Consider the following 81176-nt stretch of genomic DNA (forward strand, 5'->3'; position numbering starts at 1 on the left):
CGGCAGCCCCGTCTGGGGCGCGGGGAACTGCGCGGCCCGCCCCCACTCGGCCGCAGGCGGAAGCCGGACGGGACCTGCCACGGCGCGCCGCATACGGTCTGCGGGTGCGTGGGGGCTGGCCGCGCCGTTCCCCGCGCCCCTTGGCCGGCCTTGCTGCTCACGGGGATGCGGTCAGGGCGGCGCGGGCTCGGGTTACCAGGCCGTCCGCTCCGCAGGATTCGGCCAGGGTCAGGGCTTTCGTGATCTCTGTGCGGGAGCGGGACGCGATGCCGTATTCGACGCGGGCCGCGGCGTGCTCGTACGCGCAGGGCGACGCTTCGAGGTACGTGACCGCCTGGGCGTACAGCGCGACCGACCGCTGCCCGGTCTCCAGCGCGGCGGCGCAGCGCAGGGCCTCGCCGATGGCCGTGTCGGTGCCGAAGCGCTCGGCCTGGACGCGGGCGTCCGCGGCCACCTCCGCCGCGCGGCGCGGGTCCTCGACGGCGAGGGTCCGGGCGAGGTCGCCCGCCCAGGGAGCCATCACCGTGTTGTGACCGCCGCGGGCCTCGGACATCTTCTCCGCGGTCTCCAGCTCGTTCACGCCCTCCTCGACACGACCGGTGGCGATGAGCAGCCGGCCCCGTATCGAGTGGGTGTCCGGCAGGACGATGGTGGACGGGTGCGGTGGCTCGAAGGAGTACCGTTCGGCGATCTCCTCGGCCTCGCCGACATGCCCGCGGGCGAGCAGCGTGTCGATGAGCATGCAGGCCGCGGACCAGTGCATGGGCAGCCCGCGGCCCACCCGGTCGGCGAGCCGCAGCGCCTCGCGCAGTGACTCGTCCGCCTCCTTGAGGCGTCCCCGCCGGCGGAGCACGTATCCGCCGAAGGCGTGGGAGAGGGCCAGGTGGCCACCGCTCCAGCCGGCGGACTCGTACGACCGCCGGGCCTCCGTGAAGAGGCTCTCGGCACGGTCGAGCCGGTCCGCGTACGTGTAGGAGATGCCCAGCATCATGAGGAGCTCGAAGCTCCACTCGGTGTCGGTCCAGCCGAGGCCGGGCGCGAGGCGGCCGTTGACGAGCGAGCGGTCGCAGAGTTCGGCGACCTCTTCCGCGTTCTCTCCGCGGGTCATGGCGTCGAAGGCCCGCAGGATGAGTACGGCGCGCTCGGAGTTGTCGCGGCCGGTGAGCGGTTTGGCGAGCTGGGCCAGCCGGCGGGAGCGGCCGGGCGCGTCCTCCTCGCCGGCGTGGATGCCTTCCCACATGTAGTGCACGCCCTGCAGCCGCATCCGCGCGGGACCTGGTTCGAGCCGTTCGGCCTCCGCGTCGACGACCGCGACGGCCTCCTCCAGCTGGTCGTTGTGGACGAGCGCCGAGGACAGCCGGCAGACCGCGTCGACCCGCACTTCCGCCTCCAGGCCGTGCACCGTGAGTGCCTGGCGCAGATGGCCGATGGTGGTGGCGGGCGAGGTCAGGAGTGTGGCGCAGCCCAGTTCGTAGAGCACGCGGGCGTGGACCTCCGGGAGGGGCGGTTCCAGGAGTGCGCGCTCCAGGCACCGGCGGGCCGCGTCCGGGGCACCGACGGCGAGGTGTTCACTGGCGGCCTCCCGCATCTGCTCGACGAGTTCGGGGTCGTCGTCCGGGTGGACCTCCAGGAGGTGGCGGGAGGCCGCGGCGGCGCCGAGGCCCGACGCGGTGACGACCGCGGCGGCCACACCGTGCATCGCGGTGCGCAGCGCGTCCGGGATCGAGCGGTAGACGGCGGTGGCGATGAGCGGATGGACGAACTCCAGCTCTCCGTCGTCCAGTTGGCCGGGGCTCCGGTCGGCTTCGGTGAGGATGCGGGCCACGCTCAGGCGTACGGCGCAGCGCTCGGCGTCCTCCCGTTGCATTCCGGCCAGTTCGGCCGCGAGGTCCACGGAGATCTGTGTGCCGAGGATGGCGGCCGCCCAGGCGAACTTCGTGGCGTCGACGCCGAGCCCCTCCAGGCGGTCGACGAGTCCGCGACCGCGGGCCGCGCGGTTCAGCGCGCGCAGTTCGGCGGCCGAGTCCTCGACGGGTTCCAGTTCGCTGTCCTGGACCTTGGCGAGCAGTTCCACGCTTTCGTAGGGGTTCCCGGCGGTGACCGCCCAGACCTCGCGGCAGAACGCGGCGTCGGCGTGCGCGCCGAGCGTGGCGCGGGTGAGTCCGGCCGTGGCCTCCGGGGTGAGTGCGCGCAGACTGGGCATGGGGCGGGACAGCGCGCCGAGGGTGTCGAGGTGGCGGGCGCTCTCGCCGGTGGCGTCGCCGGGGCGGCGGGCCACCACGACGAGGACGGGCAGATCGTCGAGGCGCTCGGCGAAGGCCGCCAGCCAGTGCAGGCTCTCCTGGTCGGCCCAGTGGGCGTCGTCGACGATCAGCACCAGGGGCCATTCGCGCCGGGCGAGCCTGCGCACGGCGGCGACCAGTCCGTCGCACACACCCTGCGGGTCCGCCTGGCGTGCGCCGGGTTCGGCTATGCCCAGTGCGGGTCCGGCGATGTCGTACCAGTCGCCGAAGTACTCGCGCGCCTCGTCCGGCATCAGTGCGACGAGCGCGGGCTGGAGCAACTGCCGGACGACGTTGAAGGGAACGGACGTGATGGTCTCGCCGCCGCGGGCCGACCACACCGTGCAGCGGCTCTCCGCGAGGGTGCGGACCTGGTTGAGCAGTGCTGTCTTGCCGATGCCCGCCTCGCCCGTGAACACCAGGAGGCTGCCGGCGGCGGATCCGGCGCACAGGGCGTCGACGGCCTCCGTGACCGCGGCGATTTCCGCGTCGCGCTCCCAGAGCGGTGCCGAGGCGGCCGCACCCGGCCGTACCTCCGTCATCCCGCTACCTCCCCAGGTCGGCCCAACGACGTACAGACTTCGAGCCTAGTCCTCCGGAAGGCACGATGGAGTCCGCTCGGAACACCTGTTGCCGTCATGGGTGACGTCCGAGGACAGGAGTCGACGAACCTGTCCGCGGACCGGCGCGGGGGAAGGTCATTGACTGTCAGCGACCGCAAACTGAAGCTGACTTTCAGGATCGTCGGCACGCCCCAGTGCGGGAGGAACGGTATGGATGCCCCGGCGCACGGCTCCGGCCCGCGGACCGGCCGGCCGGAGCGTTCCCGAAGAGCGCTGGTCGCAGGGTCGGTCGGCAACTTCATCGAGTGGTACGAGTTCGGTGTCTACGGCTACTTCGCGACGGTCGTCGCGGCCCGGTTCTTCACCCCGGAGGGCGGTTCGGAGGCCGAGGCCCTGGTCAGGACGTACGCGTCGTTCGCGCTCGCATTCTTCTTCCGGCCCGTCGGAGCGGCGCTCTTCGGCCGCCTCGGCGACCGCGTCGGCCGCCGGCCCGTGCTGATCCTGGTCATCGTTCTCATGACGGCCGCCACGACCCTGATCGGCGTGCTGCCCACGTACGCCACGGTGGGCGCCCTCGCCCCCTGGCTGCTCACCCTCCTCCGGGTGGTCCAAGGGCTGTCCGCGGGTGGGGAGTTCGGCGGGGCCGTGTCGGTGATGACGGAGTTCGCACCGCCGGGCAGACGGGGGCTGTACGGGGCGTGGCAGTCGTTCACGGTGGCGCTGGGACTGCTGGGCGGGGCGGGGGCCGCGGCGCTCCTCGCGACCCTGCTCACCGGGGCACAGCTGAACTCCTGGGGCTGGCGGCTGCCGTTCCTGCTGACACTGCCGATGGGGCTGGGGGCGCTGTGGCTGCGCCTGCGCCTCGACGAGACACCGTCCTTTCGGGCCGTCCAGGCACACCAAGCCCTGATGGCACCCCCGGCGCGTGAGGTGGCGAGGGCGATCGTGCTGGGCGCCGGGCGTGTCATGGGCTGGGCCGCCGCCGGTTACACCTTCCTGGTCGTGCTCCCCTCCTATCTGCAGAGCTCACTGAACGCCACCTTCCAGCAGGCGCTGGTGGCCACGGTCCTGGCCAACCTCGGCTTCGCGGCGACGATCCTTCCGGCGGGGCTGCTGAGCGACCGGATCGGCCGGCGGCCGGTGATGCTCACGGGCGCGCTGCTGGTCACCGTGCTGGCGGTCCCGCTGCTCAACCTCCTTCAGGACGGCGGCACTTCGAGCGCGCTCAAGGGCGCCGCCGTGTTCGTCGCGGGGGCGATCGTGGGTCTGATGGCGGGCCCCGGCCCGGCGATGCTCTCGGAGATGTTCCCGACGAGCGTGCGGTACACGGGCCTGGGACTCGCCTACGCCCTGTCCAATGCCGTCTTCTCCGGGTGTGCGGGGCTCATCATCACGGAGACGATCGAGTGGACGGGCAGCGTGGACATCCCGGCGTACTACGCGGCGGCCACCTGTGCGGTGAGCGCACTGGCTCTCCTGACACTCCGTGAGACGCGGGCAGGTGCCGGGGCCGAGCGCGTACGGGAACAGACGAAGCGGGCGGAGAAGGGGAGTTGAGCAGGTGCGGGTGATCGGTCTGATGTCCGGCACGTCGTACGACGCCATCGACGCGGCGGCGGCCGACCTGCGCCTCGACGGGCCGGACCTGGTGCTGACGCCGCTGGGGACGGTGACCGGGGCGTACGAGCCCGGTCTGCGCGAGGCCCTCGCGGCGGCCCTGCCTCCGGCGGCCACCTCCCTCGCCGAGGTGTGCCGGCTGGACACCCTCATCGGGCAGGCCTTCGCCGCCGCCGCGGTCCGCGCCCAGCAGGAACTGTGCGAAGGGCGGGCCGAGTTGATCGCCTCGCACGGCCAGACCGTCTTCCACTGGACCGACGGGGGGCAGGTGCGGGGCACCCTTCAGATCGGGCAGCCCGCCTGGATCGCGGAGGCGACCGGGCTGCCCGTGGTGGCGGATTTCCGGCCGCGCGACATCGCCGCGGGCGGTCAGGGCGCGCCCCTGGTGAGCCTGGTCGACCTCATGTGGCTGCGCGGCAGGCCGGGTACGCCGGTCGCGCTGAACCTCGGCGGCATCGCCAACCTCACCGCGCCCGACGGCACCGCGTTCGACACGGGCCCCGCGGGCGCGCTGATCGACGCGGCGGTACGCCGTTCCACCGGCCGCGCCTTCGACGCCGACGGGGCGCTGGCGGCCCGCGGCACCGTGCACGAGCCGCTGCTGCGGCGTCTGCTCGACGAGCCGTACTACGCGCGGCCCGCGCCGAAGACGACCGGCAAGGAGCTGTTCCACGAGGGCTATCTGCTCGCGGCGCTCGCGGACCTCGCCTCGGCCGAGGAGGGCGTGGGACCGACCGACGAGGACGTGATCGCGACCCTCACCCGGCTCACCGCCCGGACGGTGGCGGACGCCGTCCACGGCCTGGACACCAACGGGTCCGCCCACTCCCCCGGGTCGCCGCGCGCCGGGTCACCCCACGCCACCGAGGTGATCGTGTCGGGTGGCGGGACCCGCAATCCCGTCCTCATGGCGATGCTGGGCGAGGAACTGGCGGGAGTGCCGCTCCGCCTCTCCGACGGTCTCGGTCTGCCCGCGGCGGCCAAGGAGGCGTACGCCTTCGCCGTGCTGGGGTTCCTGACGGCGCACGGGCTGCCGGGCACCGATCCGCGGAGCACCGGCGCCCGGCACGCCGGCGTACTCGGCTCGCTCACCCCCGGGCGGAACGGCTTTCCGCGGCTCCGCGGGGACGCGGAACAGCCGGTGCGCCTGGTGCTGGAGTGACCTGAAACGGGGTCCTCTCATACGGCTTTCACCCGCACCTCATACGGTGGGGCCATGACGCAGGCGACTCCCCCCGGCTGGTATCCCGACCCCGGGCAGACAAGTGACGGTCCCGCCACCCAACGCTGGTGGGACGGCAGTACATGGACGGACCAGACCCGCCCCGCGGAGTCGGCCGCCGCATGGGGTCCTCCGGCGTACCCGCCGGGCGCCCCGTACGGGGGCGCGAAGCCGGGCGGGCCCCGGCGCGGAGTGCGTACGGCGATAGCCGTGGCCGCCGCCATAGCGGTGCTCGCGGGCATCGGCGGCGGTGTGTACGCACTCACCGCGGACGACGGTACGGACAACCCCGAGCAGAGCAGCGCCCGGCCCACGCCGACGCTGCCGGGCGGGCCGCAGGGCCAGGACGGCGGCGAGAGCGGGGTCCCGCAGCCGCAGCAGTCCGAGGACGGCTTCGCCGCCGACCCGGTCAACGGCATCAGCCTCCCCGTGCCCGACGACTGGAGCGGTTCGACCATCCAGGTGGGCGCCCAGGTGACGTCCAAGGACTCCTACAAGTGCCCGGGCGACACCTCGGCCACCTGCACGCGCGGCGGCGCCTACTCCGCCCCCGCGCTCGCCCTGGAGCTCAAGGCCACCACCGTGGAGGCCGCGGCCAAGGAGGACATCTCCAAGAACGCCGAGGAGTCCTACGGCGGCAAGAGCTACGGCAGGATCACCTCGCACGAGGAGCTCTCCTCGAAGGCCGTCACCGTGGCGGGGCAGAAGGGCTACGCGGTCCGCTGGAAGGTCGTCACCAGCAAGGGCGCCGACGGCTACGTCGAGTCGCTGGTCTTCCCGGCGCCCGCCAACGCCAAGCAGCTCGTCGTCGTGCGCTTCGGCATCGACGTCGGCTCCGACGCGCCCAAGCAGTCCGTGATCGACGACATCACCAAGGGCATCAAGGAGTCCGCGGGCGGCGGCAACGGCCAGGACGTCTAGGACGCGACCCCGGTCACGCCTGCCGGCACACCAGTCGGCCGGGTGGAGCGCCTCTCCGCTCAAGAGGAACCCCACCCGGCCGGGGGGTGCGCGCCGCCCCCGTCCCCACGGTGCGGCGCGATCAGGTCACCGTCCAGTCATCCCTTGGACGGCGGCCTGAGTTCTAAGGGGGGTCGGCGAGCCCCAGCGCGGGCAGCAGGGCCACCTCCACATAGCGCAGCAGATACTCCGCGTCCGCGGGCCGTCCTTCGAGGATGGGCCTGACCCGGAGCACACCGAGCAGTTGCGCGGGCACGAACTCCAGCACCGGATGGTCGGCGGTGACCTCTCCCCGCTCGACCGCGCGCCCGATCATGGCGCGCAGCGCGTCCAGTTCGGGTTCGACGAGGGCGTCGCGCAGCGCGCGCTTCAGTTCCTGGTCCTGCATCACGGACTGGCCGAGGGCCTGCATGAGCCGGGTGTCCTCGTCGGACCGCTCGCCCGCCGTACGGGCGACGGCGCGCAGGTCACCGGCGAGCGAGCCGGTGTCGATCCCGATGAACTTGGGGCAGTGGTTGGCGCGCAGCGCGGCGGCCACGAACTGCGGCTTGGTCTTCCACTGGCGGTAGAGCGTGGACTTGCTGCACCGGGTGCTGGCGGCCACGCCTTCCATGGTCAGCGCGTCGTAGCCGCACTCGCGGACCTGGTCGAGCACGGCGTCGAAGAACTCCTGCTCACGCTCCGGCGTGATCTTGGAGCGGCGCGAGGCGGCGACCGTCTCCGGTCCCTCCGCTGCCTGCGACGTCATGGCTCTTCTCCTCACTCGTCCCCGGGCCCGTCCCGGCAGCCTATCGATACGCCAGTGTACCGGAACGACTTCGTATCGGTACACTGGCGTATCGATGAGCCTTGGACAGGACCCACCCCTGTGTCGAGTGGATCCCCTCCTGGGCTCACCACGCATCAGCATCGTTGAGACCGTCAAGCAAAGGGGCCGGGGGATGGAACTCCCAACCGAGCCTGCACAGAAGGGATCCGCCGCGATATCGCGGCCACCCCTTGTCCGTGAGGTCCTGCTCGTCGCGGGGCTCTTCCTCGTCTACAAACTCGGCCGTCAGCTGGCCACCGGCCACACCGCCGAGGCCTTCGGCAACGCCCACCGCGTGTGGGACCTCGAACGGTTCCTCCACCTGCCCGGTGAGGGCTCCGTGCAGTCCGCCGTGCTGCACGGCGACACCCTCGTCCACCTCGTCAACACCTATTACGCGACAGTGCACTTCCCCGCCACGGCGGCCTTCCTGGTGTGGCTGTATCTGCGCCGTCCGGGGCACTACACGTGGGCCCGCCGGGTGCTCGCCGCGGTCACCGCCGCAGCGCTGGTGGTGCATCTCACATTCCCGCTCGCACCGCCGCGGATGCTCGCCGCGACGGGCCTCGTGGACACCGGCCAGGTGTACGGGCCCACGGTGTACGGCGCCTCCCCCGAGACCGACTCCCTCTCGAACCAGTTCGCGGCGATGCCGTCGCTGCACTTCGGCTGGGCCCTGATGGTCGCGATCGGCCTGATCGCCGCGACCCGCTCCCGGTGGCGGTGGCTGTGGCTGCTGCACCCGCTGCTGACCCTGCTGGTGATCGTCGGGACGGCGAACCACTACTGGCTGGACGCGATCGTGGCCGCCGCCCTCCTCGGGATCGTCCTCGCCGTCGTGCGCCCGCCCCGCAGGGCACCGGCCGCCGCCGGGTCCGGCCCGGCGGCCGAGGGCGCCGAGGACACAGGGGACGCCGGCAGGCCCGTACCGCATGCGGCCGGTGGGCGGGACGCCCCCGGCGGCGTACCGGAAGAGCCCGCGCTCGTGGGGGCGCGGCGATGAGCGCGACCCTTCTCGCCGTCGTCCTGTCGCTGTTCTCCGCCGTCGCCTACGCGGGCGCCGCGGTGGCACAGGAGAGGCTGGCCGCCCGGAGCACGGACTCCGGCGTACTGCGTCTGCTGGGCCGCGGTGCCTGGTGGTGGTCGGTCGGTCTCAACGCCGGGGCCGCGCTGCTGCACGTGGCCGCCCTGAAGTACGGGACGCTCACCCTCGTCCAGCCGCTCGGCGCGCTCACGCTCGTCGCCGCGGTGCCGCTGGGCGCACGGCTGGCGGGCCGGCGGGTCACCCCGGTCGAGTGGCGCGGTACGGCGCTGACGCTGATCGGGCTCTCCGCGGTGCTCGTGACGGCGTCCGGGCCCGCGCCCGACGACGTGCTGAGCCTCCCGCAGGCGCTGGCCGTGACAGGTGCCACCGCTACCGTCATCGGTGTCCTGGCCCGGCCGGGCGCCCGCCCCGGGCTCCGGCACGCGTCGGCGTCCGGCTTCGCCTCGGGCGTCGCCTCGGCGCTCACCCAGACCGTCACGGTCGCCGCGACGGACCGCACGGGTCCGCTGTTCAGCGGGCAGGTGATCGTGGTGGCCCTGCTGGTCGCGGCCTTCGCCGCGGGCGGCCTGCTGCTGTCGCAGACCGCCTACAAGGGCGGGCTCGGCGCGCCGCTGGCCGTGGTGACGCTGGCCAATCCGATCGCCGCCGTGGTCATCGGCCTGACGCTGCTCGGCGAGCAGTTGCAGGGCGGGGTGGCGGGGCTGCTCCTCGCGGGGGCCGGTGCCGCGGTCGCGGCCTGGGGTGTGGTGACGCTGTCGCGTTCCACGCGGGACCCGGTGCCGCTGGCGGTGTCAGTGCCTCCGACGGTGGCCTTGGAGGCACAGGAAGAGGAACAGCATCCGGTGGCGGCGGTGCTCGCGCTGGAGCCCGACTCGGCCGCGTACGAACCGTCGATGCTGCCGCGGCAGCCGAAGCCGGGGCATCTCACCTCGCTGTGACGCCCCGCGCGCGGGCGGCGGACACAGGAAGGGCGACCGCGGATGTCCGTGGTCGCCCTTCGTCCGTTAACCGGTCCTGACCGGCGGTCACCCGAACCCGCGCGAGTCCTGCTTGAGCGCCGTGTCGACGGTCAGCGCCGTCGCGATCACGAGGCTCAGCAGCGGCTCGGGCAGCTGGAAGTGGATCTGCAGGACGTAGTTGTCCGCAGTGGTGAACATCGTCTTCGCGAGGCCTTCCCAGGTCTTGGTGATCCGGGCGACCTCGGTGTCGGAGTGGTCGACGATCGCGAAGTTCCACGCACGCCAGTTCTCGGCCTTGATCGCGCCGATCTGCTGTCCGTCGACCTTGATCGCGAAGTTGATCTTCCCGAACATGTTCTGCTGGGCGATCTCGCCGACCGGCGTACCGTCCGCACGCGCCACGAGCACCCGGGACTTCAGGAACTTGCGCGGCCGGGTCAGCAGCAACTGCGGCTGACCGTACGCGTCACGGATCTCCAGCTTGTGCGTCATGAACTGGTCGAGGCTGGAGACGAAGCGCAGCACCTTCTTCAGCGCGCTCTGGCCGACCTGTACGACCGAGCCGAGCTGGTTGCCCTGCTGGTCCATGACCTTGTACTCGTTGGTCAGCTCGATCAGCTTGGCCTTCTGGTTCACCACCAGGACCGGCTCGGTGAACAGGGTGCCGGCGCCGGCCGCGTTCGGCGCGACACCGGCCTGCTGATGCACCTGCTTCTGGACGCGCGGGTCGGCGCCCGCCGGCGGCTGCTGCGCCTGCCCCTGGTTCTGGTTGGTGTGCTCGGTCCACTGGGTTCCGTCCCAGTACCGCAGGGTCTGGGGCGCACCCTGCGGATCCGGATACCAGCCTGCAACTGTGTTCGAATGCGTGGTCACCGGGGCACACTATCCCGACCCCGCAGGTACATGACCAGTCCGGTCCCGCGTGACCAATACGGCCCTGCGGGACCAGACGGGACCAGAACGGCCGATGTGCCCTCTAGGCCGACGCGATCGCCGGGTCGCTGACGCCCACCCGGCCGTTCTCGACGTGCCCGGCGAACCGGCGCAGGAACGAGGCGTCCGCGTCGGAGACGACGGTGAGGTCGTACCAGCGCCTGCTCTCCCGCAGGTCCACCGTGTGCTGCACGGTGGCGCCGGGCCGTACCTTGAACGACCTGGGCCTGCCGCCGTAGCCGTCGGTGAGCTTCAGGGTCACCGTGCGGGCGCCCTTGTTGGTGAGGGTCAGCTCGATGTCGTCGCCGTCGTGGCGGGCGGTGACCTCGGGTCCGGCGGTCGCGCCGGGCCCCTTGAAGACGCGTACGAAGCCGTTGGGCCCGTGCACGGTCAGGTCGTACGAACCGTTCGAGTACGCGGAGTTCCAGGTGTCCGAGACGCTCTTGCCCGCCTCGGTGGTGTACGTCCAGGGGCCGTCGGTGCGGTTCCCGGAGGTCACGTGGAAGGAGGCGCCGGCCTTCTTGCCCGAGGCGAAGGCCAGCGTGAACTTCCCGGCCTTCGCGTCCGCCGAGCCGTCGATCCAGGGCGCGTACCGCAGGGGGCGGGCGAGCCGCAGACCGCGCTCCTGCCGGGGCAGCTTCGGGTCGGCGGGCGGGGTGGGCCTGTAGTCCGGGTGCCGGTCCTTGTCCTGCGGCTCGTACGCGTCGGTGTCCGGGAGGCGGGCCGGCTTGCTGTCCTTGCGGGAGAAGTCGAACGCGGCGGTCAGGTCGCCGCAGACGGCCCGGCGCCAGGGCGAGATGTTGGGCTCCTCGACCCCGAAGCGGCGCTCCAGGAAGCGGACGATCGAGGTGTGGTCGAGGGTCTCGGAGCAGACGTAACCGCCCTTGCTCCAGGGCGAGACGACGAGCATGGGCACGCGCGGGCCGAGGCCGTAGGGTCCCGCGACGTACTTCGAGCTGCCCGCGAAGAGGTCCGGGCCGACGTCGACGGTGGACTTGCCCTGGTCGGCGGAGCGCGGCGGCAGCGGCGGCACAAGGTGGTCGAAGAAGCCGTCGTTCTCGTCGTACGTGATGAACAGGGCCGTCTTCGCCCAGACCTTCGGGTCGGCGGTGAGTGCCTCCAGGACCTGGGAGATGTACCAGGCGCCGTAGTTGGAGGGCCAGTTGGAGTGCTCGGAGAACGCCTCGGGGGCGGCGATCCAGGAGACCTGCGGCAGCGTGCCGCCCACGACGTCGGCGCGCAGCCGGTCGAAGTAGCCCTCGCCCTTGCGGGCGTCGGTGCCGGTGCGGGCCTTGTCGTAGAGCGGGTCGCCGGCCTTGGCGTTGCGGTACTTGTTGAAGTAGAGGAGCGAGTTGTCGCCGTAGTTGCCGCGGTAGGCGTCCGAGATCCAGCCCCAGGAGCCGGCCGCGTCGAGGCCGTTGCCGATGTCCTGGTAGACCTTCCAGGAGATCCCGGCCTCCTCCAGGCGCTCGGGGTAGGTCGTCCAGTCGTAGCCCAGCTCGTCGTTGCCGAGGACCGGGCCGCCGCCCTTGCCGTCGTTGCCGGTGAAGCCCGTCCACATGTAGTAGCGGTTCGGGTCGGTGGAGCCGATGAACGAGCAGTGGTACGCGTCGCAGACCGTGAAGGTGTCGGCGAGCGCGTAGTGGAACGGGATGTCCTCGCGGGTCAGGTACGCCATGGTCGTGGCGCCCTTCGCGGGGACCCACTTGTCGTACTTGCCCCCGTTGTAGGCGGCGTGCCCGTCGGGCCAGCTGTGCGGCAGGCCCTCAAGGAACTGCATACCGAGGTCGTCGGCCTCCGGGTGGAAGGGCAGGAGGTCCTTCGTGCCGTCGGACTGGTGCCAGACGGACTTGCCGTTGTCGAGGGCGACCGGGTGCGGGTCGCCGAAACCGCGGACACCCCTGAGCGCACCGAAGTAGTGATCGAAGGAACGGTTCTCCTGCATGAGGACGACCACGTGCTCGACATCCTCGATGGTGCCGCGGTGGTAGCCCGCGGGGATCGAGGCGGCCTTGGCGATGCTCTCCGACAGCGCGGTGAACGCCGCGGTACCGCCCGCGAGCTGCAGGAAACGGCGCCGATTCACTTCGGTCATGACTGGGTGACCTCTCGTCCTGACGTGTACGGGGGCGACTGACGGACGGACCTGCGCATGCCGGAACCTGCGCTATCGGAGTGTTCCAAGAGCAACAAACGTCAGGGAAGGGGCGCGTGGCGTCTGTGTGAAAGACGGCGGTACGTGAGGTGCCGGCCGAAGCGCGCGGGCTTCGGCCGGCACCGGCGGTACGGGACCGTCAGCTCACGGTGATGCGGTCGATGTCGGGTGCCCAGCCCGAACCGTTGGCGATGGTGATGCGGTTGCCCGTCCCGGCGTTCAGGTCCAGGGTCACCGTGGTCGTCCCGGTGGTGGCCCAGTCCGCCGTGGGCGGGAAGGAGACGGTCTTCGGCGTACCCCCGCCGGCCTGCACGGTGGCCGAGCGGGACTCCGCGCTCGCGTAGTGGACGGTGACCGTCCTGGTGCCGCCGCTGCCTCCGTCGACGTCGTTGAAGGTGAGGGCGGCGCCGTTGCCGACGTACCCGACCTTCGAGCCGCCGGAGCAGCCGGTGCAGTCGGCCGTCCGGGCCGTGCCCGTGAGGGTGTTTCCGGATGCCTCCGCCTCGTAGCCGCGCGGGGTGCCGCTTGCGGAGCCCACCGTCATGGCGCCCAGGCCGAGCCAGCCGTCGGCGTTCTGGCCGGTGTTGGCGAAGCGCAGCTTCTTGGCGCTCGCGCTCACGTCCTCCAGGGGGTTCCTGGCCTTCATCACCAGCTGGTAGGAGCCGGCCGTGACACCGGAGAGGTCGACGGACGTGTCGAAGTACCGGGGGTGGCCGTAGTCGAGGTGGGTGGGGTCGGCGCCCACACCCCAGTCGGGGAAGGCGCGGATCTTCATGGGCATGACCTTGCGCAGGTCCCAGGGTGTGGCCCAGTTCCTCACGACGTTGCCGGACGCGTCCTTGAGGCCGAGGCTGACCGTCCAGGGGTAGTAGAACGGCGCCACCCCGTTGTTGGTGAGCCGCACACCCACCTTGGTGGTGCCCTGCGCGGTGTCCTGGAAGTAGGCGTGGTCGGCGGTGAGGTCGTAGCCCATCTGCCGGACGGCGGCACCCACCTTGGCGTTGCCGGGGTCGTAGCCGGCGCTTCCCTCGTTGATCTTCCAGGTGGTGTGGTCCAGCTCCAGGCACGCCTTCATGTCGTCGACGGCGCCGGAACCGCCGGGCCAGTCGTCGAAGGCGGTGGACTGGATCTCGGGGCGTACCTCGCCGCCCATGGAGGCCGTGGTCCACCGGTTCTCCACGCCCTGGTCGAGGGCCTTCTGCAGCTGGGAGTAGGACGCGCCGCCCATCGAGACGGGCAGGGTGACTCCGGCCGGCGGCGAGCCCTCGCGGAAGCAGAAGGAGTCGTCGTGATAGCCCACGGTGGGCAGGCTGTTGGCCGCGGCGCCCCCGGACTCCGGGTACCGGACCTCCAGTTTGGTGCGGGTGAAGGCGGCGGCGTACGCGCGGATGAGCTCGGCGCCGTGCGCGTCCGTGGGCATGAGGTTCGGGTACGAGTCGCCCGAGGTGTCGGTGTCGTACGGCCAGGTGTGCCACTCGCCCCAGAGGCCGACGAGACCCAGGTGGATGAACCCGATCCGCGGGTCGTTGTCGTAGCGGGCGCCGAACGCGGCGATGAAGTCCTTGAGCGCGTCCAGCAGATAGGCGCTGTCGTAGTCGGGGCTGGTGGTGTTCCAGTACGCGTTGACACGGTTGGCGACGTGCCCGGCGAAGCACGGCGGGACGGCGTTCGCGGGATGGGTGCCCGAACCGCCCGGGTACTCGATGTAGAAGCGGACGGCGGCCTGGTTGCCGTAGGAGGCGGTTTCGCCGAGCGCGTCGTCCAGGACGTCCCAGTCGTAGTGCCCGCAGTCCGAGGAGTCGTTCATGACCTCGGAGAGTCCGAAGTAGCTCCAGGTCAGTGAGTGCGGATAGCCGGTGTTCTGGTTGCCGCCCGGCTGGTAGAAGCGGGCGAAGCCCTTGAGCGGGTTGTCCAGCGGCGCGTCGGCGCGGGTGAGGGCGTGGGCCGTGAGCGAGGGGTCGGGCGCCGGGCCCGGGGACGGGCGGACCGGGGCCCCTTGCGCGGAGGCCGCGGTGGCCGTCGAGGGGGTCGCGGGGACAGTCGCCGACGGGTCGTCGGGCGCCGCGTAGGAGCCGCTCGGGAGGGCCGCCAGGGCGAGGGCCAGAGCGGTGGAACAGAGCGCGGCCACGACATTTCTGCCGCGTCGCTGCGCGAAGGTGCGCACGGGATCGACCTCCGGTATCGGGTGGTGACCGGGTGGGGACATGCCGCCGGATTCTTTATGAGTCAGCATTGACAAACTTTCGCTGTTGCTCATCAATATGTGACCACGGTGCCGAACTGACAAGAGGTGCGGCGCAGATCTCTTCGAAGGGGAACCATGGGCGCCGACACCGCAGTTGCGCCGCCGCAGAAGAGCGCCGGTGCCGATCCGGACGGTTCGGGCACGGCCCGTACGAAGGGCGGAGCACGCAAAAAGCGCGACGACCGCAAGGCCGCCTGGCTGTTCCTGGCGCCCGCACTGACCGGGTTCGCGCTGTTCTACGCGTATCCGACCCTGCGCGGCATCTACTACTCGCTCACCGACTACAACCTGCTCACCGATCCGGCCTTCGCCGGAGTGGACAACTACCGCCAACTCATCGGCGACGAGCAGTTCTTCAACGCCCTCAAGGTCACCGGCTACTACGTCGTCCTCAACATCGGCGCCCAGACCGTGCTGGGGCTGCTCCTCGCGACACTCATGCACCGGCTGACCCGGTCGGTGGCCCTGCGGGCGATCCTGCTGGTGCCCTGGCTGGTGCCCAACGTCACCGTCGGCCTGCTGTGGATGTGGATGCTCGACGCCAACCTCGGCTTCGTCAACCACATCCTCGAAGCCCTCGGCGTCGGCGCCACCGGCTTCTTCACCTCGCCCACCTGGGCGATGCCGACCGTGGCCGGGGTCAACACCTGGGCGTACAGCGGGTACACGGCCCTGCTGCTCTACGCGGGGATGCTCCAGGTCCCCCATCACCTGTACGAGAGCGCCTCGTTGGACGGCGCCGGCGAGTGGCGCATGTTCACCAGGATCACGCTGCCGCTGCTGCGGCCCGTCCTCGCCCTCGTGCTGGTGGTGTCGCTGATCGGCTCGTTCCAGATCTTCGACACGGTCGCGGTCACCACCAAGGGCGGCCCGGTCAGCGCGACCCGGGTCATCTACTTCTACATCTACGAGCAGGCGTTCACGAACTTCCGGATGGGTTACGCCTCCGCCGTGGCCGTGGTGCTCGCGGTGATCCTCGGCGTGCTGACCGCGGTGCAGATGCGGCTGCTGCGTGCCTCCCGCTCCGACCTGGCCTGAGGAGGCACACCATGACCCCGACCCTGATTCCGGCCCCGGGCAAGGCTGCGGGCACGGCTCCGCGCAAGGGCGCGCGGCGCAGGATCTCGCCCGGCCGGATCGCCGCCTGGACACTGCTCTGCGTCGCGCTGTTCGTGACCGTCTTCCCGTTCTACTGGATGATCCGCACCGCCCTGACCCCGGCGGCCGACATCTACTCCGACTCCACCGGTCTCGTCCCCGACCACCCCACGATGATCAATTTCCTGCGGGTGCTCGGGCTGACCAGCCAGGCCGAGGCGCAGGCGGCGGGCGGCTCGGGCGCCCACCTGGACTTCCTGCGCTATCTGCTCAACTCCGTCGTCTACAGCGGGCTGATCGCCGTACTGCAGACGCTGTTCTGCGCGATGGCCGGCTATGCCTTCGCCCGGCTGCGCTTCCCCGGCCGGGACGCGGTCTTCGGGGTGCTGATCGCCGCGCTGATGGTGCCGCCGATCTTCACCGTGCTGCCCAACTTCGTCCTGGTGAAAAACCTCGGCTGGCTGAACACCTTCGCCGGGATGGTCGCCCCGAGCGTGCTCATGACGCCGTTCGCGGTGTTCTTCCTGCGGCAGTTCTTCCTGTCCATCCCCCGCGACGTGGAGGAGGCGGCCACCTTGGACGGCGTCGGCTCCTGGGGGGGTCTTCTGGCGGATCGTGATGCCGATGAGCCGCGGCCCCCTCATCACCATCGGGCTCACCACCACGGTCTGGTCCTGGAAGGACTACCTGTGGCCGCTGCTGACGGGCCGCGAGGAGGAGACCCGCGTCCTGACCGTGGCGCTCGGCATCTTCCAGCAGCAGTCGCCCAACGCCCAGCCCGACTGGACCGGTCTGATGGCCGGCTCGGCGCTCTCCGTCCTGCCCGTCCTCGTACTGCTGATCGTCCTCGGCCGGCGCCTGGTGGAGTCGCTCAACTTCACCGGCATCAAGTGACGCCCACGCACCGGTCGCACATGACACCCACTCGCCCCGTCCCCGTCCCGTCGACGTCCCTTCCCGTACCCGTCAAAGAGGTCCCGCGATGAGTTCCAAGCACCTGCGCCTCGGCGCCGCCCTGCTCTGCCTGTGCGCCACCACCACCCTCGTCTCCTGCGGCGGTTCCGGCGACGACGCCGCCGGAGGAAGGACGACCCTCGACTACTGGCTGTGGGACGACAAGCAGCTGCCCGCCTACCAGGAGTGCGCGACCGCCTTCGAGAAGGCCAACCCCGACATCACCGTCAAGATCACGCAGACCGCGTGGGCCCAGTACTGGCAGAACCTCACCACCCAGCTCACCTCCGGCGGAGCCCCGGACGTGTGGACGGACCAGGCGTCCTACTATCCGCAGTTCGCCACCAGCAACCAGCTCCTGGACCTGCAACCGCTGGTGGACCGCGACAAGGTGGACCTGTCCGCGTACCAGTCGGGGCTCGCCGACACCTGGGTCAAGGACGGCAAGCGCTACGGACTGCCCAAGGACTGGGACACCATGGCGCTCGCCTACAACACCGGTCAGCTCAAGAAGCAGGGCGTGGACGCCGCCGAACTGGGCGAGCTGACCTGGAACCCCACCGACGGCGGCACGTTCGAGGAGACCATCGCCAAGGCCACCGTCGACACCGAGGGGCGCGACGGACTGGACCCCGGCTTCGACAAGAACCATGTGAAGACCTACGGGTTCCTGCCCGAGTGGGCCGACGGCTCCCAGGGCCAGAACGGCTGGGGAGACCTGGCCGTGTCCAACGGCTTCACCTATCTCGACAAGAACCCGTGGGGCACCCACTACAACTACGACGACCCCGAGCTGGCCGAGACCATCGCCTGGTTCAAGCACCTCATCGACAAGGGGTACTCGCCCCGCTTCGACAAGCAGTCGTCCGTCGCCAACTCCGAACTGCTCATCGCGGGCAAGGGCGCCATCATGGTCTCCGGCTCCTGGACCATCTCCACCTTCACCGACCCCAAGGCCGGGCAGAAGTTCGCCTTCGCACCACTGCCGACGGGACCGGAAGGCCGCAAGAGCGCCATCAACGGGCTCTCCGACGCCATCTACGCCGGTACCGAGCACCCGGACGAGGCGTGGAAGTGGGTCAAGTTCCTCGCCTCGCCCGACTGCCAGAACCTCGTCGCCGAGAAGGCCGTCGTCTTCCCGGCACTCAAGTCCGCCACCGCGAAGGCCCTCGCCGCGCACCGGGCCAAGGGCCACGACGTCAGCGCCTTCACCGATGTGGCGGCCACCGAGGACGGCACCTTCCAGCTGCCGGTCACCGAGCACGGCACCGAGATCAACCCCCTGGTCCAGGACGCCGTCCAGTCGGCGATCCTCGGCAGGGAGAAGCCCGCCGCCGCGCTGAAGTCGGTCAACGACAAGGTCAACGACCTTTTCAAGTAGCCGCCCCGCAGGCTGCTCACCCCTCGCTCACCCCTCGCTCATCCCCCGCTCACCCCTCTCCCCCTCGCCCGCCCCTCCGCAATCCGGACGCAAGGAGATCCATGGCCCAGCTCGCAGACCTCGGCGGACGTACCCTCGCCCTCGAACTCGAAGGCGACACCCCGCCCCAGGTCGTCGACGGCGGACTGCTGCTCCCCCCTGGCCGTGTGGCCGTCCTGCACGGCCTCGGCGACGCGCTGTTCTACCGCCACGGGCACAACTCCTGGAGCCCCTGCGGCTGGCGTCGCCTCTCCGGCGCCCCGCTGCGCATCGAGAGCGCCGAACGCCGGCTCACCGCCGACGACACCGTGTGGGACGACCCCGCCCGTCACCACTCCTCCGCCGTCGCCGCCCTCCAGGGAGCCGACGGACAGGTGCTGCTGCTGGGCGCGCTCGGCGGGGACGTCCCGCGTCTGTCGGCGGACCGGGACACGCTCGCCGGCTGGTCCGAGCGCGACGGAGCACCGTGGTTCCTCGCCCACGGCGGCGAGGAGGAGGTCTTCGCCGCCTACACCCGCCACCTCGCCGCCCGCCTCGGCCACAGCGACAAGCGGGCGGGCAATGTGTGGTGCAGCTGGTACGCGTACTACGAGAACATCACCGAACAGCAGCTCACCAAGGACATCACCGCCCTGCGCGGGCTGCCCTTCGACGTCGTCCAGGTCGACGACGGCTGGGAACAGATCGTCGGCGACTGGGAGCCGAACGCGAAGTTCCCCTCCGGGATGAAGGCACTGGCCGACCGCATCACGGACGCCGGACTGCGCCCGGGACTGTGGATCGCCCCGTTCATCGTCCACCCTGAGTCCCGTACCGCCCGGGATCGCCCCGAACTGCTGCTGCGCGGCGAGCGGGGCGAGCCCGTGGTGGCCGGACACAACTGGGGCACCGGCTACTTCACCCTCGACCTGACCCGGCCCGCGGCGCAGGACCATGTGCGCGAGACGATCCACCGGGTGAGCCGGGAGTGGGGCTTCACCTATCTCAAGCTCGACTTCATCGGGGCCGCCACCGTCCCCGGCGTACGGGCCGGGGATCCGGGGCGCGAGGAGGCGTACCGGCTCGGGCTGCGCGTCGTCCGGGAGGCGGCGGGCGAGGACGCGTACCTGCTCGGCAGTGGCGCGCCGCTGCTGCCCTCCCTCGGGCTGATCGACGGTATCCGCAGCGGGCCGGACGTCGCCCCGCTGTGGGAGCACTACGCCACCCAGGACCCGTCCGACGCGCTGGCCCGCAACGCGGTCGTCAACACCCTGCACCGGCTGTGGCAGTCACCGCTGCTGGAGGTCGACCCGGATGTCGTCTACTTCCGCAGCCGCCTCAACCTGCTCACCGACGAACAGCAGCGGTGGCTGCGCGACCTCGCCGACATCTGCGGCTTCCGGGCCGTCTCCGACCCGCCCGGCTGGCTGCACCCCGACGAACTGGAGGACATGAGCGCCTACTTGGCCGCACGCCCGCAGGTGCGGCGGCTGGACCGGTACCGCTTCACGCTCGACGGCCGCGAGGTCGACTTCGCACCTGCCGTCGATCCCGGGACGGAGCAGCGCTATCCCATCGCCTGACGCCCGAAGGGGGAGGCCGGCGGTTCTCCACGGCCTCGGCCCGCATTAGTAAACTGCTCAGCATTATCCAGCGGCGGGGACCCGCCCCCTTCAGGGAGCACCACATGGCGACGACCGGAACAGACCTGTCCCGGATGCGCGAGATGAACATGCTGTCCATCGTGTGGGCGCTGCGCGGCAGTCCTCCCTCGACGGTCACCGAACTCGCGGGCCGGGCCGGGCTGTCCCGGCCCGCCGTCGACGTCCTGGTGCAGTCCCTGGTCGGCGACGGCTGGGCGGAGGTCGAGGAACCGGGCGCCAGCAGTGTCGTCGGGCGCCCGGCCCGCCGCTTCCGCTTCCGCGCCGACGCCGGTCATGTGCTCGGCATCGACATCGGGGTCCACAAGATCCTCGTCATGCTGAGCGACCTGGAGGGCAACCTCGTCCACACCCTGCGCCGCCCGGTCGACCCCGAGGCGGCACCCGGGGCACGGCTCGCGGCCGTGGACCGCACGATCGACAAGGTGCTGCGGAGCGCCGGCATGGCACCGGCCGACATCTGGGCGGTCACCGTCGGGGTGACCGGTCCGGTCGACGCCAGCGGGCGCACCACACTGTCCACCCCGCTGCCCGGCTGGCTCACCGCCGACCCGGTCGCGCACCTCGCCGCCCGGTTCGCCTGCCCGATCCAGGTGGAGAACGACTGCAAGCTCGCCGCCGTCGCCGAGCGCTGGAAAGGGGTCGCCTCGGACGCCGACGACATCGTGTTCCTCCTCGCGGGGCTGCGCACCGGCGCGGGGCTGATCCTGGACGGGGCCCTGCGCCGCGGTCACGGCGGCGCCGCAGGGGAGATCGGCGCCCTCAAGGCCGTACGGTGGCTCAGCGCGCCCGCCCACCTCGAAACCTGCCCCGGTGTCCCGGCCACGGCGGCGCCGGGCGAGGCCGCGGCCTGGGTGTTCCAGGCGGCCCGGGAGGGCGACCGGCAGGCCAGGACCGCCGTCCGCCGCTACACCCGCGACCTCGCCGTCGGTGTCGCCGCCCTCGTCCTCGCCCTGGACCCCCAGGTCGTCGTGTACGGCGGTGGTTTCTCGCGGTCCGCCGATGTCGTCCTGGAGCCGCTGCGCCAGGAACTCACCAAACACTGCCTGCGCCTGCCGGAGTTGCGTGCCTCGACGCTCGGCGACGAGAGCGTGGCCCTGGGTGCCGTACGCCTGGCTCTCGACGAGGTCGACAGCCGACTGCTCAGCGACGGCCTGGCGGCCCCGACCGCCCCACGGCGCGACACGTCCCGTAACGACGAATCGAACTGAACCGAACCGACTCGACCTGAACTGACTCGACTTGACCTGACCTGATCTGAAGCACCGAACCGAAGGGACGGGTACATGGACGACCATGCCCAGCCGGCGGACACCGAGCCACCGCACGCCGAACTGCGCGTCGGAGTGGTGGGAGTCGGCCAGCGCGCCCCCCTGGCCACCCTGGCGAACCGGCCCGGCGTCGCGCGGGTGGTGTCCTGCGCCGACCCCGACTCCCGTGGCCGCAAGGACGCGAGGCGGCTGTTCGGGCCGGACGTCACGGTGCACGAGCGGTACGAGGACATGCTCGACGACGGCCTGGACGCGGTGTTCGTCCTCACCCCCGACCATCTGCACACCGGGCCCGCGCTGTTCTTCCTCGACGCCGGGACCGCCGTGTTCGTGGAGAAACCCCTCGCGATCACCGTCGAGGACTGCGACTCCCTGCTCGCCGCCGCCTTCCGCTCCCGCACCCGGCTGTACGTCGGCCACAACCTGCGCCATCTGCCGATGCTGCGCCGGATGCGGGAGCTGATCGACAAGGGGGAGATCGGCACCGTGCGTTCCATCTGGTGCCGCCACTTCGTCGGTCACGGCGGGGACTTCTACTTCAAGGACTGGCACGCCGAACGGGCCCACACCAACGGGCTGTTGCTGCAGAAGGGCGCCCACGACCTCGATGTGATCCACTGGCTGGCCGGCGGCTACACACGGGACGTCGTCGCCCACGGCACCCTCGCCGTCTACGGTGACAATCCGCGCCGCGCCGCGCAGACTCCCGTACCCGGCGGTGAGCGGATGCCCGACTGGTACGACCCCGACGTCTGGCCGCCGTCGGCCCTGCGCGATCTCAACCCGGTCATCGACATCGAAGACCTCAGCATGATGCTCGGCCGTCTGGACAACGGCGTGCTCACCAGCTACCAGCAGTGCCACTTCACCCCCGACTACTGGCGCAACTACACCGTCATCGGCGACGAGGGCCGCCTGGAGAACTTCGGCGACGGCATCGACGGCGACCCCGCCACCATCAAGGTCTGGAACCGGCGCCGGTCCGGCTACCGCCAGGACGCCGACCTCGACGTCGCCGTCCCCGCACAGGAGGACGGTCTGCACGGCGGCGCGGACCGGGCGCTGGTCGACGAGTTCCTGCGCTTCGCCGCCACCGGAGGCCCCACCGAGACCTCCCCGGTGGCCGCCCGCGAGGCGGTGGCCTGCGCGGCGGCGGCGACGACCTCGCTGCGGACGAACGGCACACCGGTCGCCGTGGCCGCACCGGCCCCGGCGCTGGTCGACTACTTCGCCCACCACCAGACCGTACGACCGCCGCAGACGCGGCCGACGGACGACGGCCCTCTCTCCTGATCTGGGCGTACGTGGCTTCTGCCGGACTACCCGGCGACAGGGGCCGCGGTCATGGGTGAGTCGTTCCGGCCGGTGGCGGCCGTGGCGAGCGCGAAGACCAGGTCCAGTGCGCCGGGCCGGGCGGCGGCCCCTGCGTGCGGGGGCAGGTGGAGGCCGCCCGCGTGGGTGCCGAGCGCCCGGTGCAGAGCGAGGAAGGCGCGGGCCTCGGTGAGAACACCCGCCGGGTCCCGGCGGTTGCGGTGCCAGGGGTCGCAGGCCCAGACGACCTCGGCCTCGGTGGAGGCGACCTTCTGCACCAGTTCCGGGAGGAGGTCGGTGATCCGGTCCGCGCCGAACCGGGTGAGGAAGGTGAGCCGTCCCGCGCAGCGCTCCGGGTCCAGTCGGTCGATCAGGGCGAGGACGGCGTCGTGGGTGGTGCCGGCTTCCACCACCACACCTACGGGATTGCTGATCTGCGCGGCGGCACCGGACGGTACGAGGCGGCCGGTGCCGGTCGTGGAGGGGTGCAGCCAGACCATGTGGCCGACGGGGTCCCACCGGCCGCCGCCGGGGACGTCGGCCGGGGGCGGGGCCGAGTCGCCCGCGAGGGCGGGACGGCTGACGGCGGGCCGCGGCAACACCGCGGGCCTGCCCGCGCAGGCGTGCAGGAAACTCAGCGCGGAGTCGATCCTGCTGGTCAGCGGCTCGTAACGGGCGCGCTCCGGGGAGCTTGCGACGAACGCCCGGTTCAGGTCGTGCGCCCACGAGACCTCCGGGCGGACATCGCTGCCGAACGCCCGGACCAGGTTGAGGGTCACGGCCGACGCCCGGTGGACGTCCGGGGCCCGGACGGGTCCGGTGCGTCCTTCGGCGAGGGGTGCGTGGATCTCGGCGACGGGCACGACCGGGACGCCGAGCGCGTAGGACAGGACGACCGTGGCCTGGGCCAGCACGGTCAGTTGCCGGGTGACGTGCTCGGCGCGGGGCATCGCCCCCGGCGGGGTGCCGCTGCCCGCGTGGAGCAGGAAGGCCTCGCCCCGGGCGGCGACGGCCAGCTTCCCGCGCAGGTCCTCGGCCTCTCCCGGCCATATCAGGGGCGGGGCCGCGACGGCCCCCGTCCGGGCCCCTGTCTCGGTCCCCGTCCCGGTCGCGGTCTCGTCCCGCAGTGACCTCGGTGGCATCGGCGACGTCGGTGACATGGATGACGTCGGTGGCATCGGTGACAACACAACGGCGTCCCCCTCCTTTCGCGGCCGGTGGTTCACAGCAGCGAGAGTTCGCCCCCGCTCAGCCAGGCGTCCAGCGGCTCCCGCATGGTGTGCTCCGAGGGAGGGTGGAAGGCCAGCGCGCGGCTGGCGGCCAGCAGGTCCACCCCATGGCCGTCCCGCACGAAGGACATGCCGCCCATCAGCTCCAGGACCCGGTCGGTGGACTCCGTGATCGCCCGCTGGGCGGTGTACCGGACCAGCAGGATCCGGCCCATGAGTGCTTCTTCCGGTGTGCCGTCGTCCAGCTCGCGGGCGACGGCCTCGACGGCGGCCGACACCGTCTCCAGCGGGCCGAAGGCCGTCACCCGGTCGCCTGCCTGTCCTCGTCCGTCCGCGAAGAGCCGCTCCACCTGGCCGGTGGCGATGCCCACGTACGCGGCGGTGATCAGGATCAGGAAGCGTGCCATGAGCGAGTTCAGCCGGCCGGCCGCCTGCTCCGGGTCTCCCAGCGGGACGATCATGTGGTCCGGGACGAACACGTCGTCCAGCACCACGGCGTCGGTCTGCGCGGCCCGCAGGGCGTGGTTTCCCCAGAAGGGCTCCCGGCGCAGGCCGGGCGTCTCGGCGGGCACCATCACGATCAACAGGTCACCCGCGTACGGCGAATCCGGCGGCCCGGGTGCCAGCAGAGTCAGCAGGCCCATCGATCCGACCAGGGAACAGGGCCGCTTGGAACCGGTGAGCCGCAGACCGCCGCCCTTCGCCGCGGCCACCCTGATGCCGGGTGCGAAGAGCTGTTTGCCGGAAGCGCCCTCGGCACCGCAGGAGGAGACGAGCAGCCGCCGCCCGACGATCTCCGCGAGCACGTCGGCGGCCCCGTCGCCCAGCACGTGCGCCAGCCAGGCCACCTTGTAGTGGTGCATGGTCGACGCCACGGCCAGCGACGGGGCCCGGCTGCCCACCGCCCGCTGCAGCCGCGCCCCTTCCAGACAGCTCAGGCCGCCGCCGCCCAGGGCGGCGGGGATGAGGACATTGCCACCGCCGGCTTCGCGGAACTCCTCGACGACATGGGTGCCGGGGTCCTCCACGGCCGCCGTGCCGAGCTCGGCCAGCCGGTCGTCGAAACCGGGCAACGCCTTGTCGAGGACGGCCCGTTCGGTGGTGAGTATGTTCAACATGTTCAGCATGGGTGACTCTCCTCGTCACAGTGCGTACGAGAACCGGACGCGGTCCTCCCCCGGGCCGTCCCAGTCCTTCCAGACGGGCAGGCTCTCCGCGTCCGCGAAGCCCTCCGCGGCAGCCAGGTCCTCCGCGTCCGGCGGGCCCGCCGACGGCAGGGGAACCGGCTCGAACCCCGTCGCGAGATGGAAGCTCTGGGACCTGGTGTTGCCGGGCGACACGACGGCGGTGACGGTCCGGCACCCCTGCTCGGCGGCCAGCTCGAAGAACCGTCCGTAGAGCACACCGCCGAGGCCGGACCTGCGGTGGTCGGGAGCGACCGCGATGAAATGGGTGTGCGCCTCCCCCGGTTCGGAGGGCGAGACGATGCCGACCAGGAACCCGGCGAGCACCCCCTGGCCGGTCACGGCCGCCAGGCTGGTCGCGTGGAAGTGGCGCAGGAACAGCCGGGGCAGCATGTGGGCTGCCGGGCGGCCCCACCAGCCGTCCACCCGGGCGATCAGCGAGGGATAGTCCGACTCCTGGAGTGCGCGGATGCGCGGTGCGGTCATCTTCGGGCACTGCTCCTTTCCCGGATCACGTCTGGGGGCCCTGTTCGGGGCACTTCTCGGATCGCGTCTCGTGCCCTGTGCCGGATCACTCTTCCCCGGCTCGGGGCGGTTGGGCGGGACGCGCCGAAGCGGGGCCCAACTCCCCGTCGACGAAGAGCAGTTGCGGTACCTTCTCGCGGGCGCCGCACTCCTGCACCAGGCCGACCACCAGCATGTGGTCGCCGAGTTCGATGAACCGTACGGCCCGGCAGGCGAAGTACCCGACGGACCCGGCGATGCGTACACCGCCGGTCACCGGCTCGTCCTCGGTACGCACCTCTGCGAAGCTCTCCGCACCCAGCGGGCGGTTCCGGTTGGCGAACCACCGCGCCAGCTCGGCCTGTTCGGCGGCGAGGACGTTGACGACGAAACCGCCGGTCCGCTCCACCAGCCCTCTGATCCTGGCGTCGTGCCGCACGCTGAAGGACACCAGCGGAGGTTCGAGCGACAGGGTCGTGAAGGAGTTGACCGTCATCCCGTGCATGTGGGGCCCCAGCCCGCTGGTCACCACGGTGACCCCGGTGGGCAGACAGCGGGCGGTGGTGCGCAGGAGCGAGGCGGTCACCGGCTCCGCGGCCGTGGCGTGGATGGTCAACGGATCTCTCCCTCCGCCGGGAGCACGTCGGCGCCGAGCAGCACCGCGGCCAGATGGGACATGCCGGCACCTAGCAGGACGTACTCCTCCGGGGTGCCCGGGCCGGTGGCGGGTTCCGGTGCGCCGAGCCGGTCGGCGAGATGGATCAGCGGGTCGCTGCCCTGGCAGTGGGCGATGCGGCCCACGCTGTCCATGGCGATCCGCCGGCTGTCGAACCCGACGTCGGCGAGGTACATCTCCATCACGTTCCGCGCGAAGTTGCTGGGCAGGACGAGCGAGACGTCCGGCCGGACGCGGTGCCGGTCCGACAGGCCGGTGAACAGCTCCCGGTAGGCGGTCAGCCGGGCGGTCAGCCGCTGGTGCGGCGGCGCGTCCCGGCGCTCCTCGGCCGCGCCGTGGTTGGCCATGGCCAGGATCGGCAGTCCCGGCGCGTCGGCGGAGACCAGGGCGGCTGCGGCCCCGTCGCTGGCGATGGCAGCGCCACCGGCCACCAGGCGCTCCCCGCCGGTCGAGAAGTCGGCCAGGTCACCGCTGACGACCATGACGTGCCGTGCGGTGCCGTCGCGGACCAGCGAGGCCGCGTTGCCCAGCGCGAACATCGCCGTGGCACAGTCCATCAGGCCGAGCGTGGCGACCGTGGCGCCGGTCATGCCGGTCTCCTGGAGCAGCTCGGCGACCTCACGGTGGGCGCTGCGGTCGTGCGGGAGGGAGTCCGTGGCGAGCAGTACCGTGTCCACGGCCTTGCCCGGGACACCGGCTCCGGCCAGGCACTTCTGCACGGCCGCGGCCATCAGCTCCACCAGCGGCGCCTGCGACCAGCGGTAGACGGCGAACCCGGCCGCCGGGGAGGTCAGTTCGGCCGCCACGTCCGGCGCGGCGTCCAGTTCCGGCAGCTCCGTCACGGGCGCCTCGTACTCGCCCAGTTCGTACGCGGCGGCGCACAGCCGCGGCGTGATCACTGTCCGGCCTCTCGCGACGCGGGCCCTGCCACGTGCTCTGGCGCGTGCCCTGACATGTGTTCTGGCATGTGTTCTGTCGCACCGGACGCCTGCGCGGCCAGCGCCGTGAACCGGTCGGCCAGGTGGTCCACCGTGCTCCTGTCGTACAGCCCGGTGTCGTACTCGATCCAGCCGGAGGCACCTTCGGGCGCGGGGTGGACCGCGATCGTCAGGCCGTAGCGGGCCACGCCCTTGTCCACGTCCGACGTGGACACGACGGCCCCCTGCACCCTGCGAGGGCCTTCGGCCGGGCTGTCGTACACGAACGCCACGTCGAACAGCGGGTGCAGGCCGGGGAGTCGGCGTTCGGCGGTGATCAGCTCTGCCGGGTAGGCAGCATGCCGCAGCCCCCGTTTCGACGCCGTGTGGGCGGCCCTGATCCGCGCTGCCCAGGTGCCGTCACCGGGGTCGCGCAGGCGCAGCGGCAGCACGTTGAGCAGGTAGCCGACGGTCTGCTGTGCGTCCGGCCGGTCCCGGTTGGCGGTGAAGGTGCCGAGCAGCACGTCCGGCCGGCCGCTGAACTCGGCGAGCGTGGCCCACGCGACGGCCGCCCAGCCCGCGTAGGCGGTGGCGGCCGAGCCTCGGGCCGCCGCGGGGATGCCCCGGGCCACGGCGCCGGGCAGGGTGAGGTCCACCCGTCCACCGGTGCCGGGGGCGGCCTGTCCCCGGGGGCGGTCGGTGGCGAGCGGAGGCGGGGCTCCCGCCAGTTCGTCCGCCCAGAAGCGGGCCGCCGCCCGGCCCTGCGGTCCGGCCGTCGACTCGGCCTGCTCCAGGGCGAATCGGCCGAAGGGACGCGCCGTGGGAGCGGGCACGGCCGGCTCACGGGCGAGTTCGTCGAGCAGCAGCTCGAAGGACCAGGCGTCGAACACCAGGTTGTGCACGACGACGAGCAGCCAGGCCTCCTCGTCGGAGGCTCCCTCGGCCAGGGCCACCCGCAGGAGCGGCCCTGCGGCCAGGTCGAACGGCTCGTGCGCCAGCTCACGGGCCAGGGCGTGCGCCTGCTCCGGGCCCGCGGGGCAGCGGGTGCGGACCAGCCGGGGAGGCAGGTTCTCGTGCACCTTCGGCCGCACGACCCCGAGGTGTTCCTCGAACGTGGTGCGCAGCGCCTCGTGGGCGCGGACGAAACCCTGGACGCGACCGGCCAGCAGGTCGAGGTCGACCGGGGCCCCGGTCAGGCGCACGGCCTGGCAGACCACGTCCACGGGCTGTCCGGCTGCGGTGTGGTGGGCGTGCCACAGCCGTTCCTGGCCAGGGGTCAACCGCACCTCAGCACGCGGGGCCTGTTCGCGTAACCGGCTTCGGAGCCGGTCCAGTTGGTCGGGGGTGAGCGCGGCGAGCCGTGCGGCCAGCTCCGCGGGAACACCGGCGGTCATGCGTAGCGCCTCCGTAGTTCGTTGAGGTGGCTCAGGCTCTCGACGACGAGTTGTTCGTCCACGCCGAAGTCGATGAGGCAGGCGATCTCCTTGACGCCCATGCCCTTGAAGCGGTCGACCACCGCGGTGCAGGAGTCGGGGGTGCCCAACAGGGCGCCCTTCTCGAAGTACTTGTCGAAGGCGAACTCGATGAGCTGGTCCTGGTCGGCCTCGGACATGTCCCGTACCCCGGCTCCCGGCGCGAGGTTCTTCTTCTGCGAGTCGATGACGGTCAGGAAGGACCGCAGATAGTCCGTGAAGGGCGGCCGGACGGTCTCCCGCACCTCCTCCAGGTCGGTGCCGATGAAGGTGTGCAGCATCAGCGTGACGGTGACGTCGTCCGGGTCGTGCCCGTAGTCCTGGAGGGTCTTGTAGTAGAGGGCGAGCTTGTCCTCCAGTTCCTCGTTGGTCATGTCGATCAGGGCGGTCAGTACGTTGCAGCCGAGGCGGCCGGCCGTCTCGAAGGTGTCCGGGCTCTTGGTGCAGGTGAGCCAGATGGGCAGTTGGGGCTGGACCGGCTGGGGGTGCAGTTCCAGTTCGACGTAGTTCCCGAGGGCGTCCTGGGCGGAGACCGGCGCGCCCTCCCAGAGTTCGCGGATGGTGTCCACGGCGTCGAAGGTGCGCTGTCGCCGGTCCTGCCAGCCGTCGGGGTTGATGGCGAAGTCCACCGGGCTGAATCCGGTGGCCAGGGCGATGCCGGCCCGCCCGTGGGACAGGTTGTCGACCACCGCCCACTCCTCGGCCACCCGGATCGGGCTGTGCAGGGGCAGGACCACGCTGCCCGCGCGGATGCCCAGGCGCTGGGTGGCGCCGGCCAGCGCGGCTCCCAGGACCGAGGGGTTGGGGTAGAGGCCGCCGAAGCGGTGGAAGTGCCGTTCGGGGGTCCAGATGGCGGTGAAGCCGTTCTCGTCGGCGTACCTGGCGGCGTCGAAGACGAACCGGTACTTGTTCTTCTCGTCCCCGGAGAAGAAGATCAGGCTGAATTCCATGGGTGTCAGGCCTCCTTGGCCCGGTCGGTTGCCTCGGCGGTGGCCCGGTCCTCGCGCAGCGCGTCGGACAGGAGTTGCTCGGCGTCCTCCGGTGCCAGCCCGGCCAGTTCGGCCGCCAGCGCCTCGGTCGCGTCGTACGCGTCGTGCGCCTCGGTCGCGTCGTGCGCGTCCTCGGCCGCCTCGCCCGGTCCGGTCTCCGTGCGGGCATCCAGGCGCTGCCGGACGGCGTCGGCCAGTGCCGCGGGCGTCGGCTCGGACAGGACGTCGGCCAGCGGCACCTCGACGGAGAAGTACCGGCGGATGTCGGACAGCAGCCGGACGATCAGGAGCGAGTCGCCGCCGTGCTCGAAGATGTCCGACTCCGGCGACAGGTCCTCGCTGCCGAGCGCCTCCGCGATCAGCCGGGTCACCTGGGAGGTGAGATCGGCGGCGTCCGCGCCGGTGTCCGGCAGATCCGGGCCCGGTGCCGCGGAGCCGTCGGCGGGCCTGCCGATCCGCGGGTCCCGCACCCACTGGTCGAGCCGGTGCCCGATGTCCCAGGTGGACACGGCCACATGGGAGACGTCGCGCAGGGTCAGCAGACGGCGGACGGCTTCCAGGCCCTCCTCGGGCTGGATCGCCTTGTCGTCCATGCTGCGGCCGATCGCGGACAGGGCCCGCTTCTCGTCCTGGTGGTGCTGCCACACGTCCCAGGCGGCACTGATCCAGACGGTGCGGTCGAGGTCCCGGTTGGCCCGTTCGGCGGCGGCGTCCATGAAGTGGTTGGCGGCGCCGTAGGCCAGCAGCCGCAGCCCGCCGAGAACGCCGGCCAGTGAGGACAGCAGCAGGACGAAGTCGACCTGCCGGTCGGCCAACACCTCTTCCAGGGCGATCTGGCCGTGGGCCTTGGGCACGAAGTGCCACCGGCACTGCTCCACGCCGGACTCGGTGATCGGGCGGTCCCACCGCTCGCCGGGCAGACCCGCCGCGTGCACCACCCCGTGCAGTGCGCCGTACCGTTCCTCGACGCGCTCCACCGCCGCCCGCAGGGCCCGGGAGTCGGCCACGTCGGCGTGCACCAGGAAGGTGGTGGCTCCGGCGTCCTGGAGGGCGCGCAGCCGGCCGATCCGCAGGGCGGTCTCGTCGTCGGGCTCGTGGCCGGCGAGATACGCGTCCCAGTCCGCGGGGTCCGGCAGGGGATCGCGGGTCAGCAGCGCGAGGCGCGCCCCGGTCTCCCGGTGCAGCCAGTGCGCGAGGAGCGAGCCGATCTCGCCGAGGCCACCGGTGATCAGGTAGACGCCCTCGTACCGTAGCCGCGAGGTGGCCTCCGCGGACCAGTCCGCGCGCACCGGCTGCAGGTCGGCCACCCAGCGCCCGGCGCCGCGCAGGGTCACGGCCAGCTCGGGCGGCCGGGTGCCGGCGAGCTCCGCGGCCAGCGTACGCAGCGACCGCTCGTCGGGGTCGGCGGGCAGGTCGAAGTGGCGGGCGCCGATGTTGCCGTGCTCCTGGCCGATGACCCGGGCGGCGAGTGCCAGGGTCGCCAGTTCGGCGGCGGGCTCGGGTTCGCCGGGGCCGACGGCGTAGGCCCCGGCGCTGACGATGTCGAGCTGGACGGGCTCGGTGACGCCGTGCGCGCTGAACGCCTTCACCAGGGCAATGAGGCTGTACAGCCCGTGGCGCTGGACCTGTTCGAAGCGTGCCACGCCCCGGTCGGTCGGCAGTGGGGCGGTGGACCAGGCATGGACGACGTGTCCGGGGAGCCGGTTCTCGGCGAGGAGTTCGCCGACCAGCCGGTGGTGGTCCTCCTCCGAGTCGGGCCGCACGGTGAAGGCGTCGCCGTCGCGGGAGTAGCCGCTGCCGGAGGTGACGGTCAGTACTTCACCGGCGAGGGCCTGCGCCGCCAGCCGGGCGGCGACACCGCCCGTACCGGAACCGGAGCCGGTGCCCGTGCCGGCGTCCGCATCGGCGTGCTTGCCCGTGTTCGCGCCCGTGTCCGTGCCCGAGTTCGTGTCCGCGAAGAGCAGCACCGGCTCGGTGATCGGAGCGGGTTCGGCGTCGAGGGTGCCGACGGCCCGGTGCCACACCGGTGCCGTGAACCACTCGTCCAGCGGCAGCTTGGGTACGGCGGTGGAGCCGGAGGTGTCGCCGCCCGTCCCGGAGAGGGTGCCGGTGCCGGGCTCGACCCAGTAGCGGTTGCCTTCGAAGGGGTAGGTGGGCAGCGGAACCTTTCGGCGTCCCCGGTCGGCGTAGTAGCCCTGCCAGTCAGGGGTCAGACCGACCGCCCACAGGCGGCCCAGCGCCGCGGTGAGCGCGGTGAGGTCGGCCGCGGGGTCCTTGCCGCGGGCGGCGGAGGTGAGCACCGGCACACCGGTCTCCCGGTCCGGGTGGCGCCGGGTGAAGGTGGCCAGGGTGTGACCGGGGCCCACCTCGACGAAGACCTGGTCGCCCTGGGTGAGCGCCGCGGCCACGTCGTCCGCGAACCGGACCGGCGCGCGCAGATGGGCACCCCAGTAGGCGGGGTCGGTGGCTTCCTCGTCGCGGATCCAGGTGCCGGTCAGGTTGGACAGGAAGGGGATCCGCGGGCGGCGCAGTTCCACCTCGCGCAGCAGCTCGGTGAGGGGGCGCACCGCCGGTTCCATCATCGCCGAGTGGAAGGCGTGCGAGGTGGCGACCTTGCGGTGGGTGATGCCGTCGGCGGTGAGTTTGGCGGTGAACGCCCGCATGGCGTCATGGCTGCCCGCCACCGTGCACACGGTGGGCTCGTTGACGGCCGCGAGATCCACTCCGTCGCCCAGGTACGGGGTCAGCTTCTCGGGGCCCGCCATGACGGCCGCCATCACGCCCTCGGGCAGGGCGTCGATCAGCCGCCCCCGCTCGGCCACCACCCGCAGTGCGTCGGAGAGTCGGAACACCCCGGCCAGCGTGGCGGCGACGTACTCGCCGATGCTGTGCCCGATGAGGGCGGCCGGACTGATCCCCCAGGCCATGTACTGCCGGGCCAGCGCGTACTCCACCGCGAACAGCGCGGGCTGGGTGAGGCGGGTGCGCCTCAGGTCGTACCGCTCGTCCTGCCGGTCGCGCGAGGCGGGGTGCAGGGCGTCGCGCAGGTCGAGGCCGAGCGTGGGTTCGAGCAGGTCCGCGCACTCGTCCAAGGTCCGCCGGTAGACGGGCAGTTGCTCGTACCAGCCCCTGCCCATGGCGGGGTACTGCGCGCCCTGGCCCGGGAGCAGGAAGGTGACCGGGCGCGGGGCGGGATGGCCGGAGTCCTGGTAGACGTGCCGGGGTTCGCCGGTGCGCAGGGCACGGACGGCGGTCGCCCGGTCCGGGGCGGTGACCACGGCCCGGTGGTCGAAGGTGTGCCGGGTGGTGGCCTGGGTGTACGCGGCGTCGTCCAGGTGGATGTCGCCGAGCGGGTTCTCCGGGCCGGCCGGTCCTGGTGCGGTCGCCTCCAGGTGGTCGGCGAGCGCGAGGCGTGCCTTCTCCAGCGCGGCCGGGGACTTGGCGGAGACCGGCAGCAGCACCACGGCCGGAGCGGGAGCGGCATCGGGTGCCTCGGCGGCGGCGGGCGGCGCCTCCTCCAGGACCACGTGCGCGGTGGTGCCGCCCATGCCGGTGGAGGTGACGGCACAGCGCAGGGCCGGACCGTCGGCCTGCCACGGTTCGGCGGCGGTGGCCACCCGGAAGCGGGAGCCGTCGGCCGCGCACTCCGGGTTCCACGCGCTGAAGTGCGGCATCGGCACGATCGTGCGGTGGTGCAGCATCAGTACGCACTTGATCAGACCGGCCACCCCGGCCGCCGTGCTCAGGTGCCCGATGTTGGCCTTCACCGATCCCAGGGTGAGCGGCCCGTCGGTGCCGTACGCCTGGCGGGCCGCCGCGAGTTCGATCGGGTCCCCCATCCTCGTACCGGTGCCGTGTGCCTCCAGGTAGCTGACGGTGGCGGGGTCGACCCCGGCGACGCCGAGGGCCTCGGCGAGTACCGCGGCCTGGCCGGAGACGCCCGGAGCGGTGTACCCCGCGCGGTCGTTGCCGTCGTTGCCCACGGCCGAGCCGAGCAGCACGGCCCAGACGGTGTCGCCGTCGGCCAGCGCGTCCTCCAGCCGCTTGAGGACGACCACGCCTGCGCCGTTGCCGAACACCGTGCCGTCCGCGTCGGCGTCGAAGGGCCGGACCCGGCCGGAGGCGGAGGTGATGCCGTCGGGCTCGTACAGGTAACCGGCCTCCTGCGGGAAGCGCAGGGCGACACCGCCGGCCAGCGCCAGGTCGCACTCCTGTGACAGCAGGCTCTGGGCGGCCAGATGGACGGCGACCAGGGACGTCGAACAGGCCGTCTGCACGGCGAAGCTGGGGCCGGTCAGCTTGAGGTGGTAGGACGCGCGGGTGGTGAGGTAGTTGGGGTCGTTGCCCATCAGGGTCGCCATGTCCTGCTGCATCCGCTCCAGCGAGCCGTTGAAGCCGCGCTCGCCGGTCAGCACGTTGTTCAGCAGGTACGTACTGTGCAGCGACCCCGCGAAGACGCCGACGCGGCCCGGGTAGACCTCGGAGTCGTGGCCGCTGTGTTCCATGGCGGCCCAGGCGGTCTGCAGGAACAACCGCAGCTGCGGGTCCATCCGCTCGGCCTCGCGGGAGCTGAGGAAGAAGAAGGACGCGTCGAACCGGTCGGCGTCCTCGACGACCGCGGCCCGGCGCACATGGCGGGTGTCGGCGAGGGTCTGTCCGGAGACTCCCGCGGCCGTCAGCCGTTCCTCGTCGAGGTCGGTGATGTGCTCGGTGCCCGCGAGGAGGTTCTGCCAGTAGTCCTGCGGGGTGCGGGCGCCCGGCAGACGGCAGTCCATGCCGACGACGGCGATGCGTCCGGCCGGGAAGGGGGCGTCCTGAAGCTCAGCCATACGTGCCTCCTGGGGCGGTGCGGCGCTGATCGCCGACGGGCGGAGTGGGATGGGTGGTGGGCTGGAGGGTGGATTCGGAGTGGAGGTCGGGTGGGAAGGCGGGTTCGGAGTGGGCGGCGGTACGGACCGGCGCCCGTCGTGGCGCCCGGGCGGTCCGGCGGCGCAGACCGCGGGCGGACCCCTGGGCGGCGTCGGCGGACGGCGGCCCGGTGCGTTCCGCCGTCAGCCGGGTGACCAGGGCGGACAGGGCGCGAATGGTCGGAGCCCGGTAGAGATCGGTCATGCGCAGGGCAGGGGCGAGGGAGCGGGTGAGACGTTCGTGGACGGCCGCCATCCGCAAGGAGGTCCCGCCCAGATCGAAGAAGTTCTCCTCGGAGCCGGGCGCCTGGACACCGAGGACGTCCCGCCAGGCCTCGACGACGGCTGCCTCCACGGGCCCCTGCGCCGCCGGTGCGGGCCGGGCGCGGGAAGGCCCGGTCGCGGTGAGCGGATCGGGCAGGGCCGCGCGGTCGATCTTGTGGTTGGCCGTCAACGGCACCTCGCGCAGGGGCACATAAGCGGTGGGCACGACGTGATCGGGCAGCGTGCGGCGCAACTCGGCGCGGAGCGCGGCGGGTTCGAGCCCCGCACCGGGCTCGAACACCACGTGGGCGGCGAGTTGACGCTCGCCCATCCCGTCGGTGTACGGCGCCACCACCGCCTCGCGCACCTGCGCGAGCTGCTTGAGCGCGGCCTCCACCTCACCGGTCTCCACCCGGATCCCGGAGACCTTGACCTGTGTCCCCCGGCGCCCGACGAGCAGCAGCGTCCCGTCGTCGAGCCGCCTGGCCAGATCGCCCGTACGGTACGTCCTGCCGTCCGGGGCCGTGCCCGGGGCCAGGTGGTCGCTGACCACGACGATCTCGCCCTCGCCCGGCCCGTGGACCGTGCGGCCGTCGTCGTCGACCAGCCGGACCTCCGTGTCGGGCACCGCCCGGCCCAGCGGGAACACACCGGTGGGCGGCCGGTAGGAGAGGTCGGCGACCCGCAGCAGGGCGCAGGAGCATTCCGTGGAGCCGTAGGCCCCGGCCACCCGGCAGTGCGGCTCGAAGCGGCGCCGGCAGGTGTCGAGGTCGGCGAGGTGGAGGGTGTCGCCGCCGAGGGCGAGCATGCGCATGGCGGGCAACCGCGCTCCACGGGTCTCCATGGCACGCGCCAGGGCCCGGAAGACCGGCAGCGTGGAGTGGTACACGGTGATCCGCTCGTCGGCCAGCCACTCCGACAGGCCGGTGACACCGAGCGCCTTGAGGTCCACCGGGTACAGCGCGGCCCCGTTCAGGAGCGCGGCGAAGGTGTCCTGGACCGCCGAGTCCCAGCTGTACGCGGACTGCAGCGAGAGCCGGTCGAGGGGGCCCACCGCCAGCCCGTCGGTCCAGACGCGGGTGTGGTGCAGGACGTTGCGATGCGTCTGCGTGACGGGCTTGGGGCGGCCGGTGGAGCCCGAGGTGAAGAGGACGTACGCCTCCGACTCCGGGCGCGCGGGGCTCTCCGGCACGGTCCCGTCCGGTACTGGCTCGTGCCGGGCCAGGTCCTCGTACGCGAGCACCGGGCAGGACCGCCCGTCGGCGATCAGCCGGGCCGACCCCATGTGCCCGGGGCCCGCGACGAGCGTACGGATACCCGCGTCGGCGGCCATGCCGGCCAGTCGCGGCGGCGGATAGGCGGCGTCCAGCGGAACGTAGGACAGACCGGCGCGCAGCGCGCCGAGGAGGGCGCCGACCATCTCCACGCCGTGCGAGAAGAGCAGTCCGACCCGGTCTCCCGGGCGCAGACCGGCGTCGAGCAGCGCGCCGCACACCCGGGCGGACAGCTCGGCGGTCCATCGGTAGGTCCAGCGGACGTCCGGGGTGACGACGGCCTCCCGGTGGGGGAAGGCGTCGGCGGTCCGCAGGAAGCGGTGGATCAGGGTGCCCGCCCGGTCGGCGTCCGGGAACGGGCGGTGGCCGGTGTCCACGGCGGATACCTGAACGGTGTCGGTCATGTGCGGCTCTCCTCGGCCGGTTCGTAGGCGAAGAGCACCGCCGGGTGGGCGGGGCGTCCTCGCAGTTCGGCGTACGCGTCGGCGGCCTGCTCCAGCGGCAGCCGGGGAAGGCCCATGCGGTCCGGGCGGATGCCCCCGTCGGCGATCAGGTCCAGGGCCCGCTGCAGGTTCTCGGTGACGGTCGCCTGGCCCTGGGGCGGGGTGACGTCGGTGTAGCCGCGGACGTAGGCGAAATCGCGGTATCCCGCTCCGCAGCGGGCCGCGTACCGCAGGTCCAGATTGCCCAGGTCGACGCTGAACTCGACTCGCGCGGCGAACCGTCCCACGCCGACCACCCGGGGCCGGACGGGGGCGCGGGTGACCCAGCGCGCCGCCTCGGCCAGGGTGCCGCTCGCCTCTCCCGTACCGCAGAGGAAGACGCAGCGCGCACTCCCGGCCTGGGCCGCCGGACCGGACGGGAAGGGCGCCTCCCACACCGGCACACCCAGCGTCTCGGCGGTGCGCAGCCGGCCGGGGTGCAGGTCGGTGACGGTGACCCGGTGCCCGGCGGCAGCGGCGGTCTGGGCGATCAGCAGTCCGACCATCCCCGCGCCGACGACCGCGACCTCGTCCCCGGGCCGCAGTTCGGCGCGGTCGACGGCGTGCACGGCGGTGGCGGCCAGGTTGGCCACGACCGCGTCGGCCAGGTGCACGGTGTCGGGCACCCGGCGGCACAGCCGGTAGGGCACGACGACCACGTCTCCGTGGGTGGCCTCGCCCCATCCCATCGCGGTCACCCGGTCACCCACCGCGAACCCGGTCGCGCCGGGGCCGACGGCTTCGACCGTGCCCGCCGAGCAGTAGCCCAGCGGGAAGGTCTCGCCGGTGCCCATCAGCCGTTCCAGGTAGTGCAGTTCGGTGCCGGGGCTGATCAGGCTGTACGCCGCGCGGATGCGCAGCTCACCGGTGCCGACGGGGCCGACGCCCACCTCGACCGGCTCGGGCAGCGCGCCGCGGCCGGCCAGCAGTCGTCGCGAGAGGACCACGCGGGTGTCGACGGCAGGGGTCATCGGTTGCTCCCTCGCTCGGCGGCGGCCAGCCGGTCCGTCGGCCCGTCTGCATCCGAAAGCGGTTCTGACGGCCGGCCCGTCGGCGGGTCCTCGCCCGGCACGGCGATCCACCGCTCGTCCGGGACGATCTCCAGCTCCTCGCGGTGACCGGGGATCGGGCCGTGCGGTACGGGCCTGCCGGACCTCTCGTACGAGGCACGGCGGTTGCGTTTGCGCTCCAGCCCGAGGTTCAGCCCGGACAGGTCCGTGGGACTGCCCGTGAAGAAGCCGTGGTCCCGGGCCGCGGCGACGGCGGCGGCACCGGTCTCGGTACGGACGAACACCCGGCCGTGCTTGAGTTCGCGCGCCCCGTCCACGCTGGCGGCGAAGATGTTGGGATCGCCGTCGCTGACGCTGACGTCGGCCAGACCCGACAGCCAGTCCCCGCAGGACAGACAGCGGTACGTCTTGTTCTTCGCGAAGTCCCGCACGGCCTGCCAGAACGCCACCCGGTGGTCGCCGCCGTCGCGGGTGCCGATCGCGATCTCACCGGGGTAGTCGCCCTCGCGGTAGCGCAGCCGGACCACGGAGTCGACCGGGATCAGCGCCCGTTCCTCGATGACGGCCCGGGTGCCCTCGGGACGCGTACTGGACGAGCAGGCGGGTTCGACCGCGAGCACGACGTGGTCGCGGGCCCAGCGTCCGGCGGCCGTGTCCATGGCCTGGAGCTTGCGCAGCGCCTGGATGTGACAGGCGACGCCCACCACGGCCACGTCGGCATCGGGTTCGCTCAGCATCACGTCGCGGAGCGCGCCCAGATAGGGGGCGAGCTGGTACGTGGACTGCGCGGTCTCCGCCAGCAGGTGCGGCTCCCGGACCAGGGCGGGGGCGGCCCGCCAGGGCTGCTCCGGGTCCCGGCCCATCGTCAGCACGACGTCCGTGCCGAGCACCGCGAGGGCGGTCTGCAGGAGTGCGGTGAGGCTGCCGCCGCTCGCGGACGCCTCGAAGACGACGGGGTCGAGCGCGTGGCCGGCGACGACCTCGGAGAAGATGCCGGTCCACCGCTCCCGCGGAGTACGGGTCCGGCCGAACAGCCTCGTCTCGGCGGCCGGGGTGCCCGGGTCGGCGCCGGGGCAGACGTCCAGGCAGTCCCGGCACTCGCCGCAGTCGGTCTCGGTCCATGAGGGCTCGGTGAGCACCGGCTCAAGGTCCGAGAAGCCCACCACCCCTGCCGGGCAGGCGAGTTGGCAGGCCCCGCACACGGTGCACAGGTCGTTCTGCAGAACGGCTTCGGAGAGTTGCTGGAAAGTCATCGCAGGACTCCTCCTGACTGACCGGCCCTCGACTGCCCGGCTCCCGCCCGACCGTCTTCTCCTTCGTCGGAGTCGGAGTCGGAGTCGGAGTCGGAGTCGGAGTCGGAGTCGGAGTCGGCACAGGCGTCGGCGTCGGAGACCGCCGTGGCGAGGCCCCGGAGGAGGAACCCGAGTTCGTCCTCCGTCAGCAGGGCAGGAGGGACGATCTTCACGGTGGCGCCCTCCGGTCCCCCGCCGAACAGCAGCAGCCGCGCCCGTGACGCGGCCCCGACGACCGCCTCGGCCCGCGCCGGGTCGGGTCGGCCGTGGCGCGTGCAGTCGAAGGCCGCCAGGGCCCCGGCGGTGCGCACGGCGGCCATCCACGGGTGGTCGGCGGCCAGTTCGCCGAGCCGGTCGTCGAGCCGGCGCCCCAGGGACCGCGCCCTGGCCGGGACGTCCTGGGTGACCAGGGTGTCGAGGACCGCCGAGGCCGCGGCACAGCACAGCGGGCTGCCGGAGTAGGTCGACGTCTGCACCCCGGGGGGCAGCGCGTCCATGACCCGCCGCTCCCCCAGTACGGCGCTGATCGGGAAGCCGTTGCCCAGTGTCTTGCCGACCAGGGTCAGGTCGGGGGTCTCCGCCATGAGTTCGGCGGTGAACATCCGCCCGGCGCGGCCGAGTCCGGTGTAGATCTCGTCCAGCACCAGCAGGGCGCCCCGGTCGTGCGCGGCCCGGGTGATCCGGTCCAGCAGCGCCGGGGCGACGGTCAGCAGCCCCTCGGTGACCTGGATCGGCTCCAGGACGACGGCGGCCACTCCCCCGTGGTGTTCGGCTTCGTCCAGCGCCGCGGTCAGCGACGACAGGAAGGCCGCTGTCCCGGCCGCTGTCCCACCCGAGCCGTCCTCACAGGGCTGCGAGCCGTCCTCGTACGGGCGCCGCGGATCGGGCAGCTCGGCGGTGAAGACCGAGCCGTGCGGCCCGGCGCCGAACTGTTTGAACTCGGCCCGCCAGGTCAGTGCCAGGGCGCCCGCGGTCTTGCCGTGGTAGGCGTGGCGGAAGCTGACGACGGACCGGTGTCCCGTCGCCGCGCGGGCCACTTTCAGCGCGGCCTCGACGGCTTCCGCGCCGGTCACGGTGGGCAGCACCGCGGGCTCCTGGTAGGGGGACAGCGCGCCCAGTCGGCGGACCATCCGGATCCGTGGATCGGCGGTCAGCTTGCAGCCGGTGTGGACGAGCCGGGTCAGCTGGGCGGCGGCGGCCTCGACGACCGCCGGATGCTGATGGCCCAGGGTGGCCGCCCCGCTGCCGGAGGTGCCGTCGAACCAGGCGGTGCCGTCGTCGGTGCGCAGCCAGGGGCCGTGGCCGGAGCTGAAGGCGGGGCCCGTCGTGGTGCCGGTCGACCGGGCTTCGTACGCCGTGCGTAATCGGTTGCTGTTCATCACAGGGTGACCTCGTGGATCGCGGCCCCGACCGCCCGCAGGACGGCGGTGAAGCCGGGGAAGGACGTGGTGTGGCAGGCGCCGCCGGTGATCGTGGTGCGCCCGGGCAGAGCGGTGGCCAGGGTGGCCGCGGCCATGGCGATGCGGTGGTCCTCGAAACCGGGCACGGTTCCGGCGGACAGCACGGCGGTGCCGCCCGCCCGCGTTCCGTGCACCGTCAGCCCGTCCGGCTCGACGGACACGCGGGCGCCGAAGGCGGCGGCCATCCGCGCGGTCGTGACGAGCCGGTCCGTCTCCTTGAACCGGAGTTCCGCGGCGCAGCCGATCCTCGACGTGCCGGGGAGCCGGGCCGCGACCACGGCGAGCAGCGGCACCTCGTCGATGAGGGCGTGCAGGGTTGCGGGGTCGTCGGCCGTCACCGCCCGGACGCCGTCCAGACCGGCCCTGGTGACGACCGTACCGACGGGTTCGCCGCCGGAGGTGGTGCGCAGGTCCTGGTAGTCGATGGCCGCCCCGGCGCGGCGCAGGACGTCGAAGAAGCCGGTCCTGGTCGGATTCAGGCAGACGCCGGGGATCCGCAGTTCTCCGCCGCCGCCCCACAGCAGGTGCGCGGCGACGGGATAGGCGGCCAGCGACGGGTCGCCGGGAACGTCGATGACGGGCGGCACGGAGCAGGCTCCGCCGTCGTAGCCGACCACGCCGGGGCCCTCGGTCAGCCGGGCGCCGAAGGCGGCGAGCATCCGCTCGGTGTGGTCCCGCGAGCGCACGGGATGGCGCAGTTCGGCCGGTACGCCGGCCGCGACCGCGCCGAGCAGGACCGCCGAACGGGCCTGGGCGCTGCCGACGGCCAGTTCCACCCGCCGGGAGCGGTGCACCCGGCCGCCCACGATCACCGGCAGCCGGCCGGGGCGGCCCAGGTAGCGGATGTCCGCGCCCAGTTCGCCGAGGGGGGTGACGATCCAGTCCATGGGGCGGTGCCGCAGCACGTCGTCCCCGTCCACGACGGCACCGCGTCCCGCGCCCGCGAGCACCCCGATCAGGAGCCGGGCTGCCGCGCTGGAGCCCCCGGTCTCCAGATAGGGGATGCCGTCCGGCCAGTGCGGGATCCCGTCGTGGGGACGCACCTGCTGGGGGACGGGGGCGGCGCGGCGCACGGTGAGGACGTCTCCCTCGACGAGGGTGTCCAGACCGAGCGCCCGCAGGGCCGGGAACAACGCGCGGACCGCGCCGCCCAGGTTGGCGTTGCGGATCGTGAGCCGCCGCGGCGCGCCGGGCAGCAGGGCGGCCAGCAGGGCGCGGTGACTGACCGACTTGTCGCCCGGCACCTCGACGGTGGACGCCGGGTCGCCGGTTCTGCCGCCCTGCACGACGAGGTCGGGCGAGATGGTCGCGGGCCTGTCGGGGCCCTTCACTTCCAGCACGGACACACTCCCATGGCGACCGGACAAGATCGGCCGCCGGAATCGAGACGGACTGGGCGGCACCGCTCAGTACGCGGCCGCCCGGCGGCACGAGGCCGCTGCGCGTATGAGGGGGATTCCTGTACGAGGTTTCCTGCGCGCGGAGTTCCTGTGTGCGGAGTTCCAGCGCGGGATGTTCCGCTGCGCGATGTTCGTGCGATGCGCGCGGAAGGGGGCGGCGGAGCAGGGGCCGCGGCCCCTGCCGCGGCCGGCCGGTCGGCGTCGCTCGGTCAGTGCGTCCAGACGGGCTGTTCGGCGATCTCCAGCACCGTGGCGGTCCAGACGAAACCGACGCCCATGCCGACCAGCAGCACCAGGTCGCCCTCGCGCAACACACCGGTACGCAACTGGTGTTCGAGTGCCAGGAACTGATCGCTGTTGGCGAGGTGGCCGATGCGCCTGCCCCACCGCCAGGCGGTGCGTTCCACGGGAAGCCCCAGCGGTCCGAGGAACGCCCGGGTGAGCATCTCGTGCCCCAGGTTCGACACCAGCACCTGGGCGATGCCGTCCAGCTTGGTGCCCGCCTCGGACAGCGCATGGTCCACCGCGGAGACGACCTGGGCCTCGAAACGGCGCTGCACCTCGGACGAGGAAGTGGTGCGCAGGAAGGCCTTCTTGCGCGGGGTGGCGTCCAGCGGCCCGCGCCGCAGAGACGCCGACGCAAGGGGTTCGTCGCCCCGGTGCATCTGTTCCAGCTCGGAGTCGGCCCGTGTCGCGACGCTCAGGACGCGGGCGGCGCCTTTGCGGCGGGACATCACGACAGCCGCCGCGCCGTCACCGAAGACCATGCCCTTGTTCGTCCGCCATCGGTCGAACTCGCCGTCGAACCGGTCCGCGCAGGTGATCAGCACAGCCGTGTCCGCGTGCTGCACCAGGTGGTTCCTGGCCAGGTCGAGCGCGAACAGGCCGCCGTTGCACCCCTGCCGGATCTCCAGCGCCGGGGCGCCGACACCGACGGCGTACCGCTCCACGTACGACGCCGCGGCCCATTCCTCCGGGCCCTGGCGGTACGCGGTGGCGTGCAACAGGAGGCTGACGTCCTGCGGGCGGTGCGCGGAGCGCAGCAGTGCCTGCCGGCCCGCTCTGACAGCCATCTCGGCCGGTGAGAAACAACTCTCCACGGCCACGGTCTCCATGCGGTCCTTGCGGTTCCAGACCTGTTCGTAGCGGCCGTCCGCGACCGCTTCCGTCACCGTGGTCCGGTCGGCGGGCACGTAGCCGCCGATCCCGGAAAGGTAGACGTCATCCACTGTTGCGACCCCCGTTGGTCGTCATCGATCCCGGCCGTCACCGGTCCGGGCCGTCATCGGTCCTGATCGTCATCGGTCCTGATCGTCACTGGTCGAACAGGTCGGGCTCGTCGCGGAGGACCTGGTCGCGCAGCGGCTGGAAGTTGATCCAGCCCATGTCGTCGTTGCCGAGCTGGTCCCGCGCCGCGCAGGCGGTCCCGTGGTCGATGGGGACCACCGGGCCGGCGGCCTTGGCCAGCAGCTGCGCCTGACACGAGCGCTCCATCGTGATGAACCACCAGGCCGCGGCCTCGACGGAGCGTCCGACGGTGAGCAGCCCGTGGTTGCGCAGGATCACGGCCTTGTGGTCACCGAGGACGGCGGCGATGCGCTTGCCCTCCTCCAGGTCGGTCACCACGCCGTTGTAGTCGTCGTAGAGGCCGTGGTCCTCGTAGAAGGCACAGGCGTCCTGGGTCAGCGGCTCCAGCAGCGCGCCCATGGAGGACAGCGCCCTGCCGTGGAGGGAGTGGCTGTGCGCGGCGGACACCACCTCGGGGCGGGCGCTGTGGATCCGCGAGTGGATGGCGAACGCCGACTCGTTGACGTAGTGGCGGCCCTCGACCACCGCGCCCCGGCCGTCGACGAGGACCAGGTCGCCCCTGCGGATGTGCTGGAAGGAAACCCCGTAGGGGTTGGCCCAGAAAAAGTCCGTGTGCTCAGGATCGCGGGCGGTGATGTGCCCTGCGGTTCCTTCTTCGAATCCGAACCTGCCGAAGAGCCGGAATGCCACCAGAAGGCTCTCCTGACGGTGCTTCCGCTCTTCCTTCACGTCCTCGTAGGACCGCGGCCAGCGAAAGAACAATTGATCTTTCGGTATTGGCTTGAGATCATGAAGACTCATGCGTCGACTCCACCCCCGTGGATTTTGACTGAGCCGATTCTCGCGTATGCCAGGCATCGCCTAGATCGCTTTGGAGGCTACCCCAGAGTTGCTGATCCTTGTCAATCCCGTTATTGCAAAGAGCATCTTTGCGATCGCCTCAATATCATTGCGAACAATGGCCGGATCGCGTTCCCGGAATGATTTCCTCAGGTCGGACAAAAGCGCCATGAGACATCACCCGTAGCGTGGAGTCACAGACTCCTCGATGAAATTTCAACATTAGTTTCGTCACTTTTTGTCCAGAAAATTACGATATACCTTCATAGATGATCAGGTAGTGGCCCTCAAAGTGGTGGCTGGTTCTGCCGCCTGCTCCTTACAGTCGGCATATGCACGCTGCGGTTACTGACTCTGTTCACTCCTTGTGCGACGACTACGTCACCCGCCACGCAGAACTGGACCCGGTCGCCGCCACCGTCCGAGGCATCCCCGGCCAGGAGGGCCGGCTCACCGACTACTCGCCCGAGGGCCACCGTGCCCGCGCCGACCTGAACGCCGCGGCACTGCGCGCCGTGGCAGCCGCCCGGCCGCGGGACGCCGCCGAGGCCACCGCCCGCACGGTCTTCACCGAACGCGTGGGCATGGAGGTGGAGATCCACGAGGCCGGGCTCGACAGCGCCGCGCTCAACGTCATCGAGAGCCCGGTACAGCTCCTGCGCTCGGTCTTCGACCTGATGCCCACCCGCACCCCGGCCGACTGGGCGGTGATCGCGTCCCGGCTGGCCCGATTACCGGAGGCCGTGACGGGTCTTCAGGACGGCCTGCGACACGCCGCCTCCCGCGGCACGGTGGCCGCGTTGCGCCAGGTCACGGGCTGTGCCGCGCAGTGCGACAGCTGGGCGGCGGAGTACTTCACCACCTTGACCGCCGACGCCGACGTACCGGCCGCGCTCCGCGCGGACCTGGACGCGGGCGTGCGGGCGGCCTCCGACGCCTACTCGGGGCTGGCCCGCTTCCTGCGCGACGAACTGGCCCCGGCGGCGCCGGTCCGGGACGCCGTCGGCGCCGACACCTACCGGTTGTGGCTCCGCCACTTCACCGGTGCCGCGCCGGACCCCGTCGAGGTCTACGCCTGGGGCTGGCAGGAGTTCCTCGCCATCGAGGCCGAACTGCGGCAGGTGGCCGACCGGATCGCGCCAGGCGCCGGACCGCGCGGGGCAGCCGCCGCGCTGAATGCCGATCCGGCCTGCCGGGCGGAAGGCACGGAGGCCTTCCGGCGCTGGGCACAGGATCTCTGCGACACGGCGTCGGCCGAGCTGCGCGGGTCGCATTTCGACATCCCCGCGCCCCTGGCGACGCTGGAGTGCCGGATCGCGCCGGCGGGCGGCGGCACGTACTACACCGGCCCCTCGGACGACCTCTCCCGGCCGGGCCGGGTGTGGTGGTCGCTGCCCGCGGGCCGGACCCACCACCCCACCTGGCGCAAGGTCACCACCGTCTACCACGAGGGCGTTCCCGGCCATCATCTGCAGGTCGGCACCGCCGTGCTCCAGGCCGGCCGGCTCAACCGCTTCCAGCGGCTGATGTGCCATGTGTCGGCCCACAGCGAGGGCTGGGCCCTGTACGCGGAGCGGCTGATGAGGGAACTGGGCCACCTCAAGGACGACGCCGCCCTCATGGGCATGCTGGACGCACAGCTGTTCCGCGCGGCACGGGTGGTCGTCGACATCGGTATGCACCTCGAACTGCCCGTCCCGCCCGGTGCCGGCTTCCACGAGGGCGAACGCTGGACGCCCGAGCTGGGCCGGGACTTCCTGCTCACCCGCACGCTCATCGATCCGGGCGGTGTGGACGAGGAGATCGACCGCTACCTGGGCTGGCCGGGCCAGGCGCCCTCGTACAAACTCGGCGAGCGGGTGTGGTGCGCCGCCCGCGACGAGGCGCGCCGCCGCCATGGCCCGGCGTTCGACGCCAGGACCTTCCACACGCGCGCACTGGGTCTGGGCGCCATGGGTCTGGACACGCTGCGCGAAAGTCTGGCGGCCCTGTGACCGACCATTCCGTTTGAGGCTCTTCGCCCGCGCACGACAGCGGCGGAGTATCCGTACATCGCGCAGGCCGTGCCGTCGTTCCACGAAAGGGGCAGCACATGCATTTCCCGCGGAACTGTATTGCGGTCCCGTTCCGGAGAGAAAATCCGCGGCACCGGCAATCCGACGCCTGCTCGGCGTCGAATAGCAGAAGACACTGCCACCCGCTCATATCTGTTCGCCGCAGGTCTCTTCAGAGTTTTTAAGATCCCTTCAGGCGTGCAACCGCCGCTTCACCGGCATGCGGCTGCCCCGAAAGAATCCAGGAATTGGCGGTACGGGCACCATGCTCGATTCCCTCGCGCAGGACATCCTCGCGCACGACCGGCGCACCCCTGACGCTCCGGCGCTGCTGTGGAACGGCAGCACGCTCACCTACGGCGGGCTGGCCGCGCTCGCGGACACGGCCGCCGTCCGGCTCGCCGCGCCGGACCTCCGCGGGGACGCCCCCATAGCGGTCCGCGCGGTGAAGTCCCCCGCGTCGCTCGCCCTGGTGCTGGCCTGTCTGCTCGCCCGGCGGACCGCTCTGCTGCTCTCCCCCGACCTGGGCCGGCTGGCCGCGGCCCGGCTGGCGGAACGGGCGGGCTGCGTCGGCCTGCTGGCGCCGGGCGCGGACGCGGAGGCCGCGCTCGAACCGGTCCCGGCGCCCGCCCGGCCCGCGCCACCCGGCTCCGCCCTGCTGCTCACCACCTCGGGCTCGACGAAACTGCCGAAGACCGTCTGTCTGAGCCACACCGCGCTGGACCGGTTCACCCGCTGGGCCGGGAGCGCCTTCCCTCTCGGCGCGGGCCACCGGGTGCTCAGCTACGCCCCGCTGAACTTCGACCTCAGTCTCTTCGACGTCTGGGCGACCCTGCGGCACGGCGGCTGTGTGATCCCGGTGGACCCCGGCCGGGCCGCCGATCCGCGTCACCTGGCAGGGCTGTTCAGGGAGACCGGGCCCGAGGTCGTCCAGGCGGTGCCGATGCTGTTCCGGCTGCTGGCCGGGGCCGGGCCGGACGCGGAGCCCTTCAGCTCGGTCCGCCATGTGCTGCTCACCGGCGAGCACACCCCGCGTTCCCTGCGCGGCCGACTGGCCCGGTTGTTCCCGCGGGCGGAGTTCCACAACGTGTACGGCTGCACGGAGACCAACGACAGCCTGCTGTACTCGTGCGGCGCGCGGGAGGTGGCCGACCTGGAGGAGCTGCCGCTGGGCGGTCCGCTGCCGGGCGCCCGTGTCCGGCTGGTCGGCGACGGCCGTGAACTGGAGGGGCCCGGCACCGGCGAACTGTTCGTGCACACCCCGTTCCAGGCGGACGGCTACCTGGGCGCGGACGACGGCGACGACAGGTTCGTACGTCCCGCGCCGGGCACCTCGGAGCCGGTCTGGTTCCGGACCGGCGATCTGGTCCGGCGCGACAGCGAGGGCGGGTTGACCCTCGTCGGGCGCGACGACTTCCAGGTCAAGGTGGGCGGCGTCCGGGTCAGCCCGGAGGCGGTGGAGCAGGTGGCGCAGAGCCATCCCGAGGTCATGGAGGCAGCGGTGGTCGCGCTCGCGGCGCCCGGCCCCGGCACCCGCCTGCACGCCCTGGTGCGGGTCGCCCCCGACTGCGCGGTCACCGGCCTGCAACTGCTCACGCACTGCTCCGCCTGGCTGCCCCGGGCGGCCGTCCCCACCGTCCACCTCACCCGCGAACCACTGCCCACCGGCATCACGGGCAAGGTCGACCGCGCCCGGGTGCGGTCCGTCCTCACGGCCGGGCACCACGCCACGCCGAACCGACCCACGCGACCGGAGTCCTCAGCATGAACCTGCGGCACGAGATCACCCAGCACATCGTCGCCACCTACCTGCCCGACACCTCCGCCGCGGACCTGGAGCCGTCGCTCGACCTGTTCGACACGGGGGTGGTGAACAGCCTCCAACTGCTGGAGCTCATCGGCTGGCTGCGGGAGCGCTACCGCCTCCCGATCGAGGACCTGGACCTGTCGCTCCAGTCCTTCCGGTCGGTGGCGGCCATCCAGGACCTCATCGAGACGAACACGCCCACCGGCACCGGTGACACCGCCGGCGCCTCCGGCGGAAAGACGCACTAGGGGAACGACATGCTGATACGCACGAAGGAAGAGGCTCCGGTCGTCGAGTGGGGCAACGGCCTGAGCCACCGCCTGCTGCTGCGGGCCGACCGGATGGGCTTCTCCTTCTGCCACACGGTGGTACGGGCGGGCACGAAGTCCCGCCTTGAGTACCGCAGGCACCTCGAGGCCTGCTACTGCATCACCGGGCAGGGGTGGATCTCCCTGCCCGACGGGAGCGCCACCCATGAGCTGCGCCCGGGCGTCCTCTACGCCCTGGACCGGCACGACGCGCACTTCCTGATCGCCGCGCCGGGCGCCGACCTGGAGCTGATCAGCGTCTTCAACCCGCCTCTGCGGGGCGACGAACGGCACAACCTGGACCAGGACGAGTTCTCGCACTACTGACGGGCCACCGGCCACTGAACGGGTTACTGACGGGGTCACCATGAGGCACTGGACAGACGAGCAGAGGGCGCTGCGGACCACCGCGGAGGCCGTCGGCGCCGACCTGGGCGCCGGACATGTGGAGCGGGACACGCACGGCGAGTTCGCGTGGGACGGCTGGAGACACCTGCGCGGCATCGGGCTCTTCGGGACGCCGTTCGACAGCGCCTGGGGCGGTGCGGGCCTCGACCTGCCGACCTTGATGTACGTCTTCGAGGGCCTGGGATACGGGTGCCCCGACGCCGGGCTCGTCTTCTCCGCGTGCACCCACATCGTGAGCACCGGTGTTCCTCTCCAGCGCTTCGGTTCCAAGGAGCTGAAGGCCCGCCACCTGCCGAGGGTGTGCGCGGGCGACGTGATCGGGGCGCACGCGATCACCGAGCCGGACGGCGGCTCCGACGTGCTGGCGATGCGCACCACGGCCAGGCGGGACGGCGAGGAGTTCGTGCTCGACGGCAGCAAGGCCTTCGTGACCAACGGTCCGATCGCCGACCTCGTGGTGGTGTACGCCCGTACCGGAGCTCCCGGACACCTCGACGGCATCACCGCGTTCCTGGTCCCGACGGACACCGCGGGCGTGGCGCACGGCCGCCCCCTGACCAAGATGGGCCTGCGCACGTCACCGCTGTCCGAACTCTTCCTGTCGGACGTCCGGATACCCCGCTCGCACGTGCTGGGCACGGTGGGATCCGGGTTCCTGGTCCTCGACGAGGTCATGAAGTGGGAGATCCTCTGCGGCTTCGCCGGGATCCTCGGCGAGATGCAGCACCGGCTGGAGCGCTGCGTCGAACACGCCCGCGGACGCAGCCAGTTCGGCCGGCACATCGGCGCCAACCAGGCGGTCTCGCACCGCATCGTCGACATGCAGATAGGCCTGGAGACCTCCAGGAAGTGGCTCTACGACACGGCGGACAAATTCACCGCCGGGCAGAGCGTCGCCACCGACCTGGCCATCACCAAGCTCGTGGTGAGCGAGGCCAACGTCGCCTCCGCGCTGGCCGCCGTGCAGATCTTCGGAGGACACGGCTACACCGCGGAGTACGGCCTCGAAGGGGACCTGCGCAACGCGGTCGCCGGAACGATCTACTCGGGCACCTCCGAGATCCAGCGCGAGCGGCTGGCGGCCTTCCTGGGACTGACCCGGGCCGCGGCCCGAGGGGTGAAGGACGCCCGAGGTGTGAAGGAGCAGACGACATGACGACCGGGATCCGCACGGGGCTGCGGCCCACGCAGTTCCTGGACCACGAGTCCCCGGTGGTGCGGGAGTTCGTGCGCGAAGCCCTGCGCACGACGGATCCCGGCAGTCCGGTGGATGCCGCCGTGGCCCTCTACTACGCCGTCCGCGACGGCATCCGCTACGACGTGTACGACTGCGACCTGTCCGCCGACGGCCTCCGGGCCAGCAGCGTCATCGAACGCGGCGCCGGGTTCTGCGTCCACAAGTCCATCGTCTACGCCGCCGCGGTACGCGTCGTCGGCATCGAGAGCCGGCTCGTCTACGCGGACGTGCGCAACCATCTCGCCTCGCCGCGGCTGCGCACGCTGATGGGCGGTGACGTCTTCCGCTTCCACAGCCTGACCTCCGTACGGCTCAACGAGGCCTGGGTCAGGGCGACTCCGGTGTTCAACGCACTGCTGTGCACGCTGTACGGCATCAAGCCGCTCGACTTCGACGGACGGGCGGACAGCTACTACCACCCCTACGACGAGCAGGGCCGGCGCCACATGGAGTTCCTGGCCATGCGGGGCGAGTTCGACGACTTCCCGTACGCGGAGGTCGTCGGGGGCATCCGGGAGGCGCACCCCCTGCTGTTCGCGGGCTCGCACACCACGACCACGGGCTCGCTCGTGTCCGAAGCGACCGAAACGACCGGCACGGACCCGGTGGAGGGACCCTGACATGCGAAGGACGAAGTTCCTGCTGGGCGAGGAAGACACGCCCACGCACTGGTACAACCTCGCGGCGGACCTGCCGGGGGGCCCGCTGCACGCCGCCCTCAACCCCGCGACCCGGGAGCCGCTGACCCGCACGGAGATGGCGGCCACCATGCCCGAACCGCTGATCGACCAGGAGTTGAGCACCGCCCGGGAGATCGAGATACCCGAGGAGGTGCGCCGTATCTACACCTTGTGGCGCCCCTCCCCCTTGGTGCGGGCGCACCGGCTGGAGCGTGCCCTGGACACCCCGGCCCGTATCTACTACAAGTACGAGGGTGGCGCCCCGACGGGCAGCCACAAGCCCAACACCGGTGTTCCGCAGGCGTACTACAACAAGCTGGCGGGCCGGACCGGGCTGGTCACCGAGACCGGCGCCGGTCAGTGGGGCAGCGCGGCGGCCCTGGGCGCGGCGTTCTTCGGCATGACCGCCAAGGTCTTCATGGTCAAGGTGAGTTATCGGCAGAAGCCCTACCGCCGGGCGCTGATGGAGACCTACGGCACCGAGTGCGTGGCGAGCCCCAGCACACGGACGGCGGTCGGCCGCAAGATCCTCGCCGACGACCCGGACAACCCCGGCAGCCTCGGCATCGCCACCTCCGAGGCGTTGGAGACGGCCGCCGGGGACCGGTCACTGGGGTACGTGCTCGGCAGCGCCGCCAACCATGTGCTGCTGCACCAGACCGTGATCGGCCAGGAGGCCGTGCGGCAGATGGAACTGGCCGGGGACCACCCGGACGTCGTCATCGGCTGTGCGGGCGGCGGCAGCAACCTGGCCGGGCTGGCCTTCCCGTTCCTGGGCGCCCGGCTGCGGGGCGGCAGGCCCGTGCGGATCATCGCCGTGGAGCCCGCCGCCTGCCCCACCCTGACCCGGGGGACGATCGCCTACGACTACGCCGACTCGGCCGGGCTCGGCCCGCTGTTCCGGATGCACACCCTCGGCCACGGCTTCGTACCGCCGCCGGTGCACGCCGGAGGGCTGCGGGCCCACGGCATCGGCCCTGCGGTGAGCCGGGCCGTCGAGGACGGGCTGATCGAGGCGACGGCCGTGGGCCAGGTCGCCTGCCTGGAGGCGGGCGTCCGGTTCGCCCGTACCGAGGGCATCCTGCCGGCCCCGGAGTCCACCCACGCCCTTCGGGTCGCCATCGACGAGGCGCTGCGCTGCCGCGAGGAGGGGCGCTCCCGGGCCATCCTGTTCGGCCTGTCCGGACACGGGCACTTCGATCTGGCGGCCTACCAGAAGTACGCCGCGGGCGAGTTGACCGACGGCGAGGCCGACAGCCACGGGCTGGCGCTGGCCGCCGCCGGCATCCCGGGGGCGGGCGTGGCATGAGCGCCCGGCCGTCCCCCGCCTACGCCGCCCGCGCCACGGACCCGGCCACCCGGGTCGCCGTGGTGGACGCCGACGGCATGGGCGCCTTCCTGCCCGGCGCGCTGGCCCGCGAGGGCGTACGGAGCGTCCTGGTGCGGTCGGACGCCCCGAACCCGCACCTGGCGAACCAGCCGGACCGGACCGACCGGCCTCCGGAGGTCACGCACCGCGGTGACCTGGCCGCCACGGCCGACGCGCTGCGCCGGTACGGGGTGGACCGTGTCGTCGCCGGCGCCGAGTCGGGCGTCCTGCTGGCCGACGCGCTGTCCGCCGAACTCGGCACGCCGGGCCATGGCATGAGCCGGCCGTCGGCCCGGCGGGACAAGTACGAGATGGCCTGCGCGGTGCGGGAGTCCGGGCAGTCCACGGCGGCGTGTCTCGCGACCGACAGCGCCGACGAGGTGGTCGCGTGGGCACGCGGGCACGGCCGGTGGCCGGTCGTGCTCAAGCCACTGGCCAGCGCCGGTACGGACAACGTCCTGTTCTGCCGTTCGGAGGCGGAGCTGCGGGCCGGGGTCGCGGCCATCACGGCCGGCCGCGACCGGTACGGCGGCCGGAACGTCGCCGTGCTCGTCCAGGAGCATCTGGCGGGCGCGGAGTACTTCGTCAACACCGTCAGCAGCGGTGGCGTACACCATGTGGTCGAGGTGTGGCGCTATCACAAGCGGCCGGTCGGCGACCGGCCGATGTACGACCACGAGGAGCCCGTGCCCCCGGACGACCCGGTGGTCGGCGTGCTGACGGCGTACACGCTGCGGGTGCTCGACGCGCTGGAGATCCGCAACGGGGCGGCCCACACCGAGGTGATCACGACCGGGCGGGGGCCCGTCCTGGTGGAGTGCGCGGCACGCCACGGCGGTTCGCACACGCCGTCCGTGGTGTCGCGGTTCCTGGGCACGGACCAGCTGGCGTGTCTGGCGCGCGCCCTCGCCCACCCCGAGGAGGCCGCGCGCGGGCAGCTGCCGCGCTATCGGCCGCGCGCCCATCTGCGGTACGTCACCCTCCGCTCGCCCCGGACCGGCGGCCCGCTGTCCGCCGAGCGGTTCGCGCCGGTACGCGCCCTGGGCACGTTCGTCGAGATGGCGCTGACCATGCCGGAGGGCACCGTGCTGCCGCGCACGACGGACCTCGCCTCGTCCCCCGGCTACGTCTACCTGGGCTCCGCCGACCCGGCCCGCGTGGCGGCGGACCACCGGCGGCTGCGCGCGCTGGAGCGCGCCGACCTGTACGAGGGCCCCCGGCGGTAGGGGCCGCCAACCCACCCGGCGAAAGGCATGGAGACCAATGATCAGGACGAACGAGACCCTTTCCGGTCTCTCCGAGTACCCCGCCAACTGGACGCACACCGCCAAACTGATCTTCCCCGGCCCGCCGTTGGCCGTACCGGGGGCCTGTCTGAAGTGGTACGACATCCGCCGCGCCGACGACAAGGCGGCCCCGCACGTCACGGACGAGGCCCGCACGTTCCTGACCGGGCAGGTCGCGGCCGAGGAGCTCGATTTCCGGGGGGAGTTGGGGTTCGTGCTGCTGCACCTGGACGGCGGCAAGTACTACATGCTCGTCTGTGTGTGGCGGGACCGGGACGAGATGTGGCAGAGCCTGTTCCACAAGGACGACGGCGGTTTCCTGCCCTACCCGCCCAAGCCGGGACTGCTGCGGCCCACCCAGAACGTCGTCGAGCTGGACGCCACCTCGCACGAGCGGCGCGGCTGGTCGCGCTATCTGCGCTCGGCCCGTGACACCGCCGCGAAACAGGCGTACCTGGACGACGCGTGCACCGGGGAGCTGGTGTAGCCGATGCCGTGGACGACAGCGCCGCCCCGGAGGCTGGTCATCCTCGGGGTGGCCGCGAGCGACTGCCATGTCGTGGCCAACCAGCTCATCGCCCGCTTCCTGCGGGACGAGGGCTTCGAGGTGGAGAACCTCGGGGCCTGCACGCCCGTCGAGGAGTTCGCCCGGGCCTGCGTACGGCGTCCGGAGGCGGAGGCGCTCCTGGTGGGCAGCCTGAACGGGCACATCCACGAGGATCTGCGGGGCCTGCGGGAGGCGAAGAGGTCGGGGCGCGTCCACTGCCCGGTGGTGGTCGGCGGGAACCTCTCCGTGGGAAGCAGCAAGAGTCTGTCGTCGGACCGGCGGCTGTACGCCCTGGGGGTGGACCGGATCGTCCGCGACCCGGCCACCCTCCCCACGGTGCTGGCCGAACTGCGCACCGCGGGCGGGCACTTCACCGTCGACCGGGCCGTCGCGGATCGCGCCGTCTCCGGGCAGGCCGTCGGCGCGCAGCCCGCGTGGTCCGGACCCGCCCGCGTCTCATGACCGGGCCGCCGTCGGCCGGGCACTCCGGGGTCGCGGGTCCCGGCCGGAGCACCGGATCCGGGACGGCCCTCCCGAGTCTGCGGGAGTCCGTCGCCTACGTCGCCGCGCTGGGCAAGCCCGGTGTGGCGCAGGTCCTGGCGGCGGCCCGCAACCGCGGCCGGGTGGCGGTCCAGCCCCGGTGCGGGGTGGCCCGGCACGACGGCATGCGGGCCCTGTTGCGCTCCCTGGAGGCGGAGGCCGCACCGGACGTGCTCAGCCTGACCGTCGACTCGCACACCCGGCTGCGGCGCTTCGAGGAGGCGGAGCGGCTGCTGGGCACCCGCCCGCAGGAGCTCAACGGCTACCCGCTGGTGGCCCACGGCTGGCGGCGGGCCCGGGACCTGAACGAGGCGGTCGCCGCGCCCCTGGAGGTACGGCACGGCTCGCCCGAGCCGCAGCGGCTCTTCGACGTGGCCGTGGCCGGAGGGATCACCTCGTTCGAGGGAGGTGGCATCTCCTACAACCTGCCCTACTCCAAGCAGGTGCCTCTGGCGGTGTCACTGGCGGCCTGGGACCGCGTGGACCGTCGCTGCGGCGAACTGGCCGAGCTGGGACTGGTGGTGGACCGCGAACTGTTCGGCACGCTCACCGCCGTCCTGGTCCCGCCGTCGATCAGCCTCGCGGTCAGCGTGCTCGAAGCGGTACTGGCCGCGCGGGCCGGAGTGCGCTGCCTGTCGGTCGCGTACCCCCAGGGCGGCCATCTGGAACAGGACGTGGCCGCGCTCACCGCCATCCCCGTACTCGCCGAGCGCTATCTGCCGCCGCACGTCGCGGTCCACCCCGTACTGCACGAGTTCATGGGCGTCTTCCCCCGCGCGCGCCGCCACGCCGAGGATCTGATCCTGTACGGCGCGCTGGTGGCCCGGCTGGGCAGGGCCTCGAAAATCATCACCAAGACCCATCAGGAGGCGGCCGGAATCCCGGACGTGCGGGCGAACATCGAAGGGGTGCGGCTGGCCGACCGGGCCAACTCCCCGCTCCTGGACTTCCTCTCGGCGGACGAGGACCGGGTCCGCGAGGAGCGCCGCTGGATCCTGGCGGAGGTCGCCGAGATCGTCGGACCGGTGCTGGAGGGGCGCGCGGCCACGTCCGCGGCGGTCGCCGGGGCGATCGTCGAGGCCTTCGCCGACGGCACGCTCGACATCCCGTTCAGCGCCAGCCGTTTCGCGAGGTCGCAGATCGTCCCCCGCCGCGACCCCGAGGGGGCGATCCGGTACCTGCGCGCGGGGGCCCTGCCTCTGTCCGCGGAGTCGCTGCGACGCCAGCGCGACCTGCTGGCGGGGCCGCACGGCTCCCTGCCACCGTCGGCGGCCTCGCTCCCCGAGATCCTGCTCGCCGACATCAACTACTTCCCCAGCCTGTTCCGCGAGGAGCCCGAAGTCCGCGATGAACCCGAAGTCCGCGAGGAGCCCGAATGAGGAATCCCAAGCGCGTCCTGCTCATCGGCGGCACACCGAAACACCTGCGGAAGGCGGCGGACCTCGGACTCGGGGTGGTGTACGTCCAGTTCGAGGACGAGTTCGCGCCCGAGCAGCGGTCCCTGGCCGAGGCCGTCCTCCTCACCGACTACACCGACTGGCGGTCCCTGCGACCGCTGGTGGAGTCGGCGTACGAGAACTGGGGCTTCTCGGCCGCCGTGTCGCTCACCGAACCCGGGCTCGACCCGGCCGCCCGGGTGAACGACCTGCTGGGTCTCGGCGGAACGCCCTACGAGGTCAGCCACCGCTTCACCGACAAGTGGCTCATGCGCCGCCGGCTCGCCGACGGACCACAGGTGGGCGCCCGCCGGGTCGCCGCCGAACTGCTCACCGAGGACGCCGACTTGGACCGGTTCGGAGCCGCGCACGGCTACCCCTTCATCGTGAAGCCCACCAGCGGCACGGCGAGCTTCGGCGTCGTCAAGGTGGAGGGCGCGGATGCGCTCGCAGCGGCCCGGCAGCGGATCCGGCGGCTGCACACGGCCACGGAACATCCGCTGACCGGTGCGTACGACATCGAACAGTTCATGATGGAGGAGTACGTCCCGGGGCCGCTGTACAGCGTGGAGACCTTCAGCTTCGACGGGCGGCACGTGGTGCTCACCGTCACCGAGGCCATCACCCGGCCGCGGACCCACGTACACGTGGGCCACGCCCTGCCGGCCCGGCTGTCCGCCGAGGACGAGGAGCGCATGGCCGACACCGCCCGGCGGTTCCTCCGGGCGATGGGGTTCCGGGACGGCCCCGCGCACACGGAGATCATCCTCAGCCCGCAGGGCCCGGTGATCTGCGAGTCGCAGAACCGGGTGGGCGGTGCCCTGCTCACCGACATGATCGACGCCGTGTACGGGCACGACGCACAGTCCCTGGCCCTCTCCTGGGCCCTGGGTCTGGCGGACCCGCTGCCCGGGCGCCCGGTGGCCCGGGGCGCCGCCGCGAGCTGGCTGGTGGTGGCCGAGGAGGGCAGGGTCGAGCGCGTCGAGGGTGTCGACCGGGTACGCGCCGACCCGGACACCCTCGCGGTGAGCCTCGGGGTGGCTCCGGGTGACCTGGTGCGCCCGTTGGAGGGCCAGTGGGACGGCCTGGGCCACATCTCGGCTCTCGGCCCCGACACCGACGCCGCGATCGACGCGTGCCGACGCAACCTGCGGGAGATCAGGATCCACACCCGTGCGGCCTGAGGACCGGACACGACGGCGGCGCGGTAGCAGCAACTCACAGCCTTCGTTGGTGACTTGGCCGCTGATGCTGCGGCTGGTCACCATCGTCGGAGCCTCCGCCAGTTTCTTCCTGCTGCTGTCGGTCGTCCCTCTGTACGCCGAGGAGTCCGGGGGCGGGAGCGGCGCGGCGGGGCTGTCCACGAGCGCGCTGATGCTGGCGACCGTCTGCGGCGAACTGGCTGCGCCCCGCCTCACGGCCCGCTTCGGCTACCGTCTCGTGCTGGCGACCGGGCTGGTCCTGCTGGGCGCGCCCTCGCTGCTGCTGACCGTGTCGCACAGCGTGGGCTCGATCGTGGCCGTCTGCCTCGCGCGCGGTGCGGGCTTCGCGTTGACCGTGGTCGGTGGCGGCGCCCTGACGGCGGTGCTGATACCCCCCGAGCGGCGCGGCGAGGGCCTGGCCCTGGTGGGTGTCGTATCCGGGGCGCAGTCGGTGGTGGCTCTCCCCCTGGGCGTGTGGCTGGCCCAACACGCCGGATTCAGCGCGGTGTTCGTCGTCGCGGCCGTTCTCCCGCTCGCCACCGTCCCCGCGGTGGCCGGCCTTCCCCGGCGTGAACCGGCCGCGCAGAAGCCGTTGGGCATGGTCGACGGTTTCCGCACCCCGGCGCTGGCCCTGCCGGCCGCGGTCTTCGCGACCACCGCGCTGGGGGCGGGGATCATCGCCACGTTCCTGCCGCTGGCCGTGCCACCGGACCGGGCGGGACTGGTCTCGGCGGCGCTGTTCCTGCACACCGCCGCCGCGATCGGGGCCCGCTGGGTGGCGGGCCGGTACGGCGACCGCCACGGTCCTGCCGGTCTGGTCGTCCCCGGTCTGCTGCTGTGCGCCGGCGGCATGCTGGCCACCGCGCCGACGGGCAGCGCCGCGGCCGTTCTCGTCGGCATGGCCCTCTTCGGCACCGGCTTCGGCATCGCGCAGAACGCCACCCAGACACTGATGTACGCCCGCGTTCCCCCGTCGGGCTACGGCGTGGCCAGCGCTCTGTGGAACTTCGCCTACGACGCGGGGATGGGCCTCGGCGCCGTCTTCTTCGGCCTCCTCAGCGCGGGAACGAGTTACTCGGTGGCCTTCGCCGCGACCGGCGCCCTCATGACGGCCGCACTGGTCCCGGCCTGGTACGACCACCGGCTGTTCCACCCAGGCGCGTCCACCCCCGAAACCCCGTCCGACGCGAAGGACCGCTCCACGGACTCACGCTCGTGACCGACTCGGCTTGGCCCCCGGCAACCTGTGAATCTGACGAACCCGTGTTTGAAAACGCCGGCACGGAACACTCGGATGTCCTGACACAGTCTTTATACGACCAGGTAGGAGACACAATCATGGGCATCATCGCCTGGATACTCATCGGTCTGCTCGCGGGCCTCATCGCCAAGGCGCTCATGCCCGGCAAGGACCCGGGCGGCATCATCATCACGATGCTCATCGGTATCGCCGGAGGTCTCCTCGGCGGCTGGCTCGGCAAGGTGATCTTCGGCGTCGACTCCATCGACGGCTTCTTCGACATCTCGACCTGGATCGCCGCCATCGTCGGCTCGCTCATCCTGCTCGCCCTGTACCGGGTCATCGCGGGTAACCGCCGCCACGCCTGACCCCGCGCCCGCAAGCGCTGCACCAGACGGCTCCGCCCTCCCACCGGGAGGGCGGAGCCGTTTCGCACGGCGGACCACTCCGGGCGCGAACCCCGCCCGAAGACTTCCGCGAGACGGAAGGGGCATTGCGGCCCGCTGACGCTCTCCCCGACGATGCCACCACCCATCAGAGACGGGAGCAGCAAAGATGCCGCACACCACCGCCTTCGCCAGGAACCAGTGGTACGTAGCCGCCTACGCCCATGAGGTCGGGCGGGAGTTGCTCGGGCGGACCGTTCTCGGGGAGCCGCTCGTCTTCTACCGGACCGAGGACGACGGCCGGCCCGTCGCCCTGCACGACCGGTGTGTGCACCGCCGTTATCCGCTGTCCGCCAGCGGGCTCGACGGCGACCGGATCGTCTGCGGGTACCACGGCTTCACGTACGACACGACGGGTGCGTGCGTGTACGTGCCCGGTCAGAAACGGGTCCCGCGCACCGCCCGCGTCGCCGCCTACCCGGTGGTCGAGCGGGACGCCCTGATCTGGGTGTGGGTCGGCGACCCCGCCCTCGCCGACCCGGAGGTCGTACCGCGGGCCAGGCACCTCGACTCCCCCGGCTGGGTCACCGTCAGCGGGATGGAGCCGATCGACGCCGACTACGGGCTCCTCGTCGACAACCTCCTCGACCTGTCCCACGAGACGTATCTGCACGGCGGTTACATCGGCACCCCCGAGGTCGCCGAGACGCCCATCACCACCGAGGTGGACGAGGGCGCGGGCATCGTGCGGGTCAGCCGGCGCATGGCCGACGCCGCATGCCCGCCCTTCTACGCCAAGTCGACCGGTATCAAAGGGCGGATCACCCGCTGGCAGGACATCGAGTACCACGCGCCGTGTCTGTATCTGCTGCACAGCCGGATCGCGCCGGTCGGTGTCGTGCCCGAATCCGACGGCAGCGACCCGAACGGCTTCCACACGGAGATCACGTACGCCATCACCCCGTCCGCCGACGGCAAGGTGTACGACTTCTGGATGGTCTCGCGCGACTGGGCGACCGACGACGCCGAGGTCACCGAGTTCCTGCGGGCCAACAACCACACCGTCGTGATGCAGGACGTCGACGCGCTCAACCTGCTGCAGAAGACGCTCGGCACCGAGCGGAGCGGCTACCAGGAGCTGAGCATCAACATCGACACCGGCGGTCTGGCCGCCCGCCGTATCCTCGCCCGGCTGGTCGAGGAGGGCGACAAGCCCGTGGAGAAGGCGCTGTGAGCAGCTGCACCGGTGAGGTCTACCGCATCGACTGGCTGCCGGGCACCGACGTGCTCCACGGCACCTGTCACTGCGGGGCCGAGCACACCGCCGAGGACCCGGTCGCGATGTGGGAGTGGATGCTCGGCCACCCCGAAGGACACATGCCTGAAGGACACATGCCCGAACGACACACGCCCGGGGGACACCGCTCATGACCTCGTACGAAACCTACGAGGCCAATGCGGCCCACGAAGCCGAACTCGTCGTCGGACAAAGGGACGTGGCGGCCGACGGTGTGCTCGCCCTCACCCTGCGCCATCCGTTCGGGGAGGAGCTGCCCGGCTGGGAACCGGGCGCCCACATCGACGTACTCCTGGGGCCCGACCTGGAGCGGCAGTACTCCCTGTGCAGCGATCCCGCCGACCGGCGCGCGTGGCGCGTCGCGGTACTGCGGGAGCCCGAGGGACGCGGTGGATCCGCCCATGTGCACGGGCAGGTGCGGGAGGGCGACAAGGTCCGGGTGCGGGGGCCGCGCAATCACTTCGCCCTGAAGCCGTCACCCCGCTACCTCTTCGTCGCGGGCGGCATCGGCATCACCCCGATCCTGCCGATGCTGGCCGCGGCCGAGACGGCGGGCGCCGACTGGACCCTGCTGTACGGCGGCCGGACCCGCGACTCCATGGCCTTCCAGGAGGAGTTGGAGCCCTACGGGGACCGGGTGCGTGTCCTTCCGCAGGACGAGTACGGGCTGCTCGATCTCGCCGGCGCGCTCGGCGGCACCCCGCGGCCGGACACGCTCGTCTACTGCTGCGGCCCCGGTCCGCTGCTGGACGCCGTGGAGGAGCGGTGCGCGGGCTGGCCGAGCGGCACCCTGCACGTCGAGCGCTTCCAGCCCAGGGACCGACAAGTGACGACCCCTCAGGAAGCCTCAGGTGACGTCGAGTTCGATGTCGTTCTGGAGCGGTCGGGGCGCACTCTCACCGTGCCCGCCGACGCCACCGTGCTCGACACCGTGCGCGCGGCGGGCGTCGAGGTGCTCTTCTCCTGCACCGAGGGCACCTGCGGGACCTGTGAGACGGACGTCCTCGACGGCACGGCCGACCACCGGGACTCGGTGCTCACCGACGAGGAGCGGGCGGCCGGCGAGACCATGCTCATCTGTGTGTCCCGGTGCCTCGGGAAGCGCCTCGTGCTCGACCTGTGATCCGCAGGTCCGCCTCGATCCGGGCGACCGTGGCCAGCAGATGGGGCAGCAGGTCACGGCGTACGGACTCCACCGAGTTGCGGCTGGCGTGCACGGGGATGTTGACCGCCGCCACCACCTCGCCGTCCCGGTCGCGCACCGGGACGGCGACCGAGCGCAGCCCCTCCTCCAGTTCCTGGTCGACGATCGCGTACCCCTGACGGCGTACCCGGCGCAGTTCGGTGCGCAGCAGTTCGGGCGAGACGATCGTGCGGGCGGTCAGGGGGCCGAGGTCCGCGCGTGACAGCCGGGTGTCGATCTCCTCGTCGGGCAGCTGCGCGAGCAGCACCCGCCCGACCGAGGTGACATGGGCGGGAAAGCGGCTGCCGACGGTGATGGTCGCGGTCATGATGCGGTGCGTCGGTACGCGGGCGACGTAGACGATGTCGTCGCCGTCGAGGACGCACAGGGACGACGACTCCTTTATCTGCGCGACGAGTTGCTCCAGGTGCGGCTCGGCGATCTCCGGCAGGGTGACACTGGAGAGGTAGGAGTATCCGAGTTCCAGGACGCGCGGGGTGAGCCGGAACATCCGGCCGTCCGTCTCCACGTATCCCAGGTCGAAGAGGGTCAGCAGGAAGCGGCGGGCCGCCGCGCGGGTCAGGTCGCTGACCCGCGCCACCTCGCTGAGCGTCAGCTCCGGATGGTCGGCGTCGAAGGCGCGGATGACCGCGAGGCCGCGCTCGAAGGAACGGACGAAATGCGGTTCGCGATCTCCAGCAGGCATCGTCGCCTCCACGGGACGCACGGGGGTGCGCTCTGCGCACGCTAGGAGCACAGATCGGCAACTGTCAACGACCGTGCGCGTCAAGGGCATTGACCTGTTCCACGGCCAGGTTCTACGTTCCCGCTGAGCACTTCTGTGCGGTCTGCGCACAGCCTGTCGAAGAACTGTCCCGATCGTTTCAGTAGGGGGAGTGATGCGTCGTCTGCTCATCGGTCTCGTGACCGGCGCCCTGTTCGTCGCCGCGACGGCCTGCGGTTCGTCCGACTCCTCCGGGTCGGACGACAAGGACAAGGCGTCCGGCGGTACCACCACGGTCAAGGTCGGCGTCATCCCCATCATCGACGTCGCCCCGCTGTATCTGGGCCAGAAGAAGGGCTTCTACAGCGAGCGGGGCATCAAGCTGTCCCTGACGAGCGCGCAGGGCGGGGCGGCGATCGTGCCCGGCGTGGTCTCGGGCCAGTTCGACTTCGGCTTCAGCAACATGACGTCCCTGCTGATCGCCCAGTCCAAGAACGTGCCGGTCAAGGCCGTGGTGAACGGTGTCGCGTCCACCGGCAAGCAGGGTGCCGACTTCGCGGAGCTGGCCGTGAAGAAGGGCAGTCCCCTCAAGTCCGCCAAGGACGTGGAGGGCAAGAAGGTCGCCGCGAACACGCTCAACAACATCTGTGACACCTCGACCAGGGAGTCGGTCCGCAAGGACGGCGGTGACCCGTCCAAGGTGAAGTTCGTGGAGATGCCCTTCGACCAGATGCCGGCCGCGCTCGAAGGCGGTCAGGTGGACGCCGCCTGTGTCGTGGAACCCGCGCTCGCGAGCATCAAGGCGCAGGGCGGCACCTCCATCGCGTCGCTCTTCGTCGACGTGTCCCCCGACCTCACCGTGGCCATGTTCTTCTCCTCGCAGAACTACGTGCAGAAGAACCCGGAGATGGTGAAGAAGTTCCAGGCGGCGACCATCGAGTCCCTGGAGTACGCGGACAAGCACCCGGCGGAGGTCCGCGAGATCATCACCACGTACACGAAGATCCCGAAGCCGCTGGTGGAGTCGCTGATCCTGCCGCGGTGGCCCGCCGAGCCGGACCGCCGTTCCATCGAGAGGCTGGCCGAACTGGGGCAGCAGGACGGCCTGTTCGAGAAGGAGCCGGACCTGGACAAGCTCCTTCCGTGAGGGGCGCCAACGCCCTGCTGGGCGCCTGCGGGCTCGCGGCCTTCCTCGCCCTCGGCGAGGCGGTGCCGCGGCTCGGCCTGGTCGACGAGGACTACTTCCCGCCGACCAGCCGCATCGCCGACGCGCTCGCCGGCGAACTGTCCGACGACGCGTTCTGGACCGCGCTCGGGGACACCCTGACCGGCTGGGCGATCGGGCTCGTGATCGCGGTGGGCGCGGGCATCGTCGCGGGCGTCCTGATCTCGGTCACACCGTATCTGCGCGAGGCGACCGCCTCGACGATCGAGTTCCTGCGCCCGATCCCGTCGGTCGCGCTGATCCCGCTCGCCGTGCTGCTGTACGGCACCGAACTGCGCTCGGTGCTCCTGCTGGTCGTCTACGCGTCGTTCTGGCAGGTCCTCGTCCAGGTCATGTACGGCGTCCAGGACGTGGACCCGGTCGCCGAGGAGACCGCCCGCTCGTACGGCCTCGGCACCTGGGCGCGGGTCCGCCATGTGCTGTGGCCCACGGCCCTGCCGTACGTCATGACGGGGGTGCGGCTGGCCGCCGCGGTGGCGCTGATCCTCGCCGTGACGGCCGAACTCGTCATCGGGGCACCGGGGTTGGGGGCACGGATCGCCGTCGCGCAGACCTCGCAGGCGGTTCCGGAGATGTACGCGCTGGTGGTCGTCACCGGTCTGCTCGGACTGCTCATCAACGTGGGCGCGCGAACGGTCGAGCGGCGGGCGCTGGCCTGGCACCAGTCCGTACGCGGGGAGGTGGCGGTGTGAACGGCCCGGAACGCGTCCTGCTGCGGCTGCTCCTCGTCGTGGCGCTGCCGCTGCTGCTCGTGCTGGCGTGGTGGTACGCGTCGGACGGCAGCACGGACATCTACTGGCCGCCGCTGCGCACCATCCTCAGCACGTTCCCGGACGTGTGGACCGGCGAGCGGCTGCACGACGACGTCCTGCCCAGTGTGCTGCGGCTGAGCGCCGGTTACGCGTGCGCGGCCGTCGCGGGCGTGGCGCTGGGCACGGTGATCGGCTCGTACCGCCGGGTGCGGGCGGTGTGCGAACCGGTCCTCGAATTCCTGCGGGCGGTGCCGCCGCCCGTGCTCGTCCCGGTCATCATGCTGTTCGCGGGCATCGGCGACACGATGAAGGTCGTGGTGATCGCGAGCGGCTGCGTCTGGCCGATCCTGCTCAACACCGTCGAGGGCGTCCGGGCGGTCGACTCGGTGATGTCCGAGACGGCCCGCTCCTACGGCGTCACGGGCGTGGCGCGGCTGCGGTATCTGGTGCTGCCCGCGGCGAGCCCGCAGATCTTCGCGGGGCTGCGCCAGGCCCTGTCCATCGGCATCATCCTGATGGTCATCAGCGAGATGTTCGCCGCCAGCAACGGGCTCGGCTTCACCATCGTCCAGTTCCAGCGCGGCTTCGCCATCCCCGACATGTGGACGGGGATCCTGCTGCTCGGGCTGCTCGGGTTCCTTCTGTCGGTCGTCTTCCGGCTCGTCGAGCGTCGTGTGCTCGGCTGGTACCACGGTGCGCGCGACGCTTCCCGGCGGTCGTCGTGAACCTCGTGAAAGGGCGGTCCATGCTCGACGTACGCGGCCTGAAGAAGGTCTACGAGGGATCGGGCCGACGGGTGGAGGCGGTGCGCGACCTCACCTTCACCGTGGACGCCGGTGAACTGGTCTGCCTGGTCGGGCCGTCCGGCTGCGGCAAGACGACCCTGCTGAAGTGCGTGGGCGGCCTGCTCGCGCCCACGGCGGGCGAGGTGCTGATCGGTGGCCGCCGGGTGACCGGGCCGCCGCCCGACATGGCGGTCGTCTTCCAGGAGTACGGGCGCAGCCTGTTCCCCTGGATGAGGGTGCGCGAGAACGTCGAACTGCCGCTCAAGCAGAAGAAGTTGACGGCCGTCAGGAGGCGTGAGCTGGTCGCCGACGCGCTTGCCTCCGTCGGCCTCATGGACGCGGCGGGCGCGTACCCGTGGCAGCTGTCCGGCGGGATGCAGCAGCGGGTGGCGATCGCCCGCGCCCTGGCGTACGAGCCCCAGGTGCTGCTGATGGACGAGCCGTTCGCGGCGGTGGACGCCCAGACCCGGGCCGATCTGGAGGATCTGGTCCGCGGGCTGTGGCGGCAGCGGGGCATCACGATCCTGTTCGTGACGCACGACATCGACGAGGCCGTCTATCTCGGCGAACGGGTGCTCATCCTGTCCTCCTCTCCGACCGTCGTCCAGGAGCAGCTGAAGGTCGACCTCCCCGCCGAACGGGACCAGTTGCACACCCGGGTGGCGCCGCGCTTCGCCGAACTGCGCACCCATGTGTACGAGCAGATCCAGGCGGCCAAACGCGGCACACCGGTCACCGACCGGCTGGTGAAGGACCTGACCGACACGCCGCCGCCCCAGTAGGACGGCGTACGCACGTGTCACCGGCGTCCGAAGAGGGTCCTCATGCCTCGGTGGCGGGCACCACGCTGAGGTGGCCGGCCGCGCGCCGCCCGCGGCCGGGTCTGCTCGTCCGGCGCTTCGCCGGTGCCGGGCGGCGGGCCTCGCGCAGGACCAGCGTCAGCCGCGTGTACCCCATGTCGTGCAGGGTCTTGGGGGTCTCACCGACGATCCGGCAGGTGCTCCCCCACCGCGGATCGGGGTGCAGCAGCGGCCGTACCGCGCCGTCGTGCTCGACCGCGTGCGGGCCCACCGAGCGGATCCAGTGCGGCAGGCCGTGCCGGTACGCGGCGTCCATGATCGGGTCCTGGGCGATGTCCCGCAGGATCGACTGGAGTCCGTGGTCGTGGCCGTGCCGCTCCACGGCGGCGGCGAAGTGCGCCAGCATCGGCAGGCACCAGCTGGACTCGTGCTCGGCGAGGACCGTACCCGCGTCCGGGTGGAACAGGACGAACCGGAGGAAGTTGTCGCCGGGCATGGCGGTGGGGTGCGGGCCGACCGCACGGAAAAGTGTCTCGAACGCGTCGTTGGCGAGGACGACGTCCCAGCGGTGGTCGACGACGACGGACGGAAAGGTGACGGCGTCCAGAAGTGCTGCGTAGTCCTGGAGATACGCCTGGGCCTCAAGACTGTCGGGGACGGGCCGCGGCTGCGGCCGGGGCCCTCCTGCCTGGTATGCCATCGGGAGGTCCACCCCTCTTGCCTATGCGGGCTTCACGCGGCGTCGTGATCCTGCTACCCCGGCCGGAGCGGTGTCAACTATCGTGGCATTTGGCGCCCGTTGACGGCTGAATCCCGCCACAGTTGTGGCGAGACCTGGATGTGAGTTCGACCAAAGGGCTACTCTCCGGTCTTCGGGCAGTTCACGCTGCACAACACGGATCCCCACAGGGACTTCACGTCCGAGGGCTCCGGTTCCCCCACAGCGGTCGGTCGATTGAGACGTAGGAGAACTGTCGGTGACGGATGGCTTCGAGGTTCCGGGCGCCACGGCGACGGGTCTGCTGCCGGCCGTCGTGACCCGGGTCGCCGGTCTGGCGGACCGGCTCGGCGCACCGCACGGCGAGGTGTTCGACGTCCGCCGGCTGTCGACCGCCTCGGGTGTCCCCGAGGCCGTGGTCGCGTCCCTGCTGAACGGCCGGTCGGCGGGCGAACCCGACCTCCAGGCCCGGTTCCTGCAGCGCCTCGACCTGCTGCGCCGTACCCGCCTGAAGCCCAACGGCCGCCGGTACACGCAGCAGGAGATCGCCGACGGCGCGGGCATGTCGCGTCAGCAGGCGGGCGCGCTCATCAACGGCGACCGGCGCCCCACCATGGAGCACTGCGACGCCATCCAGCGCTTCTTCCGCGTCCACGCGGGTTTCCTGTCCGCCGAGGACCCCGAGGCACTCGCCGGCGCCCTGCAGCGCACCGAGCAGGATCTCCTCCAGCGGCTCGCCGACCGGGAGCGGCAGGCGGACCCGGCGACCGCGGACGACCCGCTGGAGCGGCTGCTGCAGGACCACGGGGTCCGTGGCATCGCCTGGCGGGCCGCGCAACTGCCCACCGATCAGCACCGGGACAAGGTCGCCGAATGGCTGGACATGCTCCTGGAAAGCGTCAAACGCCCCGAGTCGTGATCCGCGGGCTCACGAGAATTGGTCCGCATGTCCCTGCGAAGGCGGCGCAGCCCCTTCGAGGGGCGGGGAACTGCGCGGCCGGCCCCCGCCGGGCCCGCGGACGACGCACGACCAGCCGCCCGCCGCGCATCACGTAGCGCTCCGCTCACTCGCCGCGCGCAACTCCCGCTCCAACTCCCGGTTGCGGACCGTGTCCGCCCGCCCCGCCGCGGTCCCGGGCCGCCCGGCCCGCAGCAGCGCGCTCCACCGCTCACGGCTCCAGTCGGCGGGACTCGTCCCCTCGACGAACTCCTGCACGAGCGCGAGAAACCGCGCAGGATCCGCGTGGAACGGAAAGTGCCCGGCGCCCTCGAAGATCTCCAGCCGGCTCCCCGGCATCGCCTCGTGCGCCCCGTGGGCGTGCCGCACGGGCACCACGCCGTCGCGGTCGCCCCACACCAGCAGCGTGGGCATGCCCTCGGTGAGGTAGCAGCGGTCGAGCATCGTCACCACCTGGCCGCGCCAGTCGACGACCGCCCGCAGGGTACGGATGAACGCGTTGCGCGAGGTCGCGTCGGGCAGCGCGTCCACGAGGGTGAGCAACTCGGGCGCGTCCTGCCCGAGATCGGTGTCGAGCAGCCGCATCAGCTGCGCGAACAGCCGGGCCTGGAACGCCATGCCGGGCAGCCGCAGCGCGGACAGCGCCAGCTGGGCCCCGGGCAGGGACACCGCCCGCAGCACGGGGTTCACCTCGCGGCCCACACCTCCCGCGCCGACCAGGATCAGCCGCTCGGTGCGCTCGGGGAACTGGTAGGCGAACTGCATGGCGACACCGCCGCCGAACGAGTGGCCGACCAGCGTGGCCCGTTCGACGCCGAGCGCGGCGAGCAGATCGCGCAGGCCGTTGGCGTAGGCGGCCACCGAGTAGTCGGCCCGGGGCTTGTCCGAGGCGCCGTGGCCCAGCAGGTCGGGGGCGATCACCGTATGGGTGCGGGCCAGACCGGGGATCAGTCCGGCCCAGGTCGCCGAGGAGTCGCCGATGCCGTGGATCAGGACGAGGGCGGGGCCCTCGCCGGTCATGCGGTAGGCGCGGCGGTAGCCGTGCACGACGCGGTGGCGCAGCCGCAGTTCGCCTTCGCCCACCGGCCGCAGCCGCAGGGCCCCGCGCGGGCGCCGTCGTGGGGTGTCGACCACCGGCTCGTCTCCCCTCTCCGGGCCTCCGTTCCAGCGTAAGCCCCTTGTCCGACAAGGGGTTTCCGTGAGGTTTCCCCTCGGCTAACCGGGCGAACGAACACGCACGGAAAGGGCATTGTCAGTGGCGGACGGCAAGCTGGACCCAGCGCCACCGCTGTGCGGCGGCGCGAGCAGCACCGAAGAGCGGAAGCCGAGCCGAACCGGGGAGAGCCGTCCGATGCCGACAGCCGTACTGACCGATCACGAACGCACCGCCGTGCAGGCCTATCTGCGCCTGCTGCAGACCGTACGAGCCGCGATGGACTCCCCGTCCGGTGCGGGGCGGCCGGTGGTCGTGCCGCCCTCGGCCCTCGCGGAGGCGGAGCGCGCGCTGGCCGCGGCCGGCCTCGAGGGCAACGAGGAGGCGTTCTTCCGCCTGCTGCACACGTGGTGCCCGGAGGTGTGATGAACCACCGTCAGCCCCTGGGCCGCCCCTCGCCGGGCGGTGCCGCGCTCAGTCCTGCCCGTGCGGCACGGTCACCGAGGTCGCCACGAGTCCCCGGCTCACCGTCCAGCGCCCTTCGAAGCGGCCGATGCGACGGCCGTCCACCACCGGTCCCGGCACGAGGAGTCCGGCGCTCAGGCCGCCGGACGTGGTGTGTCCGGGATCCATGAAGATCTCGATGTCGGCCTCCGAGAAGTCGAGCCATTTCCCGGTGAGGGGGAACCACGCCTTGTAGACCGACTCCTTGGCGCTGAACAGGAGCCGGTCCCAGTGGATCTGCGGATGCTCCGCGGCCAGCTCGCCCAGCCGCCGGACCTCGTCGGGCAGCGCCACCGAGGGCAGCACGTCGGCGGGCAGCGGCAGATGGGGTTCCGCGTCGATGCCGAGGGAGGCCAGGTCGGTGGCCCTGGCCAGGGCGGCGGCGGCGTAGCCCTCGCAGTGCGTCATGCTGCCGATCAGCCCGGTGGGCCAGCGCGGGGCTCCCCGGTCGCCGCTGACGACGGCCTGCGGGGGCACGCCGAGCTTCTCCATGGCACGCCTGGCGCAGCCGCGGACCACGGTGAACTCGCGGCGCCGCTTCGCGACGGCGCGCGCGATCAGCGCCTCTTCCTCCGGATACAGCTCGGGGTACGGCGTCGGGGCCCCGGTGCCCTCGGCGTGGTCGTCAGCGTGTGCCTCCACGGCCACGACCGACTCCGGGAGCAGTTCCTCGATCACCGGATCCGACCTCCATCGGCAGAATACGGCGCAGCTTGCCCGGCGGTTCCGAGCGCTTGCGCCACTCGCGGGGGTAACCCACCGACACCTCTTCGAAGCGGACGCCGTCGAGCCAGGTGGTGCGGGGAATGTGCAGGTGGCCGTAGACCATGACGCTCACCCGGTGGGTGCGGTGCCAGTCCGCGGTGAGCCGGGTGCCGCACCACATGGCGAACTCCGGGTACCAGAGGACTTCCGTGGGGTGCCGGTCCAGCGGGTAGTGGTTCACGAGCACCGTGGGCAGCCCGTCGGGGATCTCCGCGAGTCTGCGTTCGGTCTCGGCCACCCGGGCCCGGCACCAGGCCTCGCGGCTGGGGTACGGGTCGGGGTGCAGCACGTGCTCGTCGGTGCAGACGATGCCGGTGCCGTGGGCGTACGCGAGGCCCTCTTCCTTGGTCGCGCAGCCCGCGGGCAGGAACGAGTAGTCGTAGAGGAGGAAGAGGGGGGCCACGGCGACGGGTCCTTCGGGGCCCTCCCACACGGGGTAGGGGTCCTCGGGGGTGATCACGCCCAGTTCGCGGCAGAGCTGTACGAGGTGTTCGTAGCGGGCCACTCCGCGCAGGGTGACGGTGTCCTTGGGGTGGGTCCACAGTTCGTGGTTGCCCGGTGCCCAGATCACCTTCTTGAAGCGGCGGCTGAGCGTTTCGAGGGCCCAGCGGATGTCGGCCACCGTCTCCGCGACGTCGCCGGCCACGAGGAGCCAGTCGTCGTCGGTCTCGGGGCGCATCGCCTCGACGAGAGCGCGGTTCTCGGCGTATCCGATGTGCAGGTCGCTGATGGCCAGCAGCCGGCCCTGACGGTCAGCCGTCGTCACCCTCGCTCCCTCCCCGTGCCGGGACGCCTCACAGCCGCCCGGATGAGAACACAAGAACACACGCGCACGGCGCGGTACAAGAGCGACCGCGCGCGAGGTTGGGACCCGCGCCCCGAGACACCGGGTACCCGTCCGGGGCGCCGGACGGGCCGCACTCCGCCGCGCACCACGGCCCGCCCGTCCGGGCGCCGCCCGACCGCCACGCACGCGGCGCACGGCCCGGTCCGTGCACACGCCCCCACCGACCGGGCCGCGGCCCGGTCGGGCTGCCGTCCGCCCGGCGGACCGACCAACCGACAAGCCCCGCCCCACGGGCCGAAGCGCCAGGATTCGACGTGCCCGCGTGCCCCCGTCCGACGAGGCGCCCGCCTGCGTGTCCGGCCGTGTGCCGGGTCGTCCATCGGCCGGTCCGACCATCCGACGACGGTGATCTGGAGCACCGGCGGCCGTCCGGGCGCACCCCGTGGGAACTGTTCGGCGCCGGCGGGGTGCAGGGCCTCTGACCTGGCGTGCGAGCCCCGGCGGGCCCGGCGGACGGACCCGTACGGCGGACCCGGCGGGTGATTCCGTAACACGCCTGTAGCAGCAGCACTGCTCAGGAACCCCTATGATCGGCCATACACAACCGCCACGAACTCCCGTTTTCGAACGGCGGTTTTGTGTACCCACTCAACCTCTTGCCGAGCACGGCCTGCTTTGACGTGCCCGCAAACCCTGAAAGGCGGCCTGCATGGTCTCTCGCGTACGCGTCTGGCTCAACCGCACGTACGCGGAGAACGTGTTCTTCATGGATCAGCTGCGGCGAAATCCGTGTGGCCGCGCGGTCGAGATCCACGCCACCCACGGCGACCCCGACTCCCCCATCCTGGCCGCCGCGGACATCGCCGCGATGGAGCCGGAGGGGCTGTCCCCGGCCGCCTACGTCGAGTACGCGCTCGACCAGTGCGCCCGGCACTCGATCGACGTGTTCGTGCCCGTCCTGCACCAGACCGCCCTGGCCGAGCACCGCGAGGAGTTCGCCGCGGTCGGCACCGCGCTGCTCGCGCCGCCCGCCGAGGCCGTGCACACCTTCCAGGACAAGGTCGTCGCGTACGAGGCCGTCGAGAAGCTCGGCGTGCCGGTGCCTCCGTGGCAGCGCGTCCGCACCGCCGACGAGCTGATCGCCGCGGTCGACGAGTTGGAGGCCGCCGGGCACAAGGCGTGCTTCAAGCCCGCCTCCGGAGCCGGTGGCGTCGGCTTCCGCATCATCACGCGCACCCCCTTCTCGCTCATGCACCTGAGCGGCTTCCCCAGCCCGTACATGCCGCTGGACCTGGTCGTCCAGGCGCTGCGGCAGGCGGACGAGCCCGTGGACTGGCTCGTCATGCCCCTTCTGGGCGAGCCCGAGGTGTCCGTGGACTGCCTCACCGGCCCGGACGGACGGGTCCGGATGGCCGTGGGCCGTACGAAGAACGGGCGGCGGCGCGGCTTCACGCTCGACCCGTCGTTCATCGAGCCCGCGCGGGTCCTCGCGGAGGGCTTCGGGCTGCACTACCTGACGAACATCCAGTTCCGGATGCTCGGTGACAAGCCGGTCCTCATGGACGTCAACACGCGCCCGGCGGGCGGCCTGCACCAGCTCTCGCAGTGCGGGATCAACGCGCCGTGGGCCGCCGTGCGCCTCGCGCTCGGCGAGGAGCCGGGCGACGTCGTCCCGCCGTTCCTCGGCTCGGACTACGCGGTGGTGTCCGGGCCGCGCGCGGTGCGTCCCGTGTCGGCGCCGGAGCAGCACACGGACCTGGACCTCCCCGCCCCCGTGTCGACGCCGGACGCCGTCACCGAGGCGCAGACGGCCCATGCGGCCCACACGCCCAAGGCGACTCATTCGGCTCAGGCCGCGCAGTCCTCGGACAGGCCCTTGACCGTCTGATCGGTCCACAGCGCCTCGCCGGCGACCCGGTCGCGGATCCGCGACCGGCCGTGCCCCGGCGGCGGCACGGTGATGCCCGGTCAACCGGTCGGATACCCCCACGCCTTGGCCAACTCGGCCAGTTGTGGGGGTAGTTCGGCCTTCGGGTCGGCCGGGCGGGCCGGCTGGATGCGGCCCGACCTGATGGTGGGGCTCCAGTCGCCGAGCTGGGGCCGGAAGGTGCCGTGGTCCTTCTTCCCGTAGTCGAGCATCGCGCTCTCCCAGGGCACGTCCAGGTACGCGCACAGCGCGCGCGTGGTCCGCTCGGGATCGGCGGTGAGGCCCTCGTACGTCATCACGTGGGCGTCGAGGGTACGGCGGGCCTCTTCGAGCCGTACGCCGTAGTCGAGCACCTCGGCGCGGATCTGCTCGGGGTCGGGATCGGTGCGGCGGTCGGTGAGGGAGGCGACCACGGCGCCGGGGTGGCGCAGCAGCACGATGTAGCGGGCGTTGGGCCAACATCGGTGCAGGCGCGGCCAGATGAGGGTGTTGGGCGGGGTCTTGTCGACGATGATCTGCTTGCCGCTGCGGGCGAGTTCCAGGTGCATCACCCGGTCCCACAGCGTGTGCTCCAGCTCCTCCTTGTCCAGCTCCAGTGCCCGCATGGCGTCGGCGGTGAAGTCGCGGGAGAGATGGACGTGCAGGGTGCGCAGATGCATCTCGTGCGGGGCGCGGATGCTGCTGTGGCTGTTCAGCAGGACCCGCAGGAGGGTCGAGCCCGAGCGGACGCAGGACAGGACGAAGACCGGCGAGTCCACCAGCCGCGGGGCGCGGGGCGCCACATAACCGTCCTCGGCGCGGGAGCCCTCGGCGTCGCGGGGCGCGGGTACGGCGTCGAGGCCGCGGCGCGGCGGGCTCACGGCCTGGGCCATCAGTCTGCCGCGGCGCCGAAGCCCCTTGCCGATCGCGGACATGCGCGGGTCTCGCACGGTGACACCTTTCTCTCGTACTGCCCCTCATCACAGGGGCGCCGAGCGAACCGCAGGTGTCGTGCAGGGAACGGGGACGGGTCACGGCGGGCCGCGAACCCTCCGTGACCAGCCCTGACCTGCCCTCTTACCGCTTCCTTAATTGTTCATGGGAAACGGGGTCACCGCTTCCGCATGAGCGTGTCCCTCACCTCACCTCACTTCGCCACGGCCAGGCGCAGCGTCTGGATCTCGAAGGGGCGCAGGGTGACGGGCACGCCGTTCCCGTCCGTGTCCGCGGTGGACAGCGGGCGCTCCAGGAGGTCGGTGATCTCCGCGCCGGCCAGCGGGAAGCTCGTGCGCAGGGTGCCCTGGGCCCGGCCGCCGCGGGACTCGTAGAGGCGTACGACGACATCGCCCGAGGTGTCGTCGGCGAGCTTGACGGCCTCGATGGTGACGCCCTCGCCCTCGACGGAGACGACCGGTTCGGGGGTGCCCGCCGAGTCCGCCACCCGCAGCGGCAGGTTGAGGGAGTAGCCCTCGGCGACCGCGTCCTCGATGGTCGCGCCGGGCAGCAGCGCGTAGGTGAAGTGGTGCCTGCCCTGGTCGGCCGCCGGGTCGGGGATGCGCGGGGCGCGGACCAGGCTGAGCCGGACCGTGGTCGTCGTACCGCCGTCCTCGCGGACCGTGCGGGAGACGTCGTGGCCGTAGGTGGAGTCGTTGATGACCGCGACGCCGTAGCCGGGTTCGCCGAGGTGGATCCAGCGGTGGCCGGAGACCTCGAAGCGGGCCGACTCCCAGGTGGTGTTGGTGTGCGTGGGCCGCTGGATGTGGCCGAAGGCGATCTCGGCGGACGAGTGCGCCGCCCGGATGTCGACAGGGAAGCCCGCCTTGAGGAACTTCTCGGCCTCGTGCCAGTCGATGTCCGTCTCGAAGTCGATCCGGGGGCTGCCGGCGCGCAGGCTGATCGTCTGCGTGATGCGCGAGCCGTTGCCGAAGGAGCGCTCGACGCGGATCGCCCCGAGCAGCGGGTCGTCCTCGACGACCGTCACGTACTCGGCGTCCAGGAGGTCCGTGTAGCGGTTCTTGTAGTGCTTGTCGACGTCCCAGGCGTCCCAGTAGTTCGGGAGGTCGGTGTGCAGGCGGAGCAGGTTGCCCTGGTCCGCCAGGACCTCACGGCCGCCGTCGCGCAGATCGCGGACGGAGGACAGGGTGCCGTCCTCGGCGATCTCGACGCGGACCAGGCCGTTGTCGAGGACGCGGCCGGTGACGGTCACGGGGTTCGGGACCGCACCGGTGCCGAGGGGCGCGCTGCCGTTCGCCGGGACGACCGTGTGGGCCAGGGAGCCGTCGGCGGTCCGCACGACCTCCCGGCGCTCTACGGGGCTCGTGTTGAAGACGCGGGCGCCGCCCGTGCCGAGCGCGGTGACGGCCTCGGCGGTCAATGCCTCGACCTCCTCGGCGACGCGCGCGTACTCGGCCTCCGCCTCGCGGTGCACCCAGGCGATCGAGGAGCCCGGCAGGATGTCGTGGAACTGGTGGAGCAGGACCGTCTTCCAGAGCCGGTCGAGCTTGTCGTGCGGGTAGGCGTAGCCGGGCGCGTGCAGCGCGGCCGTCGTGGCCCACAGCTCGGCCTCGCGGAGCTTGTGCTCGCTGCGGCGGTTGCCCTGCTTGGTGCGGGCCTGGGAGGTGTAGGTGGCGCGGTGCAGCTCCAGGTACAGCTCGCCGACCCAGACCGGGGCGTCGGGGTACTCCTCGCGGGCCTTGGCGAAGAAGTCGTCGGGGTGCTCGACGACGACCTTGGGCGAGCCCTCCAGGTCGGCGAGGCGGCGCGCCCGTTCCATGATCTCGCGGGTGGGGCCGCCGCCGCCGTCGCCCCAGCCGAAGGGGGCCAGCGAGCGGGTGCCGACGCCCTTCTCCTGGTAGTTGCGGGTGGCGCGGGCCATCTCCTCGCCGCTGAAACGGGCGTTGTAGGTGTCGACGGGCGGGAAGTGCGTGAAGATCCGCGTGCCGTCGATGCCCTCCCACCAGAAGGTGTGGTGCGGGAACTTGTTGGTCTGGTTCCAGGAGATCTTCTGGGTGAGGAACCACTCGTTGCCGGCCAGCTTGGCGAGCTGCGGGTAGGACGCGGTGTAGCCGAAGGAGTCCGGCAGCCAGACGCCCTTGGTCTCGACGCCGAAGTGCTCGATGAAGAACCGCTTGCCGTGGACGAACTGGCGGGCGACGGCCTCGCCGCCGGGCAGGTTGCCGTCGGCCTCCACCCACATGCCGCCGACCGGCGCCCACTGGCCCTTCTTGACGGACTCCTGGATGCGGGCCCAGACCTTCGGGTAGTTGTCGCGCACCCACTCGTACTGCTGGGCCTGCGAGCAGGCGAAGACGAAGTCCTCGTACTCGTCGGCGAGCGAGGTGACGTTCGAGAAGGTGCGGGACGTCTTGCGCTTGGTCTCGCGGATCGGCCAGAGCCAGGCGGAGTCGATGTGCGCGTGGCCGACGCCGGAGACGATGTGGGCGCTGGCGTTGGCGGGCTTGGCCAGCGCGGGCTTCAGCGCGGCCCGTACGTCGGCGGCGGAACCGGCGATGTCGTCGAGGTCCAGCAGGTCCAGGGCCCGGTCCAGGGCGTGGGTGATCTCGTGCCGGCGGGGGTCGTGCTCGCCCAGCTCCAGCATCAGCTCGCGCAGGACCTGGATGTCGAGGTCGAGGTGCCAGACCTCCTCGTCGAGGACGGCGATGTCCGCGCGCCGGAAGGTGTAGAGGGGTTTGTCGCCCGCGGTGCGGATGTCCCCCATCGGCGTGATCTTCGAGAAGTCGTCGGCGAGGATGTCCGGGTTGGAGGCCGCCTCCACCAGGTAGTCGATCTCCTCGCCGCCGACGGCGGGGTTGGCGATCGCCACGTACTGGTTGAGCGGGTTGACCGCCTTCAGCGGGGTGCCGTCCGTGAGGTGGACGAGGGCCTCGGCCTGGTTTCCGGGCCAGTCGCCGACGAAGCCGAGGTCGATGACCGCCTCGACGCGCCGGCCCGCCCACTCTGCGGGCACCTGCCCGCGCATCCGGAACCAGGTCGTGCCCCAGGGCGGGCCCCACGGGGTGCCCGTCGTGAAGGGCGCGTACGAGGCGGACGCGGCCTCCTCGAAGGGGACGGGCTCCCCCGGTGCCTGCCATGCCTCGATCTCGAAGGGCACGGCGGCGGCGTAGATCGCGGCCTTGATGCGCTGGTCGTGAAGGCGCTGGACGCGCTCCTCGATTCGCCGGCGTTCGTCGTGCATGAAAGTCTCCAGGTAACGAGCGGGGAAAGCGCTTACTTGAGGTAGGCCAGACCAGGATGGACCGCGGTGTACCCGTCCACCAGGTTGCGTGCCACATTCACCGAGTCGACCAGCGGATGCAGCGCGAAGGCCTTCACGGCCGTGGCGCGCGATCCCGACCCGGCGGCGGCCAGCACCTCCCGCTCCACGGCCTTCACCGCGCACACCAGACCGGTGGCGTGGTCGGGCAGCGGGGCCACGGCGACCGGGTGCGCGCCGTTGGCGTCGACGAGGCAGGGCACCTCGATGACGGCGTCCGCGTCGAGCGCCGCGAGGGTGCCCTGGTTGCGGACGTTGAGGATGAGCGTGGTCCGCTCGTCGCGGGCGATGGCCCGCATCAGGGCGAGCGCCACCTTCTCGTAGCCGCCGGAGAGGTCGTCGGCGTCGCGCTCGCCCGCCCCGGCCGTCTCCCGGTTCTCGGACATGTACGTGGCCTCGCGCTCGGCCCGCGTACGGTCCCAGGCGGTGAGGGCGGCGCTGTCCGGGCGGCTCATCTCCTCGTAGAAGCCGGCCTGCTGGTCGCGCAGGAACGCGCCGCGGGTCTTCTCGGCCTGGCTGTAGGCGCGGACGGCCTCGCGGTTGAAGTAGTAGTAGTGCAGGTACTCGTTCGGGATGGCGCCCAGCGACTGGAGCCAGTCGGTGCCGAAGAGCTTGCCCTCCTCGAAGGAGCCGAGGAGGTCGGTGTCGGCGAGCAGCCGCGGGAGTTCGTCGCGGCCGGCGACGTGGAGTCCGCGGACCCAGCCGAGGTGGTTGAGGCCGACGTAGTCGATCCAGGCCTCGCGCGGGTTCGCACCCAGCACCCGGGCGATCCGGCGGCCGAGGCCGACCGGGGAGTCGCAGATGCCGATGACACGGTCGCCGAGGTGGTGGGACATGGCCTCGGTGACCAGGCCCGCCGGGTTGGTGAAGTTGATGAGCCAGGCGTCGGGCGCGAGCCGGGCGACGCGCCGGGCGATGTCGACGGCGACGGGAACCGTGCGCAGGCCGTAGGCGATGCCTCCGGCGCCGACGGTCTCCTGGCCGAGGACGCCCTGGTCGAGGGCGACCCGCTCGTCGGCGGCGCGGCCTTCGAGGCCGCCGACGCGGATCGCGGAGAAGATGAAGTCGGCGCCGCGCAGTGCCTCGTCGAGATCCGTGGTGGCGGTCACGGCCGGTGCGTCCGGGTGGCCCGCCGCCTGCTCGGCGAGGACCCGGGCGACGGCGGAGAGCCGTCCCCGGTCCAGGTCGTGCAGGACGACGTCGGTGACGCGGCCCTCGCCGCGGTCGCCGAGGAGTGCCCCGTACACGAGCGGCACGCGGAATCCGCCGCCGCCCAGAATCGTCAGCTTCACGCAACTGCCCTTTCGCTGTTCCTCGGGGTCATCAGGGTCGACGGGCCGGCAGCGCGGCCGGAGCCGCAGGGGCCGCCGGTGTCATCGCGGTCCCGGAGCCCGCCCTCGGGTTCCCGCGCACGCCGGGGGCCGTCGACCCCTCGCGTGCGCCGCTCACGTGAGCACCACGCGTACGCCCGCCTCTTCCAGGGCGGCCCGCGTCCCGGCGTCCGCCGGTCCGTTGGTCACCACGACGTCCAGGTCCTCGGGCCCGCAGACCTTCGCCATCCCCGTCCCCGGGAACTTGGCGCGGTCGGCGAGCAGGACGACCCGGTCGGCCGCCCCGATCATGGCGCGCTTCACCGGCACCTCGACGACGGTCGTGTCCATCACCTGCCCTCCCGGCCGTACTCCGCTCGTTCCCAGGAACAGCCAGTCCGCATGCAGCTGGCGCAGGTTGTCCTCGGTGAGGAAGCCGACCAGGGAGCGGTACTCACGGCGGACCATGCCGCCGAGCAGCACCAGCTCGATGGCCTCGTCGTCCACCAGCTCCTCGTAGACCACGAGGTTGCTGGTGATCACGGTGATCCGGCGGCCGTGCAGCTGCCGGGCCAGCCGGTAGGCCGTGGTGCCGATGTCGAGCAGGACGGACTGGCCGTCCTCGACGAGGGCCGCCGCACGGGCCGCTATGGCGTCCTTCTCGGCCACGCGCACCTCGGCGACCTCGGCGAAGGGCTGGTCGCCCTCCTCGGCGACCGCTCCGCCGTGGACCCGGGTGAGCAGGCCCTCCTCCTCCAGCTTGAGCAGGTCGCGCCGGACGGTGGCGGGGCTCACGCCGAGCTGCTCCGAGAGGTCGGTCACGGCCGCGGGGCCACCGGAGCGCAGGGCCCGCAGGATGAGTTGATGTCGTCGCTCTGCCAGCACGACCTGAACAATAGTCGTCATCGGCCATCATTTCTATGCTCTGTTCTGCTCAACTCTTGCCAAATGTGCCGGAGACGCGCACGATCCTGTCCACCGAAACACGATTCGGTGCACCGAAAATGAAGAGTTTTGACGAGAGGATGCGCTCGTGGGTGAGACACGGCCCGACGCGCGGCCCGATGTGCTGCTGACCGGGCTGCTCTTCTACGACCTCGTCCTGACCGGTCTGGGCAAGCCGCCGACCCCCGGCGAGGAGATCTGGACCGACGGGATGGGCACGAGCCCGGGCGGCATCGCCAACCTGGCCGTGGCCGCGGCCCGCTACGGCCTGACGACCTCCCTGGCCACCGTGTTCGGCGACGACTACTACGGCGCGTACAGCCGTGAGATCCTCGCCGGCCAGGAGCACATCGACCTCTCGCTCTCCCGTACCGCGGACGGCTGGCACACCCCCGTCACCGTCTCGATCGCGTACGGCCACGACCGGGCCCTGGTCACCCACGGCCAGGAGCCCCCGTACTCGCAGGACGTGCTGATGGGCGACCCGCCCGCCGCGCGCACGGCCCTCGTGCACATCGAGGCCGAACCCCGCGACTGGATCGCCAAGGCCGCCGCGAACGGCACGAAGATCTACGCGGACGTCGGCTGGGACCCCACCCAGCAGTGGTCCTCGGACCTCCTCGACCAGCTCGCCCTGTGCCACGCCTTCGTCCCGAACGACACCGAGGCGATGGCGTACACCCGCACCGACACCGCGGCCGACGCGCTCTCCGCGCTCTCCGAGCTGGTGCCGGTGGCCGTGGTCACCCGCGGCCGGGACGGCGCGATCGCCGTCGACCAGACCACGGGCGAGCACGCCGACGTGCCCGCCCTCGCCACCGACGTGCTGGACGCGACGGGTGCCGGAGACGTCTTCGGCGCGAGTTTCGTCGCGGCCTCGCTGGAAGGCTGGCCCCTGGAGGAGCGGCTGCGCTTCGCGGTGCTGGCCGCCGGACTCTCCGTACAGCGGCATGGCGGGGCACTGGCCGCGCCCGGCTGGTACGGGATCCACCGGTGGTGGCGCTCCCTCAGGAATCCCGAACTGCGGCGCGCGTACGGCTTCCTGACCGACCGTATGCCCGTCGATCCCGGCCCCCCGGTTCCCCACGCCCCGGTGACTCCACCCGCCCCCACGGCACTCCCGATCTCCCCCGACGCATCTCCCGCGACGCATCCCTTCTGATGCCTGGCTCCTGATGCGTTTCTCCTGATGCGAAGACCGAACACATCCGAAAGGCGGTGGGAGCTGTGCGGCTCTCACGAAGGGGCCTGCTCCGCGCGGGACTGGCCGGTACGGCCGCGACCGCGCTCGGCAGCCTGGCGTCCGGCTGCGCCGTACCGACCGGCTCGACGGGCCGGAACATGGTGCTCTGGTACTGGAGCGGCGGCCTGAGCGACACCGTCGTCAAGAAGGCCAGGGCCCGTTACGACAGTGCCGTGGACCTGGACGCGATCCAGATCGGCGGTTACTACCGCTCCAAGCTCATCACCACGATGACCGGCCGGGCCCATGTCCCCGACATCGCGGGGCTCAAGGGCGAGGACATGGCGTCGTACCTGCCGAACGCCGACCAGTTCGTGGACCTGCGCACACTCGGCGCGGAGAAGCTCAAGAGCCAGTACCTGGACTGGAAGTGGCAGCAGGGCGTGGCCCCCGACGGCAGCCTCATCGGCTTCCCCATCGACGTGGGTCCCGTCGTGCAGTACTACCAGCCGGCCGTCTACGAGAAGGCCGGGCTCGCGTACGAACCGGACGACGTGTCGAAGGAGATGGGCACCTGGGACCAGTTCTTCGCGGCGGGTGAGCAGCTCAAGAAGCGGGTGCGCGGGGCGTTCATCCTGACCGACATCACCAGCGTCTTCGAGATGTCGATCGGACAGGGCACCCAGCGGTTCGTCGACGAGGACAAGCACTTCATCGGCGACCAGGAACATGTGCGTGTCTGCTGGGACCGTGCCGTGGAGGCCAAGCGGCGCGGCCTCGCGTCGAGCATCGTGACGGGCACGCCCGACTCGATCTCGGCCACCGAGAGCGGCGAACTGCCCAGCCAGCTCAACGCCTCGTGGGCGGCGGGCGACCTCAAGCTCCAGTACCCGAAGACCAAGGGCAGATGGCGGGTCGCGAACTGTCCCGGCGGCCCCTCGAACGTGGGCGGCTCCTTCCTCGCGATCACCAAGGCGTGCCGTGAACCCGAGAAGGCCTTCGAGATCATCACCTGGCTGCTCAACGCGGACAACCAGGCCCAGGGCTTCATGGACGCGGGACTCTTCCCCTCGACCCCCGCCTCGTACGAGCTGAAGAAGCTGCGGGAGAACGACCCGTTCTTCGGCGACCAGATCACGATGGACGTGTACGGGCCGGCCGCGGAGAAGATCCCGGTCGCCTTCAACAGCCCGTACGACGTGGCGCTCGGGCAGCCGATCAGGGACGAGATCAAGAACGTCGGCGTCCTCGGCAAGAACCCCGAGAAGGCATGGAAGGACGCCATGAGCAAGTGCCGGCGTATCGCGGACCACCTGGGGGTGAGCTACTGATGGCTACCGCACCCCTGGTCGAGAAGCCCCCGGCGCCCGTCGCCGAACCGCCCGCGGCCCAGCCGAAGAAGGGCATCCTCAGCTACTGGCGGCTGTACGCCGCGATCTCCCCCTTCTACCTCCTCTTCCTCGCCTTCGGTCTGATCCCGGTCGGCTTCTCGCTCTATCTGTCGTTCCACCGGTGGGACGGCCTCGGCTCGATGGAGTACGCGGGCCTCTCGCAGTACCGCTATCTGCTGAGCGACACCGACTTCTGGAGCTCGATCGGCAACACGCTGATCATCTGGGCGCTGGCCACCTTCCCCATGATCTTCCTCGCGATGATCACGGCCGTGATGCTCAACTCGGCGGTCCGCTTCAAGAACGTCTACCGCTTCGCGTACTTC

The 81176-nt window shown here is 71.8% G+C and carries 66 protein-coding genes and 1 pseudogene; 38 read left to right on the forward strand and 29 right to left on the reverse strand.

Annotated elements, in window-relative coordinates; translation table 11 throughout:
* Positions 1-157 precede the first annotated feature (157 nt).
* A complete protein-coding gene (locus tag ACFVH5_RS15370) occupies positions 158-2824 on the reverse strand; it encodes an ATP-binding protein (RefSeq protein ID WP_385834166.1) in 2667 nt (888 codons plus the stop codon).
* 231 nt (positions 2825-3055) lie between these two features.
* Between ACFVH5_RS15370 and ACFVH5_RS15375 the strand changes: the two genes are divergently transcribed.
* From ACFVH5_RS15375 to ACFVH5_RS15385, 3 genes are read left to right on the forward strand one after another with little or no spacing between them, the layout of a single operon-like run.
* Entirely contained in the window at positions 3056-4402 is a 1347-nt protein-coding gene (locus tag ACFVH5_RS15375) for an MFS transporter (protein ID WP_385834167.1), read from the forward strand.
* A gap of 4 nt (positions 4403-4406) precedes the next feature.
* Positions 4407-5624 (forward strand): anhydro-N-acetylmuramic acid kinase, encoded by a 1218-nt coding sequence (locus ACFVH5_RS15380; protein WP_385834168.1) that lies wholly within the window; start codon positions 4407-4409, stop codon positions 5622-5624.
* A gap of 54 nt (positions 5625-5678) precedes the next feature.
* Positions 5679-6605, forward strand: a complete 927-nt coding sequence (locus tag ACFVH5_RS15385) for a DUF2510 domain-containing protein (RefSeq protein WP_385834169.1) — start codon at positions 5679-5681, stop codon at positions 6603-6605.
* A 163-nt stretch (positions 6606-6768) separates the two neighbouring features.
* On the opposite strand, the gene ACFVH5_RS15390 is transcribed toward ACFVH5_RS15385, so the two are convergent.
* Positions 6769-7392, reverse strand: a complete 624-nt coding sequence (locus ACFVH5_RS15390; protein ID WP_384807246.1) for a TetR/AcrR family transcriptional regulator C-terminal ligand-binding domain-containing protein — start codon at positions 7390-7392, stop codon at positions 6769-6771.
* 193 nt (positions 7393-7585) lie between these two features.
* Between ACFVH5_RS15390 and ACFVH5_RS15395 the strand changes: the two genes are divergently transcribed.
* Together ACFVH5_RS15395 and ACFVH5_RS15400 are read left to right on the forward strand one after the other, a co-directional pair.
* Complete coding sequence (locus tag ACFVH5_RS15395; protein ID WP_385834170.1) at positions 7586-8455, forward strand: phosphatase PAP2 family protein; 870 nt, start codon at positions 7586-7588, stop codon at positions 8453-8455.
* The gene (locus ACFVH5_RS15400) at positions 8452-9435 is read left to right on the forward strand and encodes a DMT family transporter (RefSeq protein WP_385834171.1); all 984 of its coding nucleotides are present in this window, start codon (positions 8452-8454) and stop codon (positions 9433-9435) included. Before ACFVH5_RS15395 ends, ACFVH5_RS15400 begins: the two co-directional genes overlap by 4 nt.
* Before the next feature lie 87 nt (positions 9436-9522).
* Here the strand turns inward: ACFVH5_RS15400 and ACFVH5_RS15405 are convergent, their stop codons facing one another.
* From ACFVH5_RS15405 to ACFVH5_RS15415, 3 genes are all read right to left on the reverse strand, one after another.
* Positions 9523-10329, reverse strand: coding sequence for a phospholipid scramblase-related protein (locus tag ACFVH5_RS15405; RefSeq protein ID WP_384807241.1), 807 nt, complete (start codon positions 10327-10329; stop codon positions 9523-9525).
* A 103-nt stretch (positions 10330-10432) separates the two neighbouring features.
* Complete coding sequence (locus ACFVH5_RS15410; protein ID WP_385834173.1) at positions 10433-12484, reverse strand: phosphocholine-specific phospholipase C; 2052 nt, start codon at positions 12482-12484, stop codon at positions 10433-10435.
* Positions 12485-12683: 199 nt separating this feature from the next.
* Positions 12684-14750 (reverse strand): carbohydrate-binding protein, encoded by a 2067-nt coding sequence (locus ACFVH5_RS15415; RefSeq protein WP_385834174.1) that lies wholly within the window; start codon positions 14748-14750, stop codon positions 12684-12686.
* Between the two features lie 114 nt (positions 14751-14864).
* Here ACFVH5_RS15415 and ACFVH5_RS15420 point away from each other — a divergent pair, with 114 nt between their 5' ends.
* From ACFVH5_RS15420 to ACFVH5_RS15445, 6 genes and pseudogenes are all read left to right on the forward strand, one after another.
* The gene (locus ACFVH5_RS15420) at positions 14865-15827 is read left to right on the forward strand and encodes a carbohydrate ABC transporter permease (protein ID WP_385834175.1); all 963 of its coding nucleotides are present in this window, start codon (positions 14865-14867) and stop codon (positions 15825-15827) included.
* A gap of 11 nt (positions 15828-15838) precedes the next feature.
* A pseudogene (locus tag ACFVH5_RS15425) lies at positions 15839-16781 on the forward strand (carbohydrate ABC transporter permease).
* Between the two features lie 88 nt (positions 16782-16869).
* Entirely contained in the window at positions 16870-18222 is a 1353-nt protein-coding gene (locus ACFVH5_RS15430; protein ID WP_385834177.1) for an ABC transporter substrate-binding protein, read from the forward strand.
* Between the two features lie 101 nt (positions 18223-18323).
* Positions 18324-19823: a glycoside hydrolase family 36 protein gene (locus ACFVH5_RS15435; RefSeq protein WP_385834178.1), complete on the forward strand. Its 1500-nt coding sequence runs from the start codon at positions 18324-18326 to the stop codon at positions 19821-19823.
* 104 nt (positions 19824-19927) lie between these two features.
* Entirely contained in the window at positions 19928-21112 is a 1185-nt protein-coding gene (locus ACFVH5_RS15440) for an ROK family protein (protein WP_385834179.1), read from the forward strand.
* A gap of 75 nt (positions 21113-21187) precedes the next feature.
* On the forward strand, positions 21188-22465 hold the full coding sequence (locus ACFVH5_RS15445; RefSeq protein ID WP_385834180.1) for a Gfo/Idh/MocA family protein: 1278 nt from the start codon (positions 21188-21190) through the stop codon (positions 22463-22465).
* 26 nt (positions 22466-22491) lie between these two features.
* Here ACFVH5_RS15445 and ACFVH5_RS15450 read toward each other — a convergent pair whose 3' ends face one another.
* From ACFVH5_RS15450 to ACFVH5_RS15520, 15 genes are all read right to left on the reverse strand, one after another.
* The gene (locus ACFVH5_RS15450) at positions 22492-23625 is read right to left on the reverse strand and encodes a 3-deoxy-7-phosphoheptulonate synthase (protein WP_385834181.1); all 1134 of its coding nucleotides are present in this window, start codon (positions 23623-23625) and stop codon (positions 22492-22494) included.
* Positions 23626-23705: 80 nt separating this feature from the next.
* Positions 23706-24839, reverse strand: coding sequence for an acyl-CoA dehydrogenase (locus ACFVH5_RS15455; protein ID WP_385834182.1), 1134 nt, complete (start codon positions 24837-24839; stop codon positions 23706-23708).
* 15 nt (positions 24840-24854) lie between these two features.
* Positions 24855-25382, reverse strand: a complete 528-nt coding sequence (locus ACFVH5_RS15460; RefSeq protein WP_385834183.1) for a GNAT family N-acetyltransferase — start codon at positions 25380-25382, stop codon at positions 24855-24857.
* A gap of 85 nt (positions 25383-25467) precedes the next feature.
* The gene (locus ACFVH5_RS15465; RefSeq protein WP_385834184.1) at positions 25468-26016 is read right to left on the reverse strand and encodes a flavin reductase family protein; all 549 of its coding nucleotides are present in this window, start codon (positions 26014-26016) and stop codon (positions 25468-25470) included.
* The gene (locus tag ACFVH5_RS15470; RefSeq protein ID WP_385834186.1) at positions 26013-26975 is read right to left on the reverse strand and encodes an acyl carrier protein; all 963 of its coding nucleotides are present in this window, start codon (positions 26973-26975) and stop codon (positions 26013-26015) included. The genes ACFVH5_RS15465 and ACFVH5_RS15470 overlap by 4 nt, the downstream gene beginning before the upstream one ends.
* Positions 26972-28387 carry a condensation domain-containing protein gene (locus tag ACFVH5_RS15475; protein WP_385834187.1) on the reverse strand — a complete coding sequence of 472 codons (1416 nt, stop codon included), beginning with the start codon at positions 28385-28387 and terminating at the stop codon, positions 26972-26974. The genes ACFVH5_RS15470 and ACFVH5_RS15475 overlap by 4 nt, the downstream gene beginning before the upstream one ends.
* Positions 28384-29415, reverse strand: a complete 1032-nt coding sequence (locus ACFVH5_RS15480) for a MupA/Atu3671 family FMN-dependent luciferase-like monooxygenase (protein ID WP_385834189.1) — start codon at positions 29413-29415, stop codon at positions 28384-28386. Before ACFVH5_RS15480 ends, ACFVH5_RS15475 begins: the two co-directional genes overlap by 4 nt.
* Positions 29416-29420: 5 nt before the next feature.
* Entirely contained in the window at positions 29421-34283 is a 4863-nt protein-coding gene (locus ACFVH5_RS15485; RefSeq protein ID WP_385834190.1) for an SDR family NAD(P)-dependent oxidoreductase, read from the reverse strand.
* Positions 34276-36303 (reverse strand): non-ribosomal peptide synthetase, encoded by a 2028-nt coding sequence (locus ACFVH5_RS15490; protein WP_385834191.1) that lies wholly within the window; start codon positions 36301-36303, stop codon positions 34276-34278. The genes ACFVH5_RS15485 and ACFVH5_RS15490 overlap by 8 nt, the downstream gene beginning before the upstream one ends.
* Positions 36300-37352, reverse strand: coding sequence for a 3-hydroxyacyl-CoA dehydrogenase NAD-binding domain-containing protein (locus ACFVH5_RS15495; protein WP_384807208.1), 1053 nt, complete (start codon positions 37350-37352; stop codon positions 36300-36302). Before ACFVH5_RS15495 ends, ACFVH5_RS15490 begins: the two co-directional genes overlap by 4 nt.
* Positions 37349-38644, reverse strand: coding sequence for a Coenzyme F420 hydrogenase/dehydrogenase, beta subunit C-terminal domain (locus tag ACFVH5_RS15500; RefSeq protein WP_385834193.1), 1296 nt, complete (start codon positions 38642-38644; stop codon positions 37349-37351). The genes ACFVH5_RS15495 and ACFVH5_RS15500 overlap by 4 nt, the downstream gene beginning before the upstream one ends.
* Positions 38641-40062, reverse strand: a complete 1422-nt coding sequence (locus ACFVH5_RS15505) for an aspartate aminotransferase family protein (protein ID WP_385834194.1) — start codon at positions 40060-40062, stop codon at positions 38641-38643. Before ACFVH5_RS15505 ends, ACFVH5_RS15500 begins: the two co-directional genes overlap by 4 nt.
* Positions 40062-41483, reverse strand: coding sequence for a 3-phosphoshikimate 1-carboxyvinyltransferase (locus ACFVH5_RS15510; protein ID WP_385834195.1), 1422 nt, complete (start codon positions 41481-41483; stop codon positions 40062-40064). Before ACFVH5_RS15510 ends, ACFVH5_RS15505 begins: the two co-directional genes overlap by 1 nt.
* A 269-nt stretch (positions 41484-41752) precedes the next feature.
* The gene (locus ACFVH5_RS15515; RefSeq protein WP_385834196.1) at positions 41753-42772 is read right to left on the reverse strand and encodes a ketoacyl-ACP synthase III family protein; all 1020 of its coding nucleotides are present in this window, start codon (positions 42770-42772) and stop codon (positions 41753-41755) included.
* An 85-nt stretch (positions 42773-42857) separates the two neighbouring features.
* Positions 42858-43652, reverse strand: a complete 795-nt coding sequence (locus ACFVH5_RS15520; RefSeq protein WP_385834197.1) for a class II aldolase/adducin family protein — start codon at positions 43650-43652, stop codon at positions 42858-42860.
* A gap of 404 nt (positions 43653-44056) precedes the next feature.
* Here ACFVH5_RS15520 and ACFVH5_RS15525 point away from each other — a divergent pair, with 404 nt between their 5' ends.
* From ACFVH5_RS15525 to ACFVH5_RS15605, 17 genes are all read left to right on the forward strand, one after another.
* On the forward strand, positions 44057-45685 hold the full coding sequence (locus ACFVH5_RS15525) for a DUF885 domain-containing protein (protein ID WP_385834198.1): 1629 nt from the start codon (positions 44057-44059) through the stop codon (positions 45683-45685).
* Between the two features lie 325 nt (positions 45686-46010).
* Positions 46011-47513: an AMP-binding protein gene (locus tag ACFVH5_RS15530; RefSeq protein ID WP_385834200.1), complete on the forward strand. Its 1503-nt coding sequence runs from the start codon at positions 46011-46013 to the stop codon at positions 47511-47513.
* The gene (locus tag ACFVH5_RS15535; protein ID WP_385834201.1) at positions 47510-47800 is read left to right on the forward strand and encodes a phosphopantetheine-binding protein; all 291 of its coding nucleotides are present in this window, start codon (positions 47510-47512) and stop codon (positions 47798-47800) included. The genes ACFVH5_RS15530 and ACFVH5_RS15535 overlap by 4 nt, the downstream gene beginning before the upstream one ends.
* Before the next feature lie 9 nt (positions 47801-47809).
* Complete coding sequence (locus ACFVH5_RS15540) at positions 47810-48187, forward strand: ectoine synthase (protein WP_385834202.1); 378 nt, start codon at positions 47810-47812, stop codon at positions 48185-48187.
* 40 nt (positions 48188-48227) lie between these two features.
* A complete protein-coding gene (locus ACFVH5_RS15545) occupies positions 48228-49424 on the forward strand; it encodes an acyl-CoA dehydrogenase family protein (RefSeq protein WP_385834204.1) in 1197 nt (398 codons plus the stop codon).
* Entirely contained in the window at positions 49421-50125 is a 705-nt protein-coding gene (locus tag ACFVH5_RS15550) for a transglutaminase family protein (RefSeq protein ID WP_385834205.1), read from the forward strand. The genes ACFVH5_RS15545 and ACFVH5_RS15550 overlap by 4 nt, the downstream gene beginning before the upstream one ends.
* A gap of 1 nt (position 50126) precedes the next feature.
* Positions 50127-51494: a TrpB-like pyridoxal phosphate-dependent enzyme gene (locus ACFVH5_RS15555; RefSeq protein ID WP_385834206.1), complete on the forward strand. Its 1368-nt coding sequence runs from the start codon at positions 50127-50129 to the stop codon at positions 51492-51494.
* Entirely contained in the window at positions 51491-52780 is a 1290-nt protein-coding gene (locus ACFVH5_RS15560) for an ATP-grasp domain-containing protein (RefSeq protein WP_385834208.1), read from the forward strand. The genes ACFVH5_RS15555 and ACFVH5_RS15560 overlap by 4 nt, the downstream gene beginning before the upstream one ends.
* Positions 52781-52817: 37 nt before the next feature.
* The gene (locus ACFVH5_RS15565; RefSeq protein WP_385834209.1) at positions 52818-53327 is read left to right on the forward strand and encodes a hypothetical protein; all 510 of its coding nucleotides are present in this window, start codon (positions 52818-52820) and stop codon (positions 53325-53327) included.
* Positions 53328-53330: 3 nt separating this feature from the next.
* Entirely contained in the window at positions 53331-53849 is a 519-nt protein-coding gene (locus tag ACFVH5_RS15570) for a cobalamin-dependent protein (RefSeq protein WP_385834210.1), read from the forward strand.
* Positions 53846-55306: a methylaspartate mutase gene (locus ACFVH5_RS15575; protein WP_385834211.1), complete on the forward strand. Its 1461-nt coding sequence runs from the start codon at positions 53846-53848 to the stop codon at positions 55304-55306. The genes ACFVH5_RS15570 and ACFVH5_RS15575 overlap by 4 nt, the downstream gene beginning before the upstream one ends.
* A complete protein-coding gene (locus tag ACFVH5_RS15580) occupies positions 55303-56547 on the forward strand; it encodes an ATP-grasp domain-containing protein (RefSeq protein WP_385834213.1) in 1245 nt (414 codons plus the stop codon). Before ACFVH5_RS15575 ends, ACFVH5_RS15580 begins: the two co-directional genes overlap by 4 nt.
* A gap of 49 nt (positions 56548-56596) precedes the next feature.
* Positions 56597-57784, forward strand: coding sequence for an MFS transporter (locus ACFVH5_RS15585; RefSeq protein ID WP_385834214.1), 1188 nt, complete (start codon positions 56597-56599; stop codon positions 57782-57784).
* A gap of 119 nt (positions 57785-57903) precedes the next feature.
* Positions 57904-58173, forward strand: a complete 270-nt coding sequence (locus ACFVH5_RS15590) for a GlsB/YeaQ/YmgE family stress response membrane protein (protein WP_384807175.1) — start codon at positions 57904-57906, stop codon at positions 58171-58173.
* 187 nt (positions 58174-58360) lie between these two features.
* Positions 58361-59425, forward strand: coding sequence for a Rieske 2Fe-2S domain-containing protein (locus ACFVH5_RS15595; RefSeq protein ID WP_385834215.1), 1065 nt, complete (start codon positions 58361-58363; stop codon positions 59423-59425).
* Positions 59422-59622, forward strand: a complete 201-nt coding sequence (locus ACFVH5_RS15600; RefSeq protein WP_385834216.1) for a hypothetical protein — start codon at positions 59422-59424, stop codon at positions 59620-59622. The genes ACFVH5_RS15595 and ACFVH5_RS15600 overlap by 4 nt, the downstream gene beginning before the upstream one ends.
* Positions 59619-60611 carry a PDR/VanB family oxidoreductase gene (locus tag ACFVH5_RS15605; protein WP_385834217.1) on the forward strand — a complete coding sequence of 331 codons (993 nt, stop codon included), beginning with the start codon at positions 59619-59621 and terminating at the stop codon, positions 60609-60611. Before ACFVH5_RS15600 ends, ACFVH5_RS15605 begins: the two co-directional genes overlap by 4 nt.
* Here ACFVH5_RS15605 and ACFVH5_RS15610 read toward each other — a convergent pair.
* Positions 60562-61377: an IclR family transcriptional regulator C-terminal domain-containing protein gene (locus tag ACFVH5_RS15610; RefSeq protein ID WP_385834218.1), complete on the reverse strand. Its 816-nt coding sequence runs from the start codon at positions 61375-61377 to the stop codon at positions 60562-60564. The genes ACFVH5_RS15605 and ACFVH5_RS15610 overlap by 50 nt on opposite strands.
* Positions 61378-61570: 193 nt before the next feature.
* Here ACFVH5_RS15610 and ACFVH5_RS15615 point away from each other — a divergent pair, with 193 nt between their 5' ends.
* From ACFVH5_RS15615 to ACFVH5_RS15630, 4 genes are read left to right on the forward strand one after another with little or no spacing between them, the layout of a single operon-like run.
* A complete protein-coding gene (locus tag ACFVH5_RS15615; protein WP_385834219.1) occupies positions 61571-62542 on the forward strand; it encodes an ABC transporter substrate-binding protein in 972 nt (323 codons plus the stop codon).
* Positions 62539-63312: an ABC transporter permease gene (locus tag ACFVH5_RS15620; RefSeq protein ID WP_384807164.1), complete on the forward strand. Its 774-nt coding sequence runs from the start codon at positions 62539-62541 to the stop codon at positions 63310-63312. The genes ACFVH5_RS15615 and ACFVH5_RS15620 overlap by 4 nt, the downstream gene beginning before the upstream one ends.
* The gene (locus ACFVH5_RS15625) at positions 63309-64097 is read left to right on the forward strand and encodes an ABC transporter permease (RefSeq protein ID WP_385834220.1); all 789 of its coding nucleotides are present in this window, start codon (positions 63309-63311) and stop codon (positions 64095-64097) included. The genes ACFVH5_RS15620 and ACFVH5_RS15625 overlap by 4 nt, the downstream gene beginning before the upstream one ends.
* Before the next feature lie 20 nt (positions 64098-64117).
* Entirely contained in the window at positions 64118-64939 is an 822-nt protein-coding gene (locus ACFVH5_RS15630) for an ABC transporter ATP-binding protein (protein ID WP_385834221.1), read from the forward strand.
* Between the two features lie 40 nt (positions 64940-64979).
* Here the strand turns inward: ACFVH5_RS15630 and ACFVH5_RS15635 are convergent, their stop codons facing one another.
* Complete coding sequence (locus tag ACFVH5_RS15635) at positions 64980-65657, reverse strand: hypothetical protein (RefSeq protein WP_384807160.1); 678 nt, start codon at positions 65655-65657, stop codon at positions 64980-64982.
* 277 nt (positions 65658-65934) lie between these two features.
* On the opposite strand from ACFVH5_RS15635, the gene ACFVH5_RS15640 reads away from it, so the two are divergent.
* Positions 65935-66594, forward strand: a complete 660-nt coding sequence (locus ACFVH5_RS15640; protein WP_385834222.1) for a helix-turn-helix domain-containing protein — start codon at positions 65935-65937, stop codon at positions 66592-66594.
* A gap of 129 nt (positions 66595-66723) precedes the next feature.
* Here ACFVH5_RS15640 and ACFVH5_RS15645 read toward each other — a convergent pair whose 3' ends face one another.
* Entirely contained in the window at positions 66724-67767 is a 1044-nt protein-coding gene (locus ACFVH5_RS15645) for an alpha/beta fold hydrolase (RefSeq protein WP_385834223.1), read from the reverse strand.
* 217 nt (positions 67768-67984) lie between these two features.
* Here ACFVH5_RS15645 and ACFVH5_RS15650 point away from each other — a divergent pair, with 217 nt between their 5' ends.
* The gene (locus tag ACFVH5_RS15650; RefSeq protein WP_384807155.1) at positions 67985-68212 is read left to right on the forward strand and encodes a hypothetical protein; all 228 of its coding nucleotides are present in this window, start codon (positions 67985-67987) and stop codon (positions 68210-68212) included.
* A 48-nt stretch (positions 68213-68260) separates the two neighbouring features.
* Here the strand turns inward: ACFVH5_RS15650 and ACFVH5_RS15655 are convergent, their stop codons facing one another.
* Both ACFVH5_RS15655 and ACFVH5_RS15660 read right to left on the reverse strand, forming a co-directional pair.
* On the reverse strand, positions 68261-68968 hold the full coding sequence (locus ACFVH5_RS15655; protein ID WP_384807153.1) for a 4'-phosphopantetheinyl transferase: 708 nt from the start codon (positions 68966-68968) through the stop codon (positions 68261-68263).
* Positions 68916-69821 (reverse strand): metallophosphoesterase family protein, encoded by a 906-nt coding sequence (locus ACFVH5_RS15660; protein WP_384807151.1) that lies wholly within the window; start codon positions 69819-69821, stop codon positions 68916-68918. Before ACFVH5_RS15660 ends, ACFVH5_RS15655 begins: the two co-directional genes overlap by 53 nt.
* A 730-nt stretch (positions 69822-70551) precedes the next feature.
* On the opposite strand from ACFVH5_RS15660, the gene ACFVH5_RS15665 reads away from it, so the two are divergent.
* Positions 70552-71730: an ATP-grasp domain-containing protein gene (locus ACFVH5_RS15665; protein WP_385834225.1), complete on the forward strand. Its 1179-nt coding sequence runs from the start codon at positions 70552-70554 to the stop codon at positions 71728-71730.
* An 80-nt stretch (positions 71731-71810) separates the two neighbouring features.
* On the opposite strand, the gene ACFVH5_RS15670 is transcribed toward ACFVH5_RS15665, so the two are convergent.
* The 4 genes from ACFVH5_RS15670 to ACFVH5_RS15685 form a co-directional block, all read right to left on the reverse strand.
* The gene (locus ACFVH5_RS15670; protein WP_385834226.1) at positions 71811-72698 is read right to left on the reverse strand and encodes a sulfotransferase family protein; all 888 of its coding nucleotides are present in this window, start codon (positions 72696-72698) and stop codon (positions 71811-71813) included.
* Between the two features lie 197 nt (positions 72699-72895).
* Complete coding sequence (locus ACFVH5_RS15675; RefSeq protein ID WP_385834228.1) at positions 72896-75943, reverse strand: alpha-mannosidase; 3048 nt, start codon at positions 75941-75943, stop codon at positions 72896-72898.
* Positions 75944-75975: 32 nt separating this feature from the next.
* A complete protein-coding gene (locus tag ACFVH5_RS15680) occupies positions 75976-77313 on the reverse strand; it encodes a 6-phospho-beta-glucosidase (protein WP_385834229.1) in 1338 nt (445 codons plus the stop codon).
* Between the two features lie 153 nt (positions 77314-77466).
* The gene (locus ACFVH5_RS15685) at positions 77467-78216 is read right to left on the reverse strand and encodes a DeoR/GlpR family DNA-binding transcription regulator (protein WP_384807258.1); all 750 of its coding nucleotides are present in this window, start codon (positions 78214-78216) and stop codon (positions 77467-77469) included.
* Positions 78217-78364: 148 nt separating this feature from the next.
* Here ACFVH5_RS15685 and ACFVH5_RS15690 point away from each other — a divergent pair, with 148 nt between their 5' ends.
* The 3 genes from ACFVH5_RS15690 to ACFVH5_RS15700 all read left to right on the forward strand — a co-directional run.
* Entirely contained in the window at positions 78365-79438 is a 1074-nt protein-coding gene (locus tag ACFVH5_RS15690; RefSeq protein WP_385834230.1) for a carbohydrate kinase family protein, read from the forward strand.
* 65 nt (positions 79439-79503) lie between these two features.
* Positions 79504-80790, forward strand: coding sequence for an extracellular solute-binding protein (locus ACFVH5_RS15695; RefSeq protein WP_385834231.1), 1287 nt, complete (start codon positions 79504-79506; stop codon positions 80788-80790).
* On the forward strand, positions 80790-81176 hold a 387-nt coding region (locus ACFVH5_RS15700; RefSeq protein WP_385834233.1), incomplete at its 3' end, for a carbohydrate ABC transporter permease. The genes ACFVH5_RS15695 and ACFVH5_RS15700, both read left to right, overlap by 1 nt.

Origin of the sequence: Streptomyces sp. NPDC127119 (assembly GCF_042677425.1) — a bacterium.
Taxonomy (GTDB): Bacteria; Actinomycetota; Actinomycetes; order Streptomycetales; family Streptomycetaceae; genus Streptomyces.

Bases quoted from the DNA above. Each gene is read 5' to 3' on its own strand.
- ACFVH5_RS15590 (WP_384807175.1), top strand. From the start codon at position 57,904: ATGGGCATCATCGCCTGGATACTCATCGGTCTGCTCGCGGGCCTCATC.
- ACFVH5_RS15580 (WP_385834213.1), top strand. From the start codon at position 55,303: ATGAGGAATCCCAAGCGCGTCCTGCTCATCGGCGGCACACCGAAACAC.
- ACFVH5_RS15520 (WP_385834197.1), bottom strand. From the start codon at position 43,652: ATGAGTCTTCATGATCTCAAGCCAATACCGAAAGATCAATTGTTCTTT.
- ACFVH5_RS15555 (WP_385834206.1), top strand. From the start codon at position 50,127: ATGCGAAGGACGAAGTTCCTGCTGGGCGAGGAAGACACGCCCACGCAC.
- ACFVH5_RS15370 (WP_385834166.1), bottom strand. From the start codon at position 2,824: ATGACGGAGGTACGGCCGGGTGCGGCCGCCTCGGCACCGCTCTGGGAG.
- ACFVH5_RS15455 (WP_385834182.1), bottom strand. From the start codon at position 24,839: ATGCTGAACATGTTGAACATACTCACCACCGAACGGGCCGTCCTCGAC.
- ACFVH5_RS15410 (WP_385834173.1), bottom strand. From the start codon at position 12,484: ATGACCGAAGTGAATCGGCGCCGTTTCCTGCAGCTCGCGGGCGGTACC.
- ACFVH5_RS15595 (WP_385834215.1), top strand. From the start codon at position 58,361: ATGCCGCACACCACCGCCTTCGCCAGGAACCAGTGGTACGTAGCCGCC.
- ACFVH5_RS15385 (WP_385834169.1), top strand. From the start codon at position 5,679: ATGACGCAGGCGACTCCCCCCGGCTGGTATCCCGACCCCGGGCAGACA.
- ACFVH5_RS15395 (WP_385834170.1), top strand. From the start codon at position 7,586: ATGGAACTCCCAACCGAGCCTGCACAGAAGGGATCCGCCGCGATATCG.
- ACFVH5_RS15630 (WP_385834221.1), top strand. From the start codon at position 64,118: ATGCTCGACGTACGCGGCCTGAAGAAGGTCTACGAGGGATCGGGCCGA.
- ACFVH5_RS15485 (WP_385834190.1), bottom strand. From the start codon at position 34,283: ATGGCTGAGCTTCAGGACGCCCCCTTCCCGGCCGGACGCATCGCCGTC.
- ACFVH5_RS15605 (WP_385834217.1), top strand. From the start codon at position 59,619: ATGACCTCGTACGAAACCTACGAGGCCAATGCGGCCCACGAAGCCGAA.
- ACFVH5_RS15535 (WP_385834201.1), top strand. From the start codon at position 47,510: ATGAACCTGCGGCACGAGATCACCCAGCACATCGTCGCCACCTACCTG.
- ACFVH5_RS15665 (WP_385834225.1), top strand. From the start codon at position 70,552: ATGGTCTCTCGCGTACGCGTCTGGCTCAACCGCACGTACGCGGAGAAC.
- ACFVH5_RS15450 (WP_385834181.1), bottom strand. From the start codon at position 23,625: ATGCCACCGAGGTCACTGCGGGACGAGACCGCGACCGGGACGGGGACC.
- ACFVH5_RS15565 (WP_385834209.1), top strand. From the start codon at position 52,818: ATGATCAGGACGAACGAGACCCTTTCCGGTCTCTCCGAGTACCCCGCC.
- ACFVH5_RS15540 (WP_385834202.1), top strand. From the start codon at position 47,810: ATGCTGATACGCACGAAGGAAGAGGCTCCGGTCGTCGAGTGGGGCAAC.
- ACFVH5_RS15440 (WP_385834179.1), top strand. From the start codon at position 19,928: ATGGCGACGACCGGAACAGACCTGTCCCGGATGCGCGAGATGAACATG.
- ACFVH5_RS15375 (WP_385834167.1), top strand. From the start codon at position 3,056: ATGGATGCCCCGGCGCACGGCTCCGGCCCGCGGACCGGCCGGCCGGAG.
- ACFVH5_RS15650 (WP_384807155.1), top strand. From the start codon at position 67,985: ATGCCGACAGCCGTACTGACCGATCACGAACGCACCGCCGTGCAGGCC.
- ACFVH5_RS15475 (WP_385834187.1), bottom strand. From the start codon at position 28,387: ATGACCGCCGGTGTTCCCGCGGAGCTGGCCGCACGGCTCGCCGCGCTC.
- ACFVH5_RS15430 (WP_385834177.1), top strand. From the start codon at position 16,870: ATGAGTTCCAAGCACCTGCGCCTCGGCGCCGCCCTGCTCTGCCTGTGC.
- ACFVH5_RS15505 (WP_385834194.1), bottom strand. From the start codon at position 40,062: ATGAACAGCAACCGATTACGCACGGCGTACGAAGCCCGGTCGACCGGC.
- ACFVH5_RS15445 (WP_385834180.1), top strand. From the start codon at position 21,188: ATGGACGACCATGCCCAGCCGGCGGACACCGAGCCACCGCACGCCGAA.
- ACFVH5_RS15390 (WP_384807246.1), bottom strand. From the start codon at position 7,392: ATGACGTCGCAGGCAGCGGAGGGACCGGAGACGGTCGCCGCCTCGCGC.
- ACFVH5_RS15500 (WP_385834193.1), bottom strand. From the start codon at position 38,644: ATGACTTTCCAGCAACTCTCCGAAGCCGTTCTGCAGAACGACCTGTGC.
- ACFVH5_RS15560 (WP_385834208.1), top strand. From the start codon at position 51,491: ATGAGCGCCCGGCCGTCCCCCGCCTACGCCGCCCGCGCCACGGACCCG.
- ACFVH5_RS15550 (WP_385834205.1), top strand. From the start codon at position 49,421: ATGACGACCGGGATCCGCACGGGGCTGCGGCCCACGCAGTTCCTGGAC.
- ACFVH5_RS15675 (WP_385834228.1), bottom strand. From the start codon at position 75,943: ATGCACGACGAACGCCGGCGAATCGAGGAGCGCGTCCAGCGCCTTCAC.
- ACFVH5_RS15435 (WP_385834178.1), top strand. From the start codon at position 18,324: ATGGCCCAGCTCGCAGACCTCGGCGGACGTACCCTCGCCCTCGAACTC.
- ACFVH5_RS15495 (WP_384807208.1), bottom strand. From the start codon at position 37,352: ATGACCCCTGCCGTCGACACCCGCGTGGTCCTCTCGCGACGACTGCTG.
- ACFVH5_RS15400 (WP_385834171.1), top strand. From the start codon at position 8,452: ATGAGCGCGACCCTTCTCGCCGTCGTCCTGTCGCTGTTCTCCGCCGTC.
- ACFVH5_RS15530 (WP_385834200.1), top strand. From the start codon at position 46,011: ATGCTCGATTCCCTCGCGCAGGACATCCTCGCGCACGACCGGCGCACC.
- ACFVH5_RS15420 (WP_385834175.1), top strand. From the start codon at position 14,865: ATGGGCGCCGACACCGCAGTTGCGCCGCCGCAGAAGAGCGCCGGTGCC.
- ACFVH5_RS15415 (WP_385834174.1), bottom strand. From the start codon at position 14,750: ATGTCCCCACCCGGTCACCACCCGATACCGGAGGTCGATCCCGTGCGC.
- ACFVH5_RS15635 (WP_384807160.1), bottom strand. From the start codon at position 65,657: ATGGCATACCAGGCAGGAGGGCCCCGGCCGCAGCCGCGGCCCGTCCCC.
- ACFVH5_RS15610 (WP_385834218.1), bottom strand. From the start codon at position 61,377: ATGCCTGCTGGAGATCGCGAACCGCATTTCGTCCGTTCCTTCGAGCGC.
- ACFVH5_RS15570 (WP_385834210.1), top strand. From the start codon at position 53,331: ATGCCGTGGACGACAGCGCCGCCCCGGAGGCTGGTCATCCTCGGGGTG.
- ACFVH5_RS15490 (WP_385834191.1), bottom strand. From the start codon at position 36,303: ATGACCGACACCGTTCAGGTATCCGCCGTGGACACCGGCCACCGCCCG.
- ACFVH5_RS15460 (WP_385834183.1), bottom strand. From the start codon at position 25,382: ATGACCGCACCGCGCATCCGCGCACTCCAGGAGTCGGACTATCCCTCG.
- ACFVH5_RS15545 (WP_385834204.1), top strand. From the start codon at position 48,228: ATGAGGCACTGGACAGACGAGCAGAGGGCGCTGCGGACCACCGCGGAG.
- ACFVH5_RS15575 (WP_385834211.1), top strand. From the start codon at position 53,846: ATGACCGGGCCGCCGTCGGCCGGGCACTCCGGGGTCGCGGGTCCCGGC.
- ACFVH5_RS15615 (WP_385834219.1), top strand. From the start codon at position 61,571: ATGCGTCGTCTGCTCATCGGTCTCGTGACCGGCGCCCTGTTCGTCGCC.
- ACFVH5_RS15480 (WP_385834189.1), bottom strand. From the start codon at position 29,415: ATGGAATTCAGCCTGATCTTCTTCTCCGGGGACGAGAAGAACAAGTAC.